Annotated in this window: 107 protein-coding genes; 57 read left to right on the top strand and 50 right to left on the bottom strand. The window is 44.5% G+C overall.

Annotated features, from left to right (window positions below):
• Positions 1–66: 66 nt before the first annotated feature.
• The 6 genes from AB4185_RS17600 to tsaA all read right to left on the bottom strand — a co-directional run bounded on the left by AB4185_RS17600 (position 67) and on the right by tsaA (position 4,582).
• Entirely contained in the window at positions 67–393 is a 327-nt protein-coding gene (locus tag AB4185_RS17600; protein ID WP_102333905.1) for a hypothetical protein, read from the bottom strand.
• 232 nt (positions 394–625) lie between these two features.
• The gene (locus tag AB4185_RS17595; protein ID WP_029235125.1) at positions 626–817 is read right to left on the bottom strand and encodes a DUF4250 domain-containing protein; all 192 of its coding nucleotides are present in this window, start codon (positions 815–817) and stop codon (positions 626–628) included.
• Position 818: 1 nt separating this feature from the next.
• Entirely contained in the window at positions 819–1,022 is a 204-nt protein-coding gene (locus tag AB4185_RS17590; RefSeq protein WP_008222923.1) for a YaeP family protein, read from the bottom strand.
• Positions 1,023–1,189: 167 nt separating this feature from the next.
• The gene (locus tag AB4185_RS17585; RefSeq protein ID WP_102333904.1) at positions 1,190–1,879 is read right to left on the bottom strand and encodes a tellurite resistance TerB family protein; all 690 of its coding nucleotides are present in this window, start codon (positions 1,877–1,879) and stop codon (positions 1,190–1,192) included.
• A gap of 190 nt (positions 1,880–2,069) precedes the next feature.
• Positions 2,070–3,785 carry a proline--tRNA ligase gene (locus AB4185_RS17580; protein WP_102333426.1) on the bottom strand — a complete coding sequence of 572 codons (1,716 nt, stop codon included), beginning with the start codon at positions 3,783–3,785 and terminating at the stop codon, positions 2,070–2,072.
• Positions 3,786–3,886: 101 nt separating this feature from the next.
• Positions 3,887–4,582, bottom strand: coding sequence for a tRNA (N6-threonylcarbamoyladenosine(37)-N6)-methyltransferase TrmO (gene tsaA / locus AB4185_RS17575; protein WP_102333427.1), 696 nt, complete (start codon positions 4,580–4,582; stop codon positions 3,887–3,889).
• Positions 4,583–4,706: 124 nt separating this feature from the next.
• Here tsaA and AB4185_RS17570 point away from each other — a divergent pair, with 124 nt between their 5' ends.
• The 3 genes from AB4185_RS17570 to AB4185_RS17560 all read left to right on the top strand — a co-directional run bounded on the left by AB4185_RS17570 (position 4,707) and on the right by AB4185_RS17560 (position 7,068).
• On the top strand, positions 4,707–4,967 hold the full coding sequence (locus AB4185_RS17570) for a type B 50S ribosomal protein L31 (RefSeq protein ID WP_102333428.1): 261 nt from the start codon (positions 4,707–4,709) through the stop codon (positions 4,965–4,967).
• A gap of 1 nt (position 4,968) precedes the next feature.
• Positions 4,969–5,094 (top strand): type B 50S ribosomal protein L36, encoded by a 126-nt coding sequence (gene ykgO / locus AB4185_RS17565; protein WP_083190210.1) that lies wholly within the window; start codon positions 4,969–4,971, stop codon positions 5,092–5,094.
• A gap of 387 nt (positions 5,095–5,481) precedes the next feature.
• Positions 5,482–7,068, top strand: a complete 1,587-nt coding sequence (locus tag AB4185_RS17560) for an AbgT family transporter (RefSeq protein WP_372135706.1) — start codon at positions 5,482–5,484, stop codon at positions 7,066–7,068.
• A 112-nt stretch (positions 7,069–7,180) separates the two neighbouring features.
• On the opposite strand, the gene AB4185_RS17555 is transcribed toward AB4185_RS17560, so the two are convergent.
• Positions 7,181–7,624, bottom strand: a complete 444-nt coding sequence (locus AB4185_RS17555) for a YaiI/YqxD family protein (RefSeq protein WP_017063355.1) — start codon at positions 7,622–7,624, stop codon at positions 7,181–7,183.
• A gap of 54 nt (positions 7,625–7,678) precedes the next feature.
• A complete protein-coding gene (locus AB4185_RS17550; RefSeq protein ID WP_017069390.1) occupies positions 7,679–7,966 on the bottom strand; it encodes a hypothetical protein in 288 nt (95 codons plus the stop codon).
• A gap of 768 nt (positions 7,967–8,734) precedes the next feature.
• Between AB4185_RS17550 and AB4185_RS17545 the strand changes: the two genes are divergently transcribed.
• Positions 8,735–9,253: a GNAT family N-acetyltransferase gene (locus tag AB4185_RS17545; RefSeq protein ID WP_017060749.1), complete on the top strand. Its 519-nt coding sequence runs from the start codon at positions 8,735–8,737 to the stop codon at positions 9,251–9,253.
• Here AB4185_RS17545 and AB4185_RS17540 read toward each other — a convergent pair.
• Together AB4185_RS17540 and AB4185_RS17535 are read right to left on the bottom strand one after the other, a co-directional pair.
• Positions 9,219–9,527, bottom strand: coding sequence for a DUF3301 domain-containing protein (locus AB4185_RS17540; protein ID WP_017060748.1), 309 nt, complete (start codon positions 9,525–9,527; stop codon positions 9,219–9,221). The two genes, AB4185_RS17545 and AB4185_RS17540, sit on opposite strands and share 35 nt — an antisense overlap.
• A gap of 84 nt (positions 9,528–9,611) precedes the next feature.
• Positions 9,612–10,652, bottom strand: a complete 1,041-nt coding sequence (locus AB4185_RS17535; RefSeq protein ID WP_017060747.1) for a DUF3549 family protein — start codon at positions 10,650–10,652, stop codon at positions 9,612–9,614.
• An 87-nt stretch (positions 10,653–10,739) separates the two neighbouring features.
• On the opposite strand from AB4185_RS17535, the gene AB4185_RS17530 reads away from it, so the two are divergent.
• On the top strand, positions 10,740–11,054 hold the full coding sequence (locus AB4185_RS17530) for a YqcC family protein (protein WP_017072007.1): 315 nt from the start codon (positions 10,740–10,742) through the stop codon (positions 11,052–11,054).
• On the top strand, positions 11,054–11,803 hold the full coding sequence (truC, locus tag AB4185_RS17525; RefSeq protein WP_017060745.1) for a tRNA pseudouridine(65) synthase TruC: 750 nt from the start codon (positions 11,054–11,056) through the stop codon (positions 11,801–11,803). Before AB4185_RS17530 ends, truC begins: the two co-directional genes overlap by 1 nt.
• 153 nt (positions 11,804–11,956) lie before the next feature.
• Here truC and AB4185_RS17520 read toward each other — a convergent pair whose 3' ends face one another.
• The 3 genes from AB4185_RS17520 to map form a co-directional block, all read right to left on the bottom strand.
• Positions 11,957–12,340: a DUF3461 family protein gene (locus AB4185_RS17520; RefSeq protein ID WP_004734354.1), complete on the bottom strand. Its 384-nt coding sequence runs from the start codon at positions 12,338–12,340 to the stop codon at positions 11,957–11,959.
• A 181-nt stretch (positions 12,341–12,521) separates the two neighbouring features.
• Positions 12,522–15,143, bottom strand: coding sequence for a bifunctional uridylyltransferase/uridylyl-removing protein GlnD (glnD, locus tag AB4185_RS17515; RefSeq protein WP_372135705.1), 2,622 nt, complete (start codon positions 15,141–15,143; stop codon positions 12,522–12,524).
• Positions 15,144–15,281: 138 nt separating this feature from the next.
• Positions 15,282–16,160 (bottom strand): type I methionyl aminopeptidase, encoded by an 879-nt coding sequence (gene map / locus AB4185_RS17510; RefSeq protein WP_065583997.1) that lies wholly within the window; start codon positions 16,158–16,160, stop codon positions 15,282–15,284.
• 456 nt (positions 16,161–16,616) lie between these two features.
• On the opposite strand from map, the gene rpsB reads away from it, so the two are divergent.
• From rpsB to AB4185_RS17405, 21 genes are all read left to right on the top strand, one after another.
• Positions 16,617–17,348, top strand: coding sequence for a 30S ribosomal protein S2 (gene rpsB / locus AB4185_RS17505; protein ID WP_009847420.1), 732 nt, complete (start codon positions 16,617–16,619; stop codon positions 17,346–17,348).
• A gap of 138 nt (positions 17,349–17,486) precedes the next feature.
• On the top strand, positions 17,487–18,332 hold the full coding sequence (tsf, locus tag AB4185_RS17500) for a translation elongation factor Ts (RefSeq protein ID WP_010436487.1): 846 nt from the start codon (positions 17,487–17,489) through the stop codon (positions 18,330–18,332).
• 155 nt (positions 18,333–18,487) lie between these two features.
• Positions 18,488–19,219 (top strand): UMP kinase, encoded by a 732-nt coding sequence (gene pyrH, locus AB4185_RS17495; protein ID WP_017060742.1) that lies wholly within the window; start codon positions 18,488–18,490, stop codon positions 19,217–19,219.
• 98 nt (positions 19,220–19,317) lie between these two features.
• Entirely contained in the window at positions 19,318–19,875 is a 558-nt protein-coding gene (frr, locus tag AB4185_RS17490; RefSeq protein ID WP_017060741.1) for a ribosome recycling factor, read from the top strand.
• Positions 19,876–19,973: 98 nt separating this feature from the next.
• The gene (locus tag AB4185_RS17485) at positions 19,974–20,726 is read left to right on the top strand and encodes an isoprenyl transferase (RefSeq protein ID WP_017063364.1); all 753 of its coding nucleotides are present in this window, start codon (positions 19,974–19,976) and stop codon (positions 20,724–20,726) included.
• 15 nt (positions 20,727–20,741) lie between these two features.
• Positions 20,742–21,584: a phosphatidate cytidylyltransferase gene (locus AB4185_RS17480; RefSeq protein WP_017060738.1), complete on the top strand. Its 843-nt coding sequence runs from the start codon at positions 20,742–20,744 to the stop codon at positions 21,582–21,584.
• A 51-nt stretch (positions 21,585–21,635) separates the two neighbouring features.
• The gene (gene ispC, locus AB4185_RS17475; RefSeq protein WP_017060737.1) at positions 21,636–22,844 is read left to right on the top strand and encodes a 1-deoxy-D-xylulose-5-phosphate reductoisomerase; all 1,209 of its coding nucleotides are present in this window, start codon (positions 21,636–21,638) and stop codon (positions 22,842–22,844) included.
• Positions 22,841–24,199, top strand: coding sequence for a sigma E protease regulator RseP (rseP, locus tag AB4185_RS17470; RefSeq protein ID WP_017060736.1), 1,359 nt, complete (start codon positions 22,841–22,843; stop codon positions 24,197–24,199). The genes ispC and rseP overlap by 4 nt, the downstream gene beginning before the upstream one ends.
• Before the next feature lie 48 nt (positions 24,200–24,247).
• On the top strand, positions 24,248–26,653 hold the full coding sequence (bamA, locus tag AB4185_RS17465; RefSeq protein ID WP_017060735.1) for an outer membrane protein assembly factor BamA: 2,406 nt from the start codon (positions 24,248–24,250) through the stop codon (positions 26,651–26,653).
• 27 nt (positions 26,654–26,680) lie between these two features.
• Positions 26,681–27,181, top strand: a complete 501-nt coding sequence (locus AB4185_RS17460) for an OmpH family outer membrane protein (protein ID WP_017063367.1) — start codon at positions 26,681–26,683, stop codon at positions 27,179–27,181.
• 5 nt (positions 27,182–27,186) lie between these two features.
• Positions 27,187–28,218 carry a UDP-3-O-(3-hydroxymyristoyl)glucosamine N-acyltransferase gene (gene lpxD / locus AB4185_RS17455; protein ID WP_372135704.1) on the top strand — a complete coding sequence of 344 codons (1,032 nt, stop codon included), beginning with the start codon at positions 27,187–27,189 and terminating at the stop codon, positions 28,216–28,218.
• A 93-nt stretch (positions 28,219–28,311) separates the two neighbouring features.
• Positions 28,312–28,764 (top strand): 3-hydroxyacyl-ACP dehydratase FabZ, encoded by a 453-nt coding sequence (gene fabZ, locus AB4185_RS17450; protein WP_009847408.1) that lies wholly within the window; start codon positions 28,312–28,314, stop codon positions 28,762–28,764.
• Position 28,765: 1 nt separating this feature from the next.
• Positions 28,766–29,554 (top strand): acyl-ACP--UDP-N-acetylglucosamine O-acyltransferase, encoded by a 789-nt coding sequence (gene lpxA, locus AB4185_RS17445; protein WP_017066405.1) that lies wholly within the window; start codon positions 28,766–28,768, stop codon positions 29,552–29,554.
• 129 nt (positions 29,555–29,683) lie between these two features.
• Positions 29,684–30,880 carry a lipid-A-disaccharide synthase gene (gene lpxB, locus AB4185_RS17440; RefSeq protein ID WP_017066406.1) on the top strand — a complete coding sequence of 399 codons (1,197 nt, stop codon included), beginning with the start codon at positions 29,684–29,686 and terminating at the stop codon, positions 30,878–30,880.
• A gap of 33 nt (positions 30,881–30,913) precedes the next feature.
• Entirely contained in the window at positions 30,914–31,534 is a 621-nt protein-coding gene (gene rnhB / locus AB4185_RS17435) for a ribonuclease HII (protein WP_017063371.1), read from the top strand.
• Positions 31,535–31,647: 113 nt separating this feature from the next.
• Positions 31,648–35,127: a DNA polymerase III subunit alpha gene (dnaE, locus tag AB4185_RS17430; protein WP_136982700.1), complete on the top strand. Its 3,480-nt coding sequence runs from the start codon at positions 31,648–31,650 to the stop codon at positions 35,125–35,127.
• Between the two features lie 45 nt (positions 35,128–35,172).
• Positions 35,173–36,132: an acetyl-CoA carboxylase carboxyl transferase subunit alpha gene (gene accA, locus AB4185_RS17425; protein ID WP_017060731.1), complete on the top strand. Its 960-nt coding sequence runs from the start codon at positions 35,173–35,175 to the stop codon at positions 36,130–36,132.
• A 124-nt stretch (positions 36,133–36,256) separates the two neighbouring features.
• The gene (tilS, locus tag AB4185_RS17420; RefSeq protein ID WP_017060730.1) at positions 36,257–37,591 is read left to right on the top strand and encodes a tRNA lysidine(34) synthetase TilS; all 1,335 of its coding nucleotides are present in this window, start codon (positions 36,257–36,259) and stop codon (positions 37,589–37,591) included.
• 58 nt (positions 37,592–37,649) lie between these two features.
• The gene (locus tag AB4185_RS17415; protein WP_372135703.1) at positions 37,650–37,961 is read left to right on the top strand and encodes a cytochrome c; all 312 of its coding nucleotides are present in this window, start codon (positions 37,650–37,652) and stop codon (positions 37,959–37,961) included.
• A 130-nt stretch (positions 37,962–38,091) separates the two neighbouring features.
• Complete coding sequence (glnB, locus tag AB4185_RS17410; RefSeq protein ID WP_017063373.1) at positions 38,092–38,430, top strand: nitrogen regulatory protein P-II; 339 nt, start codon at positions 38,092–38,094, stop codon at positions 38,428–38,430.
• A gap of 61 nt (positions 38,431–38,491) precedes the next feature.
• The gene (locus AB4185_RS17405; RefSeq protein ID WP_017060728.1) at positions 38,492–39,334 is read left to right on the top strand and encodes an endonuclease/exonuclease/phosphatase family protein; all 843 of its coding nucleotides are present in this window, start codon (positions 38,492–38,494) and stop codon (positions 39,332–39,334) included.
• A 106-nt stretch (positions 39,335–39,440) separates the two neighbouring features.
• Here the strand turns inward: AB4185_RS17405 and AB4185_RS17400 are convergent, their stop codons facing one another.
• The 3 genes from AB4185_RS17400 to gloB all read right to left on the bottom strand — a co-directional run bounded on the left by AB4185_RS17400 (position 39,441) and on the right by gloB (position 42,527).
• On the bottom strand, positions 39,441–40,127 hold the full coding sequence (locus AB4185_RS17400; protein ID WP_017060727.1) for a YIP1 family protein: 687 nt from the start codon (positions 40,125–40,127) through the stop codon (positions 39,441–39,443).
• The gene (locus tag AB4185_RS17395) at positions 40,124–41,698 is read right to left on the bottom strand and encodes a LysM peptidoglycan-binding domain-containing protein (RefSeq protein ID WP_017063374.1); all 1,575 of its coding nucleotides are present in this window, start codon (positions 41,696–41,698) and stop codon (positions 40,124–40,126) included. The genes AB4185_RS17400 and AB4185_RS17395 overlap by 4 nt, the downstream gene beginning before the upstream one ends.
• A 70-nt stretch (positions 41,699–41,768) precedes the next feature.
• Positions 41,769–42,527 carry a hydroxyacylglutathione hydrolase gene (gene gloB, locus AB4185_RS17390; RefSeq protein WP_017060725.1) on the bottom strand — a complete coding sequence of 253 codons (759 nt, stop codon included), beginning with the start codon at positions 42,525–42,527 and terminating at the stop codon, positions 41,769–41,771.
• A gap of 53 nt (positions 42,528–42,580) precedes the next feature.
• Between gloB and AB4185_RS17385 the strand changes: the two genes are divergently transcribed.
• Positions 42,581–43,363, top strand: coding sequence for a class I SAM-dependent methyltransferase (locus AB4185_RS17385; RefSeq protein WP_017060724.1), 783 nt, complete (start codon positions 42,581–42,583; stop codon positions 43,361–43,363).
• 98 nt (positions 43,364–43,461) lie between these two features.
• Here the strand turns inward: AB4185_RS17385 and rnhA are convergent, their stop codons facing one another.
• The gene (gene rnhA / locus AB4185_RS17380) at positions 43,462–43,926 is read right to left on the bottom strand and encodes a ribonuclease HI (protein WP_017063376.1); all 465 of its coding nucleotides are present in this window, start codon (positions 43,924–43,926) and stop codon (positions 43,462–43,464) included.
• Between the two features lie 56 nt (positions 43,927–43,982).
• Between rnhA and dnaQ the strand changes: the two genes are divergently transcribed.
• Both dnaQ and AB4185_RS17370 read left to right on the top strand, forming a co-directional pair.
• Positions 43,983–44,750 carry a DNA polymerase III subunit epsilon gene (gene dnaQ / locus AB4185_RS17375; RefSeq protein WP_017060722.1) on the top strand — a complete coding sequence of 256 codons (768 nt, stop codon included), beginning with the start codon at positions 43,983–43,985 and terminating at the stop codon, positions 44,748–44,750.
• Positions 44,751–44,759: 9 nt separating this feature from the next.
• Positions 44,760–46,007, top strand: coding sequence for a TIGR03503 family protein (locus AB4185_RS17370; protein WP_102428241.1), 1,248 nt, complete (start codon positions 44,760–44,762; stop codon positions 46,005–46,007).
• Between the two features lie 128 nt (positions 46,008–46,135).
• Here the strand turns inward: AB4185_RS17370 and fadE are convergent, their stop codons facing one another.
• Positions 46,136–48,601, bottom strand: coding sequence for an acyl-CoA dehydrogenase FadE (gene fadE / locus AB4185_RS17365; RefSeq protein WP_372135702.1), 2,466 nt, complete (start codon positions 48,599–48,601; stop codon positions 46,136–46,138).
• Between the two features lie 328 nt (positions 48,602–48,929).
• Here fadE and lpcA point away from each other — a divergent pair, with 328 nt between their 5' ends.
• Both lpcA and AB4185_RS17355 read left to right on the top strand, forming a co-directional pair.
• On the top strand, positions 48,930–49,505 hold the full coding sequence (gene lpcA, locus AB4185_RS17360; protein ID WP_065583987.1) for a D-sedoheptulose 7-phosphate isomerase: 576 nt from the start codon (positions 48,930–48,932) through the stop codon (positions 49,503–49,505).
• Positions 49,506–49,572: 67 nt separating this feature from the next.
• Positions 49,573–50,418 carry a class II glutamine amidotransferase gene (locus AB4185_RS17355; protein WP_048616160.1) on the top strand — a complete coding sequence of 282 codons (846 nt, stop codon included), beginning with the start codon at positions 49,573–49,575 and terminating at the stop codon, positions 50,416–50,418.
• Between the two features lie 107 nt (positions 50,419–50,525).
• Here AB4185_RS17355 and purN read toward each other — a convergent pair whose 3' ends face one another.
• Together purN and purM are read right to left on the bottom strand one after the other, a co-directional pair.
• Positions 50,526–51,200 carry a phosphoribosylglycinamide formyltransferase gene (gene purN / locus AB4185_RS17350; RefSeq protein WP_017060717.1) on the bottom strand — a complete coding sequence of 225 codons (675 nt, stop codon included), beginning with the start codon at positions 51,198–51,200 and terminating at the stop codon, positions 50,526–50,528.
• Between the two features lie 128 nt (positions 51,201–51,328).
• Entirely contained in the window at positions 51,329–52,369 is a 1,041-nt protein-coding gene (gene purM / locus AB4185_RS17345; RefSeq protein ID WP_008222945.1) for a phosphoribosylformylglycinamidine cyclo-ligase, read from the bottom strand.
• A 169-nt stretch (positions 52,370–52,538) separates the two neighbouring features.
• Here purM and upp point away from each other — a divergent pair, with 169 nt between their 5' ends.
• A complete protein-coding gene (gene upp, locus AB4185_RS17340; protein WP_017060716.1) occupies positions 52,539–53,165 on the top strand; it encodes a uracil phosphoribosyltransferase in 627 nt (208 codons plus the stop codon).
• A gap of 141 nt (positions 53,166–53,306) precedes the next feature.
• Here upp and AB4185_RS17335 read toward each other — a convergent pair whose 3' ends face one another.
• Positions 53,307–54,545 carry a uracil-xanthine permease family protein gene (locus AB4185_RS17335; RefSeq protein WP_017060715.1) on the bottom strand — a complete coding sequence of 413 codons (1,239 nt, stop codon included), beginning with the start codon at positions 54,543–54,545 and terminating at the stop codon, positions 53,307–53,309.
• 277 nt (positions 54,546–54,822) lie between these two features.
• Here AB4185_RS17335 and AB4185_RS17330 point away from each other — a divergent pair, with 277 nt between their 5' ends.
• Positions 54,823–56,082, top strand: a complete 1,260-nt coding sequence (locus tag AB4185_RS17330) for a DUF2066 domain-containing protein (protein ID WP_372135701.1) — start codon at positions 54,823–54,825, stop codon at positions 56,080–56,082.
• Positions 56,083–56,192: 110 nt separating this feature from the next.
• Here the strand turns inward: AB4185_RS17330 and AB4185_RS17325 are convergent, their stop codons facing one another.
• From AB4185_RS17325 to AB4185_RS17310, 4 genes are all read right to left on the bottom strand, one after another.
• On the bottom strand, positions 56,193–56,630 hold the full coding sequence (locus AB4185_RS17325) for a DUF2069 domain-containing protein (RefSeq protein ID WP_372135700.1): 438 nt from the start codon (positions 56,628–56,630) through the stop codon (positions 56,193–56,195).
• Entirely contained in the window at positions 56,627–57,220 is a 594-nt protein-coding gene (wrbA, locus tag AB4185_RS17320; protein WP_017060712.1) for an NAD(P)H:quinone oxidoreductase, read from the bottom strand. The genes AB4185_RS17325 and wrbA overlap by 4 nt, the downstream gene beginning before the upstream one ends.
• Before the next feature lie 6 nt (positions 57,221–57,226).
• Positions 57,227–57,577, bottom strand: a complete 351-nt coding sequence (gene arsC / locus AB4185_RS17315) for an arsenate reductase (glutaredoxin) (protein WP_017060711.1) — start codon at positions 57,575–57,577, stop codon at positions 57,227–57,229.
• A gap of 123 nt (positions 57,578–57,700) precedes the next feature.
• Positions 57,701–59,155 carry a M48 family metallopeptidase gene (locus AB4185_RS17310; RefSeq protein ID WP_017060710.1) on the bottom strand — a complete coding sequence of 485 codons (1,455 nt, stop codon included), beginning with the start codon at positions 59,153–59,155 and terminating at the stop codon, positions 57,701–57,703.
• 178 nt (positions 59,156–59,333) lie between these two features.
• Between AB4185_RS17310 and AB4185_RS17305 the strand changes: the two genes are divergently transcribed.
• Together AB4185_RS17305 and AB4185_RS17300 are read left to right on the top strand one after the other, a co-directional pair.
• Positions 59,334–59,573: a sulfurtransferase TusA family protein gene (locus tag AB4185_RS17305; protein WP_017060709.1), complete on the top strand. Its 240-nt coding sequence runs from the start codon at positions 59,334–59,336 to the stop codon at positions 59,571–59,573.
• The gene (locus tag AB4185_RS17300; RefSeq protein ID WP_017060708.1) at positions 59,566–60,642 is read left to right on the top strand and encodes an AI-2E family transporter; all 1,077 of its coding nucleotides are present in this window, start codon (positions 59,566–59,568) and stop codon (positions 60,640–60,642) included. The genes AB4185_RS17305 and AB4185_RS17300 overlap by 8 nt, the downstream gene beginning before the upstream one ends.
• A gap of 160 nt (positions 60,643–60,802) precedes the next feature.
• Here AB4185_RS17300 and bcp read toward each other — a convergent pair whose 3' ends face one another.
• Positions 60,803–61,273, bottom strand: a complete 471-nt coding sequence (gene bcp, locus AB4185_RS17295; protein ID WP_017060706.1) for a thioredoxin-dependent thiol peroxidase — start codon at positions 61,271–61,273, stop codon at positions 60,803–60,805.
• A 12-nt stretch (positions 61,274–61,285) separates the two neighbouring features.
• Complete coding sequence (locus AB4185_RS17290) at positions 61,286–61,828, bottom strand: glycine cleavage system protein R (RefSeq protein WP_017060705.1); 543 nt, start codon at positions 61,826–61,828, stop codon at positions 61,286–61,288.
• 374 nt (positions 61,829–62,202) lie between these two features.
• Here AB4185_RS17290 and dapA point away from each other — a divergent pair, with 374 nt between their 5' ends.
• Complete coding sequence (dapA, locus tag AB4185_RS17285) at positions 62,203–63,081, top strand: 4-hydroxy-tetrahydrodipicolinate synthase (RefSeq protein WP_017060704.1); 879 nt, start codon at positions 62,203–62,205, stop codon at positions 63,079–63,081.
• Positions 63,082–63,129: 48 nt separating this feature from the next.
• Entirely contained in the window at positions 63,130–64,176 is a 1,047-nt protein-coding gene (gene bamC / locus AB4185_RS17280) for an outer membrane protein assembly factor BamC (RefSeq protein ID WP_372135699.1), read from the top strand.
• A gap of 161 nt (positions 64,177–64,337) precedes the next feature.
• Here the strand turns inward: bamC and AB4185_RS17275 are convergent, their stop codons facing one another.
• From AB4185_RS17275 to AB4185_RS17260, 4 genes are all read right to left on the bottom strand, one after another.
• On the bottom strand, positions 64,338–64,547 hold the full coding sequence (locus AB4185_RS17275) for a DUF2897 family protein (RefSeq protein WP_017060702.1): 210 nt from the start codon (positions 64,545–64,547) through the stop codon (positions 64,338–64,340).
• Positions 64,548–64,555: 8 nt separating this feature from the next.
• Positions 64,556–65,230 carry a M15 family metallopeptidase gene (locus tag AB4185_RS17270; RefSeq protein ID WP_372135698.1) on the bottom strand — a complete coding sequence of 225 codons (675 nt, stop codon included), beginning with the start codon at positions 65,228–65,230 and terminating at the stop codon, positions 64,556–64,558.
• A gap of 45 nt (positions 65,231–65,275) precedes the next feature.
• Positions 65,276–66,412, bottom strand: coding sequence for a succinyl-diaminopimelate desuccinylase (dapE, locus tag AB4185_RS17265; RefSeq protein ID WP_372135697.1), 1,137 nt, complete (start codon positions 66,410–66,412; stop codon positions 65,276–65,278).
• A gap of 98 nt (positions 66,413–66,510) precedes the next feature.
• The gene (locus AB4185_RS17260; protein ID WP_017060699.1) at positions 66,511–66,858 is read right to left on the bottom strand and encodes an ArsC family reductase; all 348 of its coding nucleotides are present in this window, start codon (positions 66,856–66,858) and stop codon (positions 66,511–66,513) included.
• Positions 66,859–67,063: 205 nt separating this feature from the next.
• Here AB4185_RS17260 and AB4185_RS17255 point away from each other — a divergent pair, with 205 nt between their 5' ends.
• Positions 67,064–67,351 carry a helix-turn-helix domain-containing protein gene (locus tag AB4185_RS17255; RefSeq protein ID WP_004734273.1) on the top strand — a complete coding sequence of 96 codons (288 nt, stop codon included), beginning with the start codon at positions 67,064–67,066 and terminating at the stop codon, positions 67,349–67,351.
• A gap of 91 nt (positions 67,352–67,442) precedes the next feature.
• On the opposite strand, the gene AB4185_RS17250 is transcribed toward AB4185_RS17255, so the two are convergent.
• Together AB4185_RS17250 and AB4185_RS17245 are read right to left on the bottom strand one after the other, a co-directional pair.
• Positions 67,443–67,775: a DUF4156 domain-containing protein gene (locus AB4185_RS17250; protein WP_065585044.1), complete on the bottom strand. Its 333-nt coding sequence runs from the start codon at positions 67,773–67,775 to the stop codon at positions 67,443–67,445.
• A gap of 12 nt (positions 67,776–67,787) precedes the next feature.
• On the bottom strand, positions 67,788–68,132 hold the full coding sequence (locus AB4185_RS17245) for a DUF2956 domain-containing protein (RefSeq protein ID WP_229647141.1): 345 nt from the start codon (positions 68,130–68,132) through the stop codon (positions 67,788–67,790).
• A 109-nt stretch (positions 68,133–68,241) separates the two neighbouring features.
• On the opposite strand from AB4185_RS17245, the gene AB4185_RS17240 reads away from it, so the two are divergent.
• The 4 genes from AB4185_RS17240 to AB4185_RS17225 all read left to right on the top strand — a co-directional run bounded on the left by AB4185_RS17240 (position 68,242) and on the right by AB4185_RS17225 (position 72,378).
• Positions 68,242–68,703: a DUF2919 domain-containing protein gene (locus tag AB4185_RS17240; protein WP_017060696.1), complete on the top strand. Its 462-nt coding sequence runs from the start codon at positions 68,242–68,244 to the stop codon at positions 68,701–68,703.
• 65 nt (positions 68,704–68,768) lie between these two features.
• Entirely contained in the window at positions 68,769–69,692 is a 924-nt protein-coding gene (locus AB4185_RS17235) for a Dyp-type peroxidase (RefSeq protein ID WP_137001211.1), read from the top strand.
• A gap of 121 nt (positions 69,693–69,813) precedes the next feature.
• Positions 69,814–70,947, top strand: coding sequence for a flagellin (locus AB4185_RS17230; RefSeq protein ID WP_017063389.1), 1,134 nt, complete (start codon positions 69,814–69,816; stop codon positions 70,945–70,947).
• Positions 70,948–71,244: 297 nt separating this feature from the next.
• Positions 71,245–72,378 carry a flagellin gene (locus AB4185_RS17225; RefSeq protein ID WP_102300543.1) on the top strand — a complete coding sequence of 378 codons (1,134 nt, stop codon included), beginning with the start codon at positions 71,245–71,247 and terminating at the stop codon, positions 72,376–72,378.
• A gap of 485 nt (positions 72,379–72,863) precedes the next feature.
• Here AB4185_RS17225 and crr read toward each other — a convergent pair whose 3' ends face one another.
• From crr to cysZ, 5 genes are all read right to left on the bottom strand, one after another.
• Positions 72,864–73,373 (bottom strand): PTS glucose transporter subunit IIA, encoded by a 510-nt coding sequence (gene crr / locus AB4185_RS17220; protein WP_004737851.1) that lies wholly within the window; start codon positions 73,371–73,373, stop codon positions 72,864–72,866.
• A 106-nt stretch (positions 73,374–73,479) separates the two neighbouring features.
• A complete protein-coding gene (gene ptsI, locus AB4185_RS17215) occupies positions 73,480–75,204 on the bottom strand; it encodes a phosphoenolpyruvate-protein phosphotransferase PtsI (RefSeq protein WP_048660880.1) in 1,725 nt (574 codons plus the stop codon).
• A gap of 136 nt (positions 75,205–75,340) precedes the next feature.
• Complete coding sequence (locus AB4185_RS17210) at positions 75,341–75,598, bottom strand: HPr family phosphocarrier protein (protein WP_004734263.1); 258 nt, start codon at positions 75,596–75,598, stop codon at positions 75,341–75,343.
• A gap of 302 nt (positions 75,599–75,900) precedes the next feature.
• Positions 75,901–76,869, bottom strand: a complete 969-nt coding sequence (cysK, locus tag AB4185_RS17205) for a cysteine synthase A (protein ID WP_017061934.1) — start codon at positions 76,867–76,869, stop codon at positions 75,901–75,903.
• 237 nt (positions 76,870–77,106) lie between these two features.
• Complete coding sequence (gene cysZ, locus AB4185_RS17200) at positions 77,107–77,865, bottom strand: sulfate transporter CysZ (RefSeq protein ID WP_029235129.1); 759 nt, start codon at positions 77,863–77,865, stop codon at positions 77,107–77,109.
• Positions 77,866–78,094: 229 nt separating this feature from the next.
• On the opposite strand from cysZ, the gene zipA reads away from it, so the two are divergent.
• From zipA to cueR, 5 genes are all read left to right on the top strand, one after another.
• Positions 78,095–79,138, top strand: a complete 1,044-nt coding sequence (gene zipA, locus AB4185_RS17195) for a cell division protein ZipA (RefSeq protein ID WP_372135696.1) — start codon at positions 78,095–78,097, stop codon at positions 79,136–79,138.
• 92 nt (positions 79,139–79,230) lie between these two features.
• Positions 79,231–81,243 (top strand): NAD-dependent DNA ligase LigA, encoded by a 2,013-nt coding sequence (gene ligA / locus AB4185_RS17190; RefSeq protein WP_372135695.1) that lies wholly within the window; start codon positions 79,231–79,233, stop codon positions 81,241–81,243.
• A gap of 525 nt (positions 81,244–81,768) precedes the next feature.
• Positions 81,769–82,869, top strand: coding sequence for a porin (locus AB4185_RS17185; protein WP_017069000.1), 1,101 nt, complete (start codon positions 81,769–81,771; stop codon positions 82,867–82,869).
• A 98-nt stretch (positions 82,870–82,967) separates the two neighbouring features.
• Positions 82,968–83,771, top strand: coding sequence for a DUF2057 domain-containing protein (locus tag AB4185_RS17180; RefSeq protein WP_372135694.1), 804 nt, complete (start codon positions 82,968–82,970; stop codon positions 83,769–83,771).
• A 93-nt stretch (positions 83,772–83,864) separates the two neighbouring features.
• Entirely contained in the window at positions 83,865–84,257 is a 393-nt protein-coding gene (gene cueR / locus AB4185_RS17175; RefSeq protein WP_017061928.1) for a Cu(I)-responsive transcriptional regulator, read from the top strand.
• 76 nt (positions 84,258–84,333) lie between these two features.
• Here the strand turns inward: cueR and AB4185_RS17170 are convergent, their stop codons facing one another.
• From AB4185_RS17170 to AB4185_RS17145, 6 genes are all read right to left on the bottom strand, one after another.
• Positions 84,334–84,513 carry a hypothetical protein gene (locus tag AB4185_RS17170; RefSeq protein WP_017061927.1) on the bottom strand — a complete coding sequence of 60 codons (180 nt, stop codon included), beginning with the start codon at positions 84,511–84,513 and terminating at the stop codon, positions 84,334–84,336.
• Between the two features lie 319 nt (positions 84,514–84,832).
• Positions 84,833–85,282, bottom strand: coding sequence for an NfeD family protein (locus tag AB4185_RS17165; protein WP_017061926.1), 450 nt, complete (start codon positions 85,280–85,282; stop codon positions 84,833–84,835).
• Positions 85,283–85,285: 3 nt separating this feature from the next.
• Positions 85,286–86,215, bottom strand: coding sequence for an SPFH domain-containing protein (locus AB4185_RS17160; protein ID WP_102332549.1), 930 nt, complete (start codon positions 86,213–86,215; stop codon positions 85,286–85,288).
• Positions 86,216–86,412: 197 nt separating this feature from the next.
• Complete coding sequence (locus tag AB4185_RS17155) at positions 86,413–87,267, bottom strand: co-chaperone YbbN (protein ID WP_102332548.1); 855 nt, start codon at positions 87,265–87,267, stop codon at positions 86,413–86,415.
• A 396-nt stretch (positions 87,268–87,663) separates the two neighbouring features.
• Positions 87,664–88,491, bottom strand: coding sequence for an SDR family oxidoreductase (locus AB4185_RS17150; protein WP_017061923.1), 828 nt, complete (start codon positions 88,489–88,491; stop codon positions 87,664–87,666).
• Positions 88,492–88,534: 43 nt separating this feature from the next.
• A complete protein-coding gene (locus AB4185_RS17145; protein ID WP_102332547.1) occupies positions 88,535–89,449 on the bottom strand; it encodes a TIGR01777 family oxidoreductase in 915 nt (304 codons plus the stop codon).
• Positions 89,450–89,738: 289 nt separating this feature from the next.
• Between AB4185_RS17145 and AB4185_RS17140 the strand changes: the two genes are divergently transcribed.
• Genes AB4185_RS17140 through yfcE form a run of 5 tightly spaced genes read left to right on the top strand, consistent with a single transcriptional unit; the run spans position 89,739 to position 92,601 of the window.
• On the top strand, positions 89,739–90,473 hold the full coding sequence (locus AB4185_RS17140; RefSeq protein WP_017072437.1) for a DUF1538 domain-containing protein: 735 nt from the start codon (positions 89,739–89,741) through the stop codon (positions 90,471–90,473).
• Positions 90,470–91,264, top strand: coding sequence for a DUF1538 domain-containing protein (locus AB4185_RS17135; RefSeq protein ID WP_017066002.1), 795 nt, complete (start codon positions 90,470–90,472; stop codon positions 91,262–91,264). The genes AB4185_RS17140 and AB4185_RS17135 overlap by 4 nt, the downstream gene beginning before the upstream one ends.
• Positions 91,254–91,604 carry a P-II family nitrogen regulator gene (locus AB4185_RS17130; protein ID WP_017062207.1) on the top strand — a complete coding sequence of 117 codons (351 nt, stop codon included), beginning with the start codon at positions 91,254–91,256 and terminating at the stop codon, positions 91,602–91,604. Before AB4185_RS17135 ends, AB4185_RS17130 begins: the two co-directional genes overlap by 11 nt.
• The gene (locus tag AB4185_RS17125) at positions 91,601–92,008 is read left to right on the top strand and encodes a CBS domain-containing protein (protein ID WP_017062206.1); all 408 of its coding nucleotides are present in this window, start codon (positions 91,601–91,603) and stop codon (positions 92,006–92,008) included. Before AB4185_RS17130 ends, AB4185_RS17125 begins: the two co-directional genes overlap by 4 nt.
• 47 nt (positions 92,009–92,055) lie before the next feature.
• The gene (yfcE, locus tag AB4185_RS17120) at positions 92,056–92,601 is read left to right on the top strand and encodes a phosphodiesterase (RefSeq protein ID WP_017068995.1); all 546 of its coding nucleotides are present in this window, start codon (positions 92,056–92,058) and stop codon (positions 92,599–92,601) included.
• A 24-nt stretch (positions 92,602–92,625) separates the two neighbouring features.
• Here the strand turns inward: yfcE and AB4185_RS17115 are convergent, their stop codons facing one another.
• The 3 genes from AB4185_RS17115 to AB4185_RS17105 form a co-directional block, all read right to left on the bottom strand.
• A complete protein-coding gene (locus AB4185_RS17115) occupies positions 92,626–92,946 on the bottom strand; it encodes a SelT/SelW/SelH family protein (protein WP_017062204.1) in 321 nt (106 codons plus the stop codon).
• A 135-nt stretch (positions 92,947–93,081) separates the two neighbouring features.
• Positions 93,082–93,597 carry a regulatory protein ToxS gene (locus tag AB4185_RS17110; RefSeq protein WP_102332546.1) on the bottom strand — a complete coding sequence of 172 codons (516 nt, stop codon included), beginning with the start codon at positions 93,595–93,597 and terminating at the stop codon, positions 93,082–93,084.
• A 1-nt stretch (position 93,598) separates the two neighbouring features.
• On the bottom strand, positions 93,599–94,510 hold the full coding sequence (locus tag AB4185_RS17105; RefSeq protein ID WP_102332545.1) for a transcriptional regulator: 912 nt from the start codon (positions 94,508–94,510) through the stop codon (positions 93,599–93,601).
• A 270-nt stretch (positions 94,511–94,780) separates the two neighbouring features.
• Here AB4185_RS17105 and htpG point away from each other — a divergent pair, with 270 nt between their 5' ends.
• The 3 genes from htpG (at position 94,781) to hemH (ending at position 98,959) form a co-directional block, all read left to right on the top strand.
• Positions 94,781–96,685, top strand: coding sequence for a molecular chaperone HtpG (htpG, locus tag AB4185_RS17100; protein ID WP_017062201.1), 1,905 nt, complete (start codon positions 94,781–94,783; stop codon positions 96,683–96,685).
• Between the two features lie 389 nt (positions 96,686–97,074).
• Positions 97,075–97,719, top strand: coding sequence for an adenylate kinase (gene adk, locus AB4185_RS17095; RefSeq protein ID WP_017062200.1), 645 nt, complete (start codon positions 97,075–97,077; stop codon positions 97,717–97,719).
• Positions 97,720–97,996: 277 nt separating this feature from the next.
• The gene (gene hemH, locus AB4185_RS17090; protein WP_372135693.1) at positions 97,997–98,959 is read left to right on the top strand and encodes a ferrochelatase; all 963 of its coding nucleotides are present in this window, start codon (positions 97,997–97,999) and stop codon (positions 98,957–98,959) included.
• Positions 98,960–99,082: 123 nt separating this feature from the next.
• Here hemH and AB4185_RS17085 read toward each other — a convergent pair whose 3' ends face one another.
• Entirely contained in the window at positions 99,083–100,480 is a 1,398-nt protein-coding gene (locus tag AB4185_RS17085; protein WP_017062198.1) for a peptide MFS transporter, read from the bottom strand.
• A 502-nt stretch (positions 100,481–100,982) separates the two neighbouring features.
• Between AB4185_RS17085 and rfaH the strand changes: the two genes are divergently transcribed.
• A complete protein-coding gene (gene rfaH, locus AB4185_RS17080) occupies positions 100,983–101,489 on the top strand; it encodes a transcription/translation regulatory transformer protein RfaH (protein ID WP_017062197.1) in 507 nt (168 codons plus the stop codon).
• A gap of 78 nt (positions 101,490–101,567) precedes the next feature.
• Here rfaH and asnB read toward each other — a convergent pair whose 3' ends face one another.
• Positions 101,568–103,238, bottom strand: coding sequence for an asparagine synthase B (gene asnB, locus AB4185_RS17075; RefSeq protein WP_017062196.1), 1,671 nt, complete (start codon positions 103,236–103,238; stop codon positions 101,568–101,570).
• A 235-nt stretch (positions 103,239–103,473) separates the two neighbouring features.
• Complete coding sequence (locus AB4185_RS17070; RefSeq protein ID WP_372135692.1) at positions 103,474–105,060, bottom strand: cation:proton antiporter; 1,587 nt, start codon at positions 105,058–105,060, stop codon at positions 103,474–103,476.
• Positions 105,061–105,109: the final 49 nt, after the last annotated feature.

Below are 105,109 nucleotides of genomic sequence, written 5' to 3'. Positions count from 1 at the left end.
CGCGATGAACCATAAAAAAGGGCTGATGTTTGCACATCAACCCTTTGCTGTTTGTTGGTATCGGTTTTACTTTTTGATGCTCAGTAAAGTACCTGACTTACATCTAAACGAGTAGTAGCTACGGCTCTCGTTGAATTTGCCTAAGCCTTCGCCGTCACAGTAGTCGATATTGATGTCACGCATCACTTCTAGTGTGTCTTCGCTTTTCAGAGCGAATTTAGAGCCATCAGAGCAGACAATACGCACTCTTTCATCATGGCTTACTGAGTAAATATCGACTTCGGTGTTACACAGCTCAAAAGAGGCTTCACGAAAGTTGTCTTGATGTGTATTTGAAGCGCAACCTGCAGTCAGTGTTGCTGCGAAAACTGCCAAAAGTCCGAGTCTTTTCATTGTTAATCCTTCGCTATCATCAGATTGATTGATGAGTTTTATATGCTATTTCAGGTAGCCTATACAACAACACGCTTTGGTTCAAGGAGCGCTCGTTGACTCTAAGATATAAAAGTATAGATGTAGACAGATAATTTATAATTGGCTAACTGCATGTTTATCCAATACGTATCACCAATAAAAAAGACCAACACTGAGGTTGGCCTTTCAAAATCAAGCTTGTTTTAAATGACTATCGAAACTGTTTGGCTTCTGGAAGGAATTCAAAACCAGCAGACGCAAGTTTAGCGATCAATGCTGCTTTGTCGATCTCGTAGAAGTTGACCACTCGATCTATATCACCGCCGAAGTCGTCACGTAGCTTCATGTTGACGATGCTCATCAACATTACAGGATCCATTTTTTCAAAATTAGCGAGGTTCATATTAGTCCTCGAAATCTGAGATCAGCAGGTTTGCAGCGGCAAAGGCTGCACGCTCACGCGCTTCTTTAGGAAGAGATTCGTCTGCAGCAAGGTCATTCAATGTTTTTACCGCGCAGGTGATCGCTTTCGGGATATAGCCTTGGTCGCCACTGCCAATTTGAGAATACAGTTCACGCACCAAATCACAACAATCGTATACTTTCATTTTTATACCTAACCAAATGATAACTGATCTCAATATACACATAGAGATAAGCAAAAACAAAGTGGATCTGATTAAGTTCAGAGTTAGTTTGTTCTTGCTCAATATCTCATTCTGTTGATGCTCAACGTATCACTTGCTAGCTTGCCAATTAGCCGGATATTGACCGCTTAACCAGATATTTGCTGTTCAAGTTGATAAGTCACTTCATCAGCAAGGTTGAGTTGTTTGGCTAACTCTTTGAGGTACGCCTTTTCCATGAAGTTCTGTTCGTCGGCTACGATCAAAGAGGCTAAGTAGATTTCGCTGGCTTGTTGCGGTGATGTCGCGAGTTGAGCGATTTCACTTGGATCGAGTGGTTTGTGCAACTCTTCAGACACCAATTTAGTCAGTTGATAATCGGCACCCATGTTCTCGACGGCTTGTTCAATCTTAGCCATCTCTTCTTCATCGACATGGCCATCGGCTTTGGATGCGGCAATCATTGATCTGAGAATCAGTACGCTATGGTTTGAGTCGTTCTCATCAAATTTAGCTTGCTCGGCATTCGGTGTTTGGCCTTGTTTAGATTGGTAGTCGTTGTAGACCTTGTAAGCGAGAGCGCCCAGAGCTGCTGCGCCACCAATACCTGCGGCTTTCTTACCCATTTTCTTGGTTTTATTAGAACCCATTAATGCACCTAATAGCCCGCCACCAACAGCGCCTGCACCGAAGGCTCCGAGTGTACTTTTACTGCTACTCTTGCCATTGTTGCCTTGAGAAAGGTCACTTAAACTTGAAGACCCTTGTGAAAGTTTCTGAGTGCCTTGTTTAACGAGATCTGACTTAAGTGCTTGGTTAAGTAAGCTTTTGATATCCATCGATACCTCCAATGGTGAGCATGTCCAAAAAGTTGATGACACCAATATACGGATTTGAAGATGAACAGGGGATTAACTTACGTTATTTACTCTACTGATAAATAGAAGGGACTTTGAAGGGAAAAAATAGGCATAAAAAAGGCCACCTGATGGTAGCCTTTCAATATTTATCTAGTGAGTAATCGGATTACTAAGCTAGTTGAGCTTTAAGGTGCTCGATAACCGTGTCCATTGCGATAGCTTCTTTATCACCAGTACGACGGTTTTTGTATTCGAAGTTACCTTCGTCCATGCTGCGATCACCGATAACGATAGTGTGAGGAATACCCACTAGCTCGATATCTTTAAACATAACACCTGGGCGCTCTTTACGGTCATCGAATAGAACTTCGATACCCATAGCTGTTAATTCAGCGTATAGCTTCTCAGCTGCTTCTTTAACGCGCTCAGATTTGTGCATGTTCATTGGTACGATAGCAACTTGGAACGGTGCTAGTGCGTCTGGCCAAGTGATACCGAATTTATCGTGGTTTTGCTCGATAGCAGATGCAACAACACGTGAAACACCGATACCGTAACAACCCATTTCTAGGATTACGCTCTTGCCGTCAGGACCAAGCACGTTACAGTTCATTGCTTTAGAGTAAGTATTACCCAGTTGGAAGATGTGACCAACTTCGATACCGCGCTTAAGTTGGATTGTACCTTGACCACATGGGCTTAGGTCGCCTTCAACTACGTTACGTAGATCTTCAATTTGAGCAAGCTCAACATCACGACCCCAGTTAATACCGAAGTAGTGCTTACCGTCTACGTTTGCGCCAGCGCCAAAGTCGCTCATTACAGCAACAGAGCGGTCAACGATGAATGGTAGCTCTAGGCCAACAGGGCCAAGTGAACCTGGACCTGCACCAACAAGTGCGCGGATTTCTTCTTCAGAAGCCATCTCTAGCGGAGCAGCAACTTGTGGAAGGTTCTCTGCTTTCACTTCGTTAAGCTCGTGGTCACCACGGATGATCAGAGCAATAATATCTGCTTCTACTTCATCAGAAGCTTTAACGAATAGAGTCTTAACTGTCTTCTCGATTGCTAGACCGTGTTGCTCTACCAATTCTGCGATAGTTTTCGCGTTTGGTGTATCAACCAGTTCCATCTCTTGAGTTGGTGCTGCAGCATCTTCAGTAGGAGCAAGTGCTTCTGCTTTTTCGATGTTTGCTGCGTAATCTGACTCAGTTGAGAATGCGATTAGGTCTTCGCCGCTTTCAGCAAGAACGTGGAACTCTTGAGAGCCGCTGCCGCCGATTGCGCCAGAGTCTGCCAATACTGGACGATACTCAAGGCCCATGCGGTCGAATGCTTTACAGTAAGCATCGTGCATCGCTTGGTAAGACTTTTCTAAGCCTTCTTTATCGATATCAAAGCTGTACGCATCCATCATAGAGAATTCACGTGCACGCATTACGCCAAAACGAGGGCGGCGCTCATCACGGAATTTAGTCTGGATTTGGTACAGATTTAGAGGTAGCTGTTTGTAAGAGCTGATCTCGTTACGTACTAGGCTCGTTACTACTTCTTCAGCTGTTGGGCTAAGAACAAACGGACGAGAGTGACGGTCTGTGAAACGAAGTAGCTCAGGCCCCATCTTTTCAGAACGGCCAGTCTCTTCCCAAAGCTCAAACGGTTGAACTACGGGCATCAAGATTTCAACGGCACCTGCATTATCGATCTCTTGGCGAACGATATTTTCGACTTTACGCAGTACACGTAGACCAGTAGGTAGCCAAGTATATAAACCTGAAGCTAGCTTACGGATCATACCTGCACGTAGCATCAGCTGGTGGCTGATAACTTCTGCGTCGTTTGGAGTCTCTTTCAGAGTAGAAAGAAGGTAGTTACTGGTACGCATTCTATGGTATCCGTTTCATCATTGATAAAAGAAAACTTGCTGTCGTTCGTAACCACAGCAAATCTGATATAGCCGCATATAATATCAGCCTATTTGGGATCTCAAAAGCGTTCAATGTCAGTTACATTGATGAAAAGCGTTTCAACCACGAATTTCACGTTAAGATTGAACAAATTTACCGCATATTCCTTGTTGTCAGGCTTGCCTTTTTTATAGGCAGGTCGCGGATCTTGACCAAGCACTTCTTTGATCACTTGAATGATATGGCGTGCCTGCGGGTGACCAGACAGCTTACTTTGGGCTTGCTGAGAGAAGTTCACATCTAACACTTCAGGTTCATCGGCGGCAAACCCTCCTAGTGCATCGGGAATTGAATCCGAGTAGGAGATATAAGGTTTGATGTCGATGATAGGCGTACCGTCAACGAGATCGACGCTGCCCAAGTCCAACCAAGTTTGTCCTTTTTCTTGATAGACACCTTTGAGCTCAACCGCGGACATACCAATCCCATTCGGTCTGAATGTCGCACGTGATGCGAAAACACCGATACGTTCATTGCCGCCAAGTCGAGGCGGCCTCACAGTTGGTTTCCAGCCCGCTTCAAGGTTCTTATCGAACAGAAACAACAACCAAACATGGCTAAATTGCTCTATATCACGAACAGACTCAAGGCAGTTTGCTGCATCAACCAATCTGACTCTTGAGGTGGATGTGGGTACCAACCTGGGCTGCCTTGGCACAGCGAACTTCTCTTTATAAGGAGACTCAATAAAGCCAACAGGTTCAATTGTGTACATAGTTGGGTGTTCTCTGATTACGATTAAGACGGAAAAATATCATAAAATCGCTTGTTTTTCTTTTGATAACAATTGTCACTTGTAGTGTTATAACATATCAAGTTGGTTATTTAAGGGGAATACAATGAAACCGAATATCCATCCAGATTACCGTCCCGTGGTTTTTCATGACACCAGTGTCGATGAGTACTTCTTAATCGGCTCAACGCTAAAAACAGACCGTACTATCGAATGGGAAGTCGGCAATATTTGCCCTTACTTCACGATTGAGGTGTCGCCAAAGTCGCATCCTTTCTATACGGGCAAACAACGAGTGCTACATAAAGAGGGACGCGTTGCGAACTTCACTCGTCGTTTTGGTCAATTAGGTAAGGGAGCGAAATAGAATGAAAGTTGTGAAATCACTTAAAAGCGCGAAAAGCCGCCATCCTGATTGCCAGATAGTAAAGCGCAGAGGTCGTCATTATGTTATCTGCAAAACCAATCCGAGATTCAAAGCGGTTCAGAATTAGTCAGTCAAATTGATGTGACGCGAGTGTAAAAACGAGGGGAAAGTCAAACTTCATTCATTTGTCTGTTTTTCTTTTCCCTCGAGAAGAACCTGACAGGATATTGTGTATTAACTTATCGTATGGTGTGTTTTATTTTCAAGTGAATCAATGGGTTATACTATCACTTATATTTGTAGTGAATGTGTAATTGTGAATTATAAATCTAGATTTTGTATTTAATGTAGATTTATTTGCTAATTAATTGTTCAAATAGAGTTAAAAATCGTCGTCTTCTACACATTTTGTAACATTTTGAATTTCTAATTGATAATTTTGTCGCGTACCCTTCGCTGGCAATTTGAACATTTTTGTCACAATTGCATAGGAATCACTACAAGGAGGGAACTGATGAGTTCATCAGCTTCAATAAAAAACAACTCGCCAAAGAAACCTATTTTTACCCGTTTTCTCGATGGTGTTGAATATTTGGGGAACCTATTACCCCACCCGATCACTCTTTTCGCAATCTTCTGTGTCGCTATTCTAGTTACTTCAGGTATCGCTGGATATTTTGAAGTCTCTGTTATGGACCCTCGTCCAGAAGGTGCTCCAGGTCGTGCTGCTGACGGCATGATCTACGTTGTAAGCTTACTTAATGCTGAAGGCTTACAGCTCATTGTTACTAATCTAGTGACAAACTTTGTTGGCTTTGCGCCATTAGGTACCGTGCTTGTTGCAATGCTAGGTGTAGCGATTGCTGAGCACTCAGGTCTATTATCTGCGGCGATGCGTGGCATGGTAATGGGCGCATCTAAGCGCATGGTTACGGTAACCGTAGTTTTCGCAGGTATTATCTCTAACACGGCTTCAGAGCTTGGCTATGTAGTACTTATCCCGCTTGCAGCAATGCTTTTCCACTCTTTGGGTCGTCACCCATTAGCAGGTCTAGCGGCAGCATTTGCTGGTGTATCTGGTGGTTACTCTGCAAACCTTCTAATCGGTACGGTTGACCCGCTGCTTTCTGGTATTACTACAACAGCAGCACAAATGATTGACCCGACTTACAACGTTGGTCCTGAATCAAACTGGTACTTCATGTTTGTTTCTACTTTCTTCATCGCGATTACAGGTGCATTTGTAACTGAGAAGATTGTTGAACCAAAACTGGGTAAATACAACGACGAAGAAGCGTCTGAAGATTTATCAAATGATTCAATGGGCAAGCTAACAGACGTTGAGAAGAAAGGCCTTAAGTTTGCGGGTATCGCAGTGCTAGCGGTTTCAGCGCTTCTTGCTTGGACGATTGTTCCAGCTGATGGTGTTCTACGTTCAGCAGCAGGTACGGTTTCAGGTTCTCCATTCCTGAAAAGTATCGTAGCGTTCATCTTCGTATTCTTCGCAGTTCCTGGTTTTGTTTACGGTAAAGTTACCGGCACAATGAAAACAGACCGTGATGTAATCAATGCAATGTCTAAGTCTATGTCTTCAATGGGCATGTACATCGTACTTGTGTTCTTCGCTGCTCAGTTTGTTGCTTTCTTCAAGTGGACTAACTTCGGTCAAGTATTCGCAGTTGCAGGTGCTACTTTCCTACAGGATATCGGCCTAACGGGTCCAATGTTGTTCTTCGCATTCATCCTAATGTGTGGCTTCATTAACCTGATGATCGGTTCGGCTTCTGCTCAGTGGGCAGTAACAGCGCCAATCTTCGTTCCAATGCTAATGTTAGTAGGTTACGCACCTGAAACGATTCAAGCGGCTTACCGTATCGGTGATTCAACAACCAACATCATTACACCAATGATGAGCTACTTCGGTCTTATCCTTGCCGTAGCAACTCGCTACATGAAGAACCTAGGTATCGGTACACTGATCGCGACAATGTTGCCTTACTCAATGGTATTCATGTTTGGTTGGAGCATCTTGTTCTACCTATGGGTATTCGTATTCGGTCTACCAGTAGGTCCAGGCGCTGCAACGTACTACACGCCTTAGTTGTAGAGTAGGGGAAACCTTCTTCTAATTGATATTAAAAAAACCTGCATTGTTTGCAGGTTTTTTGATTTTTTATGGAGAGATAGAACTAGGTTAAGCTCGGATGAGCCAGCTAGCGTTTGGCTAGAATTCTATCTAAGTGGTTGGCAAACTCACGACGGTCGGTTTGAGAAAGGGCACTTGGTCCACCCGTTTGGATGCCACTTGAGCGCATGGTATCCATAAAGTCACGAATGTTCAGACGCGCTTTAATGGTCTCTTTGGTGTAAAGCTCACCACGAGAGCTGAGTGCTTGCCCACCTTTAGTGATCACTTCGTCAGCCAGAGGGATATCGGATGTAATCACAAGATCGCCGGGTTCAGTGCGCTTTACGATTTCATCATCAGCAATATCAAACCCGCTTGGCACTTGAATTGAGTGAATGTTATTGCGTTTAGGAACGGGAACCAGATGGTTTGCCACAAAGGTACATTCAACCCCTGTGCGCTCAGCTGCGCGTACGATTGTTTCTCGGATAACCTTTGGACAAGCGTCCGCATCAACCCATATCTTCATAGTGTTCTATTTCTCTGTTAGCTTATTTATCGGTCAACTTATTGCTCAGTTGCCTTATTGATCAGTTAGTTTAGCTTCAAGCATGGCAACGCGAGCAGTGAGTTCAAGGATTTGCTTTTCCAGTTGGCTAACACGATCAAGTGCTGGCTCTTCTTGTGTCGCGACTTCAACTTTAGGAACACGATTTGCGCTTTTCCAGCTCTTGATGGTCGTGATTAAAGCGGGCATCGGAACGGATGTGCTCATACGAGCCTTAACTAAAGCAACTGTCGGCTCTTTCCCTTGCGCTTGCAGTCCTTCAAGCACTGATTTCAACTCTTCAGAAACATCTTTTGTCAGCATGTTGATCTCCATTTTTAGTCTTTAGTCATTTTACTCGCTCTGGTGAATGATAGCGAATCATAAAACCGCCCATGGCTTGTGAGAGATCTCTTACAAAGGTTGTGAGATAACACGAATACATCGCTAGAGAGATTGATGTGCACATGGTTAAGGTGTTGAATTTTAATTGTTTTATATAATTAACAACTTTCTTGAATTCAAAATGTGATGCAAATCTATTGTCCGAAATCCTAAATCGCGTAAATTAAACCTTGTCGGAAGGATTCTGACACGGAACAGGAAAGCACCAAGGATTTGGTTATCTTCAGGATGAAGATTTGGTTACTTAGGATTGAGTAGTCAAGCATGGAGCGTAAGGACATTGTAGGGATACAGCCAGTTAACAGGAAGTTAGCTGCAACGGAATGACAATGGACACCTTTAGGATTAAAGGGTTGGATTAGCATCAGGACGATGTAAAGGACACCGCTCACGGAACAAGTGATGTGCGCTAACTAGGATTGTTAGCTTTCAGGATGATTGGACACCGCTAGGACGGCGAAGTAAAGGAAAGAGCTGAAGGATTACAGCCACTATTATGGATGATGCATGGAGCATTAATTAGTAGCCGGACTGCTGCGAGTAAGACCCTAGCCCTGACACTTCGGTGTCGGGGCTTTTCTTTTCCTAAGGCTTTTTCTCTATCTAGGGGCTCTCTTTAATTCAGGAGCTTTTATCTAAGCACGCGACATCTGCTTTTCTGCTAATGGTCAACACAAGGAGTGTTTTATGACGATAGCAACCTCAAGAACGCTGTTGGTACCTTATACCGAGCAGTTAGAACATGACTTTATCAAGTTGAATTGCTGCCCCATCAATCGTGCTGAAATGAACGGGCCGCATTCTATTGCCTCTGCAAAACACCTATTTCAAGAAATACTGAACGACAACGTTGGTTTTTGCCGAGCCATTATCCACAACCAAACCCGCGAATACCTCGGGCATTTGTTTGTTTCGTCTGAAGAAGGGAAGCATGAACTGGGATTTATTCTGGACAAGGAGTTTTGGAATCAAGGCCTTGCTAGTGAAGTGCTAAAACCTTTCTTTAGTTTGGTTTGTTTTGAAGAACACCTAACGAATGTTGTCGCGACCGTTAATGTTGGTCATAACCCATCAATTAAGTTACTTGAAAAGTTAGGCTTTGCATTTAAAGAGACCAAACAAGATCAGTTTGGCCCTTATCATGAATATAGTTATACCGCGTATTGCGACGTTACATTCTATGAGGCTGTAGCTCAAACCGCATAGAACGGAAGCCCACCATGGTCAGTTTCCCTTGGTACAGGTCATCACCTAACGCTGAAAACTCAAATTGATACACGGTGTGCCAGCGCCAAATGGTGGTGAGCTCATGGCGCATCTTAAGTTTATGACCACTAAAGGCAACACTTAATAGCTGTAAGTCGAGCTCTTTACATTTTCTCGCAATGGCAGCTTTCGCAAGCTCGGATTGCCTGCGCTGTTGCCAAAACAGAAAGCAAAAGAAGCACAGCATCAAAATAGCCAATAAGTTATCTATCATTTAATCCATACTTCCTTTTATCTCTCTATTCCGTTCGTGATTTGAGCTTTTTGTTATGAGCTACTGAGCTGTTCTGTCTGGTATCTATTGCGACTTAGCCGCTTGTTGTAATTCTACAAGTGCATTGGCGAGTTCTGGTGATGGGTTCGAGTTCAATAATGGTAAAAATACCATTCTCAGTGTCGGAATCATCACTAAATCTGCAAATAACTGATTGAACAAGTTTTGGTTGCCCGTTTGTGCGAGACGCAGCAAGAACTGCTCAGCAATCGCAGGATCTTGCAGTGCGTGCCAGCTGCGACCAGCCAAACCAATCAATACTTCTTGGTGGCTTAAGCGCGGGCTAGCCAGAACTTGGTTAATTACGGCGTTGGTTGTGCTTTGCTCTGCGCCAGAAAGGGCACGTACCAGTGCTGACAGTAAGAACAGATCTGGCTCTTGACTGTTAATCTCATTCTCTGCCATTTCTTGTAAGCGTTGAGCGAGCTTGTCATTGATTTGCGTATGCTCAAGCGCCCCGAGAGTCGCGTATAGAGGTTCTGAAGGCAGCTTATTCAATGCTTTGCGAATCGCGACACCATTTTGTTGGCTGCCTAAACGAGCACACATATCAGTGATGCCTTGTAGGCCAACGGTTTTCCAGTTGTCCCAGCCTAGATCGCCTGTGAAGTAGTGTTGAGCGTGTTCGTAGTATTGGCTCGTTGCAAGGTCTAAACCTGCTCTTACTTGGCTATGGAACACGGCCATTTTGTCTTCTGAAGGCTTGAAGGTATATGGGTTGTTTGACAGCTTTTGTTGTTGCTCTTCGCTGATCTCACCGTTCAAACGTGTGCCCATCGCTTCGATAACAAACTTAAGGAAATTGCCGACATCACCTTGATGTAATAGGCCTCTTTCGTCCAGTTTGAATTTTAGGAACCAGATCCAAGGCTGCTTGTGTTCGTTCCAGTAGCTAATCGCTAAGTGAGCTTGTTTTTGAAGTGGAAACGGGTATGGCTGTTTCCCCTGCTCAACATCAGAGAATAGGGTGTTGTCGATCTTCTGGATACGGCGACCGAGGTCGTAGATATCGTATTGGCAACCGCTATTCTTTAGCAACTGAGTGAGCGTGTGAATCGTTTCCATAGTAATAAAGCTCCTAACTTTCTTTCCTAAATAGATGGTACTCTATGCCCCAATTTCAAGGTCACTAGATAAATAACTTGGTGAAAAATGACAGCAGCCACAAAGTTACCTCTTTTACTTCAACAATTAGAACAACAAATGCGCCAATGTTCTCTATGGAGTGTTCTTCCGCCTTCGGATGAAGCTCTGGCGAGCGTTGAACCTTTTGCTATTGATTCGCTACAACCTGAAGAGTGGTTGCAGTGGATCTTCATCGTTAAGATCAACGCAATGATGGATGCACAAATGAGCCTACCTAAAGGCTTTGCTATTCATCCTTATTTTGGTGAAGTGTGGAAAAATGAGGCAGAGAAAGCGGAATTGCTAGTGACGATTCTGAGCATTGATGAGGTATGCGCGTAATGTTAGAGATCATTTATCAAGATGAGTACTTTGTCGCGGTGAATAAGCCCGCTGGCATGCTAGTGCATCGTTCATGGTTGGATAAACACGAAACGCAATTTGTTATGCAGACATTGCGCGATCAAATTGGTCAGCATGTATTTCCATTACACCGCTTAGACAGACCGACATCGGGTGTGTTGGTGTTTGCGTTGTCGAGTGAGGTTGCTTCACAGGTGATGCCAATGTTCGCTAATCATGAGATGCAAAAAACCTATCATGCGATTGTCCGTGGTTGGATAGAAGAGGGCGATACGCTCGATTATGCACTTAAGGTTGAGCTGGATAAGATCGCAGATAAGTTCGCGAAAGAAGACAAAGAAGCGCAAGAGGCAGTGACAGTCTATGAACCGCTAGCAAAAGTAGAAGTGCCATATTCAACAGGACGCTTTCCTACGAGCCGCTACTGCTTGGTTGAGATGATGCCAAAGACAGGTCGCAAACATCAGCTGCGTCGTCACATGGCTCATCTAAGACATCCGATTGTCGGTGATACTTCACATGGTGATGGTAAGCACAATCGACTGTTCCGTGATGATTTAGATTCGCATCGTTTGTTGTTGCACGCTTCTGAGCTTCGCTTTATCCATCCTTTCACAAAAGAAGAGTTGGTGATGAAGGCCAACCTTGATGAAACTTGGCTAAGGTTGTTTGAAACCTTTGAGTGGGATACTAACTTAATCGATGCTCAAACTTGCTTGTCTAAGTAAGTCTCGCGTGTTTAGGCAATCTCCAGTCTAAGTGAATAGAGAAAATAGAATAAAAAACAAAGGGCTGATAGTGATATCAGCCCTTTTTGTATCTGTATAACCTTAACGGCATAACTAATGTTGGTTAGTTAACAGTAATAGTTAGTCGCGGGATCATTTTAGCTTTTCTAGATCAGCTTCGATCTCAGCGATCTTGCTTGATACCACTTTCTCTAGATGGCGTAAGTCGGTAAGGATCTTCTGCTTCACATCCACCTCAGCCGTTGGCGTCGGTTTGGTGATTTTGTTGAGTTCATCAATCACAAGAGTGAGGTTGCGGTTAATCTCTGTCACTTCTTTGTATTGATTATTGCCACCGCTAACAAGCACACTTTTTACTTGTCGTGGGTACTTAAATTTAACGCTTTTCGCGAACAGTTCCCCTTTCTGCTTACGAAAGTAAATCTTCAGGATATCTTTGTGCGCTTCTTGGCGAAGGGAGTAACGTTCAATCTGTTTAGGTTCGTGGATACCTAAGCCAGTGAGGTTTGGATACATAAGCGACCTCTAGGTTATGAATGTAATACTTTTATGTAATTGACTTGATCAATGTAGCAGCCTAACGACGAGCTAGATAGTTGATATCTGTGAATTGATTGTAAGTTGTGGGCAAGATCGCTCTCTATCTTTGCCCACACTTATTTGGTTATTAAACCTGTTTTTAGACTGAATTCGCTTTCTAAGGTGCGAGTTCAGAAACGTGCTCGGTTAATCGTTCTCTTAGTGCCTGTTCTTGTTCTTCAGACAGCCTTCCTCCCGCTTCACTGGTCAGAATAAACAGATCCTCTGCTCGCTCACCTATGGTGGTGATTTTGGCACCGTGCAAGTTGATGTCTAGCTCCGCAAAGGTTGCACCGACTTGAGCCAATAACCCCGGCGTATCAAGAGCTCTTAACTCCATCAAGGTACGTTTCTTGCTCTTGGTTGGTAGGAACTCAACTAAGGTTTTGACCTTAAAGTGTTGCAAGTTACGTGGCGTGCGACGCGTCTTAATCTTAGTCGGGCGGCCATCAGTCAATACATGAGTCAGATGTTTAGCAACGGCTTTGTGTCTTGCTTCATCAATCGCTTCGCCGTGCTGGTCTAGTACGATAAAGGTATCCAAAACATGACCATCTTTGCTAACCATGACCTGCGCGTCATGAACGTTAAAGTTACGTCTGTCGAGTTCGGCAACCACGGTCGCAAACAGTGCTGCTTGGTCTTTACAATAAACGAACACTTCTGTGCCACCGCGCGTCGCTTTCTTACTGATCAGCACTAACGGTTGGCTTGGGTCTTCTAGGCGAAGTAAGTGCTCACAGTGCCAAGCGATTTGTTTATGTGTGTGACGCAAGAAATAATCGGCCTTAAAGCGTTGCCACAACACTTCAATCTCACGAGCGGTGAAGCCTTCTTTACGCAGCAGTGCTGATGCCATTTGTTGGTTGTGACGAATACGGTCTCTGACATCGACAGGGTTTTCCAAGCCGCGGCGCAGTGCTCGCTGCGTTGAGTGGAACAGCTCAGCTAACAGGGTTCGTTTCCAACTGTTCCATAGCTCAGGGTTAGTCGCACAGATATCGGCAACGGTTAAACAAACCAGTAGCTCGAGTGATTCTTCATCACGCACTTTTTTGGCGAATTCGGTGATCACATCTGGGTCGTAGATATCACGACGTTGAGCCGTTACTGACATCAATAGGTGATTTTGTACCAACCACGCGACTTGTTTGGCTTCAGGCTTCGATAGCCCGTGTTCAATACAGAAAGAGTAAGCCTCAACCGCACCTATCTCAGAGTGGTCTCCGCCGCGGCCTTTGCCGATGTCATGGAAGATAGCGGCAAGGATCAGCAACTCTTTCTTCTGTACTCGAGGATAGACTTCACAGCAGATAGGGTGCTTATCGTGGTTTTCGATTTGACCAAAGCGGTTGATGTGCTTGAGCAGGCGGATACTGTGCTCATCCACGGTGTAAACATGGAATAGGTCAAACTGCATCTGACCAACGATCTGGCTCCACTGCGGTAAGTACGCAGAGAGCACGCCCAATTTGTGCATTAAGCTAAAGGCTTTGTGCAGGGCATTAGGGTGGCGAACTAGATCCATGAACTTGTCACGAGCTTCAGGAATGGTATGCAGGAATCGGTTCAATCGACGGCGTGCCGTACGCAGTTGTCGCAATGTTGGTGGACTTACCCCTTCGATAGTCGAGTCATTGGCGATATGGATGAACATATCGAGAATGGTTTCTGGTCTTGCTTGGAATAGGGCAGGCTTGCGCGCTTCGATCAACGAACCTCGACGTTGGAAATCACTATCGAGAATTTCAGCGTCTTGGGTTTGACCGCCATTGATGATCGCTTGATCGAACAGCTTAAGCAGCATCTTATTCAGTTCAGCAACACGACGAAGGGTTCGGTAGAACTCTTTCATCATCATCTCAACACCACGGTTTCCTTCACCCGTATAACCCAGATGTTCAGCGACTTGAGCTTGATGCGCGAACGTTAAACGGTTGTCGTAACGGCGCAGTTCAATATGCAATGCAAAGCGAACACGCCATAAAAAATCTTGGCACTCAACGAGCTCACGATATTCAGCATCGGTCAGAAAGCCGTATTTGCTCATCTCTAACAAAGAGGTCGCGCCGAAGTGGCGACGCGCAACCCAGCTCAGGGTATGGATGTCTCTGAGCCCTCCCGGAGTCGATTTGATGTCCGGTTCTAAATTATAGGTGGTGTCGTGGTAGCGAGCATGACGCTCTCTCTGTTCTTGAATCTTGGCTTTGTAAAACGTCTCACTTGGCCAAAATGAATCGGAATGAATCTTCAGTTTTAGTTCTTGGAAAGTGTCTTCACTACCACATAACAATCGCGACTCTTGTAGGTTGGTCGCGACGGTTAAATCATCGGTGCCGATATCGAGACACTCAGTAATAGTTCGCACAGCATGGCCAACTTCGAGCTTTAAATCCCAAAGTAGAGTAATGAATTGACTGACCTTTTCACCAAGAGCTGGTGGTAGTGTTTTTTGCGAGACAATGAGAATATCAATGTCAGACAAAGGATGCAGTTCGCCACGACCATAACCACCCACTGCGACAAGTGAAATATGAGGCGGTTTGTTGAATCCGAAATTTTCCCACAAACGATTGAGAAGTAAATCCATGTATTCGGAGCGCAGTAGAACCAAATCGGTGACGGGATGGTGGTTCAGAAATTCATTTTTTTGATACTGCGTGAAGATCTCGAGCTGATTTTTTAATTCGCAGATTTCAATTTGTTCGTCATTGAACGTAAGAGGGCATTGATAAGGCATAGTCTGCTATCCGTGCAAGCAAATGAGAATAGTAAACAATTTAACAGAAGCTGGTGGAAAATCGAAATTGAGTGGATAAAAAATATCCTCGACAATGCGAGGATATTTTTAAAAGGCTGATGCGCTCAGTTCGGTGAACTAAGCGTTCTTCATGATACGTGGGATTGTATCATCGCTGCGCAGTGTTAGTACTTCACAACCAGTATCAGTTACAACCAGAGTGTGCTCCCATTGAGCCGAGTTCTTGCTGTCTGCTGTGTATACTGTCCAGCTATCTTCGTCATCAAGACGACAGCCAAACTTACCCGCGTTGATCATTGGCTCGATAGTGAAGCACATGCCTGCTTTTAGCACGGTGCGATCGCTGTTCTTGTAGTGAACTACTTGTGGATCTTCGTGGAATTCAGAACCAATGCCGTGACCACAGTAATCTTTAACAATAGAGAACTTAGCGCGTGGGTTGTTCTTGTTGTTTGTTTTGATGTACTTCTCGATAGCAGTACCGATTTGACCAAGTTGAACACCTGGCTTAACTTGGCGCATGCCTTCGTAAAGTGCTTCTTGAGCAACCATACATAGACGCTTGTTTGCCGGTGAAACCTCACCAACAAGGAACATCTTAGATGTGTCACCGTGGTAACCTTGTGGACGAACGCTTAGGTCTGCATTTTCATCATCAGGAACAATCACAGTTATATCAACGTTTAGAATATCGCCATCTTTCAATACTGCAGGTTTGAATTGACCTGTGCTACCTGTCTCATCTTGTGATGCTGGAATGCCGTGACACACGATGTGGTTGATAGACGTACAGATTGACTTAGGGAAACCGTGGTAATCAAGTGGTGCTGAGTATGCGCCTCTTTCTAGAGCGTACTCGTGACAGATTTTGTTCAGTTCTTCTGTCGTTGTACCTACTTGGATGTGAGGTTCAATCATCTCTAGAATTTCAGCGGCCAGTTTGCCGGCAACGCGCATTTTTTCGATTTCTTCAGCAGTTTTAATTTTTACAGCCATTGCATATCTCTTAATTTGGTAGCACCTAAGTGTGCATATTGGGCTATTCTATCAGTGCAGCATTTTAGCGCAACATTACCATGTCCGTACAATATTGGTGGATACTGCTCAATCTGAGTGGATAATGTTCGGTTTAATGGTGCAGCGTGATTTGAATAGGACACTATTTTACAGAGGAAATTCGCCGCCACGGTTCAGTATAGCAGTCGCCATTTTTAGAATTTTTTCTAGCCATAGATAGACAAAATATGGTATAAAGCGCGCCGGACATCAGGACTGTTTTCTCCACTTGGCGAAACAAGCTTTGTGTCCACTAACTTATTTCTTTAAATCACACACATTCCGACACATGTTCCGGGGTGCCTCAACAACATAGATAACGGCTGAAAAGTGGTTAGTTGTTAGGGGTCGGATTCATGGGGGATGTGGAGGCCTAACCCCATAGAGGATTTTAAAATGGCAACTGTATCAATGCGCGATATGCTTAAAGCTGGTGTTCACTTCGGTCACCAAACTCGTTACTGGAACCCAAAAATGAAGCCATTCATCTTTGGTGCTCGTAACAAAGTACATATCATCAACCTAGAAAAAACTGTACCAATGTTCAACGACGCTCTAGCTGAAATTGCTAAAGTTGGCGAGAAGAAAGGTAAAGTTCTTTTTGTTGGTACTAAGCGCGCTGCATCTGAAGCTGTTAAAGAAGCTGCTATCAACAGCAACCAGTTCTACGTTAACAACCGCTGGTTAGGCGGTATGCTAACGAACTACAAAACTGTTCGTCAGTCTATCAAGCGTCTGAAAGAACTTGAAGCGCAAGCTCAAGACGGTACTTTCGACAAGCTTACTAAGAAAGAAGCTCTAATGCGTACTCGTGAAATGGAGAAGCTAGAGAAATCTCTTGGTGGTATTAAGAACATGGGCGGCCTTCCAGACGCTCTATTCGTAATCGATGCTGATCACGAACACATCGCAGTTAAAGAAGCAAACAACCTAGGTATCCCAGTTTACGCTGTAGTTGATACTAACTCTAACCCAGACGGCGTTGACTTCGTTATCCCAGGTAACGATGATGCAATCCGTGCAGTACAGCTTTACCTAAACGCTGCTGCAGACGCGGTTAAAGAAGGTCGTAACAAAGATGTTGCTGCTGTAGCTGCTGAAAAAGACGGTTTTGTAGAAGCTGAATAATAGCGGCTCTGAGCCATATTTAGTTCATATTAAGCGGTCATAATCGGTGGCTTAACGGACTGAATACAGTCAATATCAGGGGCCAATTAATTAGGCCCCTGTTTTTTATCTTTTTTAGAATTTACTGAGGAATAGAGAATGGCAACTGTAACTGCAGCTCTAGTTAAAGAACTTCGTGAACGCACAGCTGCGGGCATGATGGAATGTAAAAAAGCACTTGTTGCTGCTGAAGGCGACATCGAGCTAGCAATTGAAAACATGCGTAAATCTGGCGCAGCGAAAGCAGCTAAAAAAGCTGGTAACGTTGCTGCTGAAGGCGCAATCATCATCAAAGAAGCAAACGGCGCAGCTGCTCTTCTTGAAGTTAACTGCCAAACTGATTTCGTAGCTAAAGATGCAGGTTTCCTTGCATTCGCTAACGAAGTTGCTGAAGTTGCTCTAGCAGAACGTCTAGAAATCGCTGCTCTTCAAGCTAAATTTGAAGAAGCGCGTATTGCACTAGTAACTAAGATCGGTGAAAACATCAACATCCGTCGCGTACAATTCGTTGAAGGTGTTGCACTAGCTTCTTACCGTCACGGCGAGAAAATCGGTGTTGTTGTTGCTGGTGAAGGCGAAGCTGAAACGCTTAAGCACGTTGCAATGCACGTTGCTGCATCACGTCCTGAGTTCCTAAACCCAGAAGACGTACCTGCAGACGTAGTTGAGAAAGAAAAAGCAGTTCAAGTTGAAATCGCTATGAACGAAGGCAAACCAGCTGAAATCGCAGAGAAAATGGTTGTTGGCCGTATGAAGAAATTCACGGGCGAAATCTCTCTAACTGGTCAAGCTTTCATCATGGAGCCTAAGCAAACTGTTGGCGCTATCCTGAAAGAGAAAGGCGCTTCAGTATCTGACTTCGTACGTCTAGAAGTTGGTGAAGGCATCGAGAAAGCGGCTGAAATGAGCTTCGCTGACGAAGTTGCTGCGGTACAAAAAGGTTAATCCTTAGCGTATTGTTTGAAAAAGACCGTGGCAAATGCTGCGGTCTTTTTATGAATAATGAATTATTTCCGACTTTTAGCTGTTATGAATGCAAACTGAGCTCTTCAGTTTTTATCCATGACTGTTAATCATCAACTCTTTGGAAGGTAAACTCCATGACTACGAACCCTAAACCAGTGTATCAACGTATTCTGTTAAAACTTAGCGGTGAAGCGCTACAAGGCGAAGAAGGTTTTGGTATTGACCCAACGATCCTTGATCGTATGGCTCAAGAAGTAAAAGAATTGGTTGAACTAGGCGTTCAAGTTGGTGTTGTTATCGGTGGCGGTAACTTGTTCCGTGGTGCTGGTCTTGCTGAAGCTGGCATGAACCGCGTTGTTGGTGACCACATGGGTATGCTTGCAACGGTAATGAACGGCCTTGCAATGCGTGACGCTCTTCACCGTGCTTACGTAAACGCACGTGTAATGTCTGCAATCCCTCTTAAAGGTGTGTGTGACGACTACAACTGGGCAGATGCAATCAGCCAACTACGTCAAGGTCGCGTTGTGATCTTCTCTGCTGGTACGGGTAACCCATTCTTCACTACGGATTCTGCTGCATGTCTACGTGGTATCGAAATCGAAGCTGACGTAGTTCTAAAAGCGACAAAAGTAGATGGTGTATTTACTTCTGACCCTGTAGCAAACCCAGACGCAGAGTTGTATGATACGTTGTCTTACAACACGGTTCTTGATAAAGAACTTAAAGTAATGGACTTGGCTGCATTTACGCTAGCACGTGATCACAAAATGCCAATCCGTGTATTTAACATGAATAAACCAGGCGCACTACGTCGCGTGGTTATGGGTGAAACTGAAGGTACATTAATCAGCGACGCTGACTAATTTTTCGGGCTTACTGAGGTGTTGTACCTTGGTAAGCTTATCCTTATCACTCCAAATAAAAAGCTTTCTTGAAGAAAGAACATAATCAAGGTGAAATTGTGATTAACGAAATCAAAAAAGACGCTCAAGAGCGCATGGTAAAAAGTGTTGATGCACTAAAAAACAGCCTGCAAAAGATTCGTACAGGCCGTGCGCACCCGAGCCTACTTTCTGGTCTTACTGTTGAGTACTACGGTGCTCCAACGCCTTTGACTCAAGTAGCTAACGTTATCGCTGAAGATGCACGTACACTAGCTATTACAGTGTTTGATAAAACACTGACTCCTCTAGTTGAAAAAGCAATCCTGACATCTGACCTAGGCCTAAACCCTATGTCTGCGGGTACAGTTATCCGTGTTCCACTTCCACCGCTAACGGAAGAGCGTCGTAAAGACCTAGTTAAAATCGTTCGTGGCGAAGCTGAAGGTGGCCGTGTTGCTATCCGTAACATCCGTCGTGACGCGAATGGCGATCTAAAAGCACTTCTTAAAGATAAAGAAATCTCTGAAGATGAAGATCGTAAAGCACAAGACGAAATTCAAAAGCTAACTGACGCTGCGGTTAAGAACGTAGACGAAGTTCTAGCTGTTAAAGAAAAAGAGTTGATGGAAGTTTAATTTTCCATATTCTTTTCTTTCCGGAAAAACGCTGTACTCACGGTGCAGCGTTTTTTTATGCTACTCTGTTCGACTATTAGAATTTGATTCACTCTTTTATGCATAATTCTCAAGCGTTCACAGACTCTCTTCCTAAACACATTGCTATCATTATGGATGGTAATGGTCGCTGGGCAAAAGCTCAGGGCAAGCCTCGCGTCTTTGGCCATAAAAACGGTGTTCAAGCCGTTCGTAAAACTATCTCTTCTGCAGCCAGACTTGGCATTAAAGCCGTTACTCTTTTTGCATTTAGTAGCGAAAACTGGCGTCGTCCTGAAGAAGAAGTCGGTATCTTGATGGAACTGTTTATTTCAGTGCTGTCGAGTGAAGTTAAAAAGCTTCATAAAAATAATCTACAACTTCGTGTTATTGGTGATAAAAGTCGTTTCAATGATCGACTACAAAAGAAGATAGAAGAAGCGGAAGCTTTGACTAGCACCAATACGGGTATGGTTATTAATATTGCAGCTAACTACGGCGGTAAGTGGGATATTCAGCAAGCAATGACCTCTATTGCTCAACAGGTAAAGTCTGGCGATATTAATGTAGATGACATTGATGAAGCTATGATTACACAGCACCTGACGATGGCAGATATTCCTGAGGTTGATCTACTTATCCGTACCAGTGGCGAATGCCGCATTAGTAATTTTATGCTTTGGCAGTTGGCTTACGCCGAAATGTATTTCACTGAACAATTCTGGCCAGACTTTAATGAAGACAGCTTAGTAGAAGCTGTGACTTGGTTTGTTAACCGTGAGCGTCGTTTTGGATGCACCGGTGAGCAAATTAAAGCTTTGATGGACAGTTAATAAGGATTTTTTGGTTTGAAACAACGAATTATTACGGCGTTGATTTTAGCTCCCCTAGTTATTCTAGGTATTTTCGAGTTATCACTTCCTACATTTATTCTTTCACTAGCGGTAATCTCGCTATTGGGTTTTTGGGAGTGGACTCAGTTTGTGGAAAGCAAATCGCGTTATTTAGCGTTGATTCCAACGGTTGTGGTTAGTGCTGCAAGTTTTTCTTTTATCCCTTTTGATGCATTTAGCCTTAATAACTTGTCTACTGCTCACTACGCCATTCTAACGATTGGCTCGATTTGGTGGGTAATCGCGAGTGGCATGGCGGTGACTTATCCTAAGTCTATGCCTGCATGGAAAGACTCTTCTCTTCTTCGTCACGCCTTTGGTGTGCTGACTCTGCTGCCATTCTTCTGGAGTGTGGTTATCCTGCGTGCTAACGGTATCGATGCTGATCCTTACCACGGTGCTAAACTGGTGATGTTTGTTTGCTTGCTTGTTTGGGCTGCAGATAGCGGCGCATACTTTTCAGGAAAGAGTTTTGGTAAGCGTAAAATGGCACCAGCGGTAAGCCCTAATAAGACGATTGAAGGTCTTATCGGTGGCATTATTACTGCGGTGATCGTGGCTTGGATCTTTGCTGATTTGTTTGATATCCAATTCACAAGCCCACTTCACATGATTGTTATTACCCTTGTGACCGTTGTTATTTCTGTTCTAGGTGACCTTGTTGAAAGCATGTTTAAGCGTGTTTCTGGGGTGAAAGACAGCAGTAATCTGATTCCTGGTCATGGTGGTATACTAGATAGAATAGATAGCTTAACGGCTGCATTCCCTGTCTTTGCTCTGCTTTATTTAGCATTCTAATAAAAAAGGGCAGTGATTCTGCCCTTTATTACATTTCTACGGTCATATGTGATGCGAAATCTAACTATCCTTGGCGCTACCGGCTCAATTGGTGCAAGTACACTAAAAGTCGTTGAGCAAAACCCAGATCTCTATTCAGTGGTTGCACTGGCTGCAGGCTCGAATGTTGAAAAGATGCTGGCGTTAGTTGAAAAGTGGCAACCAAGCTATGTTGCTATGGCTTGCTCTGATGCAGCGTCTCAACTGACTGAAGTGTTGTCCGTGAGTTACCCTAACGTAAAAGTACTTTCAGGCACTGAAGGCATGTGTCAGGTTGCTTCTCTAGAGGAAGTGGACACGGTAATGGCCGCGATTGTTGGTGCCGCTGGTTTACTTCCTACTATGTCTGCGGTTAAAGCGGGCAAGCGTATCTTGCTTGCAAACAAAGAAGCTTTGGTGATGTCTGGGCAGTTGTTTATCGACGCCGTGGAAAAATACGGTGCAGAGCTGCTTCCTGTCGATAGCGAGCATAATGCTATTTTCCAATGCCTTCCGCAGAACGTACAAACTAACCTAGGCCGCTGTAACCTTGAAGAAAACGGCATTAACCATATTCTTCTGACTGGTTCTGGTGGTCCTTTCCGTTATACCGATGTGGCTGAACTCGAATCAGTGACTCCTGAACGCGCAATTGCACACCCTAACTGGTCTATGGGGCCTAAGATCTCTGTCGATTCTGCGACTATGATGAATAAAGGGCTAGAGTACATTGAAGCGAAATGGCTATTTAATGCTTCTCAGGAGCAGTTAAAGGTCATCATTCACCCGCAGTCTGTGATTCACTCGATGGTTCAGTACAAGGATGGCTCTGTGCTTGCTCAAATGGGCGAACCAGATATGGCAACGCCAATCGCTTTGACGATGTCTTACCCTAATCGTACCGAGGCGGGTGTTAAGCCTTTAGACTTTACTAAAGTGGGTGAGCTTACCTTCTTAGAACCAGATTTCAGTCGTTACCCGTGTTTGAGGTTAGCGATTGAAGCGTGCTACTTAGGTCAGCATGCGACAACAGCCATTAATGCAGCAAACGAGATCGCGGTCGATGCTTTCTTGAACAATCAGGTGAAGTTTACCGATATTGCTGTCATTAACGAACACGTTATGAGCAAAGTATGTGAACAACATAACTCTGAGGGTTTAGATAGCTTGGAAAGCCTTCTCGAGCTCGATAATATGTCTCGTCAAATAGCCATTCAATTTATTAAAGAGCAGCTAGCATGAGTGGAATTCTGTGGAACTTCGCATCTTTTATCGTAGCGCTTGGCATTCTGGTTGCTGTTCATGAGTTTGGACACTTCTGGGTCGCTCGTCGTTGTGGTGTGAAAGTTGAAAAATTCTCGATTGGTTTTGGTAAATCAATCTGGAGTAAAGTGGGCCGTGATGGTACTGAATACAGCTTGTCAGTGATTCCACTGGGCGGCTACGTTAAGATGCTCGATGGTCGTGTTGACGATCTTTCTGAAGATCAACAGCAATACGCTTTCGACAAGAAGCCGCTTTGGAAACGAACGGCGATTGTGGGTGCAGGCCCTGCATTCAACTTTATCTTTGCGGTGTTCGCGTATTGGTTAGTATTTTTGATTGGCGTACCCGCGGTTAAGCCCGTGATTGGTGAAGTCACTCCACAATCTATTGCTGCACAAGCCGGAATTGAAACTGGAATGGAACTTAAATCTATTTCAGGAATCAAAACCGCAGATTGGGAATCAGTCAATATGGGGTTGATATCGCACATTGGTGATCAATCCATGACAGTGACGGTTGCTTCTCAAGACGACATCGGCTTTGAGCAACAAATGACATTGGATATTTCAGACTGGTCGTTCAACCCAGAAACTGAATCTGCAATGACAACGCTGGGCTTTAGACCGTATTCTCCAGAGATATCGACCGTACTGGCTCAAATCATTGATGATGGCGCTGCATACGATGCAGGTCTTGAAGCTGGCGATAAAATTGTTGAGATTAACGGGCAACCTATTGAACAGTGGCAGTCGGTTGTTGAGTTAATTCGTGCTAATCCAATGACATCATTGGACTTGGTCGTATTGCGAAATGGTGCCGAGCAGTCATTGGTTATGACACCAAAAAGTCGAGAGCTTTCTGATGGTTCGACAATCGGCTATGCAGGTATTGCTCCGGAAGTCGCAGAATGGCCAGAAGATTATCGCTTTGAGTTACAATTTGGTGTAATTGAGTCTGTAGGAAAAGCATTTGATAAAACAGGTCAAATCATTGGATTGACACTGACAATGCTTAAGAAGCTCATCGTTGGTGATGTTGGCTTAAACAACTTGAGTGGCCCTATTTCAATCGCTAAAGGTGCAGGTACAACCGCCGATTATGGTCTGGTTTACTTCTTGGGCTTTTTGGCTCTGATTAGTGTTAACTTAGGGATTATTAATTTGGTTCCGCTGCCTATGCTTGATGGCGGACATTTGCTGTTTTTCGCTATTGAGGCCGTTACTCGTAAACCGGTACCTGAGAAAGTTCAGGAAATGGGATACAGAGTGGGAGGGGCAATCCTCTTCTCATTGATGGCTCTGGCAATATTTAACGATTTTACTCGTCTGTGAATGGTTTCTCACAGGCATTGGTAGTAGCAAGGAATAATTAGAATAAGTATGGCGATTAAGCAAATTCTGTTCGCAAGTCTATTGGCCACTAGTGTGGCTGCGAACGGAGCACAAAACTTTGTAGTTCAAGATATCAAGATCGAAGGTTTACAGCGTGTTGCACTTGGTGCAGCTCTACTGAAAATGCCAGTACGTATTGGCGATGAAGTGGATGAAAGCGATGTGTCTGAGATCATTCGTGCATTGTATGCTTCGGGCAACTTTGAGGACGTTAAAGTACTTCGTGATGAAGGTGTATTGATTGTTCAAGTTCAAGAACGACCGACCATCGCAAGCATCTCATTCTCTGGTAATAAAGCGATTAAAGAAGAACAGCTTCAGCAGAACCTAGATGCGTCTGGTGTTCGTGAAGGTGAAGCCCTTGACCGTACTACGCTGAGTAACATTGAAAAAGGCCTTGAAGATTTTTACTACAGTGTTGGTAAGTACAACGCGACAGTAAAAGCGGTTGTGACACCTCTGCCACGTAACCGTTCTGACCTTAAGTTTGTGTTTACTGAGGGCGTATCCGCTAAGATTCAGCAAATCAACTTTATCGGTAATGAAGTCTTCTCTGACTCTGAACTGCTTAGTCGTTTCAATCTGAATGTTGATGTTGCATGGTGGAATTTCCTTGCGGATGAAAAATACCAAAAGCAAGTATTAGCCGGTGATATCGAAGCGCTGAAATCTTACTACCTTGACCGTGGTTACCTTAAGTTTAAGGTTGACTCTACGCAGGTGGCGATCTCTCCAGACAAAAAAGGTGTTTACATCACGCTTGGCCTCGATGAAGGCGAAGCCTACACCGTTAAAGATGTCTCTTTCCGTGGTGAATTAATCGGTCGTGAGGCTGACTTCGAAGCGTTAGTGCCATTCGAAGACGGCGATACGTACAACGGTTCTTCGGTAACGTCTTTGGAAGAGAACGTAAAACGAATTCTTGGTGAATCTGGCTACGCGTACCCACAAGTTCGCACGATTCCTGAATTTGACGATGAGACCAAAGAAGTATCGTTGGTTATCAATGTAGAAGCGGGCAGCCGTATCTATGTTCGTGATATTCGATTCACGGGTAACAACTCAACGAAAGACGAAGTACTGCGTCGTGAAATGCGTCAAATGGAAGGCAGCTGGCTTAACTCTAAGTCCATTGATACCGGTAAGAGCCGTCTTAACCGTTTAGGTTTCTTTGAAACGGTTGATGTACAAACAGTGCGTGTTCCTGGCAGTGAAGACCAAGTTGATTTGGTTTACAACGTTAAGGAAGCGAACTCAGGCAGTATCAACTTTGGTGTTGGCTACGGTACTGAATCAGGTGTTAGTTTCCAAGTTGGTTTGCAACAAGATAACTTTGCAGGTTCAGGTAACCGTGTTGGCGTAAGTGCCATGATGAATGATTACCAAAAGAACGTGAGCTTAGACTACCGTGACCCATACTGGAACCTTGATGGTGTGAGCTTAGGCGGTAAGATCTTCTACAACGAATTTGAAGCCTCTGAAGCGGGCATCGTCGACTATACCAACCAAAGTTACGGTACCAGCCTAACATGGGGTTTCCCTATGGATGAGCTGAACCGTATCGAGTTTGGTGTGGGCTATACGCACAACAAGATCGGTAACGTACCGACTTATATCCAAGTTGAACAGTTCGCGAGAAGTATCGACCAATACGGTGACGAGCACATCTTAACCGATGACTTCGATATCAATATTTCATGGACGCGTAACAATTTGAACCGTGGTTTCTTCCCAACTGAGGGTAACCACCAACGTGCTTTCGCTAAAATGACGGTACCAGGCTCTGATGCTCAGTACTTCAAAATGCAGTACGATGTAAAACATTACATCCCGCTGACCAAAAAGCATGAGTTCACACTATTGATGCGCGGCCGATTAGGCTATGGTAATGGTTATGGTCAAACAGATGGTAACGATAACTTGTTCCCATTCTACGAGAACTACTACGCAGGTGGTTTTACAACCCTACGTGGCTTTGGTTCTAACTCAGCTGGCCCGAAAGCCGTTTACGGAAGCAGCACAGGTAACAACCCAACCTATGATACCGCTACTGATGATTCAGTGGGTGGTAACGCGGTTGCCTTAGCAAGCTTAGAGTTAATTGTACCAACGCCGTTTGCTTCTGATGAAGCGCGCAGCCAGATTCGAACCAGTGTTTTCTTCGACATGGCAAGTGTATGGGACACAGAGTTCGTAGACCGCGGCGCACCAAATAGTGGCAGCCAGTACTACTACGATTACTCTGACCCAACAAATTACCGTTCATCTTATGGTGCCGCTCTTCAATGGATGTCACCAATGGGCCCACTGGTTTTCTCTCTAGCGAAACCAATTAAAGTTTACGAAGGTGATGATGAAGAGTTCTTCACATTTACCATTGGTAGAACTTTCTAATATTTAAAGGACAATATTTTGAAAAATATGATTAAAGCAGCAGGTTTAGGCCTTGTAGTTCTTAGCTCTTCTTTCTTTGCAACAGCTGCTGAAGCTGCGCAAAAAGTGGGTTATGTAAACACTGCACAAGTATTCCAGGCTCTACCTCAGCGTGAAGTTGTTCTTCAAAAAATGCAGGAAGAGTTCAAAGATAAAGCGGCTGAGCTACAGAGCATTCAAGCTGAAGCGAAAACCAAGATTGAAAAGCTTAAGCGTGATGGCGAGCTACTAGGTCCTGAAGAAGTTGAGAAGCTTCGTATCGAAGTTGGCCAACTAGACAGCAAGTACAAAATCAAAGCTCAAGCATTAGAAAAAGCAAGTCAACGTCGTGAAGCACAAGAGAAGCAGAAGCTGTTCAAAGTGATTCAAGATGCTGTAACTAAAGTTGCAGAGAAAGAAGGCTACGACATGATCGTTGATATTCAAGCTCTACAATACGGTAAGCCTGAATACAACATCTCTGAGCAAGTAATTAAATCACTGAAATAAGTTTTATGAAGAACCTGACTTTAGCCGAATTGGCAACGATTACTGGGGGAGAGCTACACGGAGACGGTACGATTACCGTCTCAGCAGTCGCTCCTATGGATAAAGCGCAAGAAGGTAACATTACGTTCCTTTCTAACGTGAAGTACAGCAAGCACCTAGGTGACTGTAAAGCGTCCGCTATTATGGTTAAAGAGAGTGAGCGCGAATTGTGTAAGACCAACGTTATTGTGGTTAGTGACCCTTACGTTGCTTTTGCTAAGGTTGCTCAAGCGCTTGATACTACTCCTGCTCCCGCAGCGGCTATTGCTGATTCTGCTTCAATCTCTAGCGATGCAACTATTGGACAAAATGTGTCTATTGGTGCGAACGCTGTGATTGAGTCTGGTGTAGTACTTAGTGATGATGTGATCATCGGTGCTGGTTGCTTTATTGGTAAAAATGCAAAAATTGGCGCAGGCACTAAGCTGTGGGCTAACGTAAGTGTTTACCATGAAGTTGTGATTGGTGAAGCATGTCTGATCCAATCAAGTACTGTTATTGGCTCTGATGGCTTTGGTTATGCGAACGAGAAAGGCGAATGGGTTAAGATCCCGCAAGTCGGCTCTGTTCGCATTGGTAACCGCGTAGAAATTGGCGCGTGTACTACCATCGACCGCGGCGCATTAGATGACACAATCATCGAAGACAACGTTATCCTAGATAACCAACTCCAGATTGCTCACAATGTTCACATCGGATATGGTTCAGCTCTTGCTGGTGGTACTATCATTGCAGGCAGCACGACGATAGGTAAGTACTGTATTATTGGTGGTGGTTGTGTGATTAATGGTCACATTGAAATCGTTGACGGCGTTACAATCACCGGTATGGGGATGGTAATGCGCAGCATCACTGAGAAAGGCATGTACTCTTCGGGTATTCCTTTACAGCCAAATAAAGACTGGCGTAAAACAGCGATGCGAGTTCATCGTATTGATGAAATGAACAAGCGTTTGAAAACCGTTGAAAAACTTATTGAGAAGAGCGCGGAATCATAATTCCAGCATTTCTAATAAAAGGCTCGCGTACAGCGAGTCTTTTTCGTTTATAATCCTTCTAATTAAATAAAGAATATACATAGGAATACGACTTTGACTACTGAACAGACAACGATGAACATTACTGAAATTCAGGAACTACTACCTCATCGCTACCCATTCTTAATGGTTGATCGTGTGACTAGCTTTGAAAAAGAAAAAACACTGACCGCAATTAAGAATGTTTCTGTTAACGAACCTCAGTTCACAGGCCACTTCCCTCAGCTTCCTGTATTCCCAGGCGTGTTGATCTTAGAAGCAATGGCACAAGCAACAGGCCTTCTAGCATTCAAATCTTTCGGTGCGCCTTCTGGCAACGAGTTGTACTACTTTGCTAGCGTAGATAAAGCTAAATTCCGTAAGCCAGTAGTACCAGGTGACCAACTGGTTATCGAAGTTGAATTCTTAAAAGAACGTCGTGGCATCGCATCGTTTAATGGTGTTGCTAAGGTTGACGGCGTAGTTGTATGTTCAGCTGAACTTAAATGTGCTCGTAGAGAGTTTTAATATGATTCATGAAACAGCGAAAATTCACCCGGCAGCAGTAATCGAAGGTGATGTAACTATCGGTGCTAACGTGACGGTTGGGCCTTTCACTTACATTGCTGGTAATGTGACAATTGGTGACGACACTGAAGTGATGTCGCACGTTGTGATCAAAGGTCACACAACCATTGGTAAAGAAAATCGTATCTTCCCACACGCTGTTATCGGTGAAGAAAACCAAGATAAGAAATACGGCGGCGAAGACACAACAGTTGTAATCGGTGATCGCAACGTAATTCGTGAAGCGGTTCAAATCCATCGTGGTACGGTTCAAGACAAAGCAACCACAGTGATTGGTGATGACAACTTACTTTGTGTTAATGCTCACGTAGCGCACGATGTTATTGTTGGTAACCACACTCACATTGGTAACAACGCTATTCTTGGCGGTCATGTAACGGTTGGCGACTACGCTGGTGTTATGGCACTTTCTGCGATTCACCCATTCTGCTCAATTGGTGCTTACGCATACATTGGTGGTTGTTCTGCAGTTGTTCAAGATGTACTGCCGTACGTGCTTGCACAGGGTAACCACGCGGCTCCATTCGGTCTTAATCTAGTAGGTTTGAAGCGTAACGGATTTGAAAAACCTGAAATTCGTGCACTACAGAAGGCGTACAAAGAGTTATACCGTTCAGGTAAAACACTTGAAGAAGCGAAAGTGGCTTTAGTTGAAATGGCAAAAGAGTTTACTTCGGTAGCGCCTATGCTTGAAATGCTAGAGAACTCTGAGCGCGGTATTATTCGTTAATACTCGATATGGTTATGTACCAATCAATGTGAGTATGGCAATAACTACTTCATCAGAATGGTATAACAAAAAGATCGCTACTCGTTAGGCGGTCTTTTTTGTTTTAGGCAACAAGGGAATTGAAAAACTATGGCACAGCAAGAAGCAGCAACCAATAGCTCGGACTTCGTTTCGAATGAACCATTGCGCGTAGGCATTGTTGTCGGCGAACTGTCTGGCGATACGCTTGGTGAAGGCTTTATCAAAGCGATCAAATCACAATACCCGAATGCAGAGTTCGTTGGCATTGGCGGGCCGAAAATGAAAGCCCTTGGTTGTGAGTCTCTTTTCGAGATGGAAGAGCTGGCCGTTATGGGCTTAGTTGAAGTGCTTGGCCGTTTACCTCGCTTGTTAAAAGTAAAAGCAGAGCTGGTTAAGTATTTCACTCAAAATCCACCCGATGTCTTTGTCGGTATCGACGCGCCCGATTTCAACCTAAGGCTTGAGTTAGACCTTAAGAACGCTGGTATCAAAACGGTGCATTACGTGAGCCCTTCAGTGTGGGCTTGGCGTCCAAAGCGTATCTTTAAAATCGACAAAGCAACCGACTTAGTCTTGGCTTTCTTGCCGTTCGAAAAAGCGTTCTACGATAAATATAACGTTGCCTGTGAGTTTGTTGGTCACACGTTGGCAGACGCGATTCCTTTAGAGCCTAGTAAACAAGATGCTCGAGAGCTGTTAGGTCTTGATCAAGACAAGCAGTGGTTAGCCGTATTACCGGGTAGTCGTGGTGGTGAGATGGGTTTGATTGCTCAGCCATTTATCGAAACTTGCCAACGTATCAAGCAGAAGTATCCGGATATCAATTTTGTTGTTGCGCTCGTTAACGAGCAGCGTAAAAAGCAGTTTACTGAAATCTGGCAATCGACCGCACCTGAGCTTGAATTCACGTTAGTCGAAGATACGGCAACCAACGTGATTACCGCCGCTGATTCTGTGCTCTTGGCTTCAGGTACCGTGGCTCTTGAATGTATGTTGCTTAAACGCCCTATGGTGGTTGGTTACAAAGTAAATAAGCTGACGGGGTACATTGTTAAGAAATTGGCGATCACTGAGTTTGTGTCACTGCCGAATATTTTGGCTGGTGAAGAGATCGTGAAAGAGCATATTCTTGAAGAGTGCCACCCAGACTTTTTGTTCCCGTCTGTCGATAAAATGCTATCAGCCGATAACAGTGCCTTGATCAAACGCTTTACCGAGATGCATCACTGGATCCGCAAAGACGCAGACAAACAAGCCGCTAACGCAGTATTGAAATTGATTGACCGACCTTTTGTTGAAGCATAAAGCGCTTATTTACAGAACATTAAGAGATTAGTTATGGCAGTAAAAGAAAAAAAAGAGCTTCCTCCATTTGAATACCCGCAAGGTTACCAGCTGTTTGCTGGCGTGGATGAAGTAGGGCGTGGCCCTTTGGTTGGCGACGTGGTGACCGCTGCGGTTATCCTTGATCCAAACAACCCAATCGAAGGCTTGAACGACTCAAAGAAATTGTCTGAGAAAAAGCGTCTTGCGTTACTTCCTGAAATCAAAGAGAAAGCTTTGGCGTGGTCTGTCGGTCGTTGTTCTCCACAAGAAATTGATGAGTTGAATATTCTGCAAGCGACGATGGTTGCTATGCAGCGAGCTATCGCGGGGTTGAGCGTTCAACCTGATATGGCGTTGATAGATGGAAACCGAGTCCCAGAACTGCCGATGGATGGTCTTGCGATTGTGAAGGGGGACTTGCGAGTGGCTGAAATCAGTGCGGCGTCTATTATCGCAAAAGTCGTTCGTGACCAAGAGATGGAAGATCTTGATAAACTTCATCCAGAGTTTGGTTTTGCTAAGCATAAAGGTTACCCGACCAAAGCGCATTTCGAAGCGATTGAAAAACATGGTGTAACCGAGCATTACCGCAAGAGCTTTAAGCCAGTAAAACGTATTCTTGGTATAGATTAGAGCTTTACGTTAACTAGAGCTTAGCATCGAATAAAGTTGCTAACTTGTATTAGAAAAAAATAGAATACACACAGTTGTAATCCTAGGCTCAAACCTAGAACTCAGGAAAAATAATGTCAGATCCAAAATTTGTTCACCTACGCGTACACAGTGACTTTTCGATGGTGGATGGCCTATCCAAGGTGCCACCATTAGTTAAAAAAGTCGCTGAAATGGGTATGCCTGCTCTAGCATTGACCGACTTTACCAACCTGTGTGGTTTAGTGAAGTTTTACGGTACTGCCCATGGGTGTGGGGTTAAACCTATTATTGGTGCTGACTTCTTGATGCAGTCTCCAGAATTCGGTGACGAGTTGACCAAGCTCACCGTTATCGCAACGAACAATAAAGGTTATAACAACCTAACGTTACTCATCTCAAAAGCTTACCTTCGTGGTCATGTTCAACATCAGCCTGTTATTGATAAAGAGTGGCTAATTGAGAATGCAGAAGGCCTGATCATTCTATCGGGCGCCAAAGAAGGTGAGATTGGTAAGGCGTTGCTGAAAGGTAACCGTGACTTGGTTGCAAGCAGCGTCGAGTTTTACAAAACGTACTTCGCCGATCGTTTTTACTTGGAACTGATTCGTACCGGACGACCAGATGAAGAGTCATACTTACACTTTGCGTTAGAGCTTGCTGAACAGGAAGACCTGCCTGTTGTCGCAACCAACGAAGTGGTTTTTCTAACTGAAGACCTGTTTGATGCTCACGAAATCCGCGTGGCGATCCATGATGGTTTCACTATGGTCGATCCTCGTCGCCCTAAGAACTACAGCGCGCAGCAATATCTACGTAGTGAAGAAGAGATGTGTGAGCTGTTCTCAGACATTCCTGAAGCACTTGAGAACAGTGTTGAGATTGCTAAGCGTTGTAATGTAACGGTTCGTCTGGGCGAGTACTTCCTGCCTAACTTCCCAACGGAAGGTTTGGCGATTGAAGACTTCTTGATCAAGAAATCTGAAGAAGGCCTTGAGCGACGTCTAGCGTTCCTATTCCCAGATGAAAAAGTGCGTGCTGAGCGCAGACCGGAATACGATGAGCGACTCAAGATTGAGCTCGAAGTTGTTAACAACATGGGTTTCCCAGGTTACTTCTTGATCGTAATGGAGTTCATCCAGTGGTCAAAAGACAACGATGTGCCAGTAGGTCCTGGCCGTGGTTCTGGTGCCGGCTCTCTAGTCGCTTACGCCTTGGATATCACCGATCTCGATCCACTTGAATACGATCTACTTTTCGAACGTTTCTTGAACCCAGAACGTGTATCCATGCCCGATTTCGATATCGACTTCTGTATGGATAAGCGTGACCAAGTTATTGATCACGTGGCTGAAATGTACGGTCGTGATGCCGTTTCTCAGATCATCACCTTTGGTACCATGGCGGCAAAAGCGGTAATCCGCGATGTAGGCCGTGTATTGGGCCACCCGTTTGGTTTCGTCGATCGAATTTCAAAGCTTGTACCGCCAGACCCGGGTATGACGCTAGAGAAAGCATTCCTTGCTGAACCTGCATTGCCAGAGCTTTACGATGGCGATGAAGAAGTTCGTGAGCTGATTGATAAGTGTCGCATCCTTGAAGGTTGTACGCGAAATGCCGGTAAGCACGCAGGTGGTGTTGTTATCTCACCCACCACGATCACCGATTTTGCGCCAATCTATGCCGACGCAGAAGGTAACTTCCCAGTAACGCAGTTCGATAAGAATGACGTTGAAACGGCTGGCTTGGTTAAGTTCGACTTCTTGGGGCTGCGTACCCTGACCATCATCGACTGGGCGTTAGGCCTAGTGAATCCACGTTTGAAGAAAGAGGGGAAAGAACCGGTTCGTATCGAGTCGATTCCTCTTGATGACCAAGCGTCATTTAACCTATTACAAAATTCTGAAACCACCGCGGTATTCCAGCTGGAATCGCGTGGTATGAAAGACCTTATCAAACGTCTACAGCCCGACTGTTTTGAAGATATTATCGCATTGGTAGCCTTGTTCCGTCCGGGTCCTCTGCAATCAGGCATGGTAGATAACTTTATCGACCGTAAGCACGGCCGAGAAGCGGTTTCATACCCAGATGAAACGTGGCAGCACGAATCGCTTAAAGAGACACTAGAACCTACGTACGGCATCATCCTGTACCAAGAACAGGTAATGCAAATCGCACAGATCCTCGCTGGTTATACGCTTGGCGGAGCGGATATGTTGCGTCGTGCGATGGGTAAGAAAAAGCCAGAAGAGATGGCAAAGCAGCGTGGTACCTTTAAAGAGGGTGCTGAAGCCAATGGTGTTGATGGCGAGCTGGCCATGAAGATCTTTGACTTGGTAGAGAAATTTGCGGGCTACGGCTTTAACAAATCTCACTCCGCAGCATATGCACTGGTTTCTTATCAAACGCTATGGCTGAAAACGCACTACCCAGCGGAATTTATGGCTGCGGTAATGACGGCAGATATGGATAACACCGAGAAGGTTATTGGCCTTGTTGATGAATGTTTCCGTATGAAGCTCAAGCTTTTACCACCAGATATCAACTCGGGTCTGTACCGCTTTAACGTGGATGAAGATGGCGCGATTGTTTATGGCATCGGTGCGATCAAAGGGGTCGGTGAAGGCCCTATTGAAGCGATTATTGAAGCGCGAAATAAAGGTGGTTACTTTAAAGACTTATTCGACTTCTGTGCACGTCTTGATCTGAAGAAGGTTAATAAACGTGTTATCGAAAAGTTGATTCTATCCGGAGCCTTAGATAGATTAGGTCCTCACCGAGCGGCGATGATGGCATCTTTGAAAGATGCGGTGAAGGCAGCGAGTCAACATCACCATGCCGAGTCTTTTGGTCAATCTGATATGTTTGGCGTGTTGACCGACGCTCCGGAAGAGGTTGAACACAAGTATACCCAAGTGCCTAAATGGCCTGAGAAGATTTGGCTTGAGGGTGAACGTGAAACGCTTGGTTTGTATTTAACGGGTCACCCGGTTAACGCTTACATCAAAGAGTTAGCGAAATACACTAGCTGTCGTTTGAAAGATGCCACGCCAACGCGTCGTGACCAATCACTAACAATTGCAGGCTTGGTGATTGCTGCGAGAGTAATGACGACGAAGCGCGGCACGCGAATTGGTTTGATGACACTTGATGACCGTTCGGGCCGAATGGAAGTGATGTTGTTCTCGGATGCGCTCGATCGCTACGCAGAATTGCTCGAAAAAGACAAAATTGTGGTCGTTTCCGGACAGGTCAGCTTTGATGATTTCAATGGCGGGCTTAAAATGTCCGCGCGCGAGGTCATGGACTTAGGAAGCGCCCGTGAGAAATATGCTCGTGGGGTGTCGATATCTATCGACCAATCCCAAATTAACGGTCAATTTTTTGAACGCTTTAGTCAAATCTTAGAACCTTATAGAGCCGGAACGGTCCCAGTCAATGTATACTACCAGCGTGCCGACGCTAGAGCGCGGTTAACATTGGGCACAGAATGGCGCGTGACGCCAAGTGATACATTACTAGACGAATTAAAACAGCTGCTTGGAAATAGCCAAGTAGAACTCGAATTTAACTAAAATTTAGCTTCGCGAATGCGGAGCTGAATCAACAAGGATTCATAGATGAGCCTGAACTTTCTAGAATTTGAAAAGCCTATCGCTGAACTTGAAGCAAAAATCGAAGCGCTACGTGACGTTTCGCGTCACGGTGGTGACACAGCGGTAGATCTAGACAAAGAAATCGAACAACTAGAGAAAAAAAGCTTAGAGCTTAAACAGAAAATCTTTAGTGACTTAGGTGCATGGCAGGTAGCTCAACTTGCTCGTCACCCTCAACGTCCTTACACCAAAGATTACCTGGAGCATGCATTCACAGAGTTTGAAGAGATGGCGGGCGATCGCGCTTACGCTGACGACAAAGCTATTGTGGGTGGTATGGCTCGTCTAAATGGCCGTCCTGTTATGGTTATTGGTCACCAGAAAGGTCGTGAGACTAAAGAGAAAGTGATCCGTAACTTTGGTATGCCAAAGCCAGAAGGTTACCGTAAGGCGCTACGTCTAATGGAAACTGCTGAGCGTTTCAACATGCCTATTATTACTTTCATCGACACAGCGGGCGCATACCCAGGTGTTGGTGCTGAAGAGCGTGGTCAATCTGAAGCTATCGCTAAAAACCTAAAAGTGATGGCTGGCCTTTCAGTTCCTGTTATCTGTAACGTTGTGGGTGAAGGCGGTTCTGGTGGCGCACTAGCGATTGGTGTTGGTGACTACGTGAACATGCTTCAGTACTCTACGTACTCAGTAATCTCTCCAGAAGGTTGTGCTTCAATCTTATGGCGCGATTCAGATAAAGCACCACAAGCAGCTGAAGCGATGGGCCTGATTGCTCCTCGTCTTAAAGAGCTTGAGCTTATCGACGAAATCATTCCTGAGCCTCTAGGTGGCGCGCACCGCGACCCTGCACAAACCGCTCAAAACATGAAAGACATGTTAGTTAAACAGCTAGAAGAGCTAGAGCAGTTTGATAACGAAACGCTGCTTGAGCGTCGTTACCAACGTCTAATGAGCTACGGCTACTGCTGATAACTTGCCTTAGCGATAAGGCTAGCTATACGAACAAATGATGAAAGGGTTGGACTCAGTGCCAACCCTTTTTTATTATTAAAACATTATCCCTTAACACACGATCTCTTGGTTTATTAGCCTCATGACACACTTAATTGATACCTTCACATCTGTACTTGATCAAAGCGCGCTTAAGCCTTGTCGGTTGATCGTCGCTTTCAGTGGTGGTGTCGATTCACGAGTGTTGTTGGAGTTGGCTGCCCAATTCGCTAAGTCCCATCACATCGATTGCTGTGCGGTACATGTTCACCACGGCTTAAGCAACAATGCTGATTATTGGGCAGAGCAGTGCAAAACATGGTGTGATGCTTTGTCGGTATCCTTGTTCATTGAACGAGTCTCGCTAGATATTAGCCGTGGAGAAAGCGTTGAAAAGCTGGCTCGAGACGCGCGATACCAAGCCCTTAAAAAGCATATTAGACAAGGTGATGTGTTAGTGACAGGCCAGCACATCGATGACCAAGTCGAGACCTTCTTGTTAGCTCTTAAGCGTGGCAGTGGTCCGAAAGGGCTCTCTTCAATGGCGAAAGTGATGCCATTTTCAGGTGCTCATATCGTTCGCCCACTGCTGTCGGTGACGAGAACGGATATTGAAGTGGCGGCGCGCGATATGGCTTTAACTTGGGTAGAAGATGAGAGTAATCAAGACGTTCGCTTTGACCGTAATTTTATTCGTCATCAAGTCACTCCGACACTGACCGAGCGTTGGCCTAGTTTTCGAGAATCGGTCAGTCGTAGTGCTCAGCTATGTGCAGAGCAAGAGTTACTGTTGGATGAGTTGTTAGAATCTCACTTACAACAAGCTTTGACTGAGAAGCACAGCTTAAGTATTGAGGTATTATCTCAGTACTCTGATTTACTGCGTGCACGCTTATTAAGAATGTGGCTGAGCCGCTGTAATCAACCGATGCCGAGCCAAAAGCAGCTCAAACTTATATGGGATGAGGTGGCATGTGCTCAGGCAGACGCCAACCCTAAGCTGGTGTTGAATGAGGTTGAGGTTAGACGTTTTAATCATCAGCTCCATGTCGTAAAAGAGACCAAAGACTTGTCGAACTGGCAAAGTGATATCTCGATGGAAGAGAGCTTAGTTTTGCCTGACGGTTTAGGGGAACTACACTTAACTTCAGCGGCGAGTGATGGTGTATCTAACCACTGTGATGCGCAACATTTTAGTCTCAACACAACGAGAGGAACACTGCGAGTGATATTTAACCCTGAGGGATTGTCAGCACACCCTGTTGGGCGCGGTCATAGCAGGAAGCTTAAGAAGTTGTTTCAAGAGTACCAAGTACCCAGTTGGTTAAGACGCAGAACGCCGATATTAATGGATGGCGATCGAGTGATCGCTGTTTTAGGCTTATTCGTAGATAAAAACTACGAAGGTCAAGATTGTGAAGCGCTTTGGAGCAAGTAGAAAAAGTTTATGTCACAATTCACCGTCACTTTAATAAAAATAATTAATGGAATATGCAATGAAGAAAATTACACTAGGATTAGTTCTTGGATTTGGACTATTGAGTGGTAACGCTCTGGCGGCTGATGTTGCTGCGGGTCAAGCTAAAGCAGCAATCTGTGCGGCATGTCATGGTGCAGACGGTATCGCAATGATCCCTGGCTATCCAAACCTTAAAGGTCAAAACGAGCAATACATCGCTTCATCAATTAAGGCCTATAAGAATGGCCAGCGCACCGGCGGTTTGGCCGCTGTAATGCAGGCTCAAGCTTCAATGCTGAGTGATGAAGACATCGCGAATCTAGCCGCTTACTACGCAAGCCTTAAGTAAAACCTTCTCAAAGCGCTGATTAAACAAGATGATAAATTTCGAGCCAGAGCTTTAAAGCTCTGGCTTTTTTCATTGAATGTTTACTATAGCTAACCGATAATGAGCCATTCGCACAGTTTAAGGGATGAACATGAAAAAGATTGAAGCCATTATCAAGCCATTCAAACTTGATGATGTACGTGAAGCACTTGCAGAAGTGGGTATTACGGGTATGACAGTATCTGAAGTTAAAGGCTTTGGACGTCAAAAAGGTCATACTGAGCTATACCGCGGCGCAGAGTACATGGTCGACTTTTTACCTAAAGTGAAACTAGAAATCGTTGTGACCGACGAAGTGGCTGACCAATGTGTTGATACCATCATTGAGACGGCTCAAACAGGTAAAATTGGTGACGGTAAGATCTTCATTACTGAAGTTGAACGTGTGGTACGTATTCGTACTGGCGAAGAAGACGAAGACGCCGTATAAAAAAACTATTACCCTAAAAGGAGCGTTTATCGCTCCTTTTTCATCTCTGGTAGGGTGCTGTATGTTTAAGAAAACCATCATTGTTATCACGTTATTGATAACGCTTGCTGTCGTTAGTTTTCATTTTATCTTCGTGATCCCGAATAAACCCAACCTGATCATTTCCTCTCAAAGTACCAGTAACGACATCTACAGTTGCTACCAAAACTCTGCACCGAAAGCGATTGATGTGTCTGATGGCTTAGACATTACGGTGTGGAATATCTACAAGCAAAACCGAAATAATTGGCAGAGTGAGTTAAATAAGCTGTCGGCAGGTAGCGATTTAGTCTTGCTGCAAGAAGCTAGTATGACAGAAGGACTTCGCCAATGGGTAATGAGCGGACAGTGGGGAAGCACACGTGTTAATGCGTTTGAGGCCTTTGAGCAAAGTGCTGGGGTACTCAACCTAGCAACCCATTTACCGATCGAAGCTTGTGCTTATACTCATGAAGAACCTTGGCTTCAACTGCCTAAATCGGCGCTTTGGTCGCGTTACCAACTAAACAATGGCGAAGAGCTGGCTGTGATTAATATCCACGCTGTGAACTTTACCTTTGGTACGGAAGATTACGAGGCTCAGCTCAAGAGCTTAACTGACAATCTGCAAAAGTATCGTGGGCCGGTTATTTTTGCTGGGGACTTTAATAGCTGGAGTGAAGCTCGCTTTGCTGTATTGAAAGATGCGTTGGAGAAGGTTGGTTTGACGGAAGTTGCCTTTGAGCCAGATAACAGAACTCAGTTCATTACAGGACTGGTGCTCGACCATGTGTTCTATCGAGGGCTAGAGGTAGAAAAAGCAAAAGCGCCCATTACGGACGCTTCTGATCATAACCCTATGCGAGTGACCTTTAAGGCTAAATAGTGATTAGCTATTAGTCATTGGAACTTAACCATTCGCACGGTGGTTACCTTGGGAAATCTAACGGAACAATAGGCTAGAGAGTCTTCGCTAGCCTTATCTCTTCTACTTAAAAGATTAAAATGTAGAGCGCCCAGATTAGGTAGTAGCCAACCCATGGTAAGCCTGAAATCACAAGCGCTTGCCCGCGTTCAAACTCAGTCCACGTTAATACCGCAGCATAACCTAGCACGATGTACCATGGCAGAAGCAGTGGTAATGAGCTAGCAAACTGTGACCAATCATTAGTTAGCGGTAACTTGATCAAGCCATTTAAGCTGTTCAAGTCGGCAGCGTAGTTCATCACATGTCCATGCTTGAGTATCAGGCTTGCGTAGCTTGCTACATCACCTAAAACAGCTGGGAATATAACAACCGATGCCGCTGCAAACCATCGCCAAAAGCTGTGCTGATGTTGGCTTGGCTTGGTTGCTAGGTTAAACCAGAATGCCAATAGAACGATGGTTAATGTTCGGCCAAATACGTCGCTGATGATTTCACTTGCGAGTAAGGTATTGCTGTCAAGTAACGCCAATTGGTCAGGGTTCGTTTGAGCCAGTTGCTGCGAGAGCTCTGCACTTAACCATGCAAAATCTACATTCGAAAAATAAGCACCCCAAAACAAAAATGGGCTGAGCATTAATACGACGTAGGGTTGCCATCCCCAAGCACTTCGTTGATAAAGCGCTAAGAAACAAGCTGTTGGCGAACGGAATATATCCAACAGCATGACGAGTGGGTTACTTGACGGGTTCATACACTTACCTTAGTTACATCAACATACAGCTTCAGTTTTTGTCCTGGCTGTAGGTATTTTTTGTTCTGCAAAGTGTTCCATTTTACAACATCTGTACTTTTTACTTTGAACTTTGATGCAATACCGCTGACTGTGTCACCTGATCTTACGTTATAAAAGATCGTACGGATGATGGCGCCGTCTGAGCCGTTCTTCCAAATGACCAGTTCTTGACCAACTCTAAGCGTGTCGCGTGGTCCCATGCCATTCCACTTAGCCAGTGATTGATGAGAGACCTTATTTGCGCGTGCAATCGTCCATAGGCTGTCACCACTTCTTACAGTATGGCTGAGCTTATATTGACCACGACTCTTCGACTGTGTGCTTGCTAGGCGGTTTGAGGCGCTTAGGGCGTATGTCTTGTCGTCTTTGGTGGATGTTGGGATAAGTAAGTGCTGGCCAATACGAATATTGTTGTTGCTCAAACCGTTTGCAGAGCGGATCACTTTGCTGGTGGTGTTATATTTGCTTGCCAGTACGCTAATGCTGTCACCAGATTGAACCTTGTAACGCACCAACTTCATGCCTTTGCCTTTATTGGCAGCGACTTCTTTGTTGAATTTCTCAACTGAATCTAAAGGAAGTAATAGTTGTTGGTGTTTCTCTGGTGCCGTTGCCCATTGGTTGTAAGCCGGGTTGTAACCTTGAAGTTCTTTGACAGGAATGCCTGCGTAGTTCGCAGCAATGGCTAAATCAAGCTGTTCTTCAGGGTTAACCAGAGTCAGCACTGGCTTATTCGGGATCGCCGGAATATCGATGCCATACTTTTCTTGGTTGGCAATGACATCTGCTAGAGCAAGCAGTTTAGGTACATAGCTGCTGGTCTCTTTTGGTAAGTCCAAAGAGAAAAAGTCGATTGGCTTGCCAAGCTTCTTGTTCTTGCGGATTGCGCTGTTTACTCGACCACCACCACTGTTATAGGCAGCAATCGCATGATTCCAGTCGCCATCGAAACGTCGGTTAAGATCTGAGAGGAAGTCCAATGCGGCGTCGGTAGAGGCGGCAACATCGCGGCGGCCGTCATACCAAAAGTTCTGTTCAAGCCCGTAGTCTTTGCCAGTGCCTGAAATGAATTGCCATAGACCAGCAGCACTGCCATGAGAGTAGGCAAACGCATCGAAAGAGCTTTCTACAACGGGTAGTAGTGCCAATTCTAGTGGTAAGCCTTTTTCTTCAATCTTAGTCGTGATCAGATACAAGAAAGGTTCAGCACGCTTTGATACTGTTTTTAGATGACTCGGGTGCTTGAGATACCAAGTTCGGTAGTAGTCGACCTTCTTTTGGTCTGGCACTTCCATTTCAAGTTGCATCGCAATGCGTTTCCAAACATCTTCTTGTGTTTGTGGAGTAACGACAGGTGCTTCAACTTTTTGATCTTCTTTGGCTGTTGCTTCTGATGAAACGTTCGCTTGAGAAACTTCTTTAGTAGGAGATGTGTTGGTTTGCTCGGAAGCTTGGTCTGGATTCTCTGACTGAGTTAATTGGCAACCAGAAAGTAGTAATACCAAAGCCCAGCTGTACTTAACTCGCATGTTACAGCCTTTTTAATTAACGGCCGATGATAATACTTGCCACCCCCTATGAGTGACAAGTCTGTATTTGTTAAAATTCGTTCTTCCACGCACGTAAAGCGGTGAATACCGATAAAGGATCGGTCTGCTCGGTGCGATTAGACACTGATTTCACTACACTTGGCTCGGTATAGCGCAGGAAGGGGTTCACAAACTTCTCTTGTCTCAAATTTGTGGGGATGGTCGACTTATTTTGAGCGCGAAGTCGGTTCACTTGGTCGCGATATTGCTGCAAATGTTGGTTATCAGGCTCTACGGCTAATGCGAAAGCGATATTGGCTGCAGTGTACTCATGTGCACAATAAACTTCGGTTTCTTGAGGCAGAGCCGTGATCTTATTCAGTGCATCGAACATCTGTTGTGGTGTGCCTTCCATGATTCGGCCACAGCCCGCAGAGAACAACACATCACCACAAAACAGTTTGGCATCGCCCACATAACCAATATGACCCGCAGTATGGCCACTGAGCCCTAGGACGAGGAATACTTCGCCAAACAGTTCTAATTGATCACCATCATCGACCGGATGAGTTAAGGTAGGGATAGGTTCATTCCTTGGACCGACAACATCCACGCCGGGAAATTGTCTAACGAGTTCTGGAACACCACCAATGTGATCGTGGTGGTGGTGTGTAATCAAGATTGCATCTAAAGTTAGCTCATGGTGTGCCAAGTACTCTAATACTGGAGCCGCATCACCAGGGTCGACGACAGCACAACGGCGATCGCTATTTTGAATCAGCCAGATGTAATTGTCGTTAAATGCAGGTATGCTTTTGATATGTAACATTATTGGTTCTCCAGTCACTATTAGTGCGACAGAATAAGTGAGACAGATTATTGATGAAGCCAGCACGTAGCAGAAAGAAGTTTGAACGTCCTTACACTTGGGCGCAATTGCACAATGGAGACTGGTTGAGAGAATCTATTCAAACTCGACTCGATGAGTGGTGCCCAAAGCTATTTGGTTACCATATGCTCAAGCTCGGTGGCCTCAGTAGTGAGATTTCTAGCTGCACATGCAACATTCAACATCAAGTAAACCTAGATATCCAGAACCCATTACATAATGTGATAGCGGATGGCTATAATTTACCCTTTTTGGAGAAAAGCTTTGATGTTGTAGTGTTGAGTCATCAGTTAGATTATAGCAATGACCCGCATCGCTTATTGAGAGAAGTCGATCGAGTGATGATGGACGATGGCTATATCATTATCACCGGCTTCAACCCAATCAGTGTCACTGGGCTTGCCAGTTTGATGCCTTGGCGAAAGAACAGCTTACCCTGGAGTGGGCGTATGTACACGCCAAGTCGAATTAAAGACTGGTTAGGTGTACTTAACTATGAAGTAATTCATTGTGACACCTACGCGCTGTTTCCGATGAGTAAGTATCAAGCGATGTGGACGTGGTTGGAGAACAGCTTAGGTGGTTGTGCATCCTTCGCCGGAAGCCAATACTTTATTGTTGCTCGTAAGCGTACTTACCCGCTAAAACCCATCAAACCACATTGGCACCTTAAGCGACGTTTCTCGCCTGTTGGGGCAAGTTTTAGAACCAATACGCGCCGTACAATGGATTCAGCCAAAGCGTCATATCCGCTAAAAACAGAAAAAGCCGATTAGTTGTCGGCTTTTCATCTATCAATTCGATTGAGAAATTGTCAATTAGTTTAAGAAATTATAAATCGCTTTCTGAAATGTGCGTCTAATTAAAAAGACGATTAGCTTGGTTGATAGCCCGTATCTTCTAGAGTCGGATTCTCCGCTGCATTTCGCGCTAAATCATCACACATTTCGTTTTCTCTGTGTCCCGCGTGTCCTTTTACCCAGCGCCAATCAACGTTATGGCGAGCGGTTTCTTTATCGAGCCTTTGCCACAGATCGGCATTTTTAACCGGTTTCTTGTCGGCTGTTTTCCAGTCACGCTTTTTCCAGTTATGAATCCACTGTGTGATGCCTTGACGCACGTATTGGCTATCTGTGGTCAGAATCACAGAGCAAGGTTCTTTGAGGGTTTGCAGAGCCACGACAGCGGCGAGCATTTCCATACGGTTATTGGTTGTTAGCGTGAAACCTTCTGCTAGCGTCTTCTCGACTTTTTTGTAGCGAAGTACGATGCCATAGCCGCCGGGACCAGGGTTGCCTAAACAAGAACCATCAGTGAAAATTTCAACTTGTTTCGTCATGATTTGATACTATTACCTCAAGCACATTATCGGCATAGTCTGACACAGTTATCCTTATGAATACCAGTAGCACTCCAGAACAAAGCACGAACGAAAAAAACAGTTCGAACGAAAATAAGCGCATTGTTGTACTCGATACCGAAACCACCGGTATGAATACAGAAGGTGGCCCTCACTATATGGGTCACCGCATCGTTGAAATTGGTGCAGTAGAGATCATCAACCGTAGGCTGACCGGGCGTCATTTCCACGTCTACATCAAGCCCGATCGTGCGATTCAAGAAGAGGCGATTGGCGTTCACGGTATTACCGATGAATTCTTGATTGATAAGCCTGAATACCAAGACATTCATAAAGAGTTTCTCGACTTTATCAAAGGTGCGGAGCTGGTGGCTCATAACGCGCCCTTCGATACGGGCTTCATGGACTATGAGTTTGAGAAGCTCAACCCAGCGATAGGCAAAACGGATGACTACTGTAAAGTTACCGATACCTTGGCAATGGCGAAGAAGATATTCCCAGGTAAAAGAAACAACCTAGATATCTTATGTGACCGTTACGGTATCGATAACTCGCACCGCACTCTCCACGGCGCATTGCTCGATGCGGAGATCCTAGCCGACGTCTACTTATTGATGACGGGTGGTCAAACTTCGCTGCAATTTAACGCTGGTCAACAGGAAGGTGAAGCCGAAAGCATACGAAGAGTAGAAAGTGGTCGAAAATCCCTAAAGGTTTTACGAGCTACGGCCGATGAAGTAGAAGCGCATCAAAGTCGTTTAGATCTCGTCGAGAAAAGCGGAAGCTGCCTCTGGCGTCAGTAGGGAGAAAGTATGTTAAGGGTATTGGCTACCGGTTGCTTATTGCTGTTAAGTTTTGGCTTACATGCAGCAACAGAATCCGCAATGAGTTTATTGGACAACCGTTTTCGAGTTGATCCCAGTATTGAACAAGTCACCTTTGTGATTTATCGAGCCGATAACTCTAAACCTGTCGTTTTGGTTCGCCCTGATGGCAAGAAATACTACTCTTGGCGCAATGCTGATAATGTCCGTTGGTACGAAGAATCGTCCATGGACATTATCTCTATCGACAATCCGATGCCCGGCCCTTGGCAAGCGATAGGTAAAGTCTCCCCTAAGAACAATATCAAGCTGCTGTCTCATCTTGTTTTGGATGCTAATGAGTTCCCAGATAAGTTGTATCAAACAGAGCGCATCAAATTTACCGCTCGACTGACTTCTGATGGCAAGCCGCTGGTGCTGCGCGATTTTCTCGATCGCGTGAAGCTTAAGGTTACCTTTACTAAGTTTGTTGAAAACGAAGAGTCTTTGGTGAGAGAAGCGCGCCCGGTGCCGGTTGTGATGGGCGAGTTTGCCGATGATGGCGCTGATCTTGATGAAAAGGCCGGAGATGGTGTGTTCACTGTCTCTTTGCCAATTGATATCGAGCCCGGTAAATACCGAGCGCGTATTACCTCTGGTAATGGCGTGTTCCTGCGAGCGCAAGAGCAAGAAGTCTTGGTTTACCCAACACCGATCACTAGCACCTTCATTCAATCACGAAAAGAGGGTTTACCTCATACTATTGTGGTGTCTGGTGAACAGGGGATGATCGCACCGAGCTCGTTAGCGGTTCATGTTGAGCACAAGGCTCCTGATGAATATGTGATGTACAAGCAGGGGCAAGCTGAAGTCGACGCAATGAAAGTCGCTTTAGAGGTGCCTTATAATGGCGATTTAGGAATTTATAATTGGTCAGGGATGGTTTATGCCACTGATGCTTCAAGTCAGCGCCCGCTGATTTTTCCAATTACCGAGCAGTCGTACAGCGTTGTTGAAGATATCGACTTAGCAGAGTCACGACGTCTTCAAGAAGAAGCTCTTGCTGAACAGAAGCGTATCGCAACAGAGTTGATGATCCTTCAAAAACGTGAAGATGACAGACAGCGCAGTATGATCATTATTGCGGTGGGTAATGTGGTCGCTATTCTATTGGGCTTATTGATTTGGTTTGTGGTTCGTAAGGTCAAGGCGAAGAAAAAAGCGTTACCTGAGATGCAGCTCAAGGCGCCCAAGTAACTCGCTTAGATGATTAGATTGTCTAGAGAGAATAAGCTGCTAGATAAAGCATTGGAATTTGTGGCAACGAAATCATGAACAAAAAAACGGGACTCATAGGAGTCCCGTTTTTGTTTCTTTTTCTGGCCTTAAGCGACGTTATCAATCGATTGGTCTGGGTACTGAGATTTTGCTGCAAGCTCCTCTGGTGAGAAGTCATCCACGTTAATCGTGTACAGTCTATGTTCCTCAGCGCTAATCAGAAGATTTGCTTCGTCTTGCGTTAAGATACCTTTCTCAAGTCCCAACTGAGCAACAAGATCAAGTCGTAAGAAGGCACGTTTTTGATGTGTCTCTTTGCAGACTTTGTCGAACAGAGGTTCAGCTTGAAGAATCACTTCTAGCGCTTTTTCAATCTTACCTACTGGGTTGTATTCCGTCGCTTCTAGGTATTGGCCGCGACCTATACGAGAGCGTGTTTCGCTTGGTGTTTGTAGAATGTGCGCAACTTTGCTATCGAGCTTGTCGTTTGGAGCACGACGGATACGACCAAATGGCATTAGCACAACACGAAGCAGACGACCAATCACAGGGTTAGGGAAGTTCGCTAAGAACTCATCAATCGCCACTTCAGTCTGACGTAAGCTATCTTGCATCCCCCAATGTACTAACGGTAGATCTTCAGCGTGGCTGCCTTCACTTTCAAAGCGCTTCAACGTTGCTGAACCGAGGTAAAGTTGACTTAAGATATCACCCAGTCTTGCTGATAAACGTTCTCTACGCTTCAGTGATCCGCCTAGAACTGCCATTGAAATATCAGACAGTAGCGCTAGGTTTGCACTGTAGCGGTTTAGCTGTTGGTAGTAACGCTGTGTCTGTTTATCTGTTTTATTTGAAGGTGTTGGCGCATCAGAACCACGACCATCGGTTAAACCAAACCACAAGCTGCGGACTAGGTTGCTCATCGTAAAGCTAACGTGCCCTGCTAACGCTGAATCAAACTTATCAAGCGCATCGCTGCTTTCAGAATAAGCCGCTTCCATTTCGTTCAGTACGTAAGGGTGACAGCGAATCGCACCTTGACCATAGATGATCATTGAACGAGTCAGGATGTTTGCGCCTTCAACCGTAATCGCGATAGGCGAGCCTTGGTAGCCACGAGCTAGGAAGTTCGATGGGCCTAAACAAATGCCTTTACCACCGACGATATCCATCGCATCAATGATGCTGCGCTGGCCACGGTGAGTACAGTGGTACTTAACGATTGCAGAGATAACCGAAGGCTTTTCACCAAGGTCGATGCCCGCAACGGTTAGGTTACTTGCAGCGTCCATTACATAAGCGTTACCTGCAAGGCGTGCAAGTGGCTCTTCAACCCCTTCCATGCGGCCAATAGGCTGTTTGAACTGACGGCGGATACGAGCGTAAGCGCCAGTTGCAAGCGCGGCAGACTTGATGCCACCAGTTGAATTTGAAGGCAGTGTGATACCACGACCAACCGACAGGCACTCAACCAGCATACGCCAGCCTTGACCGGCCATTTTCTGACCGCCAATGATGAAATCGATAGGCACGAAGATATCGTCGCCTTGCGTCGGGCCATTTTGGAAAGGTACGTTTAGTGGGAAGTGGCGGTTGCCAATCTCTACGCCTTTTAAATCCGTTGGGATAAGCGCACAAGTGATACCAAGATTTTTTTGATCACCAAGCAGGCCATCCGGGTCACGAAGTTTAAAAGCTAAGCCTAATACCGTCGCGACAGGCGCGAGAGTGATGTAACGCTTGTTCCAAGTTAGGCGCATGCCGAGTACTTCTTCGCCTTGCCAGTCGCCTTTACAAACCACACCGTAATCTGGAATAGAGCCAGCATCAGAGCCTGCCTCTGGGCTAGTTAGTGCAAAACAAGGGATCTCTTTACCTTCCGCTAAGCGAGGCAGGTAGTGGTTTCTTTGTTCTTCTGTACCGTAGTGTTGTAAAAGCTCACCAGGGCCTAATGAGTTAGGTACGCCAACCGTCGATGACAATACACTAGAAACACCCGTCAACTTCTGTAGAACCAAAGATTGAGCGTAAGCTGAGAACTCTAAGCCGCCGTATTTTTTCTTGATGATCATGGCGAAGAATTTATGGTCTTTCAGGTATTGCCATACTTCTGGTGGCAAATCAGCAAGCTCATGTGTCACTTGGTAATCGTTGACCATTTCACACACGGTATTTACTGGACCATCTAAAAACGCTTGCTCAGCCTCAGAGAGTTTTGGGTCAGCAATGTTCTGAAGCTTCTTCCATTCAGGTTTGCCTTTGAACAGCTCTGCTTCCCACCATACTGTGCCAGCTTCTAGTGCTTCTTTTTCTGTCTGAGACATCGCTGGCAGAACTTTCTTAAATAAAGAGAGTGCTTTTTGGCTGATCAGTGTCTGACGAATGGTCGGTACAGCAAAGATCGCAACGGCTAATAGATAGCAAAGCCAGCCAGTAACAGCCACGCCGCCAAGCAGTGTTAATGCTACCATTGCGCCGGTTAATACAACTAATGCACGTACCAGACTAACTCTATGGTAAAGACAGACGCCTAAGATGGCGGTCATGCCGAGTAGGGAGAGCAATATGTTCATGATCGATTTCCTTTTCAGAGATCACTTATTGTTATTAAGTTTTAGGTAAGAGGTCTAACCAGTTAAGTGTAAACAAAATATTAAATATTTGTAAAACTCCAAAGTGAATAAAAAGTGATCTCAATAGAGTTAAAGTTCTAATTGTGAGAGGTTGGTGGCGAATATTTGGACGGATCGGCAGTGAGACCCTAATAAAGGTTGCAATCTTTGGGCTTAAGTGTCGACACTATTTCATGTTTGTGGGTAAACTCAGTTATAAAGAGGGGAAAACCCTCAGTTCTCATTTCGCGTACTTTAAGTTACGTCAAAAAAATAAGAGATAAGCCTTATGTACCAAGACCTAATCAAAAGTGAATTAAACGAAGCTGCTGACGTTCTGAATAAGTTCTTGAGTGATGATCACAACATTGCTCAAATTGAAGCGGCTGCAAAACTGATTGCTGACTCATTCAAACAAGAAGGCAAAGTGCTTTCTTGTGGTAACGGTGGCTCACACTGTGATGCGATGCACTTCGCGGAAGAGCTAACAGGCCGATACCGTGAAAACCGTCCAGGTTACGCTGGCATTGCGATTTCAGATCCAAGCCACCTGTCTTGTGTGAGTAATGATTTTGGCTACGACCACGTATTTTCTCGTTATGTAGAAGCGGTAGGTCGTAAAGGTGATGTGTTGTTTGGTCTGTCGACTTCAGGTAACTCTGTCAATATTCTAAAAGCGATTGAAACTGCTCAAGCTAAAGGCATGAAGACGATTGCATTGACGGGTAAAGATGGCGGTAAAATGGCGGGTTGTGCTGATATCGAAATCCGAGTGCCACACTTTGGTTACGCAGATCGCATCCAAGAGATTCACATTAAGATCATTCATATTGTGATTCAGCTTGTTGAAAAAGAGATGGAATAGTAGTTTTACAGACATTTGGAACCCAGGTTTGTGGCTCCATTGGTTTTAATAGGGAGTAGATTAAACCATGTGTGAATTGCTCGGTATGAGCGCGAATGTGCCAACTGATATTTGTTTTAGCTTTACTGGTCTTATGCAGCGTGGAGGCAATACTGGCCCGCACCGCGATGGCTGGGGTATTACCTTCTATGAGGGAAAGGGTTTTCGTACATTTAAAGATCCTAACCCTAGCTGTGAATCTAAGATCGCTGAGTTGGTTCAAAACTACCCAATTAAAAGCCAAGCCGTTGTCAGTCATATCCGTCAAGCGAACCGTGGTGGTGTTAATCTAGAGAATACACACCCTTTTACTCGTGAGCTTTGGGGGCGATACTGGACCTTTGCTCACAATGGTCAATTAACGGATTACGACGATCTGATTAGTGGTCGTTTCAGACCGGTTGGCGAGACAGACAGTGAGCTCTCCTTCTGTTGGCTACTCAAACAACTTGAAGAGCGTTTCCCTGAGCCACCTCAAGATATGGAAGGTATGTTTCGCTTCGTAGCGGAATGTTGTGACCAGCTCCGAGAGAAAGGCGTTTTCAACATGTTGTTGAGTGATGGTGAGTACGTGATGACTTACTGTACTAACCATTTGTACTGGATAACAAGGCGCGCACCTTTTGGTAAAGCGAGCCTGATTGATGAAGATGTTGAGATAAACTTCCAAGAAGAGACTACGCCAAATGATGTGGTGACGGTGGTAGCAACTCAACCTCTTACGGACAATGAAGAGTGGTTTAGAATGAAGCCGGGCGAATATGCGCTGTTTCATTTTGGTGAGCTGATTGGCAACAATCATAAAGCATTGGAAGATGTCGCTTATGCGCCGAAGAAGGTAGCAAGCCAAGCGCCAACTGAACCATTGAGCTGAGCTAAGTATCCCGAATAGTATGATTTGAACCTCATAAAAAAGACCGCTTACTGAACTAATGAATCAGTAAGCGGTCTTTTTTTGGATTTGATTTAGTTTCTGAAGAATTACTCTTCTGCGTAACCGTGTTTACCTAATGCTTTACCGTCTAACACAGCCTGTCCATTGACCATTGATAAACGGTCTTCCGCGAACCACTTGCAGACCATAGGGTAAATGCAGTGTTCTTGAGTCAGCACTCGGCTTGCCAACATATCAGCATCATCATCTTCAAATACCGGCACCTTAGCTTGCAAGATCACAGGGCCGCCATCGAGCTCCTCGGTAACAAAGTGGACGCTAGTACCGTGTTCTTTGTCTTGCGCATCAATGGCACGCTGGTGGGTGTGTAGGCCTGGGTATTTCGGCAACAGAGAAGGGTGGATGTTGACCATTTTCCCTGCATAGTGACGAACAAACTCTGAACTCAGGATTCGCATGTAGCCAGCGAGTACGATTAAATCTGGCTGGTAAGCATCGATCTGAACCATCAATTCATGGTCAAACTCTTCACGTGAACCAAAGTCTTTTGGATTCACTGAATGAGCGTCAACACCTGCGGTTTTCGCTCGTTCTAATCCAAAAGCCTCTGCTTTGTTTGAGAAGACAGCTTTAACCGATGCATCAATCATATCGCTATCGCAGGCATCTAAAATAGCCTGTAAGTTACTTCCGCTTCCTGAAACTAACACAACGATGTTTTTCTGGGAGTGACTGGTTTTATTTGAGTGATTGTTTTTCATAGAGTGGGTCATACGATTGATTAACTGAATTGTTTACAATGTACCTACATAAACTAAGGTTTTCTGCGGGCTAAATAGCAAAATGAGGACCATTAGGTCCTCATTAACTAAGTAAGTGAGCGTATCACTTATTTAATTTCAACTTGCTCTTCGCCAGCTTCAGCGTTTGCGATCTCACCGATAACCCAAGCGTTTTCGCCTTCAGCTTTCAGTAGTTCAACAGCAGCGTCTGCTTGATCTTTAGGTAGAGCAACAACTAGGCCTACACCACAGTTGAAAGTGCGGTACATTTCGAATGTCTCCACGTTACCTTTCTCTTGTAGCCAGTTGAAGATAGCAGGCCATTCCCAGCTCTTGCCATCAATGACTGCTTTAGTACCTTCAGGAAGTACGCGTGGGATGTTTTCCCAGAAACCACCACCTGTGATGTGTGAGATAGCATGAATGTCATGCTCTGCAATCATCTTAAGTGCCGATTTGATGTAAATCTTAGTTGGTTCTAGTAGGTGCTCACCGATAGTGCGACCTTCTAGTTCTTCACTCTTATCAGCACCAGAAACTTCTAGGACTTTACGAATTAAAGAGTAACCGTTTGAGTGTGGACCACTTGAGCCAACAGCGATAAGTGCGTCGCCTGCTGCTACTTTAGTGCCGTCAATGATGTCCGCTTTTTCTACAACACCAACACAGAAGCCAGCTACATCGTAGTCGTCGCCTTCGTACATGCCTGGCATTTCAGCAGTTTCACCACCGATTAGTGCACAGCCAGCTTGAACACAGCCTTCAGCAATACCAGAAACAACGTCTGCTGCTGTATCTACATCTAGCTTACCTGTTGCGTAGTAGTCTAGGAAGAATAAAGGCTCACCACCTTGAACGATTAGGTCGTTCACACACATTGCCACTAGGTCGATACCAATGGTGTCGTGTTTTTTCAGATCCAAAGCAAGGCGAAGTTTAGTACCAACACCATCAGTACCTGAAACAAGTACTGGCTCTTTGTATTTCGTTGGAAGTTCACATAGGGCGCCAAAGCCACCAATACCGCCCATTACTTCAGGGCGACGAGTGCGTTTAACAGCACCTTTAATACGGTCTACTAGTGCATTACCTGCGTCGATATCAACACCAGCGTCTTTGTAGCTTAGAGAAGAAGTATTACCACTCACGGGATAGTCCTCGAACTTAAGTTGGATGTGAAAACGGCGCTATTCTAACAGGGCTTGAATATGAAGAGCAAACGTTTGCGCGGTTTTTTTTATTAGAATAAAGATTCTGAAATAACCTTAGAGTTCGTGTATAATCTACAGGTTTGTTTAAATATTGCCGGAGTTGGAAATGAAAGTTGTTGAAGTGAAACACCCGCTAGTAAAACATAAAATTGGCCTGATGCGTGAAGGTGAGATTAGCACTAAGCGTTTTCGTGAGCTAGCGACAGAAGTGGGTAGCCTTCTAACATACGAAGCGACATCAGACTTTGAAACTGAGCGTGTGACGATTAACGGTTGGAACGGTCCAGTAGAAGTTGACCAAATTAAAGGTAAAAAAGTAACGGTAGTGCCAATCCTACGTGCTGGTCTAGGCATGATGGACGGCGTTCTTGAGCACATCCCAAGTGCACGTATCAGCGTTGTTGGTATCTACCGTGACGAAGAAACACTTGAGCCAGTACCATACTTCAACAAGCTTGCATCTAACATCGATGAGCGTATTGCTCTAGTGGTAGACCCAATGCTTGCGACAGGTGGTTCTATGATCGCGACTATCGACCTGATGAAAGAGAAAGGTTGTAAGCACTTTAAGATTCTTGTGCTTGTTGCTGCTCCTGAAGGTATCGCTGCTCTAGAAAAAGCGCACCCAGATGTTGAGCTTTACACGGCTGCAATCGATGAGAAGCTAAACGACAAGGGCTACATTGTTCCTGGTCTTGGCGATGCTGGCGATAAGATCTTCGGTACTAAGTAATTCGGTTTCAGCTTAAGTGACTCTAAACAGTTCCTTAACTCGCTGAATTAACCGTATTAATAAAAAGGGAGAGCATTCGATGCTCTCCCTTTTTTGATCTTGTTAGGTTGTGATTCTTTGGAATCTAGCCTTACCGACTCATTAATCGATTTGAGCTTTATCTACCACAGTGTTGTCACCTAGCTCTTCTGGAAGTACTAGGTTAAGTAGAATCGCAACGATACCGCACAAGCTTACGCCCTGTAGGCTAAAGTCACCGATACCAAAGGCCATGCCGCCAATACCAAAGACTAAAGTAATGCCCACAATCACAAGGTTACGTGATTTGTGTAGGTCAACATTGTTTTTGATTAGCGTGTTAAGACCCACTGTTGCGATAGAGCCAAACAGTAGAATCATGATTCCGCCCATTACAGGAACCGGAATCGTTTGAAGTAGTGCGCCTAGCTTGCCAACCAATGCAAGAACGATGGCTGTGACTGCAGCCCAAGTCATGATCACAGGGTTGAATGCTTTGGTAAGCATTACTGCGCCTGTTACTTCACTGTACGTAGTGTTTGGCGGCGCGCCCAGCATTGAAGCGGCAATTGTTGCCACACCGTCGCCAGTAATAGTGCGGTGTAAACCTGGTTTTTTAAGGTAGTCTTTACCGGTCACGTTAGATATCGCAAGCATATCACCTACGTGTTCAACGGCAGGTGCAATCGCGACAAATACCATAAAAAAGATAGCGTTGATGTTGAACTCTGGCGTTGTGAAGTTTGGCAGTGCTAACCAAGATGCTTGCGCTACTGGAGTGAAGTCTACCGCGCCGTATACCAAGCTGGTGATGTAACCCGCAACAATACCACCGAAGATTGGCAGTAGCTTAAGGAAGCCTTTTGAAAACACACTGATGACAATCGTCACTAACAGTGAAATTGAAGAGATCCACAGGGCAGCGTCTGCATCAACAAGCTGAACCGCACCATCGCCTGTCTTACCTAGCGCCATGTTAACTGCAACAGGTGCAAGACCTAAACCGATAACCATGATCACAGGGCCAACAACGACTGGTGGAAGCAGTTTATGGATGAAGCCAACGCCACGAACTTTAATTAACGCGCCCATTAGTACATACACAACACCCGCCGCCATCAAGCCGCCCATGGTTGCACCAACACCCCAAGTTTGAATACCAAACATGATAGGCGCGATGAAAGCAAAAGAAGATGCTAAGAAGATTGGCACTGAACGGCGTGTAATAAGTTGGAATAAAAGGGTACCGATACCTGCGCCAAAGAGTGCAACGTTGGGGTCAAGTCCTGTTAGTAGCGGCACGAGTACAAGCGCACCAAATGCTACAAACAGCATTTGCGCACCTTGCAGAGCATTTTTCATGTTATGTCCTTAAAATGGTCGTTATATGAAAAGCGAAAAATAAAATTCGCGGGATTCTATCACTTAGCAATCGATTGCCACACCAAATAGATCAAATTTATTTATCTTAATGATGTTTTATATCCATCTAAGCCCTAGAAATTCAGTTTATAAGTGAGCGATTTATCATGGCCAGGTGATATTTTGTGGTTATTAAACACAGTGGGCGCTATCGACCTTGCCCCTCAATCCATAGTTGCTTATCATCTAGGCACAAGATTTGAATATTAGGATCAGTATGCGCTACATAGCATTGTTGTTGATGGGACTATTAGCCTCTCCGAGTTATGCCTTAACTCAAGTAGATATTTTTAGTGCTGAAGTTGCGATTAACGCTGAAGACAAACAGCCAGAACAAGTGGCAAGAAATACAGGTATGGAGCAGGTATTGATACGTGCGACTGGCCAAACTGATGTCGCTTCGAATGAGACGATTCAAAAGGCGATGCGCAATAGTTCGCAGTACATGTCTCAAATGAGTTTTGGCGAAAGCAATGACCAATCAACATTGCGTATGCGTTTTAACGGTGCTCAAATCCGTTCTCTGTTGACTCAAGCACAGTTACCTTACTGGCCTGACACGCGTTCAAACATCCTTGTTTGGCTTGTGGAAGAGGACAACTACGACAAGAACATCGTATGGGAACACTCTAACTCACAGTTAGCAGCTAGCTTACAAGCGAACGCAAAAGAGCGTGGCTTGCCTCTAACGCTGCCTGTGGGTGACTTTGACGATATTACGGGTATTGCGACTTCTGATTTGTGGGGTAGCTTTGTTACGCCAATCAGTAAAGCGAGTCAGCGTTATCCTGTTGATGCTGTGTTGGTGATAAAGGCTCAATCTTCAGGCCTACGTTGGGCTCTATACGATCAAAAGCCAAGTCAATTGACGAGTGCACCAACATCGCCTGTAAGTGGTTCACTATCGGGTAACAGCGACACGACTTCTAAGAAGTTAGTTGACCAAATCAGTAACTACTACGCAGGCAAAAGTGCTGTGACGGTAGCGAGTGAGTCATCAGAATCGATTTTAACGCAGTTTATTAGCCTGAATAATGCTCAAGACTTCTTCCAGTTAGAGAACGCACTTAAGCGTCTAAACTCGGTGGCAAGCCTAGATATTCTGAAGATTCAGAACAACGAAGTCACTTTCCGAATTCACTTATTGTCGACTCAACAAGAGTTTGAGCAAGAAGTAGCAAGTATTCGCCAAGTTGCGAAGGTTGAAGAATCTTACATTGAGCCTGAAGTGAGCCCTGAATTTGAAACTCAAGACAACACAATGTCTGTAGGTGATGATTCAACAGACGCTGCTGAAGTCGTTGGTGACGAAACTGACTCAGGCGTACAAGTGATTAAGGGCAACGAGGTATCTGAGGATGCTGAGCTAACGAATACGCCTGACGCAACGTTAGAGGATTCTAGTACAGAAGATCTAACCATCACTGCGCCAGTACATGCTAAGCCAAGCTTGGTATACGAGTGGGTTCGCTCATAATTGTCAGCTGACATGACTGATTGAAATGAAAACTTGAAAAAAGCCCTGCAAGAGCAATCTCGCAGGGCTTTTTGTTTGTAAGCGGTCAGTTTAAAAGCATGGGCTCAATATTATTGCTCGAACTTAGCTTTTTCTCTCTTTTCTACTTCAGAAAGACGCTTCAACTTGATGCCTAACTCTTTGGCTCTAAAGCGAGTAAATAAGATATTGCCCGCGAAACCTAGAGTCGTCAGAAGCAGTTCTACAGCCGCTAATAAACGTTCACCACCGTCTACATACAAGATAGTTAATGCGTGTAGGAAATAGAGCATCAAGACGAAATTTGCCCATGCGTGCGTATAAGGTTTTCCTGCTAAAATGCCCGGTAATGGCAATAACAGCGGGATAGCCCAAGCAATCGCCAGTGTGACATTACTGAGATGAGGGTGCGGTGAAAGCGTCATCTGCCAAGCCACCACCCAGAATAAAAGCGACAAGTTGCCCGCTAAAGCAAGGTAGCGAAATAGCTTGGTTTTGGGAGACATAGCCTTCTCTGGCATATACATCATTGAGAAATTCCCTTCTGATTTATTGCGATGCGCGCTAGGCGTTTACCTAGGTTTTGCGCCAACTCAATCTCTTCTTTGCTAAGTGAGGCGCTCTCTCCAGTACTGCTTGCACCATAAGGCGTACCACCAGTTTGAGTGGTGTGCAGCGCCGGTTCTGAGTAGGGGATGCCCACGACTAACATGCCGTGATGAAGCAGGGGCAACATCATGCTTTGTTGTGTTGTCTCTTGACCACCATGCAATGATGAAGAAGAGGTAAATACACAACCTGGCTTATCGATGAGATCACCATTGATCCACATTGATGTCGTGCTATCCCAAAAGTGCTTCATTGGCCCGGCCATGTTACCAAACCAAACCGGACTGCCTAGCGCCAAACCATCACAAGATCGAAGCTCTTGTAACGAGGCAATAGGATCGGTTGGTTGATAGCGTGAATCAGGCTGCTCTTCTACCGTGTACACGTCGTTCACCGTTCTTAACATGGCTTCACAGTTTGGGATAGACTCAACCCCTCGTGCAATCTGCCTTGCTAGAGCTTGTGTGTTGCCGTGGCGGCTGTAGTAAAGAACAAGAATGTTAATGCTCATATTGGATTACAGAATCTCTAGCACTTGCTCTGGTGGACGACCAATTTTTGCTTTGTTGTTCGCGACAACGACTGGGCGCTCAAACAGTTTTGGATTGGTTGCCATCGCGGCGAAAAGATCTTCATCAGTGACTGAAGCATCACCAAGGTTTGCTTCTTTGTAGTCCGCTTCTTTGGTGCGCATCATGTCGCGAACACTGTCAAAACCAAGCTGAGTGAACAGTACTTTCAGCTGTTCAACTGTTAACGGAGTCTCTAGGTATTTGATTACCTCTGGCTGTACGCCGTTTTCCTGAAGCACTTCTAGAGTTTGACGGCTCTTTGAGCAGCGTGGGTTATGATAAATCACGACAGACATGGTTCTTCCTCATTATTATTTTTGATTTAATTGTTTAGCTGAAGCCACCATAGGTGACTTCTTTTTTTTGTGTAACGTTGAGCTTTCTTTTTATACTGGCAACGAGCGTTACCAGTAAACACTCTATTGTAGCGACAAGAAGCGCTCTCGTTGAATCATTAGCTGATCAATTCGAGCGTCGTAGCGTGCTTGTTTTAGGCTTCCTAATTCTGCGATTTGGCTTGCTTGCGTGTAGTACTGAATCGCTTTGTTCCAGTTGGCTTGCAGTGCCAAAATTTCTGCACGAGCAGCCAGTTCTTCGTCGCTATTACCAAGGCTCGTATTTACTTTTGAAAGTAAGTGCCAGCCATTGGTGTCATTCGGGTTATCGTGCGTGTAACGCTGCAATACGCGAACCGCTTCTTGAAGATCTTCATTTTCAATCAGTGCGTTGGCGTAGTTAATGGTCAGAACCGGGTTGTTTGGTTGACGAACCAGTGCCGATTTAAGTTCTTTAATCGCAATCTCAGGCTGCTTCTTCTCGATGTGCAGATCCGAAATAGCATCTAGATAAAACAGGTTGGTTGGATCGCTGTTAATCAGCTTGTTCAGGATGGGCTCTGCTTTGTCTAATTTTTTAGAGTCTAGGTAAACCAGTGCTTGGCCATATTCTAATGACGGAACCAAAGCTTTAGGGGCTTTCTTTAGCTGACGCTCAAACCAATCAAGAGCAGCATCATTATTAATGCCAGCATAGCGCGCAACAATGCGGGCTCTTGCTAGGTGGTAGTCCAGAGAGGGAGCCAGTTTCAGTGGCGGGTAACTACGAGCACGAGCACGTGAATCGGTAATTCGGTCTTCTGGTAATGGGTGAGTCAGTAGCATTGGCGGTGGTGTGCTCGCATAGCGATATTCATCAGCTAAACGGCCAAAGAAACGTGGCATCGCATTCACATCAAACCCAGCTTTTGCTAGCGTGTTGATACCAAAGCGGTCGGCTTCTTTTTCATTACTACGGGTGTAGTTGATTTGGCTTTGCATATTACCCGCAGTCGTTGCCGTTAGGGCTGCAATGCCGGCTTCAGGAGCTGCAATTGCCAGTAATACAGAGGCTGCTAGCGCTGCAATGGTTGCTGGAGAGCGGCGCGCTTGGTCTTCCATACTACGCGCTAAGTGACGTTGGGTTACGTGCGCGATTTCGTGCGCTAATACAGAAGCTAATTCACTTTCAGATTGTGCATGCAGGAATAGACCTGAGTGCAAAGCAACATAACCACCAAAGAAAGCAAAGGCGTTGATGTTGCGGTCACGGATCATAAAGAACTGGAAAGGTGTCTTTACATCATTTGCGTTCGCGACCAGACGATGGCCAAGAGTATCAATATATAGATTTAGAACTGGGTCGTTTACGATAGGCTGGCTACTTCTGATGATGCGCATGTAGGCATCACCATAGATAAGCTCTTGGTCGATAGTGAGTGTGCCGCCAGCAGCGGTACCGATATCTGGTAGCTCCAAACTATTGGTATTCGCCATAGTTGGGGTGCTTAATGTAGCTGCGATGCATAAGCAAGCAATTGAGCGAGCGCGTTTAAACATATTAGTCAGTAATACTCCGTTTCTTCTGACAGTAAGACAAGTGCAATGGAAATTGGTTCTTTATCTGATTTAACCTTTGCCAAGTGCGTGCGCTATCATGAAGGAGGATGAATGAATGATGGCGCGTTTTCAAAAACAGATTACAATACGACCCTTATAATAAGCATCGAGCTCAAGAATGACACCTAATATTCTAGATTTACGCCAAGAGCGCTGTCCAATGGCGCTATTATTAGCCAAGCGTCACAGTGTAAAGTTAGAAGTAGGGCAGTCATTGTCAATTTATGTGTCTGATAACAGTTCGATGAAAGATATTGTTACTTATTTGTCTAAGCAAGCCTATGACGTCATCACTGAGGTTTGCTCTAATTACCATCATCTCCTCGTCACTAAAAAGGAATTGCAGTCAGATGCTTGAAATGGTCAATCGTTGGTATAAACGACGTTTCTCTGATCCCCATGCTGTCAGTTTGGTTGCCATCATTCTCTTCGGCTTTATTACGATCTACTTCTTTGGTCACCTAATTGCACCACTCTTGGTTGCGATTGTGTTGGCTTATTTGCTTGAGTGGCCTGTTACCCAACTTCAAAGACTCGGTGTTCCAAGAACGCCTTCGGTGATGTTGGTGATCATGATGTTCTTTAGCCTGATGTTGCTGGCGCTGTTTGGTTTAGTGCCTACCATTTGGGAGCAAGTGGGTAACCTCATCAATGATATTCCAAGTATGTATGGCGGCTTACAGAAGTTCATCGCGACGATTCCTGAGCGCTATCCTGAGTTAGCAAACTTGCAGATCGTTGAATCGATTGTGTCTAACGCGAAAAACAAAGCATTAGGCTTTGGTGAAAGTGTTGTTAAAGGTTCTTTGGCTTCTCTTGTGAGCTTGGCTACGCTTGCGGTTTACTTGATTCTTGTGCCGCTGCTGATCTTCTTCTTATTAAAAGATAAAGAAGAGATGATCAGCATGGCGAGTGGCGTGTTGCCTAAAAACCGTCGTCTAGCGACCAAGGTTTGGGTTGAGATGAACCAACAAATCTCGAACTATATTCGCGGCAAGGTCCTTGAGATCTTGATCGTCGGTGGTGTCAGCTACGTGACCTTTGCGATTCTAGATTTACGTTATTCAGCTCTGCTGGCTGTCGCGGTTGGTTTCTCGGTACTGATTCCTTATATCGGTGCGGCGGCTGTGACCGTTCCTGTCGCGATTGTCGGTTTGTTCCAGTGGGGATTAGAACCTCAGTTTTACTGGTTGCTTCTCGCTTACGGTATTATCCAAGCGCTAGATGGTAACGTGCTCGTTCCTGTTCTTTTCTCTGAAGCGGTGAACCTGCACCCAGTGGCCATTATTGTTGCCGTGTTAGTGTTTGGTGGACTGTGGGGATTCTGGGGCGTGTTCTTTGCTATCCCGTTGGCAACGTTAGTTAAGGCGGTTTGGAATGCCTTACCGAGTCACGCATTAGACGATGACCCCGAACATCAAAAGTAATTGATCTTGTTATAGAAAAAGGCCGAACATCCATGATGTTCGGCCTTTTTGCTCTTAGCTTAATCATTAGCTTAATCATTAGCTTAATCATTAGCTTAATGAGTGTTGCTATTGCCTTAGAAAGTGATGAATCTAAGTCATTAACTCACTCAAATCGCCCTTAAGCTTCTTGATTGAAGTAATCTAGAACCACTTCGTGGTGAGTCTTAGTCTTGAACTTGTTGAAGACATGTTCAATCTGACCTTCTTCATCAATTAGGAAGCTAATACGGTGCAGACCGTCGTAGATTTTACCCATGAATTTTTTCTCGCCCCAAACGCCAAACTGTTCAGCAACGCTATGGTCTTCATCAGATAGCAGTGTGAAGTTTAGAGATTTCTTTTCAACGAAGTTTGGTAGACGTTTTACTGGGTCAACACTCACACCTAGAACAACCACGTTTAGGTCATCAAGCTGTGTTTTGATATCACGCAGGCCTTCCGCTTGCACAATACAACCTGGAGTCATTGCTTTAGGGTAAAAATAGAAAAGTACTTTTTTACCTTTGAAGTCACCAAGAGATACGATATTGCCATCTTGATCTGGAAGAGAAAAAGCAGGTGCTGGAACACCAGCCGTTAGCGTATTCATGACATTTCCTTTTTAAAGACTGTTTTTGATAAAGTTGAGCGAGCCTTGGACTGATAGGCTCTGACACAGCGAATCGAATTCTTCTTGTAGCTGCATCAAGTTACATTCTGATTGCACAGAAGCGGTAATAGAGATATGGAATTGGTCGTTGTCGAGTTGAACCTTAGATTTATTGATGGTTCGTGCACTTAACGAATCGAGGCCGATGTTTCGGTCTGCGAAGAACTGGGTAAACTGCTCAGTAAGTCCGATTTTATCGTCTGACTCAACGAACACCTCTACTGTGTAAGAGTTCTCAATAACATCATGAGTTGAGGTTCGCTTCATAATCGTAATCAAGTCGTGCTCTTGTCCAAGCAAGGGCAAGGTGGTTTCAACGCGGGTAATGTTGTTTGCCTTTCCAGACAGCAGCATGATAAGCGTAAATTCTTCGCCAAACAGGGCGATACGGCTATCAATAATGTTACAGCCTGATTGGGTGACTAAATGAACCACTTGGTTGCATACACCTGGGCGATCAGTGCCCACAGCTGTGATTACTAGATGTTGAGTCATAAAATCACGTCTCTTTATATTCCATTGATTCATGCATGTTAGCACAGTTAGCTCGTGGAATAAGCGTGCGTGCGGGGCTTTTTATGTGCGACCTTGCTTCGAACATGCAACCAATGATAATAATATCGAGCGCGTTAAAAAATGAGATAGAGCGATGAGAGCACAGCTTACTTGTTACTGACATCCAGTGATGTGCTATCCGCTAGATTGAGTGCAGGTTACCCAAATTCTAGGTAGAACGCCGTTAGAAGTCGTTTTACCTCAAACATACGACAATATTTAATGCAGATGTTGCCGGTAAGCCACTTTAATGTCTTGTGTTTATTGATTGGCTTACAGTAACATGCAAAAAGAATAAATTAAGGGAGATAGACATGTTTTCAGGAAGTATCGTTGCGCTAGTTACGCCATTTAATACAGATGGTGAAGTGGATTTCGACAGCCTTAAAAAGTTAGTTGAGCACCATATTGCTGCAGGTAGTGATGGTCTGGTTGCGGTTGGCACAACAGGTGAGTCTTCAACACTCACTATTGAAGAGCATGTCAAAGTCGTCAACAAGATCGTTGAATTTGCTGATGGTCGTATTCCCGTTATCGCTGGTACAGGTGCAAATGCAACTCATGAATCTGTTCTATTCAGCCGTTTGTTGAATGGTTCTGGTATTGCTGGTTGCCTGAGCGTAACGCCTTACTACAACAAACCGACTCAAGAAGGTTTGTACCAACACTACAAAGCGATTGCTGAAGTCAGTGACGTTCCACAAATTCTATACAATGTTCCAGGTCGTACTGCGGTAGACTTGTTGCCAGAAACGGTTGCTCGTCTTGCTGAGATCGAAAACATCGTTGCACTGAAAGATGCGACGGGTGATCTCGACAGAATTGCAATTCACCGTGAACTTTGTGGCGAAGACTTTATCTTACTAAGTGGTGATGACTTAACAGGCCTAGAATTTGTTAAGCGTGGTGGCGATGGCGTGATCTCTGTAACGAACAATGTTGCAGCCGCTGATATGGCAACCATGTTCAAGCTAGCAAAAGAAGGTAAGTTTGAAGAAGCGGAAGCGATCAATGAGCGTTTGATGCCTCTACATAAGAATTTGTTCGTTGAGTCTAACCCTATTCCCGTAAAATGGGCGGTTCATAAAATGGGTCTGATTGCTGAAGGTGGCTTACGTCTACCGCTGACTGAACTGTCAGAGCCAGCTCAACCTGTTGTTGCTCAAGCAATGACTGAAGCGTGCATTTACTAAAACGTATGAAGTGATGCCGAAGCGAACCTTCGGCATTTAGGAGTATAAATGAAGTATTCTCACCAGCTAGTGATTGGGTCACTGGCTGTTTTCGTTCTTACAGCATGTTCTGGCAACCCGACTCAACGTCGCCAAGCCAAAGATGATTTCGAATACTTAGAAACACCTGAGTTTTCACAATGGCAATTGCCTGTAGATGCTCAGCCTCAGTTCTACCCAAATTTTGACATCCCAAGCGGTGAATTCAGTGGTGGTACTGGTCGTGAAGTGGATATTCGTCCACCGCAACAGGTTCTTGAACTGATCCCGGGTGCTCGTGCTGAGCGTCAAAACGGTGAAGTGACACTATGGCTTCTTCGCGCAGAAGAGGCAGACCGCGTGTGGCAAACGGCTGTAGATATGCTGGCTCAACGTGCTATTGGTATTCGTGAGCAATCAGAGAATGAGATTGAGACCGATTGGGTAACTTGGGTTTCTGAAGATGAAGACGTAGAGATTGGTAGTCGTTACTCTATCTCTCGCTTCCAAGCAAACAACCGTCATGGCTTCAAGATTAATCTGATTGATTGGCGTGAAGGTACTAAAGAGAAAACAGTAACGGCAACCAATAAAGAGCGTTACAACGCGTTCCTGACCAACCTAGTTATGGCTAAGTACGATGAAAACCTTCGTGCTGAAGCGGCGCTGAAAGCGCAAGAGTTGGTGAAGCGTATTCCAATTTCAATGGGTGCTGACCGTAGTGGTTTCCCTGTGATTATTGCTCGTACGCCATACAATGTATTCTGGCAGCGTCTGCCTAACTTGTTGCCTGAAATGGGCTTTGAGCTTGAAGAACGCAATCAATCTCAGGGTACGGTGAAGGCGAAGTACGCAGCACCAGATGATGAGTTCTGGGAAGAAATTGGCCTACAGCCTATCGACTTAGCGCCAGGCACTTACAACTTCCTATTTGGTGACCTTGGCAACCGTACGTCAATCAACGTAACGGATGCATCAGGTAAGCCAGTAGAAGAAGAGCTGCTTAAGTCTATGGTTCCGGTATTAGCGCATATTGCTGACCAAACCAAAGATGACAAAGAAGCGAAAGCTGAGTAGTCATTCAAGCCGTCACAAGCTGAGTTAAATCAGCCTTGTGATTAGCAAAAGCAAATAAAAAAGAGGACACACTGTGTCCTCTTTTTTATTGTATTCGTTGTCATCAGGCTACATTGGTCAATCAAAATTGGTCAATCAAGCTGATTAGCCAAAGCAAAAGGCTATGCGTCTTTATTGTCTTTGGATTCTTCTTTTTCAGCTTTCTCTTGGTTAAGTTTATCCGAGCGATTGAGCTTATCTAAATCTCGCTCAGTTTTACCACGCCCCGTCAGATCCATATTGGCTGTCTGTTTGAGCGCTGCGATGTTACCCACAACAACGCTAACTACGATGATGATGATAACCCAAGGGTTTGTAAGCCACTCCAACATAAGCGCTCCTAATGACTGATATTCGCTACGAAGCGTGCATAGATCTCGTCTAGCTGCTCCATAATAATCTCATACCCTAATACTGGCTTAGATTGGAGTTGCTTGCCAAGTAAAGTCGGAGATAACTGTGATAAACACGACTCCGATACTTTGCGATGGCTGATATGCCATGGTTCGATCGCCACACCACCAAGGTCTTCGCTATAAGGAAAAAAGAACCCAAACTGTGAAGCATGAACAGACAACCATTGGTAAAACGATTGCTGGTGGCCAGTAAGGTATTCCCATGGTTCTAATTGCAGATGTATGCCTTCAGGTAAGTGGTTACGAGCAAAGACATCGAAGTCACAACCCCAATGATGACGACTCGCGCCGGGAAGCGCAGACCATCTCAGGATAGCCGATAGCTTTTGTTGTTCGGTCAGTTTTGAAGCATCAAGAGGTTGGCTTTCTGAATCTAATATCGGAGCTTCGCCAGAAAACTTACGGTTCCAAATCAGAGATTGCCTTTCATAGTCGCGAAAGCCACTGGCAATCTCCATTTTAAAACCAGCGAGCTGAGCAGCTTCAATCAAATTATTCAGGTCATTCTTAACCTCACTGTGGACCAAGAAGGTCTTGGTGCCGATCAGGCTAGGCTCTAGATGAGAATCTGATTGTCCGGTAAGCTGCTCTGGTGTCATAATGAGTCTCTCAATAATTGGATGCTATGAATCGCTGATGAAAGACTATTTAGCGAATAGGTTCACTAATGTTCTTTCGTACATGTCAGTTAGCTTTTCTAAATCGGCTACCTTCACGCATTCGTTAACCTTGTGAATAGTTGCATTCACAGGGCCTAGTTCTACGACTTGCCCTTTCATGCGTGCAATAAAGCGACCATCAGATGTACCGCCAGTCGTTAGCAGTGCTGGTTTCACATCATTGACGTGACCCACTGCATCAACAATAGCATCAAGCAGTGAACCTGCGTCTGTTAAGAACGGGTCGCCATTGAATGTCCATTTAAGGTCGTATTCGAAGTCGTACTTATCTAGCGTAGTTGTGATGCGCTCAACGATGATGTCGTTGCTTAACTCTGTACTAAAGCGTAGGTTAAACTGAACATTAAACTCACCAGGGATCACGTTTGAAGCACCAGTACCCGCACTCACATTTGGAATTTGGAAACTGGTTGGCGGGAAGTAATCATTACCTTTATCCCACTCAGTTGTTGCTAGCTCATTAATAGCAAGCAGAGAGCTTTGTACTGGGTTGTTTGCTAGGTGAGGGTAGGCAACATGACCTTGTGTGCCTTTAATCGTTAGGTCGCCAGTGATAGAGCCACGACGGCCGTTCTTCACGACATCACCCACGAACTCAGTGCTCGATGGTTCACCAACGATACACATATCGATGTTTTCACCGCGCGCCATTAATGCTTCAACAACACGTACAGTACCGTTGATGAAAGGACCTTCCTCATCTGAAGTGATCAGGAAACCAATTGAGCCTGTGTGGTCTGGGTGTTTGGCAATGAACTGCTCGACGGCAACAATCATTGAAGCCAGAGAGCCTTTCATATCAGCAGCGCCACGGCCATGTAGGAAACCGTCTACGATAGTCGGTTCGAATGGTTTAGTGTTCCACTGTTCGATTGGGCCTGCAGGTACCACATCAGTGTGACCAGCAAAAGCAAACAGAGGCGCTTCAGTACCACGACGAGCCCAGAAGTTGGTCGTATCTTCAAATACCATCACTTCGATTTCAAAACCGAGTGCTTTTAAGCGTTCAATCATCAGGTCTTGGCAGCCTGCATCTTCTGGTGTTACCGATTGACGGCTGATTAGGTCTTTTGCCAGAGCCAAAGTTGGGCTATCTGTCATCCTTGAATTCCTTGTTTAAATAAAACGTCTAGTCATTAATTTTTAGAAGCTGATTCAATGATCAACGTCCAGTTGTCTGTCTATGTAAATACAACGATCTAAGCAAAAATAGCCGCGTATTGGTCGGCTTTAAATCCGATGTGAAGCTTACCTTCAACTTTTAAGATTGGGCGCTTGATCATGGCAGGTTGTTCAACTAGCAAAGTCACCGCTTTTTCTTCTGTTAGGGTGTCTTTCTGTTCTTGAGAAAGTTGGCGATAAGTCGTACCACGTTTGTTTAGCACAAGCTCCCAACCTAGCTCAGAGCAGAAGCTTGTTACTAGCTCTTCTGTGATGCCTTGTTTGCGATAATCGTGAAATTCGAACTCGATACCTTCAGCTTCGAGCCATTTCTTTGCTTTTTTAATGGTGTCGCAATTTGGGATACCAAACATGGTGATAGTCATTATTCTTCCTTTGAGTGATTTTATTTCATTGTTATGAGTTGAATCCTATCAGGAAGCAGCAACTCAGACAAAATAGAGTGATGAATATTTCATAGAGTGAAAAAAAAGCGTAAGAAAATGTCACTATTGGAGACTTATTGATCAGCCTCAACATGTTGTCAGCGAAAAAAGAAATAATTGAGCTGCACATATATAGGAGGTGTCAATGGAGTTGAGTCCTGTTTTTGCAAGGCGGCTATATTTAGCATTGTTAGTGGAAAGCCTTGATAGGCCAAATGTGCCTAAACTCATCGAAAAAACGGGGTGGCCTCGTCGTACTATTCAAGATGTACTCAAGGCGTTACCGGGGATCGGTATCGAACTTATGTTTGTTCAAGATGGGCGACGTCATAATGATGGCTATTACCAGTTATCCGACTGGGGTCCATTTGACAGTCAATGGGTTATCCAGCGTAAAGGCGATATAGCAACAAGCCTTGGATTTAGTGCATAAGCCAGCGAAAGCTGGCTTTCTTTTTTTAGAATAGAAATAGTAGGGAGCATCTCGCTAATATGAGTTGTGAGCTACCCCATTACGTTTCTATTTACTTACACAGATAGGCAGTTCCCAGCATAGTCACGGATGTGGAAAAATCTTGGGGAAGTGTGAATATCACGGTATCTGCGCCTAGCTCAATCGTATTCGACTTGAGTTGATTCATGGCGCCTTGAATCAATGTGTCATTTGGGTAAAACAGGTAGTTGTACCAATGGCCTTCGCTGCCTGTGACTTCCCCTTTATACTGACATTTATCGATATTAATCACGCCATGGTAATCCATTTGCACGTTGGCAGCTTCGCTATGAGGCGTTGATGTCGGTGTCGTGCAACCGAGTAACACGCTACTCATAGCCAAAGCGATTAATTCCTTTTTCATACGCTTATCCTGTTATTTCATCAAATAAATCGCGAAGCCTATCCAGCTAGCGAACAATAATAACCACGGCAATTTACTGGCGTGATTTGATGTTGTTTCATTATCCAAGTCGACATTCTGTTCTTGGTCTTGGTTCGCTTGTAGAGTCTGCTTCTCTTTCTGTACGCGCTTTTTAGCTTTATCGGCTTGGCGGCTGCGTTCTTTTTGCTGTTTCTTGTACAGTGCGATGCCTTTCTCGATACCCTGAGCAATCAGTTTAGTTTGTTCTTTGGTTTGAGCTGGCTTTTGAGTCGCTTTGGCTATCTTCAGTGCTTCCTGTTGAGATTCAACAGAGGGCGTATTAGTTTTGTTTTTCATACTGAGTTCGACAATTAAAACGGATTGGCTACTAAGATAACGCAAAGCTAGTTAAGTATGAATGATTTGCGTTAAAGTGTTGGTTTGAAAATAAGTGAAAGTGAGATTTGTGCGGTACTCCATAGAACAATACGACAAGCACGGCTTTTTGAAAGCTCCAATCTTGCTCTGGCTAGGTTGGTTGTTTCTTGCGAAAGCCTTGGTCGTTTTCATTGTTGCAGGCGCAAGCCGAGAATCGGGAACCGATATTCTTGAGATAATCTACCCAGACCATCAGATGTTTTATGTCGGGATCGCGTTGAGTGTGCCTAGTTTGCTGCTGATGTGGTTATTTGGGCTAAGATCGCCAGATAGAAAGCGCCTTAACAAAGTCGTGTCATGGGGACGTTGGGTTACCATGATGGCTATCTTGGCACAGGGCTCCCATACGATTTATTTAATCTATTTGGATAACGGATGGTTCCGTTGGTCAAATGGCATCACCCTATTGTTGCTGCTGTGGTTAGCGCTTTATCTAACCAATAGCCATGCTGCAAGGGATTGCTTTAAAGTGGTTGAGCTCGAAGACTGATTCTCATCAAAACATTTGTCCCATTCACAATTATACTTAGAATCTAAAACTGGAAGGAATAATCTATGCTTAATGTTTCAAATGAGCAGCCTAACGTTCAAAGTGCTATTTTGCCTGAAGCTGGGCCTTTCGCGCTTTACGTTCAACTTAAAGTGAACGCTAATACTGCTAATGTACTAGCAGAAATTCAAAAGCTTCCGACTCTAATCGACGAACTAAACCAAACTCAGCCTGATGCGAACTTAACGGCATCGGTTGCGTTCTCAAAAGCTTTTTGGGATAGGTTCGAGCAAGCAGCGCCCGCTGATTTGATCGACTTCCCTGTGCTGGGTGAAGGTGATATCACAGCACCGAGCACACTGTCTGACGTTCTGATTCACTGTCATTCAAACCGACATGATCTGCACTTCTTTATCTTGCGTAAATTGCTATCTGAAGTAGCAGCTGATGTTGAAGTGGTTGATGAAACTTATGGTTATCGCTTCCTAGACTCTCGTGACATGACAGACTTTGTTGATGGCACTGAAAACCCGAAAGACGCACAACGTGCTGAAGTCGCTATTGTGCCTGAGGGTGAATTCGCTGGTGGTAGTTATGTAATGGTGCAGCGTTTTGTGCATAACCTGCCAGCTTGGAATCGTTTGAATGTATCGGCACAAGAGAAAGTGATTGGCCGAACTAAACCTGATTCAATTGAGTTAGATGATGTTCCTGCGGCGTCTCACGTTGGCCGTGTGGATATCAAAGAAGAAGGCAAGGGGCTTAAGATTGTTCGCCACAGTCTACCTTACGGTACTGCTACGGGCGACCACGGCTTATTGTTCATTGCTTACTGTAACGTTCGTCATAACTTCGATGCGATGTTAGAGAGCATGTACGGCGTAACTGATGGCAAAACAGACCAACTGCTTCGCTTTACTAAAGCGGTGACTGGCGCGTATTACTTTGCTCCTTCAACTGAGATGTTGAGTGCATTAACGATTAAGTAAGTCGTCTCAAAAAGAATAAACAAAGGGAGCCTCAGGGCTCCTTTTTTATTAAAGCTTTATATGAATTGGTCGATATAAGAGCAATCGTGAGTTTTATTCCTCTTTTTGTAAGCGAAGGTCTATGGCTATAACTGTCAATACGAATGTCTCGGCGTTAGTGGCTCAGAGAAACCTCTCTAACGCTAATAACATGCTGAACCAATCTTTGGAGCGCTTAGCTTCAGGGAGCCGTATTAATAGTGCAAAAGACGATGCGGCTGGCTTACAGATCTCAAATCGATTAGAAGCACAGATGAGTGGCATTGATGTTGCTGTTCGAAATGCTAACGACGGTATCTCCATTATGCAGACTGCAGAAGGGGCGATGAATGAAACCACTAATATCATGCAGCGCATGCGAGACTTATCCCTACAAGCGAGTAACGGCTCGAATAGTTCATCGGAACGAATCGCTATTCAAGAAGAAGTCACCGCGTTAAATGACGAGCTGAATCGAATTGCCGAAACCACTTCATTCGGTGGTAAAAAACTCCTTAACGGCAGTTTTGGGCACACCTCGTTTCAAATCGGCGGCAGTTCGGGCGAAGCTGTGCAGATTGGTTTGAAAAGCATGCGTACTGATGACATCAACATGGGCGGCTTTAGCTACGTTGCTAATGGCATGGCCAGTGATTCATGGGAAGTGAAATCAAACCAGAATGATATGACGATGTCGTTTACGGATCGTTTTGGTCAGCCTCAAGAGATCACCATTAATGCGAAAGCGGGCGATGATATCGAAGAGTTGGCGACTTACATTAATGGTCAAACGGATCTCTTATCGGCTTCTGTTAATGATGACGGACAACTTCAGATTTATATGTCAGGTGAAGATACCGCGGGTACCATCTCTTTTTCAGGTTCATTAGCCAGTGAGCTTTCGATGTCAGCGGGCTATTACGAGTCAGTTAATGACATCAATGTAACGGATGTGGGTGGTGCTCAGCGCGCCGTCTCTATTTTGGATACGGCGATGAAGTATGTCGATAGCCATCGCTCTGAATTAGGGGCAATGCAAAACCGCTTTGATCATGCCATTAACAATCTTGAAAACGTTCATGAGAATTTGGCGACATCAAACAGTCGAATCAAAGATACCGACTACGCCAAAGAAACCACTCAAATGCTCAAGCAACAAATACTGCAGCAAGTGAGCACAACGATACTCGCTCAAGCCAAGCAAGCGCCGAATCTAGCTTTAACGTTATTAGGTTAATGAATTACCTACAATCTTATAAAAGCATTTCAGCTTGGCCGGTGCTTTTTGGCGAATAAAAATACAATTTCTCACTCGACTGACTTCCCGGCAACTTTAGCGATTTTCTCATCTTTTTTCGATAATTTTACGACCAGTCACGCTTTCTTCTGTTTTACCGCTATTTCTTTAAATTTGTTGTTTTTTTCCTAAAGGTTTCGCCAATCACGCCGTTATTAAAAGTAACTTAGAGATAACTACTTGGTTTTCCGAGACGTCGGAAACCGCTATACCGGAAAATCAATTGGAGAAGTCACCATGGCAGTGAATGTAAATACAAACGTTTCAGCGATGACAGCGCAACGTTACCTAAACAATGCAAACAGCGCACAACAAACATCAATGGAGCGTCTAGCTTCTGGCTCAAAAATCAACAGCGCAAAAGATGACGCTGCGGGTCTACAAATCTCGAACCGTTTGAACGTTCAAAGTCGTGGCCTTGATGTTGCTGTACGTAACGCGAACGACGGCATCTCAATTGCACAAACTGCTGAAGGTGCAATGAACGAGACGACTAACATCCTGCAACGTATGCGTGATTTGTCTCTACAATCTTCAAACGGCTCAAACTCAAAATCTGAGCGTGTAGCGATTCAAGAAGAAGTAACAGCACTGAACGACGAACTGAACCGTATCGCGGAAACGACGTCTTTTGGTGGTAACAAGCTGCTTAACGGTACTCACGGTACTAAATCATTCCAAATCGGTGCGGATAACGGTGAAGCTGTAATGCTTCAACTGAAAGACATGCGCTCTGATAACGCTCAGATGGGTGGTAAGAGCTACCAAACTGAGAACGCGAAAGACAAAGACTGGAACGTTCAAGCGGGCTCTAACGACCTAAAACTGTCGTTCACTGACAACTTCGGCCAAGCACAAGAAATCGACATCAGCGCAAAAGCGGGTGATGACATCGAAGAGCTAGCGACTTACATCAACGGTCAACAAGATTCTGTTAAAGCGTCTGTTACTGAAGACGGCAAGCTACAAATGTTCACAGGCAACAACAAAGTGAGCGGCGATGTGTCTTTCTCTGGCGGTCTTGCGGGCGAGCTAGGTATTCAAGCAGCTAAAGACGTAACGGTTGATACTATCGACGTAACATCTGTTGGCGGCGCACAAGAGTCTGTAGCAGTAATCGATGCGGCCCTTAAGTATGTAGACAGTCACCGTGCTGAGCTAGGTGCTTTCCAAAACCGTTTCGACCACGCTATCAGCAACTTAGACAACATTAACGAGAACGTTAACGCATCTAAGAGCCGTATTAAAGATACCGACTTCGCGAAAGAAACGACTCAGATGACTAAGTCTCAGATCCTTTCTCAAGCTTCAAGCTCGATTCTTGCTCAAGCGAAGCAAGCACCGAACTCGGCACTTAGCCTACTAGGTTAATCGATTGAAAAGCCACGTTGACCGATAGTGTTGACGTTAGGCTTCCACAAATTAGCTCGTGGTGAGAGATGAGCGCTAAACAGACCCAGCTTCGGCTGGGTTTTTTATTGCCTGAAATTTGGAGAAGAGAGGGGAGTTGTGGTGTTGGTAGTTGATTGGAAAGCGAGATTCCCTATCACGTTCGTGCCTCACTGTAGGGAATGACGGGAGTTGGGTATTGGTGACTCTATAGCTAACTGTATAGAAGAGGTCGGTTTGAGTAACAATCACTCAGGCTTAAACCATAGTGTTTAATCGTCATCCCAGAATCGAACCGAGCGAGATGTCAGGGATCTCTGTTCGTGAGAGGCCCAAAGAAGAAGGGGATTTGTAGTTGTTAGGTATAAGGCCAAAGCGGCTGGTAATCTGGCATTAGAACTATATAGCAGGCACAAAAAACGCCACCCTTAGGTAGCGTTTTAATTAAAGCAGTTAAGTAATCGAGATTACTTAGTTACTTTAAGAACTGGAGTTTCGCCAACAGTTACAGAACCAGAAAGTTTGTTCAGCTCTTTGATTTCGTCCATGTTAGAGATAACAACTGGAGTAAGCGTAGATTTTGCTTTCTCTTCTAGAAGCGCTAGGTCGAAAGTGATGATAGTGTCACCAGCTTTAACAGATTGACCTTCTTCAGCTACACGAGTGAAGCCTTCGCCTTTAAGTTCAACAGTATCGATACCGAAGTGAACGAAAAGCTCAACACCGTCGTCAGACTCGATAGAGAATGCGTGGTTAGTTTCGAAGATCTTACCGATAGTACCGTTAACTGGAGCTACCATTTTGTCGCCAGCTGGTTTGATCGCGATGCCGTCACCAACGATTTTTTCAGCGAAAACTACATCTGGCACATCTTCGATGTTTACGATTTCACCAGAAAGAGGTGCGATGATTTCGATTGCACCAGCATCAGCGCTGTCATCAGATACAAGCTTTTTCAGTTTGTCAAACAGACCCATTGTGTCATGCTCCTAACGTTTAGTTTTATTCTGTAGAATATACTATACCAATCTAACAAATTAGACGACTATTTTTAGCCGTCTAACGTTATTAAGCGATTGGCGATTACTGAGTTTTCTCAGCGATGAACTTTTCTACGCAAGCTTCAATTTCAGCAGCTGTTGGTAGAGATAGTGCTTCGTCAGCCATAGCTTTAACTTCAGCGAAGTTAGAGTTACGGATTACTTTCTTAACTTTAGGGATAGAGATACCGCTCATAGAGAACTCATCTAGACCCATACCAAGAAGAAGTAGCGTTGCACGCTCATCACCAGCAAGCTCACCACACATACCAGTCCACTTACCTTCAGCGTGTGATGCGTCGATCACTTGCTTGATTACTGTAAGAACAGCAGGAGATAGTGGGTTGTATAGGTGAGAAATCATTTCGTTACCACGGTCTACCGCAAGAGTGTATTGCGTTAGGTCGTTAGTACCGATAGAGAAGAAAGATACTTCTTTCGCTAGGTGGTGTGCGATTGCAGCAGCTGCTGGAGTCTCAACCATTACGCCGATTTCGATTTCTTCATCGAAAGCTAGGCCTTCAGCGCGAAGTTCAACTTTGTACTCTTCGATTGCTTTTTTCAGTTCACGGATCTCTTCAACAGAAATGATCATTGGGAACATGATACGTAGTTTACCGTGTGCAGATGCACGTAAGATGCCACGTAGTTGGTCACGTAGGATTTCACGACGATCCAAGCTGATACGTACTGCACGCCAGCCTAGGAACGGGTTCATCTCTTGTGGAAGGTCCATGTATGGTAGGTCTTTGTCGCCACCGATATCCATAGTACGGATAATCACTGACTCGCCTTCCATTGCTTCTGCTACTTCTTTGTAAGCAACGTATTGCTCTTCTTCAGTAGGAAGCGCGTCACGGTCCATAAATAGGAATTCAGTACGGTACAGACCAACGCCTTCACCGCCGTTACGCAGGATACCGTCACAGTCTTTTACTGTACCGATGTTGCCACAAACTTCTACACGGTGACCGTCTAGAGTTTCAGCGTGTAAATCTTTTAGTTTTGCTAGTTCAGCCGCTTCTGCTTCGAAATCTGCTTTGATTTTCTTAGCTTCTGCTAGTTCAGCTTCAGAAGGGTTGATGATGATCTTGTTGTTCATCGCGTCTAGCACAAGCATGTCGCCGTTCTTAACTTGCTTAGTGATATCGTTAGTACCAACGATAGCTGGAAGCTCAAGAGAACGTGCCATGATTGAAGTATGAGATGTACGACCGCCGATGTCACAAGCGAAACCAAGAACGTAGTCTAGGTTGATTTGTGCAGTTTCAGATGGCGTTAGGTCGTAAGCTACTAGGATAACTTCTTCATTGATATCTGCTAGAGATACAATGTTGATGCCTAGAGCATTTTTAACGAAACGAGTACCGATATCACGGATATCAGTTGCACGTTCTTTTAGGTACTCATCATCAAGAGACTCTAGTGCAACAGCTTGCTCTTCGATCACAGTGTGGATCGCGTTGTCTGCGTGCATCTTGTCTTTCTTGATGAGTGCTAAAATCTCTTCTTCTAGCTCTTCATCTTCAAGCAGCATGATGTGGCCTTCAAAGATTGCTTCTTTTTCTTCGCCAAAAGTTTCAAGTGCTTTTTGCTTAACAACTTCAAGTTGTTGAGAAGATTTGTTACGAGCGTCAAAGAAACGCTGTACTTCTGCTTCAACTTGGTCGTCAGAGATAGATTGAGTGTTTAGGACAATTTCATCTTCTTGAAGTAGTAGTGCTTTACCGAAAGCAATACCAGGAGATGCTAGGATGCCTGAAATCATAGCCTTACCTTAGTTGTTCAACTGTAAACGGGAGAGTGTGTGACTTTAAGTCGTCGACTAATGTCGCGCTTATTCCTATCTATTTCGAACAAAGCCACTTTGCTATGCAAAATGGCTTTGAAAGAAGGAGACCGTATTAGTGTAGTTGATCCATAAGAGCAACTAGGTGGTCTACTGCTTGCTGAGCTTGAGGACCTTCAGCTGAAATAGTAACGTTAGTACCTTTTACTAGGCCTAAAGTTTGTAGTTTGAACAGGCTTTTCGCGCTAGCGCTTTTGCCGTTAGAAGTCACTGTGATGTCAGCGTCGAAAGATTTTGCTTCTTTAACGAACTGTGCAGCTGGACGAGTGTGAAGACCGTTTTCTGCTGTGATTTCTACTTGCTTCTCGTACATTTTATATACCCCAATTAATTTATTTTTTGTAAGTTTGTAACCAGATTAGCTTAACTGCTTTAGCCCAAATGCGCTAGAGGCTAGTACGCCATGTTCGTGTTAGAACTTAGACTGGTTATAAATTTTTATCCAGCCATGGTCGTCTTTTGCTGAGTACTCATGACTTTCAGAATTTGTTTATTGCTTCTTTTATTTTGAAGCGAAAAATAAAACAGACCCGATATTACCAAAGGTGGGGCAGGGATCAACAAAAAAGCCCCTAAACGGGGCTTTTTTGGACGAAAAATTGATTTGACCACATATTATTGTTGGTTCTCTTTTTCCGTAAAGATGCCAGCAAATAGGGCTGTGCTTAGGTAACGCTCACCAGAGCTTGGTAGTACAGTAACGATAGTTTTTCCTGCAAATTCAGGTAGTTCGGCGATTCTGTTCGCTGCTACTACTGCCGCGCCAGATGAGATACCAGCAAGAATACCTTCTTCTTTCATTAGGCGTTGAGCCATCTCGATCGCTTCTTCAGAAGTTACCGATTCAACACGGTCAATAATCTCTAAATCTAGGTTTCCAGGGATGAAACCTGCACCGATACCTTGAATTTTGTGTGGAGCTGGTTTGATTTCTTCACCTGCAAGTGCCTGTGCAATCACTGGAGACTCTGCTGGTTCAACCGCTACTGAAGTGATCGCTTTGCCTTTTTCACCTTTAATGTAACGACTTGTACCTGTGATAGTACCGCCCGTACCAACACCCGCGACAAACACATCGATTTCGCCGTCTGTTGCTTCCCAAATTTCAGGACCAGTCGTCTGCTCGTGAATCTGTGGGTTAGCAGGGTTGTTGAACTGTTGAAGTAGTAGGTATTTGTCTGGGTCTGAAGCAACAATCTCTTCTGCTTTAGCAATCGCGCCGTTCATGCCTTTTGGTGCTTCAGTTAGCACAAGGTTTGCGCCAAGCGCTTTAAGCAGCTTACGACGTTCTAGGCTCATTGATTCAGGCATAGTTAGCGTTAGTTTGTAACCGCGTGCTGCTGCTACGAATGCAAGTGCAACACCTGTGTTACCACTGGTAGGTTCAACAAGCTCGATACCTGGCTTAAGCGTACCTGCTTTTTCTGCTTCCCAGATCATGTTTGAACCGATACGACATTTAACACTGAAGCTTGGGTTACGAGCTTCGATCTTAGCTAGGACGTTACCTTTGCTTACTTTGTTAAGGCGGACTAGAGGTGTGTTACCAATCGTTAGGGTGTTGTCTTCGTAGATCTTGCTCATGCGATATTCCTTCATTTAATGACAGAACTAAACGTAGTATATCAATCACTTTACCGTCTAGTGTCTTACGATGTTTATTCAGCTTGAATTTAGATTAAACAAGTTGAAAAAAAGGTAAAAGGATTAAAAAGTTATATCATATAGATATGTAGCAGAATTCACGCCTATCTTTATTGAAATCAGAACTTCAAAAAGATAGGCGAAACTAGGAAGTATAGGCGGGGTAATAGACGAGAATTATAGACGAGAACGCAGAGCTTGGTCTTTAAACTCAGCAACCCACATTGCCGTCGCGCCACAAACGGCAACGGGCATCACAATCAGGTTTAAAATTGGAATAGTAGTGAACACAGAAACAAGCGCGCCAAAGCTGTAGCTCTTACCTTGTTTTTGTTTCAAATTGTTTCTCATGTCATCAAATTTGATTTTATGGTTATCGAACGGGTAGTCGGCGTATTGAATCGCTAACATCCATGCTGTGAAAATGAACCATAAAAACGGAGCAACGGTTTGCCCTAGTGCTGGAATTAACAAAAGTAGGAATAAACCGATCGCTTTTGGCAGAATGTAGACAAGCTTGCGCCATTCTCTCGCTAATATACGTGGGGTATCTTTGAGGACATCAAGTAAACCATCGTCATTAACTTTTTTACCGCTCAACAACTCTTCAACTTTTTCCGCGAGTAAACCGTTGAACGGTGCGGCAATGAAGTTAGCGAGCGTGCTAAAGAAATACGAGAATGTGGCCAAGACGGTTAACACAAGTAATGGCCATAAAATGTATGACAACCACGACAAGAAACTTGGCAATGCACCAATCCAACCTTCAATCCAAGTGTTTAGGTTGGAGAAGATATAAAACAAGGCACCACCAACGAGTAACACGTTCGCGATAAGTGGCATTAGTACAAACTTACGAATGCTCGGTGATAAAGCGATTTTTATTCCGAAAATAAAATAGCCAAAGCCGGAGCGGGGAACAGATTCAATAGTCATATTTAAATTAGGTCACATGTGAATTTGGTTAAATAGCAAACATGTCTAGTGTACTCGACCGAAATTAAGAAAAAAAGCGTGGTGAAAATCACACCATGTAAGGAACTAATTGTATTAAGTTGTTCTAAAACAGTGGCTACTTTTGATAGAGTAGTGAGATTAGCCAAATTAACCCAACTTAGTGACAGCGTGTTTATAGCTAGTTGACTAAGAAAGCTGAGAGCGAAAAATGCAGGAATTGCGATTTGTACTCATTATTGTTGGCGCATTAGCTATCGCCGCATTATTGTTCCATGGTCTATGGACGAGTAAAAAAGAAGGGAAAGCAAAGTTTGGAGATAAGCCGCTCGGTAAGCTTGATAACGACAGCTTAGATGAAGCAGAAACTATTCCAAACCGTTCATTCGCCCCAGAAGATGATTTTGAGATAATCCGAAAAGAACGTAAAGAGCCGGATTTTGCTGTTTCACCCTCTGATACTGATCCGCTGATCGACTCAGATCCGCTAACAGCGCCACAAGCGAAAGAAGCTTACGAAGATGATATCGAATTAAATGATCTTCCTTCTTTCAGCGTAGAAGACCCAATTAAGGTTGAAAGTGAACCTGAAGTGATTGAGGAAGAGAAGGACGTTGAGCCTGAAGTTCCAAGCTTTGAGTTGACTGACGAGCAAAAAGAAAACCATGCCGGCTTTAAAGTGCAGTACGGTTCGTTTGAAGAACCTTCTGAGCCAGTTGATGAGCCAGTCGTTCCAAACGAAACGCTTACTCAAAGAGAGCCAGTTGTTGCGAAAGAAGTCGTGACTCCGCAAAGTGCGACTGTTGAAGAAGCAAAACCAGATGAAGAACTTGGTTTAGAAGTGATCGTTCTTAATGTTCACTGTGCTGGAGAGATCCCATTCGTTGGTACTGAACTTTTCCGCAGCATGGAGAACAACGGTTTAACTTATGGTGAGATGTCTATCTACCACTGCTTTGCACAATCTACAGATACACCAAAGGTTATTTTCAGCGTTGCAAACATGATGCAGCCAGGAACGCTAGAACATGATGATCCTGCTGACTTCACGACTAAAGGTATTTCGTTCTTTATGACGTTGCCTTGTTATGGTCAAGCTGATCAAAACTTCAATGTGATGCTGAGTGCGGCGCAGAAAATTGCCGACGATATGGGCGGAAACGTGTTGGATGAGTCACGCAACTTAATGACACCAAACCGTTTATCTGACTACCGCAAGCAAATCAGAGACTTTATGACGGCATCGAATACCTAGCCGTATTGTTTAGCCTTGTAAATAATCTATATTTATAGAAAAGGGCTCCTAAGGGAGCCCTTTTTGATATTTCAATCACGATAGAGAATGATATGAAAGAATCGATTCAAGTTACCTTAGAGCAGTTAAGAGAAACTCTGCATTATCACGCCGTTCGTTATTACGTAGAAGATAGCCCTGAGATCCCTGATGTCGAGTACGATCGATTAATGCAGCAATTGCTAAAGATCGAAGAAGAGAACCCGGAACTAGTGACGGTAGATTCTCCGAGCCAACGTGTTGGTGGTCAGCCTCTCGATGGTTTCACTCAAGTGACTCATGAGATCCCAATGCTTTCTCTGGACAATGCTTTCTCTGATGAAGATTTGGATGCGTTCAATAAGCGAATGTCTGATAGAGCGCCAACCGCTAACCTCAAGACTTTCTGTTGTGAACCTAAGCTTGATGGCCTTGCCGTTAGCCTACTCTATGTGAATAGTACTTTAGTTCAGGCTGCGACACGTGGTGACGGTGCGACGGGTGAAAACATCACTGAAAACGTGCGTACGATCAGCTCTATCCCACTTAAGTTACAAGGTGAAGGCTGGCCGCAGCGTATTGAAGTTCGTGGCGAAGTGTTTATGCCAAAAGCGGGTTTCGATAAGTTGAATGAGATGGCGTTGAAGAAAGGCGAGAAAGTATTTGTTAACCCACGTAATGCCGCCGCAGGTAGCCTGCGTCAGCTTGATTCTCGTATTACTGCGAAACGTCCGCTAGCTTTCTACGCATACAGTGTCGGTGTTGTACAAGGCGCTGAGCTATCAAATAGTCACTACCAACGCTTTTTACAGCTTAAAGGTTGGGGCTTACCTATGTGCCCCGAGACTAAGCAACTGAGCTCTCTCGAAGACGTGAAAGCCTATTACCAAGATATTATGACTCGTCGTGATGCTCTGGCTTACGAGATTGATGGCGTTGTTATCAAAGTCGACGATATCGCGGCTCAAGAAGTACTTGGCTTTGTTGCACGAGCGCCACGTTGGGCAATTGCTTATAAGTTCCCAGCTCAAGAAGAGATTACACTGCTCAATGACGTTGAATTTCAGGTGGGCCGTACTGGCGCTATTACGCCGGTTGCTAAACTTGAACCTATCTTCGTTGGTGGCGTGACGGTCAGCAATGCCACTTTACACAATGCCGATGAGATTGCGCGTTTAGGCGTGAAGGTAGGCGACAGCGTTATTATTCGCCGTGCAGGTGACGTTATTCCACAAATAGTGGCTGTTGTACTAGATCGTCGCCCTGAAACGGCTAGAGACATTGTTTTCCCTGATGCTTGCCCAGTATGTAGTTCTGCGGTTGAGCGTGTAGAAGGTGAAGCTGTAGCGCGTTGTACTGGCGGTTTAGTCTGTCAGGCGCAGCGTAAAGAAGCACTTAAACACTTTGTTTCTAGAAAGGCGCTAGACGTTGATGGACTGGGCGTGAAAGTTATTGAGCAGCTTGTGGACCGTGAAATGGTCGAAACACCTGCTGATTTATTTAAGCTAAGTGCTGGCGTGATTACTGTTCTTGACCGAATGGGGCCTAAATCGGCACAGAACGTCGTGAGTGCGTTGAATAAAGCTAAAGACACGACGTTAGCGCGTTTCCTCTATTCACTCGGTATTCGTGAAGTCGGTGAGGCGACAGCGATGAACTTAGCGCAACACTTTAAGACGTTGGAACTAGTTCAAGCAGCTACTCATGAACAATTAGTTGAAGTGTCAGATATTGGTGACATCGTTGCTAGCCATATCACCAGCTTCTTCTCACAAGAGAAAAACAGAGCGGTCGTCGATCAGCTGATAGAGCTAGGTGTGAATTGGCCAATCATCGAAGAAGCTGCCGATGACCAAGAGCTACCATTAGAAGGTAAAGTCGTTGTGTTAACAGGCTCATTGTCGCAATTAGGTCGAAGTGAAGCTAAAGCTGCGTTACAAGCATTAGGTGCGAAAGTGACGGGTAGCGTATCGAAGAAAACGGACATCTTGTTTGCCGGTGAAGCTGCGGGTTCTAAATTAACTAAAGCACAAGATTTAGGTATCGAAATAAGAACAGAAGAAGATCTAATAGCCCTTATTTCGTAAGTAAATACAGATAAAAAAAGCTCAAAGGCACTCCTTTCAAGGGAGTGCCTTTTTTGTTTCTGATATAAAAATGAGGGCTTTTTAATTGTTGAGAATTTTGTTCCTATACGAACTCTAAAATCAGGACAGTGACGCTGCTCAACATTAATGAAATACCATTGTAGTTGTATCAAAAATGCGAGTCATATCTATTTTTACAAAGTGATAATTACCTCAAGTTGTTGAATTTATTGGTATTGATTTTGTTTTGGTGAGGATTTTTCTATTTATCGATCTGGATCACTAAGTACCTATTAAATTTGCACCAACTCATATTTTTTTAGATGAAAATTAAGTTCTCATTGATCTTTTTGAGGGCGAAGTTAGTCTTAATGCCATGGATGCACATGATGTGTATAACCAGAAAGGAAATAGAGAATTCAGAGTTTAGGGTTCTCAAACAAGAAAAGGTATTTCTCTCTACGGCGGCCAACTTTAGGCGGGGAATATTCAAACAGCTATATCCATTTTTAGGAGTTTTATTCCATGGAAAACAAAATTTTCAAACGTACTCTACTAGGTGCATCCGTTGCACTTTTATCGACAGGCGTAATGGCGAAAGAAGTTGGTATCAACTCTGATTTCAACGTTGACGTATACGGTGTTGCAGCTATCTCTCTAGTTAACTACAACACAACTGACAACAACGACTCTAGTACTGGTTACGCTGTAGAGAATGAATCTCGTATCGGCTTCCGTGCTCATAAAGAGATGTTTGATGACGTATTAATCACAATGCAGATTGAATCTGGCTACGTAGATAGCACAGACTGGGGTCATGGCGGCGTTTCAGGCGGTGTGCTTGGTTTCCGTGATACGTTCGTTGGTGCTTCTGGCTCTTGGGGTAACCTGCGTGTGGGTCGTGTTCTTACTCCACTATACGAAATCGTCGACTGGCCATTCTCTAACCCTGGTCTAGGTTCTGTATTCGATTGGGGCGGCATCAACGGTCACTACGATCGTCAATCTAACCAAGTTCGTTACGATTCAGCTAAATTTGGCGGTTTCTCTTTTGCAGCTTCTGTTGGTCGTGACGATAACGACAACGGTGGTGGTGCAGCAACTCGTGACGCAAACTTTGTTGGCGCAAGTGCTAAGTACAGCTTCGAGAAAGTAACATTAATGGGTGCGGTTGAATCTGGTACTCGTGTCGTTGCCGCGTCTGGTGGTGATTGGTCTTTTGATGAAAACGGTAACCCAGAACAGGCTCCTGAAGTAGCTGGTTACGATGATGATACATTCGCATACATTGTTGGTTTCGAAGCTAGCCTACCAGCAGGTTTCGGTTTCGCTGCAGCATATAAAGGCGAAGAGCTAGATAACGGCATCCGTAAGCAAACACAAGATTCTTACTCAATTATTGGTCAATACTGGAACGGTCCAATCGGCTTTAAACTGGGTTACGCAGCGAACTTAGAATCTGAACTTAACGGTAAGAAAGAAGCTAACTCAGACAGCAACACTATTTCTGGTCAGTTAATGGCTGTTCATAACGGTTTCGTACCTTACCTACGTGTAGCGGGTCGTACTGTTGGTGACGCTGATACAGATATCGTAACTCGCGTTGGTCTTGAATACGGTTTCTAAGCTAGAATCTTTAGCTTAAACAGTTAGATAAAAATCAAAACGCTGGTAAATTTTGTTTGCCAGCGTTTTTCCATAGTGAACATAAGGAATTAGTCATAATGAATAAAGTTAGTGTAGTCGTATTATCATTATTTTTGGGAGCTTGTAGTTCACTCGATTCACAAAGTAATTTTGTAGACTCAGTTGCAGATGTACAGCCAAAAGGTGGCTACATTCAAGTGACTGGGCAATCTTATGTAGCGGAAAGTAAAGCGAATGTCGGGGCAGACATCCTGAAATCGTCACTCTACTTTACATACAACAAAGAAATAACGCAGAATTCGGCTCCAGAATCTTCCATTACCATGGATGTAAGCTATTTCCAGAGCTATAAAGAATACGAAACCGTTAGCTTTTTTGGTAAGACGATAGACCTTGAAGAGAGACAACTTCCAAGAGAGAGCTGCAGCGAACACTGCACAAAGACTCAGTATATTAAATTTCCATTGAGCGAAGCTGACATCCAGCAAGCAAGAAAAAAGAATTTAGAATTTACACTTGATGGACAAAACTCAGTGATGAGTACAACTTTCATTGTGCCGAAAGCGTATATCGACACAATTTATAACGGTGCAAGTAATCATACGGCTATCGCTGTTGCTCCGGTTGCGGTACCTGTTGCGGCTGTAGTTGCTGAAGAACCAAAAGCGTCTCAAGCTCAAGAGATGGTTAATTACTGGTATGGTCAAGCGACAAAAGAAGAGCAAGCTGCTGTGACTGATTGGGCATTCAAGAATCGTAAAAACGCTACCCCAACATCACTAGAAGGCTCAAAAGAAATCGAAATGGTTTCATATTGGTTCAATAAGCTAAACAGCGAAGAAAAATCTCAAACTATGATTTGGCTATTAGAGCAAGAGTAGGCTTCTAACGTAAGTCTCTAGCTATGTTTTTCAACCGCAGTATTGTATAACAGCAGTACTGCGGTTTTTCATTTTAGGCTTACAGGTAAGATTGTGAATATTGGTGAAGTAGCGAAGCGTGTTGGTACAACAGCGAAATCCATTCGTTTTTACGAAAGTAAAGGCATGATGAGCCCACCGCACCGATCAGAAAATGGTTACAGGCAATATGGCGAGATTCATATCGAACAGTTAGAGTTCGTTTTGAGAGCTAAAATGGTTGGTTTCACTCTCGATGAGTGTAAGTCACTGGTTGAGTTGGCAATGAATCCCAACAGACAAAGCTACGAAGTAAAGAAGAAGGCTACTCAGAAGTTAGATGAAATAGAGTTGAAGCTTGCGGAGTTAAACAAGATGAAGGTGCAGCTACAATCTTGGGTACATGACTGCCCTGGAGATACTTCAACGGAATGTCCTATCTTGAATAATCTATCTGGCCGCAGTTAGGTTATTCCAGTTCTAAATAATCGTCAGGCAGCAATTTCATTACTAGCCTGACTTTAATCACCTATCACAGCACCTATCACAGCACCTTTCCGCCGTAATGTTTACAGATCAACAGTGGTACATGAGTGACTGCGTTACCATCTGAACACTTAACGATAGGCCCCATGTTTCCGTTACCAGGAGACTGACTGCTCGCTAGAGCGCTTCCAAATGACAAGCTGAAAATAGCCGTTAGAATTATTAAAAAATGTCTCATACAAACTCCATTAGGTTTATCTCTAATTGAGATAATTGAAAGTATGGACAAGGAAAAGAAAATTTCAAAAATTGGACGGACTTAACATTTTTAATAATTATAAATAAGCGAGAGTAAGGTTAACTATTCATATATATATTGGGTAAGAAATCTGGCTTTCTTATACCTTTTTAGCTCAATCAAACTTTTTAGCTTTACGAAATAAGAACTTATTTTTTTTTCAATTCAATCTATCGCAATGATAATTCGAATATTATTAAGGTTCAAAAATAGAAAAAGCCTGCATTTATTGAAAATGCAGGCTTCATATAGCTCTTGTTTATAAAGGTTCTATTATTAGAACGATTCCGTCTAAAGCGACAATCTTAATTTCGGTTCCAGATGGAATATCTTGACTGGCCTTTGCTGACCAAGAAGAGTCACCGAACTTAATTCGACAGCTACCTTTCTTTACGTCTTCACTTAAAATAACGGTTTGACCTACCAATTGCTTTTCTCTTTGGTTTAACTCTCGCCCTGCATCCGATTGCTTGTCATTCGAGAGTTGTCTTCTCCACCACAACCAAGTGGTAATAAGAGAGAAGCTAGCAAAGGACAGCCATTGCATCTGCCAACCAATTGGTAATGCTCCTAATAGGGCACCGACCAGCATGGCAGATATGCCTATCCATAAAAAGTAACCAGCGGTTCCAATTAGCTCAAGCGCTAACAATGCTAGACCAAACGCTAACCAATGCCAGTGGTTTACTTGTTCTAGTAATTCGACCATAAGTTAGTCCTTACTACCTTTGTCATTCTTATGTGCAAACATCTCCGCGATACCCGCTACAGAACCCATAAGGCCAGTTGCTTCGAGTGGTAGCATGATGATCTTGCCGTTTTCTGCTTGACCAATTGATTTCAGTGCGTCGGTGTAGCCTTGTGCAATGAAGTAATTGACCGCTTGCATGTCACCTTGAGCAATTGCCGTTGATACCATTTCTGTCGCTTTAGCTTCTGCTTCTGCGGCACGCTCACGGGCTTCTGCTTGCAATATTGCCGCTTGCTTCTCACCTTCTGCTTTCAGGATCTCTGATTGCTTGTGGCCTTCTGCTTTCAAGATCTCAGCTTGTCGTACACCTTCTGCTTCTAAGATATCAGCACGTTTATTACGCTCGGCTTTCATCTGGGCATTCATCGCAGCGGTCAGATCGGCTGGTGGCTGTACATCTTTGATCTCGATGCGAGTAACTTTTACGCCCCATGGGTTGGTTGCTTCATCCACGATATTTAGCAGCTTGGTATTGATCATGTCACGCTGGCTAAGCATTTCATCCAGCTCCATAGAGCCAAGTACAGTACGGATATTGGTGAGGGTTAAATTACGGATCGCATGCTCAAGGTCATTGACTTCATAAGCCGCTTTCGGTGCATCGATAACTTGTACGAAGCAGACAGCATCAATCATGACATTAGCATTATCTTTGGAGATGACTTCTTGTGCTGGGATGTCGAGAACACGCTCCATCATGCTGATGCGCTGTCCAACTTTATCAATAAATGGAATGATTAAGTTAAGACCCGGTTTAAGGGTGTGTGTGTATCGCCCGAAGCGTTCAACGGTCCAGTTGTTGCCTTGTGGAACGGTTTTTACGCCAGCGAAGATAAATAACAGTGCGACGGCAGTAAAGACGCCGATAGTAATCAAGGTATCAATAGGCATACAAAATCCTTTGCAAGTTTGAGTTTTTGATAGTTCAGTATTGATACTGGCTCATATTTAAATTCTGAGCAAATTTATAAACGAGAAATGGGCCATAAAATATTGATTTTATGGCCCATTTTACATTCTATTATGCGATAAACTAATTGATTGAATTGTCAATTTTCGATGTTTAATCTACGGCTTTTTAGGTTTAACTAGTAAAGCAGAGAGTACAGTTGTCGACGGTACTTACTGGCAACTGGGTTACCTTGTCCAAGCGCACTCAAGATGTCCATGAACTCTTTCTTCATGTCACCATCGAGAGCATTAAGATCTTTGGCTAGGAAAGACCATAATAGATCCATAGCTTCTTCACTGCGGTTCACTTGGTGATATTGCAATGCTAATTCAGATGCTGTTTTAGCGTCGCTCGGATTTTGCTGAAGAGCTGCTTCTAATGCTTGTATTTCAGGGCTGTCTGCTGCTTGTTTATGAAGTTTAAGCTTTGCAACTAAGCCTTTGTAGTAGTTGTCTTGGTACTCAAGAGGGATAGTTGCTAGCTGAGTTTCAGCAAGGTCAAATTGTTGCGTTTCTAACAAACACTCTGCGATCGCCAGTTTTACTTCACCTTTATTCGTCAGCTCTGCTGGAAGTTGCTGCATTGCTGCTAGTGCCTGTGTGTGCTCGCCAGCTTGCATTTGCTCAAGAGCCTGACGCAAAGCAAGTTCATCTTGGCTAGGAAGGTGTTTGCTGAGCATATCGACAATAGCTTCTATGCTTTGAGGGCCACCGAGCCCATCGACTGGCTGACCATTAACAAACAGTGCAATAGTGGGCAGTGCTTGAACACCAAACTGGCTAGCAATAGCTTGCTCTTGTTCGCAATTGAGCAGGGCTAAGGTGAAGGCACCGTTGTATTGCTGAGTTAAAGTTTGCAGTTCAGGAATGACTTGGGCGCTCTCTTGGCTCATTGGTGCCCCAAAATGGATGAGTACAGGGGTCTGCATCGAACCTTCTAATACTTGACGAAAGTTCTGCTCATTAAGTTCAACAATATGCGGAGATTGCATTTACGTTCCTTGAGGTTTGTTTTGTGGATACGTTGCAAATATGGGGGGGTTAGTCGGTAACTTCAAGATCTAACTCGGTTATCTCGGATAAAAAGAACCAAAAATAGAAAAACGCTATGCTTCGATGTTGATAGAGTTGTTATCTCAACATGGAAGGCATAGCGTTATCATCGAGGTAGTCAGTGAGGCGTTGCGTGAGATACTCAAAACAGTATAAACAGCGTAATTGCCAGACCCACACCTACCCAATTAAGGCGGTTTAAAGTCATGAGATTTCCAGAGTAGAACCATCAATTGGGAATAACTGATGGGATAGGATAATCATGACATCTTATTGTTACGGAAAAATTACATCGTTACATTAAAGTTTGCGACTCTGCATTCAAAGTTAGTAATTTATGCAGCTTTTCTCAAAATAGGGTCTAGCAAGCGACTCGGTAGAATCCTTTTCAATACCGCGAACACTTTAGTCGGGGTCGTAACTCGGTATCTTAGCTTGGGTTTGTCGGCGGTGAGAGCATGGAATACCGGCTCAATACAACTTTCTGGAGGCAGGACAAAAGCGTTATTCGATGATTCTTTTTCGAGTCGATCTTTTTGTTGTTGGTAAGCGTCTTGGTGGGCGCTGCCAGAAATGTTGATCCATTTATTGAACGCTTTCAAGGCATTGGTTCTAAATTGAGTCTCAATTGGCCCTGGTTGCAGTAATGAGATCTGTATACCGCTGCCATGCAGTTCTAATCGTAAGGTATCTGTCCAACCCTCAATCGCGAATTTAGAAGCATTATAAGCACCACGATACTTCATGGCTGCAAAACCTAATACGGAACTGTTTTGTACGATTCGACCTTCGCCACGCTCGCGCATGTGCGGAAGGATCTGACAGACGAGATGATGCCAACCAAAGAAGTTGGTTTCGAATTGTTCTCTGAGTCCTTGGGTCGGTAAGTCTTCTAGTGCCCCTGCTTGACCGTAAGCACCGTTATTGAATAATCCATACAATCCATTAGGTGCGAGATCAATAGCAAGCTTGGCGCCATGCTCAATACTTTCTTGGTTGGAAAGATCTAATTGAATACAGGTGAGGCCTTCATCTTGAAGGCGTTGAACATCTTGTGGATCACGACAAGATGCAATGACATGAAAACCACGCTTTTGAAGTGCATGAGCACATGTATAGCCAATACCTGTTGAGCAACCGGTAATCAGAATCGACTTGTTCACACTTAATCCTTTATTAGAGTCTCTATCGCTCTAGGGTAAAGAATTAGTCTTGATGTTGTAACAAGTTTTTTAGTGCTGGCTCGATTCTTGAGTAACTAAAGATGAATCCCATCTCAGTGAGTTTCTTCGGCTTGGAGCGAATGCTGTCAAATAGCAAACAAGATGATTCCCCCATGAGAATCGACATTGCCCATTTCGGCGTGAATAAGAAATGCGGTCGGCCTAATTGTTTCGCTAACGTGCTGCTGAACAGTTTGTTGGTCACAGGGTGAGGGGCACACATATTGAATTCCCCTTGAGCGTGGGGGAGTGACAACAAGTGATTGATGGCTCTCACCATATCGAGAATGTGAATCCATGGCATGTACTGCTCACCTGAACCTATTGGACCACCGACGCCGAGTTTATAAGGCAATAGCATCTTCTTGAGTGCGCCGCCATTCTCGCCAAGTACAACCCCTGTTCGCAGTAGTATCACGCGTGTGCTTTCTGATTGTGCTCTCTTGGCTATCTCTTCCCAGTGGGCACAGACTTTATGAGGAAAGCTTTCATCTTCTACTTGCAGTGACTCGTCAAATGGGTGCTGCTGTTGATCGCCATAGTAGCCGACGGCTGAACCGCTAATAAAAGCGTGTGGCGGGTTGTTACTGGCATGAATTAATTCGACCAGCTTTTCAGTGATGTGCCAGCGACTGTTACAGATCCTCTCTTTTTGCTCTGTACTCCAACGCTTATCGGCAATCGGTTCACCCGCGAGGTTGACCACCACATCAAAGTCATTGAGATCACTGAGCTCATCAAGGGATTGAATGTAATGAAGGTTGTTCTGGTTGAGGTGATTTAGGTTTTGCTTCGCATTTTCAGGACTCCGCGTCAGCAATGTCACGTCGTCAGTGTTCCAACTCTTGACCAATTCAGAGCCAATAAATCCAGTACCACCCGTTAACAATATCTTCATACCAATCTCCCTATTAAACATAATTATAGACATGGCTTGTTTTTAGTCGCCAATCAATACGAAAAAATCACTATAACGATCATAAGGTTTCAATCGTGTGATGCCCAAATTACGCCTTTTTCAATTTACAAAGGAGTGAAATTAAATTCATCAAGTCAGGATGTGTACCGTCATCACACTTATGCACTTTACTCGGATATGTTACCAACTGCGTAATATTTGTCACATAAGCAATGATAAGGATTTGCCATGATTATTATTAATTCATAATCAGCGACAAGGAATTGCGATGACGGCGGTGCTTGCTTTGTTTCGATCCATGTTAGGTAGCCTGAGGGATCTATTGCCAATCGTGGCGGTAATCGCTTTCTTCCAGCTTGCTGTCTTACAAGAGCCACTTCCTCATCTTTTATCTATTCTGACTGGCTTAGTGCTCGTCGTTTTTGGACTCACTTTCTTTATCTTTGGCCTTGAAATGGGGTTGTTTCCAATTGGCGAATCGATGGCTCAAGCATTTGCCAGAAAGGGGAGTGTGTTCTGGTTATTGATCTTCGCTTTTTGTTTGGGTTTTGGTACCACCATAGCCGAGCCAGCGTTAACCGCAGTCGCTGCCGAAGCCGCAGAAGTGGCAGCTGAGGGAGGTGTAATCCCCAATACGTTAGATGAAATGGAGCAGTATGCCAATGGCCTGCGCTTTACTGTGGCACTGTCAGTCGGTATCGCTATTTTACTCGGTGTGCTGAGAATCTTAAAAGGTTGGCCAATCCAGTACATGATCATCGGTGGATATATTGGAGTGGTCGTGCTCACTGCATTTGCTCCGGAAAACATCATTGGAATTGCGTATGACTCTGGTGGAGTAACGACATCGACGATCACCGTCCCATTAGTAACTGCGTTAGGGGTGGGTTTAGCCTCGGCAATTAAAGGGCGTAATCCGATGATAGATGGTTTTGGGTTGATCGCGTTTGCTTCGTTGCTGCCGATGATGTTTGTCATGGTGTACGGGATGGTGGTGACATGATCAGTGTTCAACAATTTATCGACACCTTTCTCGGCACTGTGATGGATGTGATCCCGATTGCGATCATCATCTTCGGTTTTCAGTTGGCGGTATTACGAAAGCCAGTCAATAACCTAGCCAAAGTGCTGATCGGTTTCTTCTACGTCATTCTTGGCTTATCACTCTTTTTGATGGGATTGGAGCTCGCGTTATTCCCTCTAGGGGAGACGATGGCAATGCAACTCACCGAGCCAAGCTTTTTGACTGAGTTTAAGATCAGTTCTGGTCTTGCTTTGGTTTGGTTTGATTATTACTGGGTTTACCTGTTTGCGTTTTGTATTGGTTTCAGCACCACGATAGCCGAGCCTTCTTTGATAGCTGTAGCGATTAAGGCGAACCAAGTTTCCGGTGGCAGTATCAGCGTCAATGGGCTGAGGATCGCCGTGGCATTGGGCGTTGCTATCGGTATCTCTCTGGGCAGCTACCGTATCGTTGCGGGTGACCCGATCCATTACTACATCATTTTTGGTTATGTCGTCGTGGTCATTCAAACCTTTTACGCCCCAAAACTCATTATCCCATTAGCCTACGATTCGGGTGGCGTCACTACATCAACGGTGACAGTCCCTTTAGTGACGGCGCTCGGGCTTGGACTTGCTTCAACCGTACCAGGAAGAAATCCTGTCATTGATGGCTTTGGATTGATCGCCTTTGCCAGCTTATTTCCCATCATTTCAGTGATGGGCTATGCCCAAATAACACAATGGTTAAACCGTTTACATACCTCTAAGGAGAGCAAAGATGCGCTTTAAACTTATCCTAGCGTTTGTAGAAGAGAGCAAGACCGACACTGTGCTCGATGCCGCGCGTGATGCGGGCGCGACTGGAGCAACGGTGATTAATAACGCCAGAGGGCAAGGCTTAAACCAAAAAACCACCTTCTTCGGCTTAACGTTAGAGGTGCAAAAAGATGTGTTGCTGTTTGTGGTTGAGGAACACTTAGCTAGGCATATTCTTGAAACTATTGGCGAAGTCGGCGAGTTTGACCAGGAGTCAGGACAAGGTATAGCGGTGCAGATCGATATCGAAGACGCAGTCGGGGTTGCGCATCAAGTCGAGACGTTAACAAAGGTTGTGGAGGATGAGCTATGAGTACCAGTGAAAAGATCCGAGTAGGCGATGTCATGGCCAATACGTATGTGATTATCGATGGGCTAACCACGGTGTTAGAAGCGATAGAGATGGCTAAAAAGCACAAAGTGAAGGCAATCATTGTCGATAAACGCCACGAAGATGACGAATACGGTATCGTATTGATGAATGACATTGCCAAGAAAGTACTGGCTAAGAACCGATCTCCAAAGCGAACCAATGTTTATGAGATCATGACCAAGCCAGCGCTAAGCGTGTCTGCTGAGATGAACGTAAAGTATTGCGCTCGCCTGTTTGAACGCTTTGGTATCAGTCGTGCGCCAGTAGTTCGTGATAACAAGATAGTCGGTATGGTTAGTTACAATAATATCGTGATCAATGGTATGGCGAGAGATGACGTGTAGCATTTAGATACGTACAATAGGCTCATAAATTTTATGGAGAAGTACGTGTGAAATTATTTTTTGCTTCAGACCTACACGGTTCGCTGCCAGCAACAGAAAAGGTATTAGAACTCTACCAAGCATCTGGTGCGCAATATTTAGTTCTATTGGGTGACATTCTGAATCATGGACCAAGAAATCCGATTCCAGAAGGATACAACCCGCCGGCGGTTGCAGATAAGTTGAATGCGTTTTCTCAAGAGATCATTGCCGTTCGTGGTAACTGCGATAGCGAAGTGGATCAGATGTTGTTGTCTTTTCCAATGATGATGGATTACTCGTGGGTGCTATTAGAATCAGGCCAGCGTATCTTCCTAACGCATGGCCATTTGTACAACACCAATAAACGCCCTGCGTTGAAGGCGGGCGATATCATTGCACACGGTCATACCCATATTCCTGTCGCCGAATACCAAGATGACATCTTTATCTTTAACCCTAGCTCGGTGACATTCCCACGAGAGGGACACGCGGCAAGCTATGGCATCTATGAAAACAATACCTTCAAAGTCATTAGCCTTGAAGGTGATGTTCTCGTGAGTGGTCAGCTTTAAATCATTGGATCGGCTGTGAAAGGCTTATTTTGAGTCCACGTGGCCGAGATCTCTGTCTGGAGCAATGATGTTTCGTACTCTTTGCTTCAGAACTTTCGCCTCTGGAAAACCGTCATCTGCTTTTCTTTCCCAAATCTGCACACCATTACAAAAGATTTCGAACCTGCCTCCTGTGTCTGGGTGTAAGCTCACTTGTTCAATTTCTTCGCTGAAGGTATGCAGTAGCTCTTGGCATAACCAACTAGAGCGAAGCATCCAATTGCATTGACGGCAATAGTGTATCGCGATTGTGGCTTTTGTTGCTGTCTCTTTCGCTGGCGCCAGATTAGGTTGTTCCGTTTTCATGGTTAATCCTTAAAATGCTACATCCGTAATTTGATACCAACGGCTAACAAAAAAGGGGCTTCATGCCCCTTTTTTCTATTGGTTTACCGTTTCATGGTATTCAGCTATTCATAAACAGTAAATAGCGATCCAATCTTAGTTTGAAAACAATACGGTAGAACCATGATTTAAGCTAGTCAGTAGCAGTGCCTTCGGGTTAACAATATCTATGCGGCGGCTTTGCTCTGCGTCCATCTTAATGACTTGAGTGATCAGCTCTAGCTGTTCTTCTGAAAAGTCTTGGCGCTGAGCCGAGGTCACATCTTTAAACTCCGTTGGCGAAACCAGTAAGTAGTTATCGTTAATATCCCACTGACCTGTTTCTGATATGTTGATCACATTCGCAGGTGCAGTTTGAGTGCTGTACAGCCTAACCACTGACATTCTCAGGTACGTACCATTTGGTAGGTATTTCGCATTCGATGATAGTTCAACTCTACGCAGCGGGCCGATTGCATCAGCTTGCTTGTTGTCGCTAATCAGAGTCACCATTTTCGATTGCCACTCATGCTGAGTGAGCAAGCGCTCTACTTTTGCGTCGCTGCCCCAATATAACCAACCACTTAAGAATGCAGATAGAACCAGTAAAATAATCGATACTTTTAATTTCATGTTACTGACCACCGTTACAAATGTCGTTTACATCCGACTGGTTTGCGTAAATTCTTAGGGTTACATTTTCGCTAGAGTAATCTTGCGGGTGAATGTAGTTGAGGGCAAGGTTGTTGGTTTGTCCACCTGTTGCAATCACCTCAGTCGGTTTCAGCATGCCAGTGTGATTAGTGTTGTAGCGCAATACACACTTCTCTATCGCAGGGAGCCAACTACTGAGATCAGGATGATTGATTGGGGTTTGAATCTTTACACCATCCACTTCAGTCAATGTTCTGAACTCGGATTCTGCGGGGTTAGTAAACGTTAAAACCAGAATTGGCATGATGAAAGCCGCAAGCAATAACGAAAACGCTAACCACTTATTGGTGCCTTTAACCGGGGTAGCAGTTGGTGTTGTTGCTGGTTCCACTTCAACTTTGGTTTCTTGAAACTTTGTAATTGACTCGGGCTCGACAGCTTCAGTCATTGCTTCTTCGGTCATTGTAGGCGTTGCAAACGTTAAGATAGGTTCTACGTCATTTTCTGCAATTTCAGCCGCTGCTGGCTGATCATTTGATGAAAGTGGTGCAGAGCGTTCAACGGTTGCAATAAATTGGTAACCGCGCTTTGGTACTGTTTTTACGAATTCAGGAGATTTAGTCGAGTCTTTGAGCATCTTTCTCAGAGTCGATACGGCTTGCGTTAAGCTTGAGTCATCCACCTCAAAGCCTTGGTCTCGCCAAACATACTCATGCAATTCATTGCGAGTGATAACTTCATTGGGTCTTTCTGACAGCATCAGGAGAATGCGGCTTTCATTGCTACCAAGACGAACGACTTCACCGTCGCTCATTTGATCAACAAGTGAATTGCTGTTTGGGTCGAATACGAACCGCTGTGCGAGAATAAACTTTGTGCCGATATTGCTCATTGAATTCTTCTATTTTTGATTGTTTTGGGTGCGAAATAGACAAATCTCAGGTGAAGTTCCGTTAATTCTTCACCAAATCATGGCTTCTTTTATGTTCTTTTATATTTATCAGACTCAAGGATAATAAAAACAGATCAAAAAAACAGTGTTTTTATGATTTTTGACCTTGAATTTACATTTGTCATCCTCATGTTAATGAACAGAAGAGTGGCATCAAGTGTTACGCCCCTATGATTATTCAACATAAAGTATAGATGTTTTGGAGTAAAAATGAGCGAAACGGCAACGCAAAATAAAGAGACTCGTGGCTTTCAATCTGAAGTAAAACAACTACTTCATCTAATGATTCACTCACTGTATTCAAATAAAGAAATCTTTCTACGTGAGCTGATCTCTAACGCATCTGACGCGGCTGATAAGCTCCGTTTTCAAGCTCTATCGAACGGTGACCTTTACCAAGGTGATGCAGATCTAGGTGTAAAACTTTCTTTCAACGCGGAAGCAAACACGTTAACCATTTCTGATAACGGTATCGGTATGAGCCGCGACAACGTTATTGAGCATTTAGGTACGATTGCTAAGTCAGGCACTGCAGATTTTTTCTCAAAGCTGTCTGAAGACCAAAGCAAAGACTCTCAACTGATTGGTCAATTTGGTGTGGGTTTCTATTCTGCATTCATCGTCGCAGACGCGGTAACGGTTCGCACACGTGCAGCTGGCCTGCCGAACAATGAAGCTGTTCAGTGGCACTCTGCAGGTGAAGGCGATTACACAATCGAAGACATCACTAAAGAGTCTCGTGGTACTGACATCGTTCTGCACATGCGTGAAGACGGTAAAGAGTTCTTAAATGAGTGGCGTCTGCGTGAAGTGATTGGTAAATATTCTGACCACATCGGCATTCCTGTTTCTATCTTCACAGCAGTGAAAGATGACGAAGGTAAAGACACCGAAGAGAAACATTGGGAACAGATCAACAAGGCGCAAGCACTTTGGACTCGTAACAAGTCTGATATCGAGAAAGAAGAGTACCAAGAGTTTTACAAACACGTATCTCACGACTTTGCTGATCCACTAACCTGGAGCCACAACAAGGTTGAAGGTAAGAACGATTACACAAGCCTGCTTTACATCCCAGCGAAAGCACCTTGGGACATGATGAACCGTGACCACAAGAGTGGCTTGAAACTTTACGTGCAGCGTGTATTCATCATGGATGACGCAGAGCAGTTCATGCCATCTTACATGCGTTTCGTTCGTGGCTTGATTGACTCAAACGATCTGCCATTGAACGTGTCTCGTGAAATCCTGCAAGACAACAAGGTAACTCAGTCTCTTCGTGGCGCATGTACCAAGCGTGTACTGACTATGCTTGAGCGCATGGCGAAGAATGACAATGATAAGTACCTAGAGTTTTGGAAAGAGTTCGGCCTAGTATTGAAAGAAGGCCCGGCTGAAGATATGGCGAACAAAGAGAAGATCGCTGGTCTACTTCGTTTCTCGTCAACGGAAGTGGATTCTGCTGAACAAACCATCAGCCTAGAATCTTACGTTGAGCGCATGAAAGAAGGCCAAGATAAGATTTACTACCTGACAGCAGATAGCTACGCTGCCGCTAAGAACAGCCCACACTTGGAGCAGTTCAAAGCTAAAGGTATTGAAGTGGTTCTAATGTACGATCGTATTGATGAGTACGTAATGAACTACCTGACTGACTTCGACGGTAAACAGTTCCAATCGATCACTAAAGCAGGCTTAGACCTAAGCAAGTTTGAAGGTGAAGAAGAGAAAGAGAAGCAAAAAGAGACAGAAGAAGAGTTCAAATCTGTTGTAGAGCGCACTCAATCTTACCTAGGTGGTCGTGTTAAAGAAGTTCGTACGACCTTCAAGCTAGCAACAACACCTGCGGTTGTTGTGACTGACGACTTCGAAATGGGCACGCAAATGGCGAAGCTTCTTGAAGCTGCGGGTCAAGCGGCACCGGAAGTGAAGTACATCTTCGAGATTAACCCTGAGCACGCACTGGTTAAACAGATGGCTGACGAAGCAGACGAGCAAGCGTTTGGTCGTTGGGTTGAGTTGCTACTTGGTCAAGCGATGCTGGCTGAAAAGGGCTCAATGGAAGATCCGTCACAATTCTTGGGTGCAATCAACGAGCTACTAACAAAGCGTTAGTCTTTCGACTTTAGGTTAAGCCAACAATTACAATAAAAAGCTCGCAAATGCGGGCTTTTTTTTATGAACGTCGTTGAAAATTGACCTAACGTGGTCAACGTCACCGTTATCGTCACAACAAATGTTGTCGATGCATTCTTTAGTCGTAAATTCAGCCAAATTGAATATTAATGTGATAGAATGCTCGACCTAATCAGCTGGGGCTAAGAAGCGACTATCTCCAGTTGTATGATTTTTAAACGTTATACCGAAACTTACCGTTTTGCTTCTGTTCACAGTTTTGCTTAGCCTCAATGGTTACTTAACGCTTTCTGTTCATCCTAAAAATGAGCAAGAATGGAGGGATAGTGAGCTTCGGTATAAATCATAATTTTATAAGAGGATTAAACATGCGCATCATTCTTCTAGGTGCTCCTGGCGCGGGTAAAGGTACTCAAGCTAACTTCATCATGAACAAATTTGGTATCCCTCAAATTTCAACTGGTGACATGCTACGTGCTGCTATCAAAGCGGGTACTGAGCTTGGTAAGCAAGCAAAATCAGTAATCGACGCTGGTCAGCTAGTTTCTGATGAAATTATCCTTGGTCTTATCAAAGAGCGTATCGCTCAAGATGACTGTGAGAAAGGTTTCCTACTAGACGGTTTCCCACGCACAATCCCACAAGCTGATGGCCTAAAAGAAATGGGCATCGCTGTTGATTACGTTGTTGAATTTGACGTAGCTGACGATGTGATTGTTGAGCGTATGGCTGGTCGTCGTGCTCACCTTCCTTCTGGTCGTACATACCACACTGTGTACAATCCGCCTAAAGAAGAAGGTAAAGATGACGTAACGGGTGAAGACCTAGTGGTACGTGATGACGACAAAGAAGAAACAGTTCGTGCACGTCTAGGTGTATACCACGATCAAACAGCTCCGCTAATCTCTTACTACGGTAAAGAAGCTGAAGCAGGCAACACTCAGTACCTTAAGTTTGATGGTACTAAGCAAGTTGCTGAAGTTAGTGCAGAACTTGAGAAAGCACTAGCATAATTGGCTAACAGCCAGTTTTAGAATTTGATATATTGGAAGCGACCTTAAGGGTCGCTTTTTTTGTTTCAATTTTTAGTACGATACCAATCTAGATAATTTGATTGCACATGATTCAGAACGGTTCAGACCCGATGGCAGTGGCTAGCAATTGAGAGTGGATGTTGTGTATCTCATATGAAGAGTGATTATTCAGACTTTCATTGAGGCGCAATGATCTTAAACTTATGCAGATTAGTATATTACTTTCCAGAAAATCACATATTGGTCTCAGGTATCTATGGAAAATAATAAAAAGCAGGGTGTTTTACTGGTGAACTTAGGAACTCCAGATTCGGCGACCCCCGCTGGCGTTCGTCGATTTTTGAGTGAATTCTTACACGACAAGCGAGTTGTAAACCTAACGCGTTGGCTTTGGTGTCCTATATTACATGGGGTGATTTTACCGATTCGCTCGCCTAAAGTTGCTAAGCTGTATCAGTCTGTCTGGATGGATGAAGGCTCACCACTGCTTGTGTACTCTCAAAGACAAGCTGAAAAGCTCCAGAAGAAGCTAGAGATGCCTGTTGCACTGGGTATGACCTATGGCAACCCAAGCCTAAAGACTGGTGTTGAGCAACTGATGGAGCAGGGCGTTGAGGACATCATCGTACTGCCTTTATATCCGCAGTACTCTGGTACAACCACAGCGGCGGTTTCTGATGGTTTAACCAAAGCCTTTAAGCAGATGCCAGTTATCCCGAGCTATCGCTTTATTCGCAACTACTACGCGCACCCAAGCTATGCCAAAGCATTGGCTGAAAGCGTCCGCAGTCATTGGGATAAAAATGGCAGAGCCGATCATTTAGTGTGTTCTTTCCACGGTATTCCGAAGCGACTGGCTGATGAAGGCGATATCTACCCTCAGCATTGTGAAGCGACAACAAAGCTGCTTGCGGCAGAGTTAGGTTTGTCAGCGGACGATATCACAATGACATACCAATCGCGATTTGGTCGAGAAGAGTGGTTGAAGCCATACACTGACGAGACACTTGAATCACTGCCGAGTAAAGGCATCAAGAAGATCGACATTATGGCACCTGCCTTTTCGGTTGACTGTTTGGAAACGTTGGAAGAGATTTCAGACCAGTGTAAAGAGACTTTCATTGACGCTGGTGGTTCGGACTTTAGCTACATTATGTGTCTGAACGACAGAGATTCGCACATCGATATGATGGCAGAGTTAGTGGCGCTGTATCGCTAACAGATGCTGAGCCTTGATTATGACTTATCGTTAGCATTAAGGCGCATAATACAAATAACAAAAGGGCTGCTCATTGAGCAGCCCTTTTTGATCAGGATATTTCGTTTTGAAACAGCTTGAGAGTTAAGCCGCAGATGTCTCTGTTGCTTGCTTAGCTTTAGGCTCTGCTTCAAGCGTCATGTTGGTTTCTACGCCGTGCATCCATGACACAAGCTTACCAGCACAAAGCAGCAGTAATATGCCACTCACCGTTGCTGTGATAGCAATACCACTGAAGATTGACATAGCACCAAGCTCACCAACGTGAGAACCAACCAGGCCTGCCACGTAGTTTGCCACCGCATTGAAGCCAAACCATGCACCCATCATCAATGATGCTAGGCGAAGCGGAGCTAACTTAGTGACCAACGACAGGCCAATAGGAGATAGACAAAGCTCACCAAGGGTATGGAAGAAGAAAGCGCCGACTAGCCATAGCATTGATGTTTTCACTGTTAGGTCACCGCCTTGCTCCATTACCGCGCCCATCATGCACACAAAGCCCAGTGCTAAGAAGAACAATGCCATTGCAAACTTCACAGGAGAGTTGGGTTCACGCTTACCCAGTTTCACCCAGAACGCAGCAATGATTGGAGCAAGTGTAATGATGAAGAATGGGTTCAAAGATTGGAACCACGCAGCAGGAACTTCAAAGCCACCAATCATACGGTCAGTATATTGTTGAGTGTAGATGTTCATTAGGCCGCCAGCTTGTTCAAAGCCCGCCCAGAATACAATCACGAACAGACCCATGATAAGAATCACTTTTAGTCTGTCGAACTCTTCTTTGGTCAGTGGCGCTTTTTCTTTAGATTTGTTCAGTGCTTTCGCTCTTGCAGCAGCAGGTACAGAACCGATGTTGCCTAACCAAGACTGAGCCATTGTCACTTGCATGATCAAGCTAATAACCATACCAATACCAGCGGCTAGGAAACCTGCTTTCCAACCGAATGAATCGACAGCAGCACCTGAAATTAATCCACCAAGCAGCGCACCTAAGTTGATGCCCATGTAGAAAATGGTGAAAGCACCGTCACGGCGGTTATCGCCTTCTTGGTACAGATCGCCAACCATGGTTGAGATGTTCGGCTTAAACATACCGTTACCACTGATTAGCAGTGCTAAACCAAGGTACAGAGCGTTCACTTGGTCTAAACCGATGAAGCCGTTAGGTAGAGCCAGTGTAAATTGGCCAAGTGCCATTAATACACCGCCAATCAGAATTGATTTACGCTGACCTAGGTAGTTATCGGCAATCCAGCCACCAATTAATGGTGTGATGTAGACTAAACCGGTGTAAATACCGTAGAGATCGAGTGCGTCTTTCGTTGACCAACCCAGTCCACCGTTGAGGGTAGTGTCAGTCAAAAATAAGACAAGGATGGCGCGCATCGCATAGTAAGAGAAACGTTCCCATAGCTCTGTGCTAAAAAGTAGAAATAGGCCTCTAGGGTGGCCAAAGATGTTGTGGTTGCTTGGCATAAGTTTTACTAATTTTAGGTATTAAAAGATTTTATGGTCATTCATGTATACACAGTGGGATAAAAGTCTGCAATAGACGTATTTTATGGTTACGACAACTTGGTTTAGCTAAGGTATTGATATTAATCATCTTTACTTTTAATGTTGCCCATTTTAAGTGTGCTGCAAACTAATTTTCCAGATTTGAGCTGGTTGGTTAATAACCTTTATTAAAGTCGTGTTGAATAAAAATCTTTAGATGCATTGCTCTGGTGTATCATTTTGAGTTTAAAGGGAGTGGTGTGCTCATTAGGTGGGGGTATACATATGCTTACAACAATGAGTCTTTTGATCTCTAAATGATCTCTGTACAATGCTTAACCACTCCGACACCTATAACTTTTTGTTGATAAATTGGTCTGCTACGCATTATTTTTCGTTAGCAACGATTCATTTTATTAATGGCGATTCAACCGTTTTAGGCATGTGGTAAAATATCTAAAAATATAAAATGGCTAGTTAAATGAAACGTTGGTATTTGCTTTACTGTAAGCGTGGTGATCAAAAACGCGCTCAGCAGCACTTAGAGAATCAGGGGGTAGAGTGCTTTTACCCTCAAATAGAAGTCAAAAAGGTGGTGAGAGGGAAAGAAAAGCAGGTCAAAGAACCGCTGTTTCCGTCTTACATCTTTGTTCGCTTCGATTATGAGCAAGGTCCTAGCTTCACGACCGTTCGTTCAACACGTGGCGTTGTGGACTTTATTAAGTTCGGTTCACTGCCGCACGAGGTCCAAGGAGACTTGGTGTTTGAACTTAAAGAGTTTGAGAAGTGCTGCAGTAACGAAGTGGAAGATTGTTGTGTTGAGTTTGAATCTGGACAGGTAGTTAAGATTCAGAGTGGCCAATTTGCTGGGGTTGAAGCTATTTTCGATCAGAAAGACGGTGAGGCTCGATCGATTATGCTGGTGAAAATGATCAGCCAAGTCGTTCCAATCAGTATTGAGAACGAAGCACTACAAGCTCGCGCATAACTGCAGTAATAAAAATAGGCTTAAAACAAAAGGCGCATAATGCGCCTTTTTTAGTCTTTAGGATTTGTTCAAAACGCTCTAAGCGTTGTAAGCATCGTTGTGAACGGCTTGTACTGCACGGCCTGATGGGTCGACACAGTTTTTGAATGACTCATCCCACTCAATCGCTTTCGCTGATGAACAAGCAACTGAAGGACCACCAGGTACACACTCTGCCGCAGATTCTAGAGGGAATAGCTCCTCAAAGATTTCACGGTAAGCATAACCTTCTTTGGTTGTTGGCGTGTTGTAAGGGAAACGGAACTTAGCAGCTTCCATTTGTTGATCCGTTACTTTTGCTTCAGCCGTTGCTTTCAATGTATCAATCCAATCGTAGCCAACACCATCAGAGAACTGCTCTTTTTGACGCCATGCGATTGAATCTGGTAGGTAGTCTTCAAAACACTCACGCAGGATGTGTTTCTCCATCTTACCGTTACCGCACATCTTATCTTCAGGGTTCAGACGCATTGCGACATCGATGAACTCTTTATCCAAGAATGGTACACGGCCTTCAACACCCCATGCCGCTAGCGATTTGTTTGCACGAGCACAGTCGAACATGCTTAGAGCAAGCAGTTTACGTACTGTCTCTTCGTGGAACTCTTTCGCGTTTGGCGCTTTATGGAAGTACAGGTAACCACCAAAGATTTCATCAGCACCTTCACCTGAAAGTACCATCTTGATGCCCATCGCTTTGATCTTACGAGCCAGCAAGTACATTGGCGTTGATGCACGAATCGTCGTTACATCGTAAGTTTCGATATGGTAGATAACGTCACGGATTGCGTCTAGGCCTTCCTGAATAGTGTAAGTCATCTCATGGTGCACAGTTCCGATCTTGTCCGCAACTTCACGAGCAGCGATAAGGTCTGGTGCGCCTTCAAGACCAACAGCGAACGAGTGCAGTTGTGGCCACCAAGCTTCAGATTGCTCATCATCTTCGATACGCATTGCCGCAAAGCGTTTTGCAACTGCTGAAGTAATTGATGAATCCAGGCCACCAGATAGAAGTACACCGTAAGGAACGTCAGTCATTAGTTGACGTTTAACGGCTGCTTCTAGCGCTTCAGTCAGTTCTTCTTTGCTTGTGCTGTTGCCTTGTACCGCAGCGTACTCGTTCCAATCGCGGATGTAGTAGCGTTGAGGTTCAGCATCTTTCGAAGAGTAGAAGCTACCTGGAGGGAATTCACTGATCGTCTTACATACTTCAACCAATGCTTTCATCTCTGAAGCCACGTAGTAGTTGCCGTGCTCATCGTAACCTTGGTAAAGCGGGATGATACCAATATGGTCGCGGCCCACTAGGTACTCGTCTTTCTCTTCGTCGTATAAAACGAATGCGAAAATACCGTTAAGCTCTTCTAGAAGGTCTGCACCCATCTCTTGGTATAGCGCTAGGATAACTTCACAGTCAGAATCAGTCTGGAACTGGTACTTATCTTCATAGCGTGCACGAAGTTCTTTGTGGTTATAAATTTCACCGTTTACTGCAAGAATGTGCTTTTTGTCTTGACTGTATAGTGGTTGAGCACCACTGTTCAAGCCAACAATAGCAAGACGTTCATGAGCAAGGATTGCTTTTTCACCAGCATAGATACCAGACCAGTCTGGACCACGGTGACGAAGCTTCTTAGACATTTCTAAAGCAATAGGGCGAAGTGCTGCGGCATCACTTTTAATGTCGAGAATGCCAAATACTGAACACATAGAACTTCCTTTTAAATAATTTCCAAATCAACTGCATTCAATTTGCCATTCTGGCTAAAAAAAGCAACCGGATGTGAGCAAAAAAATAATATAAAGGGTGTTCTGTTAGAAATTATCTAATTTTTATGTGCTTTTGGTGTGTGGTGTTTAATTGCGGTTGGTTTTTTAAACAAAAACCTCTCAAAAGTGCGAAAAATAGGCAGTTTTGAGAGGTTTAGTTGAACACTGTCTAATACTAGATTTTATTGATATTTGGATTTAACTGTTCGCAAACGTGGCGAGCAAAACCACTACCCGCTTCGCTGTAAATGTTAAATGCCGCATCAACGCCATTCTCTTTCAGTGTTTCGAGTTGATCGGGATATTCAGCAATAGCCGCAATTTGGCCTTTAAAGTTACGTGACTTTAATTGTTCTAAAGCGGTTTGATTACCTTGGTGGTGAGGCATTGCCAAAATCACCAGCTTTACGTTTGCTGTATCTAGAATTCGCTCCCAGAAATCTGGGTCAGTCGCGTCGCCAGAAATCACGTTTCTGCCTTGGCTTCTGTGTTCGTGCGCGGCTTCTTCACGCACTTCTACACCTAGGCTGACCTTGCCATAGCGAGTACGTAATTCGTCATAAGCACCGGTACCAATTCGGCCCATACCTAGAATAAGCACTTGGGCACGACCAGGGTCAATTCGCTTATCACGTCGGTGAAGCTTTTCTGACGCATGCTCTTTTAGCCATTTACCTGACTGCTGATAAAGCTTATGACCAGCTCGGTTTAAAGGAGCAGCGATTAGAAAAGACAGTGAAACTGCAATGGCAACGGCAACTAAGATATCACCCGACATCCAACCCATCTTGAAGGCGAGACCACCAACGATGAGGCCAAACTCGCTATAGTTAAACAGTGATAGCGAGGCAAGTAGAGACGTTCGAACACGGAACTTGAAGCGGTTGAGTACCAAGAAGTAGAGAACACCTTTCACTGGCAGCATCAGCAAGAACAAGATTGCGAGCATAAAGCCTTGAATGGTTGGTTGCTCTGACAGACCAATATTCAAGAAGAAACAGACAAGGAAAAGTTCTTTAAGGTTAAACAGCGACTTTGATAATTCTGAGGCTTTTGGGTGACCAGCAAGTAACATACCTAGAACAAGAGCCCCCAAATCTGGTTTCACACCAACCAAATGGAATAAACCAGCACCGACGACTAATGCGAAGAAGATGCCGGAAAGAACCAGCATCTCACCGTGACCAACCCAATTGAGCACTTTGTAGAACAGTGGGCGTAATAAGGGTAGGGCAAACAGAGCAATTGCATACCACTCAGGTATTTTGCCCGTAGAAGCCGTTAAGAATACTACGGCGAAGATATCCTGCATGACCAAGATACCAATCGCTAACGTTCCGTAGGTCGCATTCATTTCGCCTTTCTCTTGCAGAGTCTTAACCGCAAATACAGTACTAGAGAATGAAAGAGCAAAACCGAGCAGAACGATCTGTTCTACCGACATGGCAGCTAGCGATGAAATACCTAAGAACTTAAAGCCAAACAGGGCGACGGCGAAAAACAGAGTGGACAAAAGGTTGTGGATTGTCGCGCCAGCCCAGATCTCTTTAGAGAGTAGGGTTTTGATATCGAGCTTTAAGCCGATAGTAAATAGAAGCAGCGTGACACCAAGGTCAGCTAAAGTAATGATGGTGTCATTGGTTTCAAAGCCAAAGGCAAAAAGCCCAAAGCCTGCAACCAAAAAACCAACTAATGGGGGAAGGTGACACTTTAAAGCAATAAATCCTGCGATAAACGCAGTGGATATTAATATAAGTTCCATAACTTGTTGTTGTAGTTCCCTAGCTTAAAAAAACGGGCCGTGTTTATAC

Source organism: Vibrio sp. 10N.286.48.F5 (assembly GCF_041469785.1).
GTDB classification, from domain to species: Bacteria; Pseudomonadota; Gammaproteobacteria; order Enterobacterales; family Vibrionaceae; genus Vibrio; species Vibrio crassostreae_C.
This window is presented reverse-complemented; position numbering and strand designations above follow the sequence as displayed.

Coding starts and splice junctions, on each gene's coding strand:
- AB4185_RS17600 (WP_102333905.1), bottom strand. CDS start 393: ATGAAAAGACTCGGACTTTTGGCAGTTTTCGCAGCAACACTGACTGCA.
- AB4185_RS17595 (WP_029235125.1), bottom strand. CDS start 817: ATGAACCTCGCTAATTTTGAAAAAATGGATCCTGTAATGTTGATGAGC.
- AB4185_RS17590 (WP_008222923.1), bottom strand. CDS start 1,022: ATGAAAGTATACGATTGTTGTGATTTGGTGCGTGAACTGTATTCTCAA.
- AB4185_RS17585 (WP_102333904.1), bottom strand. CDS start 1,879: ATGGATATCAAAAGCTTACTTAACCAAGCACTTAAGTCAGATCTCGTT.
- AB4185_RS17580 (WP_102333426.1), bottom strand. CDS start 3,785: ATGCGTACCAGTAACTACCTTCTTTCTACTCTGAAAGAGACTCCAAAC.
- tsaA (WP_102333427.1), bottom strand. CDS start 4,582: ATGTACACAATTGAACCTGTTGGCTTTATTGAGTCTCCTTATAAAGAG.
- AB4185_RS17570 (WP_102333428.1), top strand. CDS start 4,707: ATGAAACCGAATATCCATCCAGATTACCGTCCCGTGGTTTTTCATGAC.
- ykgO (WP_083190210.1), top strand. CDS start 4,969: ATGAAAGTTGTGAAATCACTTAAAAGCGCGAAAAGCCGCCATCCTGAT.
- AB4185_RS17560 (WP_372135706.1), top strand. CDS start 5,482: ATGAGTTCATCAGCTTCAATAAAAAACAACTCGCCAAAGAAACCTATT.
- AB4185_RS17555 (WP_017063355.1), bottom strand. CDS start 7,624: ATGAAGATATGGGTTGATGCGGACGCTTGTCCAAAGGTTATCCGAGAA.
- AB4185_RS17550 (WP_017069390.1), bottom strand. CDS start 7,966: ATGCTGACAAAAGATGTTTCTGAAGAGTTGAAATCAGTGCTTGAAGGA.
- AB4185_RS17545 (WP_017060749.1), top strand. CDS start 8,735: ATGACGATAGCAACCTCAAGAACGCTGTTGGTACCTTATACCGAGCAG.
- AB4185_RS17540 (WP_017060748.1), bottom strand. CDS start 9,527: ATGATAGATAACTTATTGGCTATTTTGATGCTGTGCTTCTTTTGCTTT.
- AB4185_RS17535 (WP_017060747.1), bottom strand. CDS start 10,652: ATGGAAACGATTCACACGCTCACTCAGTTGCTAAAGAATAGCGGTTGC.
- AB4185_RS17530 (WP_017072007.1), top strand. CDS start 10,740: ATGACAGCAGCCACAAAGTTACCTCTTTTACTTCAACAATTAGAACAA.
- truC (WP_017060745.1), top strand. CDS start 11,054: ATGTTAGAGATCATTTATCAAGATGAGTACTTTGTCGCGGTGAATAAG.
- AB4185_RS17520 (WP_004734354.1), bottom strand. CDS start 12,340: ATGTATCCAAACCTCACTGGCTTAGGTATCCACGAACCTAAACAGATT.
- glnD (WP_372135705.1), bottom strand. CDS start 15,143: ATGCCTTATCAATGCCCTCTTACGTTCAATGACGAACAAATTGAAATC.
- map (WP_065583997.1), bottom strand. CDS start 16,160: ATGGCTGTAAAAATTAAAACTGCTGAAGAAATCGAAAAAATGCGCGTT.
- rpsB (WP_009847420.1), top strand. CDS start 16,617: ATGGCAACTGTATCAATGCGCGATATGCTTAAAGCTGGTGTTCACTTC.
- tsf (WP_010436487.1), top strand. CDS start 17,487: ATGGCAACTGTAACTGCAGCTCTAGTTAAAGAACTTCGTGAACGCACA.
- pyrH (WP_017060742.1), top strand. CDS start 18,488: ATGACTACGAACCCTAAACCAGTGTATCAACGTATTCTGTTAAAACTT.
- AB4185_RS17485 (WP_017063364.1), top strand. CDS start 19,974: ATGCATAATTCTCAAGCGTTCACAGACTCTCTTCCTAAACACATTGCT.
- ispC (WP_017060737.1), top strand. CDS start 21,636: ATGCGAAATCTAACTATCCTTGGCGCTACCGGCTCAATTGGTGCAAGT.
- rseP (WP_017060736.1), top strand. CDS start 22,841: ATGAGTGGAATTCTGTGGAACTTCGCATCTTTTATCGTAGCGCTTGGC.
- bamA (WP_017060735.1), top strand. CDS start 24,248: ATGGCGATTAAGCAAATTCTGTTCGCAAGTCTATTGGCCACTAGTGTG.
- AB4185_RS17460 (WP_017063367.1), top strand. CDS start 26,681: ATGATTAAAGCAGCAGGTTTAGGCCTTGTAGTTCTTAGCTCTTCTTTC.
- lpxD (WP_372135704.1), top strand. CDS start 27,187: ATGAAGAACCTGACTTTAGCCGAATTGGCAACGATTACTGGGGGAGAG.
- lpxA (WP_017066405.1), top strand. CDS start 28,766: ATGATTCATGAAACAGCGAAAATTCACCCGGCAGCAGTAATCGAAGGT.
- lpxB (WP_017066406.1), top strand. CDS start 29,684: ATGGCACAGCAAGAAGCAGCAACCAATAGCTCGGACTTCGTTTCGAAT.
- rnhB (WP_017063371.1), top strand. CDS start 30,914: ATGGCAGTAAAAGAAAAAAAAGAGCTTCCTCCATTTGAATACCCGCAA.
- dnaE (WP_136982700.1), top strand. CDS start 31,648: ATGTCAGATCCAAAATTTGTTCACCTACGCGTACACAGTGACTTTTCG.
- accA (WP_017060731.1), top strand. CDS start 35,173: ATGAGCCTGAACTTTCTAGAATTTGAAAAGCCTATCGCTGAACTTGAA.
- tilS (WP_017060730.1), top strand. CDS start 36,257: ATGACACACTTAATTGATACCTTCACATCTGTACTTGATCAAAGCGCG.
- AB4185_RS17415 (WP_372135703.1), top strand. CDS start 37,650: ATGAAGAAAATTACACTAGGATTAGTTCTTGGATTTGGACTATTGAGT.
- glnB (WP_017063373.1), top strand. CDS start 38,092: ATGAAAAAGATTGAAGCCATTATCAAGCCATTCAAACTTGATGATGTA.
- AB4185_RS17405 (WP_017060728.1), top strand. CDS start 38,492: ATGTTTAAGAAAACCATCATTGTTATCACGTTATTGATAACGCTTGCT.
- AB4185_RS17400 (WP_017060727.1), bottom strand. CDS start 40,127: ATGAACCCGTCAAGTAACCCACTCGTCATGCTGTTGGATATATTCCGT.
- AB4185_RS17395 (WP_017063374.1), bottom strand. CDS start 41,698: ATGCGAGTTAAGTACAGCTGGGCTTTGGTATTACTACTTTCTGGTTGC.
- gloB (WP_017060725.1), bottom strand. CDS start 42,527: ATGTTACATATCAAAAGCATACCTGCATTTAACGACAATTACATCTGG.
- AB4185_RS17385 (WP_017060724.1), top strand. CDS start 42,581: ATGAAGCCAGCACGTAGCAGAAAGAAGTTTGAACGTCCTTACACTTGG.
- rnhA (WP_017063376.1), bottom strand. CDS start 43,926: ATGACGAAACAAGTTGAAATTTTCACTGATGGTTCTTGTTTAGGCAAC.
- dnaQ (WP_017060722.1), top strand. CDS start 43,983: ATGAATACCAGTAGCACTCCAGAACAAAGCACGAACGAAAAAAACAGT.
- AB4185_RS17370 (WP_102428241.1), top strand. CDS start 44,760: ATGTTAAGGGTATTGGCTACCGGTTGCTTATTGCTGTTAAGTTTTGGC.
- fadE (WP_372135702.1), bottom strand. CDS start 48,601: ATGAACATATTGCTCTCCCTACTCGGCATGACCGCCATCTTAGGCGTC.
- lpcA (WP_065583987.1), top strand. CDS start 48,930: ATGTACCAAGACCTAATCAAAAGTGAATTAAACGAAGCTGCTGACGTT.
- AB4185_RS17355 (WP_048616160.1), top strand. CDS start 49,573: ATGTGTGAATTGCTCGGTATGAGCGCGAATGTGCCAACTGATATTTGT.
- purN (WP_017060717.1), bottom strand. CDS start 51,200: ATGAAAAACAATCACTCAAATAAAACCAGTCACTCCCAGAAAAACATC.
- upp (WP_017060716.1), top strand. CDS start 52,539: ATGAAAGTTGTTGAAGTGAAACACCCGCTAGTAAAACATAAAATTGGC.
- AB4185_RS17335 (WP_017060715.1), bottom strand. CDS start 54,545: ATGAAAAATGCTCTGCAAGGTGCGCAAATGCTGTTTGTAGCATTTGGT.
- AB4185_RS17330 (WP_372135701.1), top strand. CDS start 54,823: ATGCGCTACATAGCATTGTTGTTGATGGGACTATTAGCCTCTCCGAGT.
- AB4185_RS17325 (WP_372135700.1), bottom strand. CDS start 56,630: ATGATGTATATGCCAGAGAAGGCTATGTCTCCCAAAACCAAGCTATTT.
- wrbA (WP_017060712.1), bottom strand. CDS start 57,220: ATGAGCATTAACATTCTTGTTCTTTACTACAGCCGCCACGGCAACACA.
- arsC (WP_017060711.1), bottom strand. CDS start 57,577: ATGTCTGTCGTGATTTATCATAACCCACGCTGCTCAAAGAGCCGTCAA.
- AB4185_RS17310 (WP_017060710.1), bottom strand. CDS start 59,155: ATGTTTAAACGCGCTCGCTCAATTGCTTGCTTATGCATCGCAGCTACA.
- AB4185_RS17305 (WP_017060709.1), top strand. CDS start 59,334: ATGACACCTAATATTCTAGATTTACGCCAAGAGCGCTGTCCAATGGCG.
- AB4185_RS17300 (WP_017060708.1), top strand. CDS start 59,566: ATGCTTGAAATGGTCAATCGTTGGTATAAACGACGTTTCTCTGATCCC.
- bcp (WP_017060706.1), bottom strand. CDS start 61,273: ATGAATACGCTAACGGCTGGTGTTCCAGCACCTGCTTTTTCTCTTCCA.
- AB4185_RS17290 (WP_017060705.1), bottom strand. CDS start 61,828: ATGACTCAACATCTAGTAATCACAGCTGTGGGCACTGATCGCCCAGGT.
- dapA (WP_017060704.1), top strand. CDS start 62,203: ATGTTTTCAGGAAGTATCGTTGCGCTAGTTACGCCATTTAATACAGAT.
- bamC (WP_372135699.1), top strand. CDS start 63,130: ATGAAGTATTCTCACCAGCTAGTGATTGGGTCACTGGCTGTTTTCGTT.
- AB4185_RS17275 (WP_017060702.1), bottom strand. CDS start 64,547: ATGTTGGAGTGGCTTACAAACCCTTGGGTTATCATCATCATCGTAGTT.
- AB4185_RS17270 (WP_372135698.1), bottom strand. CDS start 65,230: ATGACACCAGAGCAGCTTACCGGACAATCAGATTCTCATCTAGAGCCT.
- dapE (WP_372135697.1), bottom strand. CDS start 66,412: ATGACAGATAGCCCAACTTTGGCTCTGGCAAAAGACCTAATCAGCCGT.
- AB4185_RS17260 (WP_017060699.1), bottom strand. CDS start 66,858: ATGACTATCACCATGTTTGGTATCCCAAATTGCGACACCATTAAAAAA.
- AB4185_RS17255 (WP_004734273.1), top strand. CDS start 67,064: ATGGAGTTGAGTCCTGTTTTTGCAAGGCGGCTATATTTAGCATTGTTA.
- AB4185_RS17250 (WP_065585044.1), bottom strand. CDS start 67,775: ATGAAAAAGGAATTAATCGCTTTGGCTATGAGTAGCGTGTTACTCGGT.
- AB4185_RS17245 (WP_229647141.1), bottom strand. CDS start 68,132: ATGAAAAACAAAACTAATACGCCCTCTGTTGAATCTCAACAGGAAGCA.
- AB4185_RS17235 (WP_137001211.1), top strand. CDS start 68,769: ATGCTTAATGTTTCAAATGAGCAGCCTAACGTTCAAAGTGCTATTTTG.
- AB4185_RS17230 (WP_017063389.1), top strand. CDS start 69,814: ATGGCTATAACTGTCAATACGAATGTCTCGGCGTTAGTGGCTCAGAGA.
- AB4185_RS17225 (WP_102300543.1), top strand. CDS start 71,245: ATGGCAGTGAATGTAAATACAAACGTTTCAGCGATGACAGCGCAACGT.
- crr (WP_004737851.1), bottom strand. CDS start 73,373: ATGGGTCTGTTTGACAAACTGAAAAAGCTTGTATCTGATGACAGCGCT.
- ptsI (WP_048660880.1), bottom strand. CDS start 75,204: ATGATTTCAGGCATCCTAGCATCTCCTGGTATTGCTTTCGGTAAAGCA.
- AB4185_RS17210 (WP_004734263.1), bottom strand. CDS start 75,598: ATGTACGAGAAGCAAGTAGAAATCACAGCAGAAAACGGTCTTCACACT.
- cysK (WP_017061934.1), bottom strand. CDS start 76,869: ATGAGCAAGATCTACGAAGACAACACCCTAACGATTGGTAACACACCT.
- cysZ (WP_029235129.1), bottom strand. CDS start 77,865: ATGACTATTGAATCTGTTCCCCGCTCCGGCTTTGGCTATTTTATTTTC.
- zipA (WP_372135696.1), top strand. CDS start 78,095: ATGCAGGAATTGCGATTTGTACTCATTATTGTTGGCGCATTAGCTATC.
- ligA (WP_372135695.1), top strand. CDS start 79,231: ATGAAAGAATCGATTCAAGTTACCTTAGAGCAGTTAAGAGAAACTCTG.
- AB4185_RS17185 (WP_017069000.1), top strand. CDS start 81,769: ATGGAAAACAAAATTTTCAAACGTACTCTACTAGGTGCATCCGTTGCA.
- AB4185_RS17180 (WP_372135694.1), top strand. CDS start 82,968: ATGAATAAAGTTAGTGTAGTCGTATTATCATTATTTTTGGGAGCTTGT.
- AB4185_RS17170 (WP_017061927.1), bottom strand. CDS start 84,513: ATGAGACATTTTTTAATAATTCTAACGGCTATTTTCAGCTTGTCATTT.
- AB4185_RS17165 (WP_017061926.1), bottom strand. CDS start 85,282: ATGGTCGAATTACTAGAACAAGTAAACCACTGGCATTGGTTAGCGTTT.
- AB4185_RS17160 (WP_102332549.1), bottom strand. CDS start 86,215: ATGCCTATTGATACCTTGATTACTATCGGCGTCTTTACTGCCGTCGCA.
- AB4185_RS17155 (WP_102332548.1), bottom strand. CDS start 87,267: ATGCAATCTCCGCATATTGTTGAACTTAATGAGCAGAACTTTCGTCAA.
- AB4185_RS17145 (WP_102332547.1), bottom strand. CDS start 89,449: ATGAAGATATTGTTAACGGGTGGTACTGGATTTATTGGCTCTGAATTG.
- AB4185_RS17140 (WP_017072437.1), top strand. CDS start 89,739: ATGACGGCGGTGCTTGCTTTGTTTCGATCCATGTTAGGTAGCCTGAGG.
- AB4185_RS17135 (WP_017066002.1), top strand. CDS start 90,470: ATGATCAGTGTTCAACAATTTATCGACACCTTTCTCGGCACTGTGATG.
- AB4185_RS17130 (WP_017062207.1), top strand. CDS start 91,254: ATGCGCTTTAAACTTATCCTAGCGTTTGTAGAAGAGAGCAAGACCGAC.
- AB4185_RS17125 (WP_017062206.1), top strand. CDS start 91,601: ATGAGTACCAGTGAAAAGATCCGAGTAGGCGATGTCATGGCCAATACG.
- AB4185_RS17115 (WP_017062204.1), bottom strand. CDS start 92,946: ATGAAAACGGAACAACCTAATCTGGCGCCAGCGAAAGAGACAGCAACA.
- AB4185_RS17110 (WP_102332546.1), bottom strand. CDS start 93,597: ATGAAATTAAAAGTATCGATTATTTTACTGGTTCTATCTGCATTCTTA.
- AB4185_RS17105 (WP_102332545.1), bottom strand. CDS start 94,510: ATGAGCAATATCGGCACAAAGTTTATTCTCGCACAGCGGTTCGTATTC.
- htpG (WP_017062201.1), top strand. CDS start 94,781: ATGAGCGAAACGGCAACGCAAAATAAAGAGACTCGTGGCTTTCAATCT.
- adk (WP_017062200.1), top strand. CDS start 97,075: ATGCGCATCATTCTTCTAGGTGCTCCTGGCGCGGGTAAAGGTACTCAA.
- hemH (WP_372135693.1), top strand. CDS start 97,997: ATGGAAAATAATAAAAAGCAGGGTGTTTTACTGGTGAACTTAGGAACT.
- AB4185_RS17085 (WP_017062198.1), bottom strand. CDS start 100,480: ATGCCAAGCAACCACAACATCTTTGGCCACCCTAGAGGCCTATTTCTA.
- rfaH (WP_017062197.1), top strand. CDS start 100,983: ATGAAACGTTGGTATTTGCTTTACTGTAAGCGTGGTGATCAAAAACGC.
- asnB (WP_017062196.1), bottom strand. CDS start 103,238: ATGTGTTCAGTATTTGGCATTCTCGACATTAAAAGTGATGCCGCAGCA.
- AB4185_RS17070 (WP_372135692.1), bottom strand. CDS start 105,060: ATGGAACTTATATTAATATCCACTGCGTTTATCGCAGGATTTATTGCT.